This is a genomic window from Ignavibacteriota bacterium (genome assembly GCA_016716225.1).
Lineage (GTDB): Bacteria > Bacteroidota > Ignavibacteria > Ignavibacteriales > Melioribacteraceae.
Map to the genome: position 1 here is coordinate 2,739,903 of JADJWT010000001.1, position 115,343 is coordinate 2,855,245.

Annotated in this window: 98 protein-coding genes, 2 tRNA genes and 1 riboswitch (2 of these 101 cut by a window edge); of the genes, 77 read left to right on the top strand and 23 right to left on the bottom strand. The window is 28.7% G+C overall.

Features of this window, described 5'->3' with window-relative positions; genetic code table 11:
- Positions 1-587, top strand: partial view of a PAS domain S-box protein gene (locus tag IPM32_12070; GenBank protein MBK8945990.1) — the end only. Its footprint begins 1,270 nt before the window's first position; 587 of the gene's 1,857 nt are visible here — the last part of the coding sequence; its start codon lies beyond the left edge, outside the window; the stop codon is at positions 585-587.
- Between the two features lie 107 nt (positions 588-694).
- Entirely contained in the window at positions 695-1,849 is a 1,155-nt protein-coding gene (locus tag IPM32_12075; GenBank protein MBK8945991.1) for a PAS domain S-box protein, read from the top strand.
- Positions 1,850-1,923: 74 nt separating this feature from the next.
- On the opposite strand, the gene IPM32_12080 is transcribed toward IPM32_12075, so the two are convergent.
- From IPM32_12080 to IPM32_12110, 7 genes are all read right to left on the bottom strand, one after another.
- Positions 1,924-3,795, bottom strand: coding sequence for a 5'-nucleotidase C-terminal domain-containing protein (locus IPM32_12080; protein ID MBK8945992.1), 1,872 nt, complete (start codon positions 3,793-3,795; stop codon positions 1,924-1,926).
- Between the two features lie 150 nt (positions 3,796-3,945).
- A complete protein-coding gene (locus IPM32_12085; GenBank protein ID MBK8945993.1) occupies positions 3,946-5,043 on the bottom strand; it encodes a BamA/TamA family outer membrane protein in 1,098 nt (365 codons plus the stop codon).
- A complete protein-coding gene (locus IPM32_12090; GenBank protein ID MBK8945994.1) occupies positions 5,044-5,631 on the bottom strand; it encodes a hypothetical protein in 588 nt (195 codons plus the stop codon).
- Positions 5,628-7,202 (bottom strand): hypothetical protein, encoded by a 1,575-nt coding sequence (locus IPM32_12095; GenBank protein MBK8945995.1) that lies wholly within the window; start codon positions 7,200-7,202, stop codon positions 5,628-5,630. Before IPM32_12095 ends, IPM32_12090 begins: the two co-directional genes overlap by 4 nt.
- A gap of 104 nt (positions 7,203-7,306) precedes the next feature.
- Positions 7,307-7,987 carry a response regulator transcription factor gene (locus tag IPM32_12100; GenBank protein MBK8945996.1) on the bottom strand — a complete coding sequence of 227 codons (681 nt, stop codon included), beginning with the start codon at positions 7,985-7,987 and terminating at the stop codon, positions 7,307-7,309.
- Entirely contained in the window at positions 7,965-10,436 is a 2,472-nt protein-coding gene (locus tag IPM32_12105) for a hypothetical protein (GenBank protein ID MBK8945997.1), read from the bottom strand. Before IPM32_12105 ends, IPM32_12100 begins: the two co-directional genes overlap by 23 nt.
- Before the next feature lie 111 nt (positions 10,437-10,547).
- Complete coding sequence (locus IPM32_12110; protein ID MBK8945998.1) at positions 10,548-11,672, bottom strand: hypothetical protein; 1,125 nt, start codon at positions 11,670-11,672, stop codon at positions 10,548-10,550.
- Positions 11,673-11,858: 186 nt separating this feature from the next.
- On the opposite strand from IPM32_12110, the gene IPM32_12115 reads away from it, so the two are divergent.
- From IPM32_12115 to IPM32_12255, 29 genes are all read left to right on the top strand, one after another.
- Entirely contained in the window at positions 11,859-12,698 is an 840-nt protein-coding gene (locus tag IPM32_12115; GenBank protein ID MBK8945999.1) for an alpha/beta hydrolase, read from the top strand.
- A 2-nt stretch (positions 12,699-12,700) separates the two neighbouring features.
- Positions 12,701-14,695 carry a (Fe-S)-binding protein gene (locus IPM32_12120; protein ID MBK8946000.1) on the top strand — a complete coding sequence of 665 codons (1,995 nt, stop codon included), beginning with the start codon at positions 12,701-12,703 and terminating at the stop codon, positions 14,693-14,695.
- Between the two features lie 29 nt (positions 14,696-14,724).
- The gene (locus IPM32_12125; protein MBK8946001.1) at positions 14,725-14,910 is read left to right on the top strand and encodes a histone H1; all 186 of its coding nucleotides are present in this window, start codon (positions 14,725-14,727) and stop codon (positions 14,908-14,910) included.
- Between the two features lie 67 nt (positions 14,911-14,977).
- Positions 14,978-16,156 carry a CapA family protein gene (locus IPM32_12130; protein MBK8946002.1) on the top strand — a complete coding sequence of 393 codons (1,179 nt, stop codon included), beginning with the start codon at positions 14,978-14,980 and terminating at the stop codon, positions 16,154-16,156.
- Entirely contained in the window at positions 16,149-17,342 is a 1,194-nt protein-coding gene (locus tag IPM32_12135; protein MBK8946003.1) for an MFS transporter, read from the top strand. Before IPM32_12130 ends, IPM32_12135 begins: the two co-directional genes overlap by 8 nt.
- Positions 17,335-18,321: a tRNA dihydrouridine synthase DusB gene (gene dusB / locus IPM32_12140; GenBank protein MBK8946004.1), complete on the top strand. Its 987-nt coding sequence runs from the start codon at positions 17,335-17,337 to the stop codon at positions 18,319-18,321. Before IPM32_12135 ends, dusB begins: the two co-directional genes overlap by 8 nt.
- A gap of 53 nt (positions 18,322-18,374) precedes the next feature.
- Positions 18,375-18,947: a hypothetical protein gene (locus IPM32_12145; protein ID MBK8946005.1), complete on the top strand. Its 573-nt coding sequence runs from the start codon at positions 18,375-18,377 to the stop codon at positions 18,945-18,947.
- A 45-nt stretch (positions 18,948-18,992) separates the two neighbouring features.
- Positions 18,993-19,505, top strand: a complete 513-nt coding sequence (locus tag IPM32_12150) for an adenine phosphoribosyltransferase (GenBank protein MBK8946006.1) — start codon at positions 18,993-18,995, stop codon at positions 19,503-19,505.
- Positions 19,506-19,532: 27 nt separating this feature from the next.
- Positions 19,533-20,264 carry a CPBP family intramembrane metalloprotease gene (locus tag IPM32_12155; GenBank protein MBK8946007.1) on the top strand — a complete coding sequence of 244 codons (732 nt, stop codon included), beginning with the start codon at positions 19,533-19,535 and terminating at the stop codon, positions 20,262-20,264.
- Between the two features lie 38 nt (positions 20,265-20,302).
- Positions 20,303-21,022 carry a pyridoxine 5'-phosphate synthase gene (locus tag IPM32_12160; GenBank protein ID MBK8946008.1) on the top strand — a complete coding sequence of 240 codons (720 nt, stop codon included), beginning with the start codon at positions 20,303-20,305 and terminating at the stop codon, positions 21,020-21,022.
- Positions 21,023-21,027: 5 nt separating this feature from the next.
- A complete protein-coding gene (locus tag IPM32_12165; protein ID MBK8946009.1) occupies positions 21,028-21,804 on the top strand; it encodes a TIGR02757 family protein in 777 nt (258 codons plus the stop codon).
- A 123-nt stretch (positions 21,805-21,927) separates the two neighbouring features.
- Positions 21,928-22,013 (top strand) — tRNA-Leu (locus IPM32_12170).
- 55 nt (positions 22,014-22,068) lie between these two features.
- Positions 22,069-22,142 (top strand) — tRNA-Val (locus IPM32_12175).
- 40 nt (positions 22,143-22,182) lie between these two features.
- Positions 22,183-24,114, top strand: coding sequence for a threonine--tRNA ligase (thrS, locus tag IPM32_12180; GenBank protein MBK8946010.1), 1,932 nt, complete (start codon positions 22,183-22,185; stop codon positions 24,112-24,114).
- A gap of 29 nt (positions 24,115-24,143) precedes the next feature.
- Entirely contained in the window at positions 24,144-24,662 is a 519-nt protein-coding gene (locus IPM32_12185; GenBank protein MBK8946011.1) for a translation initiation factor IF-3, read from the top strand.
- A gap of 12 nt (positions 24,663-24,674) precedes the next feature.
- Positions 24,675-24,866, top strand: a complete 192-nt coding sequence (gene rpmI, locus IPM32_12190) for a 50S ribosomal protein L35 (protein ID MBK8946012.1) — start codon at positions 24,675-24,677, stop codon at positions 24,864-24,866.
- A 16-nt stretch (positions 24,867-24,882) separates the two neighbouring features.
- A complete protein-coding gene (gene rplT, locus IPM32_12195; protein ID MBK8946013.1) occupies positions 24,883-25,230 on the top strand; it encodes a 50S ribosomal protein L20 in 348 nt (115 codons plus the stop codon).
- 73 nt (positions 25,231-25,303) lie between these two features.
- A complete protein-coding gene (gene pheS / locus IPM32_12200; protein MBK8946014.1) occupies positions 25,304-26,296 on the top strand; it encodes a phenylalanine--tRNA ligase subunit alpha in 993 nt (330 codons plus the stop codon).
- A gap of 15 nt (positions 26,297-26,311) precedes the next feature.
- Positions 26,312-28,708 (top strand): phenylalanine--tRNA ligase subunit beta, encoded by a 2,397-nt coding sequence (locus tag IPM32_12205; protein MBK8946015.1) that lies wholly within the window; start codon positions 26,312-26,314, stop codon positions 28,706-28,708.
- 1 nt (position 28,709) lies between these two features.
- Positions 28,710-29,027, top strand: a complete 318-nt coding sequence (locus IPM32_12210; protein MBK8946016.1) for a hypothetical protein — start codon at positions 28,710-28,712, stop codon at positions 29,025-29,027.
- Between the two features lie 47 nt (positions 29,028-29,074).
- Positions 29,075-29,374 (top strand): cell division protein ZapA, encoded by a 300-nt coding sequence (gene zapA / locus IPM32_12215; GenBank protein ID MBK8946017.1) that lies wholly within the window; start codon positions 29,075-29,077, stop codon positions 29,372-29,374.
- 215 nt (positions 29,375-29,589) lie between these two features.
- On the top strand, positions 29,590-31,161 hold the full coding sequence (gene rny / locus IPM32_12220; GenBank protein ID MBK8946018.1) for a ribonuclease Y: 1,572 nt from the start codon (positions 29,590-29,592) through the stop codon (positions 31,159-31,161).
- Positions 31,162-31,204: 43 nt separating this feature from the next.
- A complete protein-coding gene (locus IPM32_12225; GenBank protein MBK8946019.1) occupies positions 31,205-31,801 on the top strand; it encodes a dephospho-CoA kinase in 597 nt (198 codons plus the stop codon).
- Positions 31,802-31,883: 82 nt separating this feature from the next.
- Positions 31,884-32,783 carry a proline dehydrogenase family protein gene (locus IPM32_12230; GenBank protein MBK8946020.1) on the top strand — a complete coding sequence of 300 codons (900 nt, stop codon included), beginning with the start codon at positions 31,884-31,886 and terminating at the stop codon, positions 32,781-32,783.
- Entirely contained in the window at positions 32,783-33,796 is a 1,014-nt protein-coding gene (gene tsaD, locus IPM32_12235; GenBank protein ID MBK8946021.1) for a tRNA (adenosine(37)-N6)-threonylcarbamoyltransferase complex transferase subunit TsaD, read from the top strand. Before IPM32_12230 ends, tsaD begins: the two co-directional genes overlap by 1 nt.
- Before the next feature lie 26 nt (positions 33,797-33,822).
- On the top strand, positions 33,823-34,869 hold the full coding sequence (gene mltG / locus IPM32_12240; protein ID MBK8946022.1) for an endolytic transglycosylase MltG: 1,047 nt from the start codon (positions 33,823-33,825) through the stop codon (positions 34,867-34,869).
- The gene (locus tag IPM32_12245) at positions 34,848-36,521 is read left to right on the top strand and encodes an Ig-like domain-containing protein (GenBank protein ID MBK8946023.1); all 1,674 of its coding nucleotides are present in this window, start codon (positions 34,848-34,850) and stop codon (positions 36,519-36,521) included. The genes mltG and IPM32_12245 overlap by 22 nt, the downstream gene beginning before the upstream one ends.
- A 15-nt stretch (positions 36,522-36,536) precedes the next feature.
- A complete protein-coding gene (gene ftcD, locus IPM32_12250) occupies positions 36,537-38,369 on the top strand; it encodes a glutamate formimidoyltransferase (protein MBK8946024.1) in 1,833 nt (610 codons plus the stop codon).
- A 128-nt stretch (positions 38,370-38,497) separates the two neighbouring features.
- Positions 38,498-38,959: a hypothetical protein gene (locus tag IPM32_12255; GenBank protein MBK8946025.1), complete on the top strand. Its 462-nt coding sequence runs from the start codon at positions 38,498-38,500 to the stop codon at positions 38,957-38,959.
- On the opposite strand, the gene purU is transcribed toward IPM32_12255, so the two are convergent.
- A complete protein-coding gene (gene purU / locus IPM32_12260; GenBank protein MBK8946026.1) occupies positions 38,960-39,817 on the bottom strand; it encodes a formyltetrahydrofolate deformylase in 858 nt (285 codons plus the stop codon).
- 136 nt (positions 39,818-39,953) lie between these two features.
- Between purU and IPM32_12265 the strand changes: the two genes are divergently transcribed.
- The 4 genes from IPM32_12265 to IPM32_12280 all read left to right on the top strand — a co-directional run bounded on the left by IPM32_12265 (position 39,954) and on the right by IPM32_12280 (position 47,435).
- Positions 39,954-42,539, top strand: a complete 2,586-nt coding sequence (locus IPM32_12265) for a hypothetical protein (GenBank protein ID MBK8946027.1) — start codon at positions 39,954-39,956, stop codon at positions 42,537-42,539.
- Positions 42,540-42,618: 79 nt separating this feature from the next.
- Positions 42,619-42,711, top strand: a riboswitch (TPP riboswitch).
- 99 nt (positions 42,712-42,810) lie between these two features.
- Positions 42,811-45,303, top strand: a complete 2,493-nt coding sequence (locus IPM32_12270; GenBank protein MBK8946028.1) for a TonB-dependent receptor — start codon at positions 42,811-42,813, stop codon at positions 45,301-45,303.
- A gap of 22 nt (positions 45,304-45,325) precedes the next feature.
- Positions 45,326-45,979: a thiamine diphosphokinase gene (locus tag IPM32_12275; GenBank protein ID MBK8946029.1), complete on the top strand. Its 654-nt coding sequence runs from the start codon at positions 45,326-45,328 to the stop codon at positions 45,977-45,979.
- Positions 45,966-47,435, top strand: a complete 1,470-nt coding sequence (locus IPM32_12280) for a sodium:solute symporter family protein (protein ID MBK8946030.1) — start codon at positions 45,966-45,968, stop codon at positions 47,433-47,435. Before IPM32_12275 ends, IPM32_12280 begins: the two co-directional genes overlap by 14 nt.
- A gap of 29 nt (positions 47,436-47,464) precedes the next feature.
- Here IPM32_12280 and IPM32_12285 read toward each other — a convergent pair whose 3' ends face one another.
- Together IPM32_12285 and IPM32_12290 are read right to left on the bottom strand one after the other, a co-directional pair.
- Positions 47,465-50,053 carry a VCBS repeat-containing protein gene (locus IPM32_12285; protein MBK8946031.1) on the bottom strand — a complete coding sequence of 863 codons (2,589 nt, stop codon included), beginning with the start codon at positions 50,051-50,053 and terminating at the stop codon, positions 47,465-47,467.
- A gap of 31 nt (positions 50,054-50,084) precedes the next feature.
- Positions 50,085-51,548: a T9SS type A sorting domain-containing protein gene (locus IPM32_12290; protein ID MBK8946032.1), complete on the bottom strand. Its 1,464-nt coding sequence runs from the start codon at positions 51,546-51,548 to the stop codon at positions 50,085-50,087.
- A gap of 242 nt (positions 51,549-51,790) precedes the next feature.
- Here IPM32_12290 and IPM32_12295 point away from each other — a divergent pair, with 242 nt between their 5' ends.
- From IPM32_12295 to IPM32_12355, 13 genes are all read left to right on the top strand, one after another.
- Positions 51,791-52,195: a hypothetical protein gene (locus IPM32_12295; protein ID MBK8946033.1), complete on the top strand. Its 405-nt coding sequence runs from the start codon at positions 51,791-51,793 to the stop codon at positions 52,193-52,195.
- A 20-nt stretch (positions 52,196-52,215) separates the two neighbouring features.
- The gene (gene maf, locus IPM32_12300; GenBank protein ID MBK8946034.1) at positions 52,216-52,794 is read left to right on the top strand and encodes a septum formation protein Maf; all 579 of its coding nucleotides are present in this window, start codon (positions 52,216-52,218) and stop codon (positions 52,792-52,794) included.
- A 3-nt stretch (positions 52,795-52,797) separates the two neighbouring features.
- Positions 52,798-53,748 (top strand): flippase-like domain-containing protein, encoded by a 951-nt coding sequence (locus IPM32_12305; protein ID MBK8946035.1) that lies wholly within the window; start codon positions 52,798-52,800, stop codon positions 53,746-53,748.
- 77 nt (positions 53,749-53,825) lie between these two features.
- Positions 53,826-54,242, top strand: a complete 417-nt coding sequence (locus IPM32_12310) for a YtxH domain-containing protein (GenBank protein MBK8946036.1) — start codon at positions 53,826-53,828, stop codon at positions 54,240-54,242.
- Between the two features lie 3 nt (positions 54,243-54,245).
- Complete coding sequence (locus tag IPM32_12315; protein ID MBK8946037.1) at positions 54,246-54,623, top strand: hypothetical protein; 378 nt, start codon at positions 54,246-54,248, stop codon at positions 54,621-54,623.
- A 35-nt stretch (positions 54,624-54,658) separates the two neighbouring features.
- On the top strand, positions 54,659-56,749 hold the full coding sequence (gene fusA, locus IPM32_12320; protein ID MBK8946038.1) for an elongation factor G: 2,091 nt from the start codon (positions 54,659-54,661) through the stop codon (positions 56,747-56,749).
- Positions 56,750-56,822: 73 nt separating this feature from the next.
- Positions 56,823-57,323 carry an HIT domain-containing protein gene (locus IPM32_12325; protein ID MBK8946039.1) on the top strand — a complete coding sequence of 167 codons (501 nt, stop codon included), beginning with the start codon at positions 56,823-56,825 and terminating at the stop codon, positions 57,321-57,323.
- Between the two features lie 19 nt (positions 57,324-57,342).
- A complete protein-coding gene (locus IPM32_12330) occupies positions 57,343-58,269 on the top strand; it encodes an FAD-dependent thymidylate synthase (GenBank protein MBK8946040.1) in 927 nt (308 codons plus the stop codon).
- Positions 58,263-58,763, top strand: a complete 501-nt coding sequence (locus IPM32_12335; protein MBK8946041.1) for a dihydrofolate reductase — start codon at positions 58,263-58,265, stop codon at positions 58,761-58,763. The genes IPM32_12330 and IPM32_12335 overlap by 7 nt, the downstream gene beginning before the upstream one ends.
- A 33-nt stretch (positions 58,764-58,796) precedes the next feature.
- Positions 58,797-60,662: a DNA mismatch repair endonuclease MutL gene (mutL, locus tag IPM32_12340; GenBank protein MBK8946042.1), complete on the top strand. Its 1,866-nt coding sequence runs from the start codon at positions 58,797-58,799 to the stop codon at positions 60,660-60,662.
- Positions 60,663-60,739: 77 nt separating this feature from the next.
- Positions 60,740-62,392 carry a methylmalonyl-CoA mutase family protein gene (locus IPM32_12345; GenBank protein MBK8946043.1) on the top strand — a complete coding sequence of 551 codons (1,653 nt, stop codon included), beginning with the start codon at positions 60,740-60,742 and terminating at the stop codon, positions 62,390-62,392.
- Positions 62,393-62,475: 83 nt separating this feature from the next.
- Positions 62,476-62,889, top strand: coding sequence for a hypothetical protein (locus IPM32_12350; protein ID MBK8946044.1), 414 nt, complete (start codon positions 62,476-62,478; stop codon positions 62,887-62,889).
- Between the two features lie 2 nt (positions 62,890-62,891).
- The gene (locus IPM32_12355; protein ID MBK8946045.1) at positions 62,892-64,124 is read left to right on the top strand and encodes an HlyC/CorC family transporter; all 1,233 of its coding nucleotides are present in this window, start codon (positions 62,892-62,894) and stop codon (positions 64,122-64,124) included.
- Positions 64,125-64,174: 50 nt separating this feature from the next.
- Here the strand turns inward: IPM32_12355 and IPM32_12360 are convergent, their stop codons facing one another.
- The 3 genes from IPM32_12360 to IPM32_12370 all read right to left on the bottom strand — a co-directional run bounded on the left by IPM32_12360 (position 64,175) and on the right by IPM32_12370 (position 67,787).
- Positions 64,175-64,966 carry a hypothetical protein gene (locus IPM32_12360; protein MBK8946046.1) on the bottom strand — a complete coding sequence of 264 codons (792 nt, stop codon included), beginning with the start codon at positions 64,964-64,966 and terminating at the stop codon, positions 64,175-64,177.
- Positions 64,967-65,087: 121 nt separating this feature from the next.
- Positions 65,088-65,990 (bottom strand): EamA family transporter, encoded by a 903-nt coding sequence (locus IPM32_12365; protein ID MBK8946047.1) that lies wholly within the window; start codon positions 65,988-65,990, stop codon positions 65,088-65,090.
- A 366-nt stretch (positions 65,991-66,356) separates the two neighbouring features.
- Entirely contained in the window at positions 66,357-67,787 is a 1,431-nt protein-coding gene (locus IPM32_12370; protein ID MBK8946048.1) for an FAD-dependent oxidoreductase, read from the bottom strand.
- Between the two features lie 193 nt (positions 67,788-67,980).
- Here IPM32_12370 and IPM32_12375 point away from each other — a divergent pair, with 193 nt between their 5' ends.
- The 5 genes from IPM32_12375 to IPM32_12395 are packed head-to-tail and all read left to right on the top strand — an operon-like array spanning position 67,981 to position 72,667.
- Complete coding sequence (locus tag IPM32_12375) at positions 67,981-69,051, top strand: hypothetical protein (protein ID MBK8946049.1); 1,071 nt, start codon at positions 67,981-67,983, stop codon at positions 69,049-69,051.
- Positions 69,035-69,526, top strand: coding sequence for a hypothetical protein (locus IPM32_12380; GenBank protein ID MBK8946050.1), 492 nt, complete (start codon positions 69,035-69,037; stop codon positions 69,524-69,526). Before IPM32_12375 ends, IPM32_12380 begins: the two co-directional genes overlap by 17 nt.
- A gap of 3 nt (positions 69,527-69,529) precedes the next feature.
- Entirely contained in the window at positions 69,530-70,141 is a 612-nt protein-coding gene (locus IPM32_12385) for an NTP transferase domain-containing protein (GenBank protein MBK8946051.1), read from the top strand.
- Positions 70,138-70,665, top strand: a complete 528-nt coding sequence (locus tag IPM32_12390) for a lipocalin family protein (protein ID MBK8946052.1) — start codon at positions 70,138-70,140, stop codon at positions 70,663-70,665. The genes IPM32_12385 and IPM32_12390 overlap by 4 nt, the downstream gene beginning before the upstream one ends.
- Before the next feature lie 37 nt (positions 70,666-70,702).
- Positions 70,703-72,667, top strand: a complete 1,965-nt coding sequence (locus tag IPM32_12395) for a glycoside hydrolase family 97 protein (GenBank protein MBK8946053.1) — start codon at positions 70,703-70,705, stop codon at positions 72,665-72,667.
- Positions 72,668-72,685: 18 nt separating this feature from the next.
- On the opposite strand, the gene IPM32_12400 is transcribed toward IPM32_12395, so the two are convergent.
- The gene (locus IPM32_12400) at positions 72,686-73,216 is read right to left on the bottom strand and encodes a hypothetical protein (GenBank protein ID MBK8946054.1); all 531 of its coding nucleotides are present in this window, start codon (positions 73,214-73,216) and stop codon (positions 72,686-72,688) included.
- A 74-nt stretch (positions 73,217-73,290) separates the two neighbouring features.
- Positions 73,291-73,602, bottom strand: a complete 312-nt coding sequence (locus IPM32_12405; GenBank protein MBK8946055.1) for a hypothetical protein — start codon at positions 73,600-73,602, stop codon at positions 73,291-73,293.
- A gap of 103 nt (positions 73,603-73,705) precedes the next feature.
- Here IPM32_12405 and IPM32_12410 point away from each other — a divergent pair, with 103 nt between their 5' ends.
- The 4 genes from IPM32_12410 to arcC all read left to right on the top strand — a co-directional run bounded on the left by IPM32_12410 (position 73,706) and on the right by arcC (position 78,787).
- Complete coding sequence (locus IPM32_12410; protein MBK8946056.1) at positions 73,706-74,410, top strand: GNAT family N-acetyltransferase; 705 nt, start codon at positions 73,706-73,708, stop codon at positions 74,408-74,410.
- Between the two features lie 81 nt (positions 74,411-74,491).
- Positions 74,492-76,324, top strand: coding sequence for a glutamine--fructose-6-phosphate transaminase (isomerizing) (glmS, locus tag IPM32_12415; GenBank protein ID MBK8946057.1), 1,833 nt, complete (start codon positions 74,492-74,494; stop codon positions 76,322-76,324).
- 202 nt (positions 76,325-76,526) lie between these two features.
- The gene (locus IPM32_12420; GenBank protein ID MBK8946058.1) at positions 76,527-77,846 is read left to right on the top strand and encodes a GTPase; all 1,320 of its coding nucleotides are present in this window, start codon (positions 76,527-76,529) and stop codon (positions 77,844-77,846) included.
- Positions 77,843-78,787, top strand: coding sequence for a carbamate kinase (gene arcC, locus IPM32_12425; GenBank protein MBK8946059.1), 945 nt, complete (start codon positions 77,843-77,845; stop codon positions 78,785-78,787). The genes IPM32_12420 and arcC overlap by 4 nt, the downstream gene beginning before the upstream one ends.
- A gap of 37 nt (positions 78,788-78,824) precedes the next feature.
- Here the strand turns inward: arcC and IPM32_12430 are convergent, their stop codons facing one another.
- A complete protein-coding gene (locus tag IPM32_12430) occupies positions 78,825-81,908 on the bottom strand; it encodes a TonB-dependent receptor (protein MBK8946060.1) in 3,084 nt (1,027 codons plus the stop codon).
- A 414-nt stretch (positions 81,909-82,322) separates the two neighbouring features.
- Between IPM32_12430 and IPM32_12435 the strand changes: the two genes are divergently transcribed.
- The 4 genes from IPM32_12435 (at position 82,323) to IPM32_12450 (ending at position 86,617) form a co-directional block, all read left to right on the top strand.
- Positions 82,323-83,552, top strand: a complete 1,230-nt coding sequence (locus IPM32_12435) for a uracil-xanthine permease (GenBank protein MBK8946061.1) — start codon at positions 82,323-82,325, stop codon at positions 83,550-83,552.
- A 15-nt stretch (positions 83,553-83,567) separates the two neighbouring features.
- Positions 83,568-84,227, top strand: coding sequence for a DUF5020 family protein (locus IPM32_12440; GenBank protein ID MBK8946062.1), 660 nt, complete (start codon positions 83,568-83,570; stop codon positions 84,225-84,227).
- Between the two features lie 104 nt (positions 84,228-84,331).
- On the top strand, positions 84,332-85,567 hold the full coding sequence (locus IPM32_12445; protein ID MBK8946063.1) for an NCS2 family permease: 1,236 nt from the start codon (positions 84,332-84,334) through the stop codon (positions 85,565-85,567).
- 288 nt (positions 85,568-85,855) lie between these two features.
- Positions 85,856-86,617, top strand: a complete 762-nt coding sequence (locus IPM32_12450; GenBank protein MBK8946064.1) for a methyltransferase domain-containing protein — start codon at positions 85,856-85,858, stop codon at positions 86,615-86,617.
- 45 nt (positions 86,618-86,662) lie between these two features.
- Here the strand turns inward: IPM32_12450 and IPM32_12455 are convergent, their stop codons facing one another.
- Positions 86,663-87,538: a metallophosphoesterase gene (locus tag IPM32_12455; GenBank protein ID MBK8946065.1), complete on the bottom strand. Its 876-nt coding sequence runs from the start codon at positions 87,536-87,538 to the stop codon at positions 86,663-86,665.
- Positions 87,539-87,724: 186 nt separating this feature from the next.
- Here IPM32_12455 and IPM32_12460 point away from each other — a divergent pair, with 186 nt between their 5' ends.
- From IPM32_12460 to IPM32_12510, 11 genes are read left to right on the top strand one after another with little or no spacing between them, the layout of a single operon-like run.
- Positions 87,725-88,744: a CDP-glycerol glycerophosphotransferase family protein gene (locus IPM32_12460; GenBank protein ID MBK8946066.1), complete on the top strand. Its 1,020-nt coding sequence runs from the start codon at positions 87,725-87,727 to the stop codon at positions 88,742-88,744.
- Positions 88,738-89,532, top strand: a complete 795-nt coding sequence (locus IPM32_12465; GenBank protein ID MBK8946067.1) for a glycosyltransferase family protein — start codon at positions 88,738-88,740, stop codon at positions 89,530-89,532. The genes IPM32_12460 and IPM32_12465 overlap by 7 nt, the downstream gene beginning before the upstream one ends.
- Positions 89,522-90,367, top strand: coding sequence for a transketolase (locus tag IPM32_12470; GenBank protein MBK8946068.1), 846 nt, complete (start codon positions 89,522-89,524; stop codon positions 90,365-90,367). The genes IPM32_12465 and IPM32_12470 overlap by 11 nt, the downstream gene beginning before the upstream one ends.
- Position 90,368: 1 nt before the next feature.
- Positions 90,369-91,307: a transketolase gene (locus IPM32_12475; protein ID MBK8946069.1), complete on the top strand. Its 939-nt coding sequence runs from the start codon at positions 90,369-90,371 to the stop codon at positions 91,305-91,307.
- Entirely contained in the window at positions 91,282-92,616 is a 1,335-nt protein-coding gene (locus IPM32_12480) for an aminotransferase class III-fold pyridoxal phosphate-dependent enzyme (protein MBK8946070.1), read from the top strand. The genes IPM32_12475 and IPM32_12480 overlap by 26 nt, the downstream gene beginning before the upstream one ends.
- Positions 92,616-93,419: an SDR family oxidoreductase gene (locus IPM32_12485; protein ID MBK8946071.1), complete on the top strand. Its 804-nt coding sequence runs from the start codon at positions 92,616-92,618 to the stop codon at positions 93,417-93,419. The genes IPM32_12480 and IPM32_12485 overlap by 1 nt, the downstream gene beginning before the upstream one ends.
- 12 nt (positions 93,420-93,431) lie before the next feature.
- The gene (locus tag IPM32_12490; GenBank protein MBK8946072.1) at positions 93,432-93,944 is read left to right on the top strand and encodes an HAD-IIIA family hydrolase; all 513 of its coding nucleotides are present in this window, start codon (positions 93,432-93,434) and stop codon (positions 93,942-93,944) included.
- Positions 93,945-94,844: an N-acetylneuraminate synthase family protein gene (locus IPM32_12495; protein MBK8946073.1), complete on the top strand. Its 900-nt coding sequence runs from the start codon at positions 93,945-93,947 to the stop codon at positions 94,842-94,844.
- 3 nt (positions 94,845-94,847) lie between these two features.
- Entirely contained in the window at positions 94,848-95,624 is a 777-nt protein-coding gene (locus IPM32_12500; GenBank protein ID MBK8946074.1) for a sterol desaturase family protein, read from the top strand.
- A gap of 19 nt (positions 95,625-95,643) precedes the next feature.
- Positions 95,644-95,973 carry a multidrug efflux SMR transporter gene (locus IPM32_12505; protein ID MBK8946075.1) on the top strand — a complete coding sequence of 110 codons (330 nt, stop codon included), beginning with the start codon at positions 95,644-95,646 and terminating at the stop codon, positions 95,971-95,973.
- Between the two features lie 4 nt (positions 95,974-95,977).
- Positions 95,978-97,723, top strand: coding sequence for a lysophospholipid acyltransferase family protein (locus IPM32_12510; GenBank protein ID MBK8946076.1), 1,746 nt, complete (start codon positions 95,978-95,980; stop codon positions 97,721-97,723).
- Positions 97,724-97,725: 2 nt separating this feature from the next.
- Here IPM32_12510 and IPM32_12515 read toward each other — a convergent pair whose 3' ends face one another.
- The 5 genes from IPM32_12515 to IPM32_12535 form a co-directional block, all read right to left on the bottom strand.
- Positions 97,726-98,034, bottom strand: coding sequence for a hypothetical protein (locus tag IPM32_12515; GenBank protein ID MBK8946077.1), 309 nt, complete (start codon positions 98,032-98,034; stop codon positions 97,726-97,728).
- 334 nt (positions 98,035-98,368) lie between these two features.
- Complete coding sequence (locus IPM32_12520; protein ID MBK8946078.1) at positions 98,369-99,514, bottom strand: glycosyltransferase; 1,146 nt, start codon at positions 99,512-99,514, stop codon at positions 98,369-98,371.
- Positions 99,515-99,541: 27 nt separating this feature from the next.
- Positions 99,542-100,813: a glycoside hydrolase family 1 protein gene (locus tag IPM32_12525; protein MBK8946079.1), complete on the bottom strand. Its 1,272-nt coding sequence runs from the start codon at positions 100,811-100,813 to the stop codon at positions 99,542-99,544.
- A gap of 254 nt (positions 100,814-101,067) precedes the next feature.
- Positions 101,068-103,554 (bottom strand): TonB-dependent receptor, encoded by a 2,487-nt coding sequence (locus IPM32_12530; GenBank protein ID MBK8946080.1) that lies wholly within the window; start codon positions 103,552-103,554, stop codon positions 101,068-101,070.
- A 120-nt stretch (positions 103,555-103,674) separates the two neighbouring features.
- A complete protein-coding gene (locus IPM32_12535) occupies positions 103,675-104,289 on the bottom strand; it encodes a Crp/Fnr family transcriptional regulator (protein MBK8946081.1) in 615 nt (204 codons plus the stop codon).
- 366 nt (positions 104,290-104,655) lie between these two features.
- Between IPM32_12535 and IPM32_12540 the strand changes: the two genes are divergently transcribed.
- Positions 104,656-105,288 carry a hypothetical protein gene (locus IPM32_12540; GenBank protein MBK8946082.1) on the top strand — a complete coding sequence of 211 codons (633 nt, stop codon included), beginning with the start codon at positions 104,656-104,658 and terminating at the stop codon, positions 105,286-105,288.
- A gap of 95 nt (positions 105,289-105,383) precedes the next feature.
- Here IPM32_12540 and IPM32_12545 read toward each other — a convergent pair whose 3' ends face one another.
- A complete protein-coding gene (locus tag IPM32_12545) occupies positions 105,384-106,298 on the bottom strand; it encodes a hypothetical protein (GenBank protein MBK8946083.1) in 915 nt (304 codons plus the stop codon).
- A 178-nt stretch (positions 106,299-106,476) separates the two neighbouring features.
- Here IPM32_12545 and IPM32_12550 point away from each other — a divergent pair, with 178 nt between their 5' ends.
- The 4 genes from IPM32_12550 to IPM32_12565 form a co-directional block, all read left to right on the top strand.
- A complete protein-coding gene (locus IPM32_12550) occupies positions 106,477-108,492 on the top strand; it encodes a metallophosphoesterase (protein ID MBK8946084.1) in 2,016 nt (671 codons plus the stop codon).
- A gap of 122 nt (positions 108,493-108,614) precedes the next feature.
- Positions 108,615-111,509 (top strand): TonB-dependent receptor, encoded by a 2,895-nt coding sequence (locus IPM32_12555; GenBank protein ID MBK8946085.1) that lies wholly within the window; start codon positions 108,615-108,617, stop codon positions 111,507-111,509.
- 27 nt (positions 111,510-111,536) lie between these two features.
- Positions 111,537-114,959, top strand: a complete 3,423-nt coding sequence (locus IPM32_12560) for a hypothetical protein (protein MBK8946086.1) — start codon at positions 111,537-111,539, stop codon at positions 114,957-114,959.
- Between the two features lie 13 nt (positions 114,960-114,972).
- Positions 114,973-115,343 carry the start of a PorV/PorQ family protein gene (locus tag IPM32_12565; GenBank protein MBK8946087.1) on the top strand. The gene runs 688 nt beyond the window's last position, so 371 of the gene's 1,059 nt are visible here — the first part of the coding sequence; its start codon is at positions 114,973-114,975; the stop codon falls past the right edge of the window.

Here is a 115,343-nt window from a genome sequence, read left to right on the forward strand (position 1 = left end):
ATCTTGGTGATAATATAACAGAAGATTTAACAGAAGCTTTTCAACATATGGATTTAGCCGGAAAAAGAATTTTTAGAACAATTGAATTATTAATAAAAATATCTGAACTTCATACTGATAATTATGAGCCGGAATTTTGCAGAGTAAATATTTTAGAACTTTTAGAACATCTTGTTGAGGAATACAAACCAATTGCCGAACAAAAAAATCTAATTTTAAAATTAATTAACTCAACAGAAAGTGCAGAATTAATTTTAGATAAAAAATCTATTGTTGATGTTTTTTCAAATCTAATTGATAATGCAATTAAATTTACCAGAAAAGGTTCTGTTACAATTCAGTTAAAACAAACATTATTTAATGAAATATCAGTTTCTGTTATCGATACTGGGATTGGAATTTCTGAAAAATTTATTGGATATATGTTTCATCCTTTTTCACAAGAAACAACCGGTTATACAAGAAAGTTTGATGGAAATGGTTTAGGTTTGGCATTAGTAAAACAATATTGCGATTTAAATAAAGCTGAAATATTTGCAAGCAGTGAAAAAGGTGTTGGGTCAAACTTTACAATTATTTTTCAGTAAAGTATTTTCAGAACAATCCATTATCGGATTGTTCTAGAGTGAGGGGCAGTTGGGGGAATTGCTTCCTCACTTTTTAATTTAAAGATTTTTTAAATAAAGATTAAGTTATGCAAGATAAATTTACCGAATCAATAAATTCGGAAATAAAAACTGTTGATCAATCATTAAGTTTATTAAAAACCGCTTTAGACTCTGCTGCAAACGGAGTTGTAATAACAGACATTTCCGGAAAAATAATTTACATAAATAATTCATACCAAAATTTAACCGGTTATAAAAACGAAGAAATTATAAATAAAAATCCCAAAATTTTAAAATCCGGCGAACATAATAGAATGTTTTACAAAGAACTTTGGGATACAATTCTAGCTGGAAAAATTTGGTCCGGAGTTTTAACAAATAGAAAAAAAAATGGAAATATTTATGTTGAGGAAATGACAATAACTCCGGTAAAAAACAATCTTGGTGAAATAGTTAACTTTATAGCAATTAAGCAAGATATTACAGCAAGAAAAAAAATGGAAGAAGAGCTTAAGCACAATGATTATAAATATAAAATGATGATTAAAAATTCGACCTTGGGAATTATGAGAATTGATCAAAGCGGAAAAATCATTATGGCAAATCCGGCATTGTGCAGAATGCTAAAATACAATTCACAAGCAGAATTAATTGCTCAAGAAATCAGCAGAATATATTTTTCACTTAACAGCAGAAATAAATTTCTGCAAATACTTTTTAGAGAAGGTAAAATTTCAAATTATGAAGAAGTATTTATCCAAAGAGATGGAAATTTATTGGAAGTTAAAAAAACTTCATGGCAAGTTAAAGACAAAGAAAATAAAGTTTTATACTACGAAATTATAATTGAAGATATTACAAAACAAAAACAAATTTATAAAAAACTTAACGAATCTGAATTTAAATATAAAATTCTAATTGATAAATTATATGAAGCAGTATACTTACTTATTGGTAATAAATTAGAAATTGCAAATGCGAAATTCATGGAAATGTTAGAAATTACAGAAGAAGAAATTTATAAATCAGATTTTGATTTGATGAATTTTGTTTCTGATGAAAGCAAAGAAATGTTGATAGAGCGTGGATTAAAAATTCTAAATGGTGAAGATGTTGCAAAAAAATATTTTATGACAATCAAAAGTAAAACCGGATTGAAAAAAAATGTTGAAGTTTCTACAAGTTACTTAACGTTTAATGATAAAATTGCAACACAAGGTGTTATAAGAGAATTAAATTAAAATTAAATTTTCCTTAGATGATGATAAATACTGGTGAAGTTGGAATTCAACTTCACCAGTTATTAAGTTAAAAATTATTTGAGTAACATTGCCTTTTTTATTGAAATGAAATTTCCCGCAGTAAGTTTATAAAAATAAACCCCACTTGCTAAAAATGTTGCATCCCATTCAAATTCATAATTCCCGCTTTGTAAATTTTGCGAAACTAAAGTTGAAATTTCTTCACCTAAAGAATTATAAATTTTTAATTCTGTAAAACTATTTTTGGGAATGCTGAAACCTATATTTGTTTTAGGATTAAATGGATTTGGATAGTTCTGGTTTAGTTTAAATTCATCAGGCAATTTGGATTTTTTTTCTTCTTTTAAATCTGTGATTCTACCATCAGTTATTGGAGATATAATGCCTTTGGATCCAATATATTCTGAAACAACTTGAAATTCAGTTAAATCATCATACAAATAAATATCTGTAACTGTTAATCCTAAAAATAATTGAAGAAATCCTAACACAAATTCATTTGAAGTAACTGAATATACCTTTTCCAACTCTATTGGTTCTCCATTTACTAAAGCATATGTTACTCTCTCATAAGGGTTATTATTAAGATTACAGCCATAGTTCATTCCGGAAACTTGAATTAAAAATTCATCATTTTTTTCAATGCTCGATAATCCAAATTCCAAACCAGTAATAATATCAAGTCCAGTCATTTTAAATGTTACAATTCTATAACCTAATCCATTAACAGTATTAAATCCATAACCGATTGATCTAAAAACATCTGCTGGCACAATTGGTCCTGCATTTAGAATTTGAGCAGTAGATCCACCCGGTTCAATAGCTATGTCGGTTCCAGTTTTTTCTCTGAAAGCATCAGTAACTAAATTCCCAATAGGGGTATCAATAAATCCATTTAACAATGGATTTGCAACTTCTTCAAAATCATTTTCTGCATAACCAATTTGTTGAGAAAAAACTGTTCCATATGTTGCTTCAACTTGATCTGTTAAATCTGCAATAATTGATGTTATTGATTCTTCTTCTGGTATGCTTTCATCAAGTGGAATCAATTCATAATTTAACAGAGAAATGTTTTCATTCGAAATTTCCAATTGCATTTTACCTATTGTGGAATAAAAACCATCAGCTTGAACAATATAGGTAGTTTTACCAGATTCTTGTCTTATTGAAATAGGTTCTTCAAATTTGTAGTGATCGTGACCACCAACTATGATATCAATATAGGGAACATATGAAGCAAGAATTTGATCTAATTCAAATCCTAAATGTGATAAGCAGATTATTACGTTGCATTGATTTGCGATCAGCGAATCAATCATTGAAACAGCTATCGTAACAATATTAGTATCAAAAATTACAGGAGCAGGGAAAGAAAGTAAATTTGTTTCAGGAGTTGTTAATCCAAATATCCCAACTTTAACATTTCCATATTCTTTAATTGTGAAAGGTTTTATATAGCTTTTTAATGTTTGAAGTGTGTCTTCAATTAAAACAAAATTTGCAGAAAGCAATGGAAAACCTTCTTCAGGTAAAAACGAATTTTGTAGTGCTGATTCTAAAGTTGATGGTTGTAAATCAAATTCATGATTTCCTATAGTCATTGCATCAAATCCTAAAGAATTCATTATCTGAAATTCAGCTGCACCATAAAATACATTGAAAAAAATATCTCCAATAAAAACGTCACCAGCATGAAGAGTTAAAACATTTGGTTCTGTTAATTTGTTGTAACCAATAATTGAAGCTGCACGGGCAATTCCTCCGGTTTTTCCTTTTAGAGTTTCATCACGCGGGCCCAATGGAGTAAGGCATGAATGAGTATCATTTACATGTAGAATTGTTAAAGTATCAGATTGTGAAAATAATTTGTTAGAAGTAATAAAAATAATTGTTGTGATTAAAAGCAAATGTAAGTTTTTCATATATCCTCCGTTTTGTACATATGTAAATTAACTTTAGCTTGGAGGGTAGTTGTCATAAAATTGTCAAAATGTTGTAAAATAGATTTAAGATTTACGGAATTGATAGAAATGAAAGTTGAATATTTTTGCAGTTTGAATATCTAAATTAGATTAAAACAAATGACCAAAATTAAAATATATTCCGGTAAAATCGTTCCCAAAACCTACGTCAAATCTTACAATAAAATTATCCATGTTAAAGCGTAAACCAGTTACTGGTATTATTATCCATTCTGGTGTAGATGTGCTATTCCCAATATCCAATCCAAAAATTCCGTTTATTCTTTTCCAAATTGGGAAACGTAGTTCTTGATTTAGTAAAAGTGAAGATTGTGAAAGATATCTATTTTGTGGTAAACCTCGCAAAGTATTATTACCACCAAGAAAAATTAAATTTTGATAATTATTTTCATCAAGATCCATCATTCCTTGCAATTTAAACCTTATTGCATAAATTAAATTGGGATGAAAAATGCTAAAATAGGACTGAAGTATAAAATCAATTTTGTAAAAATTACTAACTTCAGTTTTTGATGAAATTGCATATTCGTTATTTAATTGAATTAAGTAACCTTTATGTGGATTTATATAATTTGTTCTGCTATCCAATCTGAAATTAAATAGTATAGAAAAATGCTGTACCGATGAGGGTTTCTTATATTGCAAAACACCATCTTTATCGAAATTATAACAGCTAATACTTCTATATTGAAAACCTAACTCACTAATAAAATTATTTGTAAATGCTTTGCTTAAGATTGTTTTGATTTCTATAGGTTCTCTTACATAATCTTCAACATTTTTTAATGGAATAAATTCATCATTTTGAAAAATTAAATATGCATCAGTTTCATTTTGATAGTATTTGTAGTTTATATATTTATCATAATCAAAAATAAAATCTACTGCTAAATTATATTTCTTTCCTTGACGTCTCTGAATATCCGGATATGAATATATAAACTGATACCATCTTTCACCTTTAGTACTGTTGTAAATTGTTGCATCAAAACTTTCGCCGGTATTTAATAAATTGTAATAATATCCTTTTGCTCCATATCCAAAGCCTACATCGGAATCATAATTTAAAATTGGAAAAATTTCTAACTGTGTTGAATCATTAATTGAAGAATTTTGACAATTTTGTATCTTAACGATCGAAATTACAAGTAATAAAAACAGGATAAATATTTGTGATTTATTACTCATTTATCCTCCATAATTTTGGATACCTTTTTTTGTGTATCTTGAAATCAAATTGTTCAATTCAACTTCCGATAAATTCATTGGATAGCGTGAGTATTTTTTAATCTCAGATAACTTTGATATTTCCATTGATTGATTCCATACAGGTTTTTCTAATTCACTTTCCATAAAAAGCAATGCTGTAAGTATACCTGGAATTGCAGTAATAAAAGTTAATGCAGAGTTATCAACACCTTGAGTAGCTGCAGCTGTAAAAAGTAAAATTGGCGGAACAATCTGTGTTGCAATTACACCAAATTCCCATCCTTCACCACTTAAACCTTCAATAGTGATTGAATTGATTGTGTTGATATTTATAGAATAATATTTTTTTGCTATATATAATTGTTTATTTTGAAATGAATTTTCATGCATTGCAAAAGTGATTGTACTATCGGAAATATAGACTATTTCGCAATCTATTATATTCCCATTTTTCAGATTTATTTTTGCATCATTCCCATATTCAGAAATATTATATTTTGTTGAAATACATGATGCTAAAAAGATCATGAAAAAGAAAATTAATATGTAAAATAATGATTTTTTCATTTTCCCTCCTTAAGAGAAATTTTACTTTTAAAAAATTCCTCTTCCAATAAATCATGATTTTCCTTCCAACTTTCTGCTAATTTTCTTAAGGTTCCATTTATATCAAATAGATTAAAGGTATAAATTGGATTTTTTTCATTTATCCAATTTCCTCTTATCCATTCATTATAATATCCTTTTGATTTAATAAAAATTGATTTAGATTTATTTTCTTTTTGAGTGATATTATAAAAAAGTTCATATGCATCACCTGGTTCTGTCTTTAGATATTTCTCATCATCATTAATAATAAATTCCCATAAATTTGGACAAGGATTACCTGCGTTATCTAGAATTTTATTTGGAGTTAAAGTTGAAATTTCTATTTCTCCATCAACATAATTTGTTGTATCGTATGCTATGTAATCAATCATAAAATTATCAGGGATAAATTCTAACCTTAGTATATTTATTTCTGATTTATTTTTTGGGACTTCCATTGCTAAATATTTCCAATTTAACGGACCCGCATCTAAAAAACGACCAACTTCAATTTCATTATTCTTAGTTATTAATTTTGCTTTCATTCCAGAAAACAACTCATATACTGTTTTAAATTGTGAAGCATAAATAGGATCATTATTCATTTTATCAATCCAATTTATTGCATCAAGCCCTTGAGACCCAATTACAATATCATAAAGTAGAGTTGTACTTAAAAGAGTATTTCTATATTTAACTAAAATTTTCGTTGCATTTTTTGGAATTTCAAAATCGATATAATCAAAATAAGGACCGTTTTTAAGTTCTGATACTTTTTCAACTCCTGTTCTGTAATAATTATTATCGTCTTTACTAATTAAGTGAGAAATTTGATTCCCATTTTTTGAACTAATTTTTTGTATCTCAAAAAGATTTGTAAATGAAATTATTTTATTTTCAATACTGGGAAAAACTTTTTTATTATTCGAATATTCCGCACATGAAATTTCAAATTTATTTATATAATGAGTTTCCATTGCTTCATTTGTAATTTTTAATTTTAGAGTATCTGAAGAAATATTCTGCTGAAATAAGTCGAGGTCATTATTTTCAAGTTGTTTGGAAATGCATTCAGAGAAAAGTTCAACTTCAAGATTATAATTATTTCCATCAAATGAATAAATAGTTGGACATGAACCAAAACAACATTTTGGACAAGCAATGCAATATATTCCCAATATTGTTAATGGTGGTCCAGTTAATCCTAATAAAAAGGAAGCAAAATAACTTTCACTTTTTGTTGAATCTTCATACGTAATCATAGCAGAGATACTATCAAATGGGATAGTAATTTTTTGAATATATTTTTCTTTTGATGAAAAATTAAATTTTTCAATTTCGCCAATTATAATATTTTCACTTGATGTGAATCCATTTGGGAATAGTACAATTGAATTATCATTTTTAAATATTTTCGCTTGTACATTAAAATGTTTGCCATCAGAAAGAGTATCTAAGTTTAATGATGTTACTTTATATGTTGGGAAAGTACAACTATAGAATGAAAAAAATATACTTAAAACCAAAATAGTTTTAGCTAATATTCTCATAAATCACCTACTCAAAAAATTAAATATTATTTCTGAGTACATGATAAAAATTCGTAAAAAAGAATTTGTCACAAAAATGTCAAAAGTTTGTAAAAGAATTTTATTCAGCTTAAAAATTTATATCCAACTTTATGAAATGTTAAAAGATGCTGTGGATTTGAAGGATTATTTTCAATTTTTTTTCGTAATGATAAAATATAATTATCAACAGTTCTTGTTGTTGGATAATTATCATAGCCCCAAACATCATCAAGAAGTTGATCACGTGAAATTACTTGTCCTTCTCGTTCAATTAAATACTTCAGTATTTTGAATTCAGTAGAAGAAAGATCAATAGGAATCGAATTATTTTTTGCTTCTAGTTTTATAAAATCAATTTTAATATTACCAAACGAAACTACATCTAAATTTTTTTTATTTATTTTATTTCTTCTTAATAATGCTTTAACTCTTGCTATTAATTCTTTAACACTAAATGGTTTGGTCATATAATCATCAGCTCCAATTTCAAGACCCAAAACTTTATCCATTTCTTCTTTTTTACTAGTTAGCATTAAAATTGGTACATCATTATTTTCTTTTCTAAGTTCTTTACAAATTTCAGTTCCATTTTTTGATGGCAGCATTAAATCTAAAATTATCAGATCAAAATTTTCTTTTCGTGCTTTTTGAAATCCTAAATTTCCATCACTAATAGAAACTATTTCAAAATGTTCATTCTCTAATGAATCTTTTAGTCCAATAATTATTGCTGGATCGTCTTCAATTATTAAAATTCGACTCATCAGAATACTCCATTATTTGAAAATATAATTTAAAAATTGTGCCTTCATTAATTCTACTTTCAAACTCAATTTTGCCATTATGTGCATCAATAATATGCTTAACAATTGTTAATCCTAATCCAGCTCCGGTTAATTGTTCTGTGTTAAGATTTCTTGATTGAAAATAAGGCTCGAATAATTTTTCTTGTTCAAGAGAAGAAATTCCAATTCCTTTATCTTCAATTGTTACAACTGCAAAATTATTTTCTCTATATGTAGAAAGTTTTACAAATTTACTTTCCTTGGAAAATTTTATACTGTTTGAAATTAAATTAATTATTGCTTCAACAACAGCATCTTTATCGGCATTAATATTTAATTCATTTTCAGAAAGTTTAAATTGTGTAGAAAAATTTTGAATTTTAAAAAGGTATTCAGTTGATTTGATAACTTCACTTACAATTAAATTTAAATCAATTTTTTCAAAATTGTAAACTTTTATTCCGCGTTCAATTTTTGAATAATTTAAAACATTATCAATCAATCTTGTTAATCGGTTACTTTCACCTTCAATAATTTCTAAATACTGATTAACTTTTTCATTTGAAATATTTTCCGAACTTTTTAAAATTTCTGCAAACATTTTTATGGATGTGAGAGGAGTTTTCAAATCATGTGATACACTAGAAACAAAAAATGATTTTAATTCATTCAATTCCGAAAGTCTTTGTTTTTCAATTTTCTCAATATACAATTGCTCTTGCAACTTAATTCTTTCAATACTATTGCCGGTTTCAGCAACAATTGTATTCAGCAAATCTAAATCTTCTAAGGAAAATTTTAACTTACTTTTTTTCTCACCTAAAACAAGAATTCCTATAAACTCATTTAATGAAGATTTTATTGGAAAAATGATTTCAAAAGAAAATTTTCCGAATTTATTAAAAAATTCTGCATAGAAATTATTCTCTGCAATTGTTGAATGTTTTGAAAAAATTGGTCGGAATAAATTATTTGAAAATATTGATGAATTAATTTCAATTTTATTTTCTGAAATTTCTCTGTAATTATAATGAATAGCTAATTTTAAATATTTATTCTCTTCATAATTGAAAATGCCAATTTTGTCAACTGGAATTATTTTGTTAATAAAATTTACAACCCTTTCCTCAAGTTTTTGTAGTTCATTAATTTCTTTTATTTCATCCAAAAAATTATTAATTGCTTTTCTGTAATCATATTCAACCTTAAAGATTTTTTTATTTACAAATTTTTTAACAAATTCTTTCAACGGATGGAAAATTAGTGCAATGAAAATTGCTGCAATAATTGAGCTAATTTTCGGATTTGGTAAATTAAACGTATTTACAAGGATTGAAAAAAATCCAAAATATGCAATTACCAAAATTGAGATTGCAATTGGATATACCAAAGTTCTTCTAATTATTATTTCAATATCCATTACTTGATATTTAATAATTGCAATTGCAAATGTAATTGGAACAGCCGCTACAAGTAATAAAACAATTTCTTCGGGAATTAAACCATATGATGTAAATCTTTGTGGAATTACCCAAAAGAATAAATAGCTAAATGGTCCAAGGATATAACCAAGTAAAATCCATCTTAATTTTTTTCTTATTTCAAGAATGTTTGTTGAAAAGTAGTTTTTGAATTGAATAAAAATAGCAGTAAGTATAATTATAACTACGTAAACACTGCTTATATCAAAAAAATTAATATATAGTCTTATGTTTTCTATCGTAACATAATTAGCAAACTTTATGAAAATAATACTTAATAAAATGGCAAATAATGATGAAAATAAATAAAGGTACGGTAAAAATTTTCTGAAATTAATTTTCGATTCAATTGGAAATAAAAATGAAAAGTGAAGAAAGAATGTTGGAACCAATGCATATCCAAAATGAAATCCGGAACGAGTAAGTATTCCTAAAACTAAATTTATTTTTGTGAAATTTCCCCACGTCATCAAAATTATTGAAGCAGTTGTTACCATGCACCAATGAAATACTACTCCAACTTCTTTATTTTTACTTTTAATAAGAACGATAAATCCTGTTACGAAAAAAGTAATTCCAACTAAGATTGCAATTATGATATAAAGTGCGGAATAAAACGGTATTAAAGAAATATTTAATTTTTGTGTAAAGTTATTTTTTAATATTTCTATTTCAATATTATCACCAATTTTTTTGCTATCTAAGTAAACTTCAATTTCTTCGCGTGAATTAAATTCTATTGAATTTATCGATTTTAATACTTCATTGGATAAGTGTTTTAAGTTTTCTGAATTTGTATTTGTAATTACAAGCTGATTTTCCGAAAAGGAAATTTGAAAGGGTAATTCTGCTTTTACTGCAAAATTGTAAATCCCGATTATAAATAATATGAAAATGAGGAAATCAAACAGAAGAAAAATATTTACATTTTTAAAATTGCCTTTCATTTTAACTTTAAAGGTTAATAAAACAAATTAAAAAATATTATTCTTTTTATGTGAATTAATTAAAAATATTAAAATGTTACTTTATATTAATAAATTAAATTCCGTAAAGTATCAAATAATTTTTTTATAACATCTTCGTCTTTTATGCTGGCGTGTGTTAAAGAATTTCCACTGATTTTGAATTTTCAAATTTTCTTCCAATTCTCTATTCGTTTCAACAATTCTAATGTTTTTATTTATGATAAGCTTATTTGTTTCATTCATTAAAATTGCATTTACACCTTTATCTTGTAAATCCGGATGAACAGCGGTTAAGTATAAATCTAATCTATCATTTTTTCTTAGTGATTTTAAAATATGATAAAAACCAAATGGGAAAAGTTTACCATTACTTTTTTGCAACGCAAATGATAATGAAGGCATTGTTATTCCAAATGCTACAACTTCATTTTTATCATTAAGAACAACAGGCACATATTCCGGTTTGATAAATCCGAAATACTGTTTTACGTACATTTCTATTTGCTTATCGCTAAGCTCAACAAATCCATATAAATCTTTGTATGTTAAATTTATTAAAGCAAATATTTGTTCAGCATATGGTAAAATTTCTTTTGATTTTTTTGCATTAAGAAGATGAAGTTTATTTCTTTTTAGTGAGATTTCAGCAATTCTTGAAATTTTTTCCGGAACCGGATCTGATGTCATCGAAACTTCAAACTCTAGCCAATCAACATCTTTTGAATATCCGCATTTTTCAATAAGTTTTGCATAATAAGGGTAATTATAAATATTACCAAGTGTTCCTAATTCTTCAAAACCTTCTATCAATGTTCCTTCAGCGTCCATATCAGTAAAACCAAGCGGACCTTCAACTTCATGCAATCCATTTTCGTTTGCCCAATTTTCAACTATATTCAATAAAATTTCCGCAACATTTTCATCGTCAATAAAATCGATCCAACCAAAACGCATTATTTTTTTATCAAACTTCTGGTTGAATTTATTATTAATAATTCCAGCAATTCTTCCAACAATTTCATCATTTTTATAAGCAAGCCAATATTTTGCATCGCAAAATTCAAATGCGGGATTTTTATCTCTTTCTAAAGATAAAAATTCATCTTTAATTAGCGGGGGAATCCAGAATTTATTATTTCTGTAAAGTTTAAATTGAAAATCTATAAACTTTCGCAAATCACTTTTGTTTTCGACCTCTTTAATTATATAGCCCATATTTTCATTCATAAAAAATATTTTTCAAAATTAGTTACAAAAATAATTTGGAGTTTTTCATCGCTTTCAAACATAATAATTTTTGTATTGAATAAATAAAAATTTTTAATTGTGATTGGTTTAGTGAAAAATTGGATTTTCAATCAAATCTTGACTTTTCAGCATAGAATAAGCATATTTCTATATATGAGTCAAAACTATACTTACCAAACTTCCGTTGGATTCAAAATTCATATTACAACTTTTGGCAATTCAAATTTAGAAAATGGTAATTGTTTAATTTTTGTTCATGGATTTAAAGGATTTAAGGATTGGGGATTTGGTCCGTATTTAGCTGAGTATTTTGCTCAGAAAAAATATTTTATAATTACTTTTAATTTTTCGCATAACGGAATTGGAGAGAATTTTACTGAATTTACAGAGCTTGAGAAATTTGCTCAAAATACTTATACGCGAGAAGTTAACGAACTTAATCAAATAATTTCCGCTTATAAAAATGGATTTTTCGGTAAAGTTAATTGGAAAAATAAATTAGGAATTGTTGGTCATAGTCGCGGTGGTGCAATTTCTATCATCGAAAGTTCAAAAAATATAAATGTTAATGCTTTGGCTGTTTGGGCATCAATTTCTAATTTTGATAGATTTACTGTAAAACAAAAAGAAGAATGGAAAAGTAGAGGATTTCTCGAAATTTTAAATATGCGTACAAAACAAAAAATGAAATTGAATATAACATTAAATGAAGATTTTGAAAAAAATTCCGAATTATTAAATATTGAAAATGCTTTAGAAAAATTTCATAAACCTTTTTTAATAATTCACGGCGATCAAGATTTAGCAGTTCCAGTTAAAGAAGCAAATTTACTTTATGAATTTTCCGATAAAAAATATACACAACTTGAAATTATTCATGGAACCGGTCATACTTTTGATGTAAAACATCCTTTTGAAGGAAGTACAAAAGCGTTTGATACAGTTATTGAAAAAACTTTACAATTCTTCAATTCGTCATTTAGCGAGAATTAATTATGGGAATTAAAAATCTGGTATATATTTTTATATTTATTGCGGCTTTTGCATTTCTTTATTTCAATTTAAAAAGATTAGTAAGTTATTTAAGTATCGGAAAAAAAGAAAATAGATTTAATAAAGTTCCGTTACGAATAAAAAATGTATTAAAAGTTGCAATTGGTCAAACAAAAATTCTTCGCGATCCGATTGGTGGAACAATTCACGTTTTAATCTTTTGGGGATTTCTACTTTTTCTTGCCGCAGTTTTGGAAGCAATTTTACAAGGATTTGATTCAAATTTTTCACTCAGTTTTCTTGGACCAATTTTTTCAATTATTACTTTAACACAAGATATTTTTGGAATTCTTGTAATTTTTGCAGTTTTGTTTGCTCTTTATAGAAGATATATTCAAAAAGTAAAAAGGTTGGAACATGGAAAAGAAAGTCTGCTTGATGCAACAATTGTTCTTTCGTTAATTCTAATTGTTGTAATTTCTATGTTTGGACAAAATTCGGCTCACATTGCAAAAAATAATTTTACATTAGAAAATTGGGCAGTTAGACCAATTAGTTCAGCATTAACTCCATTATTTTTTTCAAACTCGAATAATGCGAATATTTGGTATGAAATTTTTTGGTGGATACACATTTTAACAATTTTTGGATTTATGAATTTTCTTCCATATTCAAAACATCTTCACGTTTTTGCTTCAATTCCAAACGTATATTTTGAAAAATTAGGAAATAAAAAATTTGAAATAACAAAAATCAATCTGGAAGATGAAACAATTGAACAATACGGCGCTGCGGATGTTGATCATTTATCTTGGAAGCAAATGTTTGATGGCTATACTTGCACGGAATGCGGAAGATGTTCTGATGCTTGTCCCGCAAACACCACCGGAAAATTACTTTCGCCGAGAGAAATTATAATTAATGTAAGAAAGAGAACAGTTGAAAAAGCTCCGTTAATTTTAGCAAAATCTGAAAACGCTGAAATTATTGAAAAAACATTAATTCATAATTACATAAAACCGGAAGAACTTTGGGCTTGCACAACTTGCGGAGCTTGTATGCAAGAATGCCCGGTAACAATTGAACATCTTGATACAATTGTTGATATGCGCAGAAATTTAGTTTTGATGGAATCTGAATTTCCGAATGAATTAAATCCGGTATTTAAAAATTTGGAAACAAATTTTACACCATGGGCTTTTAATCACCAAGATAGAGCAAATTGGGCAGAAGGTTTAAATGTTAAAACAATGGCTGAAGATCCCAATTGCGAGTATTTATTTTGGGTTGGATGCGCTGGAAGTTATGATTCACGTTATCAAAAAGTTTCCAAAGCAATTGCCGAATTATTTAATAAAGCTAATATAAATTTTAGAATTTTAGGAACAGAAGAAAAATGCAACGGAGATACAGCTCGCAGATTAGGTAATGAATATTTAGCTCAAATGATGATGCAAGAAAATGTAGAAACTTTAAATTCCTACAATGTGAAAAAAATTGTTACAGGTTGTCCACATTGTTATAATTCTTTAAAAATAGAATATCCGCAATTTGGCGGAAATTTTGAAGTATTTCATCATACAGAAGTTCTAGAGAAATTAATTGACGATGGAAAAATCAAATTAAAGGAAAATTCAGAAAAATCTAAAGTTACATTTCATGATTCGTGTTATTTAGGAAGATATAATCAAATTTACAATTCTCCGAGAAATTCCTTAAATTCGGTTGCCGGTTTAGAATTGTTAGAAATGGAAAGAAATAAAGATAAAGGATTTTGTTGCGGAGCCGGTGGCGGAAGAATGTTTTTGGAAGAAACGGAAGGTACGAAAATTAATATAAACAGAACTGAAGAAGCTATTAAAACGGGTGCAGAAACTTTAGCTTCAGCTTGTCCTTTTTGCATGACTATGCTTACAGATGGCGTTAAATCATTTGAAAAACAAGAAGAAGTTTTTGTTAAAGATATAGCAGAAATAATTTTAGAAAATTCAATTTAAATAATTACTAACCAACAAAAGGAGAAAAAATGAGCGATAAGTACACACAACTCGTTGAATTTGTTAAAAATATGGAAACAGATGTTGAAAAATTCTACGTAAAAGGTCAATCCGCAGCCGGAACAAGAGTTCGTAAAGCTTTAAGCGAATTAAAGAAAATGGCTCAAGATATGAGAAATGAAGTTCAATCAAAAAAATTAGAAAAAAAATCTTAATAATTTTTTTGTAATAAATTCAATTCATAAGGCTGTTTATTTTTTAATGAACAGCCTTTTTTTAAATATGAAAATTAAATACATAATCTTTCCATCAATTATTTTATCAATTTTTTATTGGCTCTCAAACCCAAGTTTTATTGAACATGTGACTCTAAAAGTTGAAGAAAAAGTTGATTCAACTGTTACAGTTTCATTTTCTTGCGTTGGTGATATAATGTGTCATTCAACTCAATATAATTCGGCAAAAGTTGGTAAAGATTCTTTTGATTTCAAACCAGTTTTTGAATTTGTAAATGAATATTTAACAAATAAGGACATTTTATTTGGAAATCTTGAAACAGTGCTTGCCGGAAATTCTAAAAATTATTCCGGTTATCCCTTTTTTAATACTCCCAATGAATTTGCTGAAGCGTTAAAGTTTGCTGGTTTTGATTTTTTGTTTACTGCAAATAATCATGCAAATGATCAAGGAATTGACGGAATTAAAAGAACAATTGATGAATTAAAAAAAGTAAATATTGTATCGTTGGGAACAACAATTCCAGAAGATTCTTTAGAAAGTTATAATTTATTTGTTAGAAAAGGTTTAAAGTTTGGAATTCTTTCTTATACGTACGGAACGAACTATAAAAATTCAAATAAAAATCCGGAAAAATTTATCAATATTATTGATACGATTAAAATTAAAAATGATATAGAAAATTTAAAGAATAAACATGCAGATTTGATAATCATTTATTTCCATTTTGGGAATGAGTATTCTCGTACTGTTAGCAAATATCAAAGGAAAATTGTTGATCAATCAATTAAATACGGAGCAGATGTAATTTTGGCAAGCCATCCGCATGTTATTCAGCAGTTTGAAAAATTTAAAACAAATAAATCAAATTTGGATAGTGCAATTGTAACTTTTTCTTTGGGGAATTTTATTTCAAATCAGCGATGGCGATATTCTGATGGAGGAATAATTTTAAATTTCGATATTACCAAAAATATTTTTACAGATTCTGTTTATGTTTCAAATATTAATTTTTTACCAATTTGGATTTTTAAAGGAAAAATTAATGGCAAAAAAGAATATAGAATTCTTCCTTCACAAAATTTTAATGATTCAATAAATTATAATTTTTTAACTTCGGCAGATATTGATAGTATGAAAAGATCATATTTTGATAATTTAAAATTGTTCTTATCAAAAAATAATTTGCCCAAAATTGATGCACTGAAATTTAAAAATGAATAAAAAAACTTCACTTGTAATAATTTTTATAACAGTATTTATTGATCTTTTGGGGTTTGGATTACTCATCCCAATTTTGCCGACATTTGCAAGTAAAGTACTATTCATTTCAGATTTCGAAATTGGAATTCTTGTTGCAGCATTTTCTCTGATGCAATTTATTTTTAATCCAATTGTTGGAAATTATTCGGATAAAATTGGAAGACGACCAATAATCCTTGCTTCATTATTAGTTACTGCAATTTCGTATTTGATTTTTAGCTTTGCTACAACATTTTTTATTTTATTAATTTCCAGAATAATTGCCGGTCTTGGCGGAAGCAATATTTCTGCGGCCCAAGCTTACATTGCGGATGTTACAGAAGCAAAAGATCGTACAAAAGGAATGGGAATTATCGGAACAGCATTTGCGCTTGGTTTTGTATTCGGTCCAATGTTGGGAGGTTTTTTATCAGAATATGGTTATGAAGTAGTTGGATATGTTGCAGCGGGATTTTCATTTTTAGCATTCATATTTGCAGTGTTTTTTCTAAAGGAATCTTTAGTAAAAAGAAATTTAGTAGAAGAAAAAAGATCAAGATTATTTTCTTTAAATACATTTAGCGAATTATTTACAAAAAAAAGATTGGCATTTTTTGTAATAGTTTATTTTATAATTGTTTTTTCAATGGCAAATATTTACGGAACTTTTGCTCTTTTAGGTTTTAAAGTTTATGCATTAACCGATAAGCAAATTGGATTTCTTTATACAATAATGGGATTGTCAAGTGCATTAGTACAAAGTAGTATTTTAAGATTTCTTCTAAAATATTTTAATGATGAAAAACTACTTTTAATCAGTATGGTTTTTATGATTGTCGGAATTGGCGGATTGCCTTTTGCTTTTAATTTTATTGGTGTTGCAATAATTTCTGCAATTTCATCTATTGGAACCGGAAGTTTACAACCAATAATTTTGGGATTAATTTCTAAAGAAATAAATTCTGAAAATCAAGGGAAAATTTTAGGATTGAATCACTCGTTAGCTGCAATGGCGAGAGTATTGGGTCCAATTTGGGGTGGTTTTGCATATGAATATTTAGGTTATGAATTCCCATTTTTAACCGGAGCAGTTTTTACATTTATTACATTATTAATTTCAATTTATTTTTTAAAATCAAAAAAATATCAAGTTTATTCAAATGTTTAAAGTTGGAAAAATAGAAATAAAAAATCCTTTACTTCTCGCACCAATGGAAGATGTAACAAGCATTGCATTCAGAAAGTTATGCAAAGAAATGGGTGCTGATATTGTTTATACTGAATTTGTAAATTCCGATGGATTAATTAGAGACAATAAAAAAACACATGATAAATTAAAAATTACAAACGAAGAAAGACCGGTCGGAATTCAAATTTACGGTGGTGAAGTAAATGTAATGCGTGAAGCTGCAAAAATTGCTGAACAAGAAAATCCGGAAATAATTGATATTAATGCTGGATGCTGGGTTAAAAAAGTTGCAAATCGCGGAGCTGGTGCCGGTTTACTTAAAGATCCACCATATATGCAGAAAATGGCAAAAGAAATTGTGGATGCTGTTAAAATTCCGGTTACAGTCAAAACAAGGTTAGGCTGGGATGAAAATTCAATTGAGATACTTGATGTAGCAAAAAGACTTGAAGATGTTGGAGTTCAAGCCTTGACAATTCATTGCAGAACAAGAGTTCAAGGTCACGATGGCGAACCGGCTTGGCATTGGATTCCTAAAATAAAAGAAGTTGTAAAAATTCCAGTTGTTGTAAATGGCGGAATTATGTCGGCAGAAGATGCATTAAGAGTAAAAGAAATTACTAATGCTGATGGATTTATGATTGCGCGCGGTGCAATAAATCATCCATGGATATTTAGAGAAATTAAAGAAATATTTGAAAATGGTTTTGTATCAAAAATTGTTGATGTTGAGGAAAGGATTTCAACTGCACTTCGCCACTTAAAATATGAAATCACAATTAGAGAAAAAGCAATTATTCCATTTAGAAAATATTATTCGGGATATTTGAAAGGTCTTTACGGTGCTTCAAAAATTAAGCAACAAATTATGCAGCTTGAAGAATACAATTCTATTGAAGAACTTTTATTAAATTATAAAGAACATTTATTTAAGCATCAAGAATTAGAAGAAAATTAATCTTTAAACCTCCAAGGTTTTTAAAAACTCGAAGGTTTCTACACCAAAAAATAATGCACTTAAAAAATATTGCAAAAATCATTTCATATTTATTTGTCCCGCCAATATTAAATTTTATAATATTCGTCAACTATTCAGTTTATTTTGAGTCAGATTTTAAATTGTGGATTTCAATTATAATTTCATTTCTATTCGGATTGACAATCCCAATTTTTACTTTTATTTATTTCCGTAAAAAAGGTAAAATCATAAATGATGATGCAACAATAAAAGAGGAAAGAACCGTTCCTTACATTTATGCAATTTTGTTTACAATTTTGGGAGTTATTCTTTCGGGAATTTTCAAACTAAATGAATCAATTATAATGTTATGGATGATTTATTTAATTTGCAGCATATTAATATTAAACGTAAACAGATTTTGGAAAATAAGCGCGCACGCAATGGGAGCCGGAATTCCATTAGGAGCATCACTTTTTATTAATAATAATTATTTTTTTTTAGCGGTAATAATTTTAGTTGGCTGGTCAAGATTTTATCTTAAAGTTCATACAATTCCGCAAATAATTTCCGGTGGAATTGTTGGAATTTCAGTTTCATATGTTTTATTAAAATTTTGTCTTTAAAATAAATCTAAAAAGAATTTTGTTGAATTTATTTTAGGAGTTTTAATGGAGTTAGAAAAATTAATTAGAGATGTACCAAATTATCCCAAAGAGGGAATAATCTTCAAAGATATTACAACATTGTTAAAAGACAAGGAAGCATTTCAAATTACTCTAAATCTTTTATACGATTTATCAAAAGATAAGGGAATTACAAAAGTTGTTGGAATTGAATCTCGCGGATTTATTTTTGGCGGCGCACTTGCAAATAAATTAAATGCCGGATTTATTCCAATAAGAAAACCGGGAAAACTTCCCGCAGAAAAAATTAATGAAAAATATTCGCTTGAATATGGAATAGATTCAATTGAAATTCATAAAGATGCTTTAGATAAAAATGATATTGTATTATTGCATGATGATCTTTTGGCAACTGGTGGAACAATGAAAGCCGCTTGTAGTTTGGTTGAAAGGCTTGGTGCCAAAGTCGAACAAATTTCTTTTATAATTGAATTGGATTTTTTAAATGGAAAAGATTTATTAAAAAACTATGATGTAAATTCTTTAATTCATTATTAAATAAAATTTCACAATTAGAATAATTTTATGAAAAAAATAATTATTGATGAATTTCTTTTCATAAAAAATGAATTCAAAATATTAGATAAAAAAGTTGTTACAATATTTCTCAGTTCAATAATTCTATTTACAATTAGCTGGTATTTTTCAACACCCAAATTTTTTACTCAACAATTTCAATTCTACAAAAATAATTTTCTCTCCAACGAAATTTACTCATTTATGTTTTGGTTTTTGTTGGATACATTACTTTTTTTAATCATTCCAATTCTTATCATAAAATTTATTTTCAAAGAAGATTTATTTAAATATGGATTAACACTCAAAAATTATTCAGTTGGATTTCAAATTTCCGGAATCTCAATTTTGATTTTCCTTCCCATAATGTTTTTACTAACACAATCAGAAAATTTTGTTGAGTATTTTCCACTTATGCAAAGTGCGAAAGATGATATCTTAATTTTCATTATTTATGAAATTGGATTTATTGTATTTATTTTTTCATGGGAATTTATTTTTAGAGGATTTTTGCTTTTTGGATTGGAAGAAAAATTTGGAGTTTACTCGATATTTATTCAGATGATTCCGTTTGTAATTTTACATAACGGAAAACCTTTTATTGAAACTTTTGCATCAATTTTTGGTGGAATATTTTTAGGATATTTAGCAATAAGATTTCGATCAATCTGGTATGGATTTTTAATCCACAGTTTAATTTTGATAATTCTGGATTTAATTTCATTCTTAAAGAATTTGTAAAAAAATTGTAATTTTACTTATCAAATTTAAAGGCAGAAATTATGAAATTTTCATTAAATGTTGATCATGTTGCTTTTTTAAGAAATGCCCGCGGTGAAGAAAATCCGGATCCGGTAACATTTGCACTAATGGCTGAACTTTATGGCGTGGATGGAATTGTTGTTCACCTTAGAGAAGACAGAAGACATATCAATGAACGCGATTTAAGATTGATGCGAGAACAACTAAAAACAAAACTCGATCTTGAAATGGCTGCTGTAAAAGAAATAATTGATATTGCTTGCGATGTTCAACCGGATTTAGTAACACTCGTTCCGGAAAAAAGACAAGAACTTACAACCGAAGGCGGATTGAATGTAATTGATAATATTGAACTAATTAGAAATACAATTGATCGTTTGCACGAAGTTGATATTCCCGTTTCGCTTTTTGTTGAACCGGACTTAAATCAAATTGATGCTGCTTCTGAAATAAATGCAGATGTAATTGAAATTCATACCGGAGTTTATGCAAACGCAAAAGTTGAAGAAGACATTTTTGATGAATTGGAAAGAATTAGACAAGCAGCAAAACATGCGAAAAAATTGGGACTCGGAGTAAACGCTGGTCACGGTTTAAATTACAACAATATGAAAGAATTTATGCTGATTGAAAATATAGATGAAGTAAGCATTGGACAAGCTGTAATTGCCCGATCGATATTTGTCGGAATTGAAAAAGCGATTGCAGAAATGTTGACATTAATTAAAAATAAATAAATAAATTGAATTCCTTAAAACGAAAATTAGAATACCATTATCAAAAGTTTGATGCAAACCAAATTTATCCGGATCCAATAATTTTTCCGCGGAAATTTAGACTTGAATCTGATATTGAAATTTCAGCATTTATTTCAAGCATTTTTGCATACGGAACTGTTACACAAATAATTAATTCGTTAGAAAAAATTCATTCATTAATCGGTAATTCACCTACAGATTATTTTCAAAATTTTGATAAAAAGAAACACCAAAATTTCTTTAAAACTTTCAAACATAGATTTTATTCTGGTGAAGATGTAATTAAACTTTTTCAAATAATTCAATACATCTTAAAAGAATACGAATCGATTAAACATCTTTTTTTACTTTACTACTTCGATCAAGATAAAAACATTAAAAATTCATTATCATTTTTCTCTAAAAATTTAATTGAAATTTCAGAGAGAATTTCACCAACAACAAAAAGTGTAAGATTTATGTTTTCGGATCCATTTTCCGGAAGTGCATGCAAAAGGATGAATTTATATTTACGTTGGATGGTTAGAAGTGATGAAATAGATTTTGGAATTTGGAAAGCCGTAAAAAAAAAACAGCTTGTAATTCCGGTTGATACTCATATAGCAAAATTGAGTAAAAGTTTAGGATTAACTAAACACGAGAATGTTTCTTGGCAAATGGCAGAGGATATTACAGAAAATTTAAAAAAATTTGATTCGGAAGATCCAGTGAAATATGATTTTGCAATTTGTCATATTGGAATGAGAAAACTGGAATTTTAACCCAAAAATTAAATAAACTGCATTAAGTACTATTAATAAATTTAATTGCATAAAAAAAAGTAAAAGTTTATATTTACGATTCATTTTTGATGTAAGTTCTGAAAATTTTGAAAATACCTAAATGCCGGGGTGGCGGAATTGGTAGACGCATTGGACTTAAAATCCAATGGAAGGTTTCTTCCGTGCCGGTTCGAGTCCGGCCCTCGGTACTTGGTTTTTCAAAAAAAAATAAAATTGATAATAAATTTTTGCTTTTATCAAACTGGGTTCTTAGCTCAGTTGGTTAGAGCGTCTGCTTGACGTGCAGAAGGTCAAAGGTTCGAATCCTTTAGAACCCACAAAATTTCGGAGTTTACTCCGTTTTTTTTTATTTGAAATATGAGTGAAAAAGTTAAAATAAAATTTCCGGATGGTTCTGAAAAAGAATTTGATAAAGGTATAACATCTTTAAAAATTGCAGAATCCATTTCACCGAAATTAGCTGAAGATGTTTTAATTGCAAAAGTTAATTCAAAATTAGTTGATCTAAATAGATCAATTAATTCTGATGCTACTTTGCAGCTTTTTACTTTTAATGATGAAATTGGAAAACATTCATATTGGCATTCAACTTCTCATTTAATGGCTCATGCTATTCAGTCAATATTTCCAGAGGCAAAATTTGGAGTTGGTCCCGCAATTGAAGGCGGATTTTATTACGATTTTGATATTGATACAAAAATTACGGAAGCGGATTTAACAAAAATTGAAAATAAAATGTTGGTAATTGCGAAAGAAAATAATCCGTTCCAACGTAGAGAATTAAGTAAATCCGAAGCGATGGAGTTTTTTACAAAGGTTGGTGATCAATATAAACAAGAAATAATTTCAGAATTAGATGGTGAAACCGAAGTTATAAGTTTATATCACGAAGGAAATTTTACCGATTTATGTACTGGACCTCATATTCCTTCAACTGGAAAAATTAAATATGTTAAACTTATAAATATTTCCGGATCATATTGGCGCGGAGATGAAAAACGCCAAAGTTTGCAGAGGATTTATGGAGTTTCATTTCCTAAGAAAAAAATGCTTGATGAGCATTTGGAACTTTTAGAGGAAGCAAAAAAACGAGATCACAGAAAATTAGGTAAGCAGCTTGGGCTTTTCAGTATTGAAGAAGAAGCTGGTCCCGGTTTAATATATTGGCATCCAAAAGGTGCAATGGTTAGACATGTTGTTGAATCATTTTGGAAAGAAGCACATATAAAAAACGGATATGAATTAGTTTATTCACCTCATATTGGGAAAAGTTGGTTGTGGGAAACAAGCGGTCATCTTGTTAATTATAAAGACAGTATGTTTGCCCCAATGAAAATTGATGAGCAAGATTATTACATAAAACCGATGAACTGCCCTTTTCATATAATGATGTATAAGTCGAATTTACATTCTTATAGAGATTTACCATTTAGATGGGCAGAACTTGGTACAGTTTACAGATATGAAAAAAGTGGTGTTTTGCACGGACTCTTGCGAGTTAGAGGTTTTACGCAAGATGATGCGCATATTTTTTGTGCACAAGAACAAATTGAAAATGAGATTATTGAAGTAATCCGTTTTTCAAATTATATGTGGAAAACATTTAGTTTTGATAAATTAAAATATTATGTTGCTACAAAACCGGAAAAAGCTGTTGGAAGTGATGAACTTTGGGATAAAGCTACAAATTTATTAAAAGATGCATTAGAATCCGAAGGTTTGAAGTATGAAATGGATGAAGGCGGCGGAGCTTTTTACGGACCTAAAATTGATATCAAAGTTAAAGATGCGTTAAATCGTGAATGGCAAATGAGCACAGTGCAATTTGATTTTAATCTGCCGGAAAGATTTGATATGAAATATATTGGAGAGGACGGAAAAGAACATCGGCCATTTATGGTGCATAGAGCTTTGTTTGGTTCAATAGAAAGATTTATGGGAGTTTTAATTGAACATTTTGGCGGTGCTTTTCCAACTTGGCTTGCACCAATTCAAGTTGCAATAATTCCAGTTTCGCAAAACTTTTTAGAATATTCTGAAGAAATTAGAAAGAAATTAGACGATAATAATATTCGTGTAGAACTTGATACTCGTAATGAAAAAATTGGATATAAAATTAGAGAATGGGAAACACAAAAAGTACCATACATGTTAATTTTAGGTGAAAAAGAAAAAGAATCTGGAAATATTTCAATTCGCAAACATAAAGAAGGTGATAAAGGTTCTCTAAAAATTGAAGAATTTATAGTGAATCTTAAATCGGAAATAAATAAATTATCTGTTAACTAATTTAGGAGGTTTTCATCGCTCAAGATAAACTGCGAGTTAATGAAGAAATAAGACATCCGGAAGTAAGATTGCTTGGACCGGATAACCAGCAATTAGGAATTTATACTTCATTTAATGCATTAAAAAAAGCTCAAGAACAAGGTTTGGATTTAATTGAAATTGCTCCTCAAGCAAAACCACCGGTTTGTAAAATTATTGATTTTGGAAAATATCAATATGAATTGCAAAAAAAGGAGAAAATTCAAAAGAAAAAACAACATGTTACTGTACTCAAAGAAATAAGATTACACCCAAATACAGATACACATGATTTTGATTTTAAATCCCGACACGCAGAAAAATTTCTTAGCGAAGGAAATAAAGTTAAAGTTTCCGTTATTTTTAAAGGAAGAGAACTTGCTTATAAAGATCATGGAAAAGAATTATTAGTTAAGTTTATTGAAAGTTTAAGCGAAGTTTCAACAGTTGAACATGAGATTAAGTTTGAAGGAAAAGCAATGCACGCAATTCTTCAACCAAAAAAAATAAAAAGTAAAAAGACAAAATAAATAGGTTAGATTATGCCCAAAATGAAAAGTAATAGAGGAGCTGCTAAAACTTTTAGAAAAACCGGTTCCGGCAAAATTAAAAGAAATAAAGCTTTTAAATCTCATATTCTTACCAAAAAAAGTACAAAAACTAAACGAGGTTTAAGAAAAGCTACACTTGTTTCTGATGCTGATTTCAAACGCGTAAAAACAATGTTACAATAAAAGGAGTTTGTGTAAAATGCCTAAAGCAAAAAATAACGTTGCCTCACGTGCACGTAGAAGAAAATTATTAAAACTTGCAAAAGGTTACTGGGGTTCAAGAAGTAAAGTTTATACCGTTGCAAAACATTCCGTTGAAAAAGGTCTTCAATTTGCGTACAGAGATAGAAAAAGTAAAAAGAGAATTTTCAGAAGCTTATGGATAGTTAGAATTAATGCTGCTGCAAGATTGAATGGAACAACATATTCACGTTTAATAAACGCAATGAGTGAAAAAGGAATTGATATAAACAGAAAAATTCTTGCAAGTTTAGCAGTTGAAAATCCTAATGCCTTTGCTGATATTGTAAAATTCGTTACTGCTTAATTTTTACCCCTAAAAATCTTCCTTTTAACGGTGGATTAATTTTAGGGGTATTTTTTTAAATTTAAGAATCGGTATGAAAGAAAAAATTGAACAAATAAAACAAGAATTTTTACAAGATTCTAATAATATCTCTGATTCTTCATCACTTGAAAATCTTAGAATAAAATATTTTTCCCGTAATGGAATTTATGCTCAACTTTTTGAAGAATTCAAAACTTTATCAAAAGATGAAAAACCTAAATATGGTAAAGTTTTAAATGAAGAGAAAAATATTGCTCAAAATATTTTTGATGAATTAAAAAATAAAATTGATGCAAATAATCAATCGCATAAAAATCAAATTGATTTAACACTTCCGGGAAGAGAAAAAGAAATTGGAACTCTCCACGTTTTAACCCAAACTTTAAATGAAATAAAATCAATATTTAAAGGATTGGGTTTTTCCGTTTATACCGGACCAGAAATTGAATCAGATGAAAATAATTTTGAAATGCTGAATTTCCCGGATGATCATCCAGCGAGAGATATGCAAGATACATATTTTATTACTGAATCATTTTTATTACGCACACACACATCGCCGGTTCAAGTTAGATTAATGAAAAATAGCAAACCGCCGTTTCGTGCAATAATGCCGGGCAGAGTTTATAGAAATGAAGCAATTAGCGCAAAAAGTTACTGCTTGTTTCATCAAGTTGAAGGATTAGTAATTGATACTGATATTACATTTGCAGAATTAAAAGGAACATTAGTTTATTTTGCAAAACAACTTTTTGGCGAAGATGTAAAATATAGATTTAGAGCGAGTTTTTTTCCGTTTACTGAACCAAGTGCAGAAGTTGATATTTGGTGGCAGCCGAAAGGTAAAGAAGGGAAATGGCTTGAAATTCTTGGCTGTGGAATGGTTGATCCAAATGTTTTGGAAAATTTAACTATAGATTCTGAAAAATATATTGGTTATGCGTTCGGAATGGGAATTGAAAGAATGGCTATGCTAAAATATGGAATTGATGATATTAGACTTTTCTACGATAACGATAAAAGATTTTTAAATCAATTTAAATAGAGTGAGGAAAAAGTTTTGATAGTTTCACTTAATTGGTTGAAAGAATACGTAAACTTAAATGGAATTTCTGTTCAAGAAATTGTTGATAAATTAACAACTTCTGGATCTGAAGTAGAAGAAGTAATTGATAAATCTAGTGAATTTAAAAATATAATTGTAGCAAAAGTTGAAGATGTAAAAAAACATCCAAACGCCGATAAACTTTCTGTTTGTAAAGTTAATGACGGCGGCAAAATTTATGATGTAGTTTGCGGTGCGCCAAATGTTCAAGCCGGACAAATAGTTGCGTTTGCTAAAGTTGGTGCAATAATTCCAAATGGAAAATTTGAAATTAAAGAAGCAAAAATTCGAGGTGAAAAATCTTCTGGAATGATTTGCTCAGAAGATGAACTTGGACTTTCTGTAGATCATTCAGGAATTATGGTTTTGGATGAAAACTTAAATATTGGTGAACCGCTTGCAAAAGCATTAAATATGGATGATGTAATTCTTGAAGTTGCAATCACTCCAAATCGTTCCGATGAATTAAGTCATATTGGTTTAGCGAGAGATTTATCTGCAATTTTTAATCGTGAACTAAATCGTCCTAAACTTCAAACTAAATTTAAAATTGTTGAAAAAAATAAATTTGCTGAAATCAAAATTGAAAATCTGCAAGCTTGTCCGCGCTATACCGGAATTGTTGTAAAAAATGTAAAAGTTGGTGAATCACCAAAATGGCTCAAAGATAAACTTACCAAAATTGGTTTGCGACCAATAAATAATATTGTTGATATAACAAATTTTGTGCTTCATGAAGTTGGTCAGCCTTTGCACGCTTTTGATTTGGATAAAATTTCCGGAAACAAAATTATTGTTAAAAATATTATTGGTGAAGGAAAATTCACAACTTTAGATTCAAAAGAAAGAAATATGTTTTCTTCAGATTTGATGATTTGTGATGCTGAAAAACCAATTGCTATTGCTGGTGTAATGGGCGGAGAAAATTCCGAAGTAACTTCAGAAACAAAAAATTTATTAATTGAAAGCGCATATTTTAATCACTCATCAGTAAGAAAAACCGCAAAACACTTAGGTTTATCTTCTGATGCATCTTATAGATTTGAAAGAGGAATTGATCCAAACGGTACTTTATTTTCCGGATTGCGAACTGCAGAATTGATTCAGCAAATAGCCGGTGGTGAAATTATCACAGAAATAATTGATGTTTATCCGAATAAAATTGAAGAGAAAATTCTTAATGTAAGATTTTCAAGAATTAAAAAAATATTAGGTTTCAAAATTTCCGAAGAAAAAATAAAATCAATTTTGGTTGGATTAAAATTCCAAATAGTAAATTCTGATGAAGAAAAAATTGAAGTAAAAGTTCCAACTTTCAGAAATGATATTGAACGCGAAATAGATTTAATAGAAGAAATCATTAGAATTTTTGGATTGGATGAAATTCCGCCGGTACAAAAAATTTCATTATCATTAAATAAAAAAATTGATGAAACTGATTTTGAAAATTTAGTAAAAAATAAATTTGTATCATTAGAATTTATTGAAGTTATTAGTAATTCATTGTTGAGTGAAGAAAAAAGTATTGGTGAAAAAAATCCAATAAAAGTTTTAAATCCTCAAAGTACAGAAATGTCAACTTTAAGAACTTCACTTCTTCCTGGAATTTTGATGAACATTTCAAGAAATATAAAAGTTAAAGAAGGTAATTTAAAGTTTTTTGAAATCGGACAAGTATTTTCATCAATTAAAAATGAAATAAAATCATTTGAAGATTTTGAAGAAAATCAAAATTTAATTTTAGCAATTTCTGGTGAAAGAAATAATTCATCTTGGTATCAAAAAAGTGAAAACATCGATTTTTATGATTTGGTTGGAATTAATGATAAAATTCTATCGTCAATAAATATTGACGGAATTTTTGAAAAAACTTTTGAATTTGATAAAAATATTTTTGAATTTGGATTTACACAGAAAATTGATAATAAAGATGTTGGATTTGGCGGAAAAATAAATCAAACAATTTTAGAAAAATTTGATATTTCAAAAGATGTTTATGTTATTGAATATAATTTAACACAAATCAAAACTTTTGATAGATTATTAAAGAAAAATATTCCGTTATTAAAATATCCAAAAGTGTACCGAGATTTTAGTTTCATTTTAGATAAAAAAATTACCTATTTTGAAGTATTGAAGACAGTAAAAGAATCTAGTTCTAACCTATTGAAAAATGTAAATTTATTTGATATCTTTGAAAGCGAAAGTATAGGTAAGGACAAAAAAAGTCTTGCTTTTCAATTAGAATATTTTGATGAAACAAAAACATTGCGTGAAGAGGAAATTGACGCAGATTTTTGGAAAACTATTGAAACAGTTAAATCAAAATTTAACGCAGAATTAAGAGGTTAAAGTGAGTGAATCTACAAAATATGATTTATTCATGAAGGAAATTGAATCATTAGAACAGATGGTTCAGGGGTATGTTGCAGAAAGTGAAAATGCTACAAATGAAAAAAATATTTTAAAACAAAAAGTTGATAGTTTATTAAAAGAAAATGAAGTATTAGTTTTAAAAATTAAAGAATTAGAAAAAAAATTAAATTCTGTTGATGAAAAATCATTAACAGCAGGAATTAAAAAAACAAATTTGGATTTGCAAGAAAGACAAAATTTGAAAAATCAAATTGATGATCTGATTGCAAGAATTGATTATCATATAAGATCGTAGAATTAATTAACAAAATGTGTTGAAGTTTTAGGTACAGAATAGACAAAATGTCAGAAAAAAAGAAGCTTAAAGTAAAAATATTTGATAAAGAATTTTCATTGCTCGTAGAAAATGAAGAAATTGCTACAGAATTAGCTAACTATGTAAATAAAATTATGGATGAAACAAAAGCAGAATTAAAAGATCAGCCAACAGAAACAATTGCTATAATTGCTGCATTAAATATTGCGTATGATTTATCCGTAGAAAAAAATAAGTTTAGAGAATTTAGCATACAAGCAACTGATAAAATTAAAAAAATAAAGCTTCTTCTTGATAAATCTGATGTTGAGTCCATTCCATCATAAAATTTCCGCACTGCCAATTAATATATGAAAAACTAACAGAGTTCATTAAGGGTTTCTGACTCACAGTGTGTATTACAGGCCTCAATCCGATTCGTCGGATTCCGGAAACGGACTAGTGGAAGTAAAAAGCATTGGGCGGTTACCCACACTTATAAGGATGAGTTTTTCCATCCTTAGTTGGCAGTTGCGGTTTTATTTCTGTTTATGGAGGTATTATGGATTTAAGTAACCCGTTTTTTATTATAATAATTGTTTTAGTAACATTTGGAATTTCATTAGCAATTGGCTGGTTTCTCCACTCAAAAATCGCTTTAAATAAAATAAGTGTTGCAAAAGAAAATGCTGCAAATATTATTGCTGATGCTGAAAAGGAAGCAAAAAATATCAAGAGGGAGAAACTATTAGAAGTTAAGGATGAATGGTTAAAAAAGAAGCAAGAATTTGACAACGAGAAAAATACAAAACAGCAAAAAATACAAGTTTATGAAAAGAAAATTGAACAGCGTGAGCAAAGTTTAGAGAAAAAATATGAACTTGTTATTGAGAAGGAAAAAGAGAACAAAGAAGCAGAAATAAAGATTAAAAAGTATCAAGAAATTTTTGAAAAGAAACTTGAGGAAGTTGAAAAATTAATTGCAGAACAAAATATTAGATTAGAAAAAACTGCTGGACTTACAAAAGATGAAGCAAAAAAAATGCTGATGGAAAATGTAATTGATAAAGCAAAATCAGATGCTTCTCAATATGTAAATGAAATTAAAGATCGTGCAAAAGCCGAAGCAAAAAAAGAATCCCAAAAAATTATTGTACAAGCTATTCAGAGAACTGCTGTTGATCACTCTGTTGAAACTACGGTTTCGGTTCTTCAAATTCAAAATGATGAAATGAAAGGAAGAATTATTGGACGTGAAGGAAGAAATATACGTGCTTTTGAAGCTGCTACCGGTGTTGATGTAATTGTTGATGATACTCCGGAAGCTGTTATTTTATCAGCATTTGATCAATTTAGAAGAGAAATTGCAAGAATTTCTTTGGAAAGATTAATCGCAGATGGAAGAATTCATCCATCAAGAATTGAAGAAGTTGTAAAAAAAGTTGAGCAAGAACTGGATGAAGAAATTCAAAAAGAAGGTGAAAATGTTCTTATTCAATTAGGAATTCATGGAGTAAGCAGAGATCTTGTTAAATTTATTGGAAGAATGAAATACCGTTCTAGTTATGGGCAAAATTTGTTACAGCACAGTATTGAAGTAGCTTACATAACCGGATTTATGGCAGCAGAACTTGGTTTTGATCAACAAATTGCTAAACGTGCAGGATTGATGCATGATATTGGAAAAACGGTTGATAAAAGTATTGAAGGTCCGCATGCATTACTTGGCGCGGAATTATTAAAGAAATATAAAGAACATCCGGTTGTTATAAATGCGGCAGCAAGTCATCATGAAGATGTTGAAATGACACATCCAATTTCTGCCTTAGTTCAAGCAGCCGATGCAATTAGCGGTGCAAGACCCGGTGCAAGAAGAGAACCTCTTGAAGGTTATGTTAAACGTTTGGAAAATCTTGAAGGAATTGCGAACACTTTTGAAGGAGTTGCGAAAACTTATGCAATTCAAGCTGGAAGGGAAGTTAGAGTTGTTGTTGAACCGGATAAGGCTGATGATCAATTATCAGAAAAATTAGCTGAAGATATAGCTCATAAAATTCAAGAAGAAATGGAATATCCGGGACAAATAAAAGTTACCGTAATTCGTGAAGTAAGAAAAATAGCATACGCAAAATAAATTAAAATTATAATGCCGGATATATTCCGGTATTTTTTTGACTATGAAAAAATATGCAATTGGTATAACCGGCGGAATTGGTTCTGGTAAATCAACAGTTTCAAAAATATTTGAAGAAAATGGATTTATTGTTATAAAAGCTGATGATATTGCAAAAAAAATAATGCAAAACGATTTAGAAATTAAAAATAAATTAATTTCTGAATTTGGTAAACAAACATTTTTAGAGAATGAATTAAATAGCAAATATATTTCCGATATTGTTTTCAATGACGAAAAAAAATTAAAGATATTGAATTCAATCGTTCATCCCGCCATGATTCAAAAAATTGCTGATGAAGTTAAAGAAAATCAAAAAACATTTAATATAGTTTTCGTTGAGGCCGCATTAATATTTGAAGCAAAAATGGAAAAATTATTTGATTTTATTCTACTTGTTACAGCAAATGATGAAATCAGAATTGAACGAATTTTATTAAGAGATAGAATTTCTAAAGATGAAGTGGTAAAAAGAATAGAAAAACAAATTCCAGAACAAATCAAAAAAACCAAATCTGATTTTATTATTGATAACAACAAAAGTTTTGAAGAACTAAAATCAAAATCCGAATTTTTCCTAAAATTATTTCAAACAATGTAATTTATTATTCCCCAAAGTCTTATCTATCCTTGCTTAGAATGATACGAACGATTATTTTTCATGTATTAAAATTGAGGTAAATGTGGGAATTATTAATCAATCAATTGTATCTTTTGTTAAAGTTTTACCTAAATCAGTGGTTCATATTTTTGCTAAAAAATATATTGCAGGAGAAACTTTAGAAGATGCAGTAAATGTTGTTAAGCAGTTAAATTCAAAAGGAATTTTTGCAACTTTAGATGTTTTAGGTGAAGCAATTAAAACAAAGGAAGAAGCAATTCATGAAAAGGAAGAATGCTTAAGAGTTTTAAATGCAATAGATCAAAACAAATTAAAAGCAAATCTTTCAATTAAGCCAACATCATTGGGATTAAGCATTGATGAAGATTTTTTTTATCAGCAATTAAAAGAAGTTTTAACCAAAGCAAAAGAATTAAATAATTTTGTTCGTGTTGATATGGAAGATTCTCCATATACTTCTTCTACAATAAAAATATTTAAAATGGTGCAAATAGAATTTGATAATGTTGGAATTGTTGTTCAAGCTTATCTTAAAAGAACAATGGATGATGTTAATGATTTAAATAAATCAAAAACAAATTACAGATTATGCAAAGGGATTTATATCGAACCGGAAGAAATTGCTTATAAAAATAAACAATCAGTTCGTGATAATTTTTTGAATCTTCTTGAAAAAATGTTTCAGAATAAAAGTTATGTTGGAATAGCAACTCACGATGAATATTTAGTAAATGGTGCTTACCGTATTATTGATGATATGAAATTATCCAAAGATAAATATGAATTTCAAATGCTTTACGGTGTTACAGAAAAATTGCGTGATAAAATAAATTGTGATGGTCACAAAATTAGAATTTATGTACCTTATGGCAAAAAGTGGTATGCATATTCAATTAGAAGAATGCAAGAAAATCCGGAAATTGCCGGTCACATTGCAAAAAGTATATTTAAGTTTAATTAATGATTGTTCTCGGAATAGAAAGTTCGTGTGATGAAACTTCCGTTTCCATTTTAAAAAATGGAGAAGTGTTAACTAATTTAATTTCATCTCAACTTTTCCATAATAAATTTGGCGGAGTAGTTCCCGAACTTTCGAGTAGAGCACATCTTCAACAAATAACTCCCTTATTAAAACAAGCACTAAAAATATCAGAAATCAGTTTAGATAAAATTGATTTAATTTCTGCAACTGCAGGCCCGGGTTTAATTGGAGCACTTTTAGTTGGATTAACATTTGGAAAAAGTTTAGCACTTTCAATGGACAAACCTTTCATTCCAGTTAATCATATTGAAGGACATATTTTTTCCGGATTTCTGATGAACGAAAAACCAGAGTTTCCTTTTTTATGCATTGTTGTTTCCGGCGGACATACTTTATTACTTTTAGTTAAAAGTGAATTTGAGATAATAAAATTGGGCACCACAATTGATGATGCAATTGGAGAAAGTTTTGATAAAGTATCTAAAATGTTAAATCTTGGATATCCGGGTGGACCGATAATTCAAAAGTTTGCAGAAACCGGTGATGAAAATTTTATTGATTATCCGATAGCAAAAACTAAAAATAAATTTGATTTTTCTTTCAGCGGACTTAAAACTTCAGTGTTAAGATCAATCGAAAAAATTGATAAATCTAAGAATATAAGCGAAACTGAAAAAATGAATATTTCGGCATCATTTCAAAAAGCAGCTGTAAAATCAATTTCAAGTAAAGTTATTTTAGCAATGAATGAATTTGAAATTAAAAGTATTTCACTTGTTGGTGGTGTTGCAGCAAATCAAAAATTACGGAATGAAATAATTTTAATTGGGAAAAAATTTAGTAAAAAAGTTGTAATCCCAAATTTGGAATATTGTGGAGATAATGCAGCGATGATTGCATTACGCGGATTTCAATATTTTTCCGGAGGTTATAAATATCCGTTAAGTTCGAATGCTTTTCCAAATTTAACTAAAGATTATTTTGATAACTAAATTGAATTATCGATAAAGTTTGAATAATGAATAAAAAATCGAAAAAGCGAAATTTCTTCATTAAAAATTTAATCTATTCACTTGTTGCCATAATTGTATTTTTGGGCGGATACTTTTCATATATTTTCTTTTCGCCCAATTATAATGGAATACATCAACCAATACAATTAGACATTCTTCAAGGTTCTTCATTCAGCACAATTACTGATTTATTGTATCATAAAAATGTAATTACAAATAAATTTAATTTTAAATTATCCTCATTAGTTTTTAGCGCACATAAAAATATTAAAGCCGGCAGATATGAAATTCCGGATGGAATTAGTTACTATAAATTGTTAAAATTATTAATTGAAGGCAGACCAAAAAATCAAAAATTGGTTACAATTCAAGAAGGAATTTGGCAAGAAAAATTAGCGGAATTATTAAAAATTGAATTGGGGATTGATAAAGAAAAATTTCTAAAATTATCTTCAGATGAAAAATTTATTAAAAGTCTTGACTTAAATATCTCCAATATTGAAGGATATTTATTACCGGAAACTTACTATTTTTATGAAGGAACAAACGAAGAAGAAATTATTAAAAAACTTAGCAGCGAATTGAGAAAAATTTTTATGAAGCCGGAAATTATTGATCAAATGAAATATTTAAATATGGATCAAAATCAAATTTTAACAATGGCTTCAATTATTGATGGCGAATCAAATCAAATTTCCGAATTTAAAAGAATTGCCGGAGTTTATTATAATCGATTAAAAAATAATTGGAAGCTGCAAGCTGATCCAACAGTTCAATATTTATTGAGGCAAAGAGGCGATAAAATAAATCAAATACTTTATAAGGATTTAGAAATAGATTCAAAATTTAATACATATTTGTATTATGGATTGCCTCCGGCTCCAATTAATAATCCCGGCAAAGAAGCTATAATGGCGGCGTTGTTTCCTGAAGAACATAATTATTTTTATTTTGTTGCTGATGGAAAAGGTAGACATGTATTTTCAGAATCGTCAAGAGAACATCAAAATCAAGTTAATAGGTATAGAATTTGGCGCGAAAACAACAAATAAAATCAATCATAATTTTGATTCTTAATTTCTTACTCTTGAGTTGTGCAAATCAACTTTCACCGCCCGGTGGAGAAAAAGATATTATTCCTCCAAAAATTATTTCTTCATATCCGGAAAATGGAAAAATAAATTTTAGCGATAATTATATTGAGCTGACATTTTCGGAATACGTTAATAAAAGAACGATAAATGATGCATTTTTCATATCACCAATTTTGGAAAACAATCCGGAATTTTCTTGGACGAATAAATCAGTTGAAATATCTTTCGATGAAAAACTAAAGGAAAATACAACTTACTCAATAGTTATCGGAACCGAAGTTGCCGATATAAATAATAACAATAAAATGAGCGAACCATTTATTTTAACTTTTTCCACCGGAAGTAAAATTGATAGTGGAAGCATTAGCGGAAAAGTATTTGCGGATAAAGTTGATGGGACAATGATTTTTGCTTATTCCAATAAAAACGATACTTTAAATATTTACAAAAAAAAACCAGATTATGTTTCTCAAGTAAATAAAAAAGGTGAATTTACAATTAATGGTTTGGCAAATGGAATTTACGAAATCTTTGCTGTTAAAGATGAATTTAAAAATTTGGTTTATGATAAAGGTAATGATTTAATTGGATATTCTACCAGTAGTATTACTGTTGCAGATTCTCAAAATAAAATTGAAAATATAAATTTTTTCTTAACCAATGAAGATACTCTTGCACCAAATTTTCAATCAATTACGATGACGGATAAAAACCATATTGTGATTGAATTTAATGAGCCGATTGATAGTTCAAAATTAAGTTCAAAGAATTTTGTCATCGTAGATTCAACCCAAAATTTAACTTTCGAAATTAAAAAAATATTTAAAGGTAATCCCAATAAAAGTGAATATATTCTCTGTGTATCTGATTCGTTAAATCCGGAAAATAATATTTATTTAATTGCTCAGAATATTCTTGATCGTTATAAAAATGAATTAGTAAATTCAAGCAACAGTTTTACACCAAGTGAAAAAGTTGATACAAATTTTATAAAAATTTCGAAACTAGTTACTGAATACACGAGCAATACAATTGATTATCAATCTCCAAGTTTTATAATAAATTTTTCAGATGCTTTAAGTGATTCCAATATATCAAATAAAATTGCATTTCTTGATCCGGATAGTAATTCAATCTCCTTTAATTTTATAAAAATAGATGATGCTTCAGTAAAAATAATTCCAATAAGTGATTTAAAACCAAAATCTATTTATAAAATTAAAATTGATTTTAAGAATATAATTGATTTGGCTGGAAATAAAGTTGATACCGTTATGATCAATAAAATCAGTACTATTAGTAACATGGAATTTTCCGGAGTAAGCGGAATTGTAAAATCTAAAAGTAAGAATCCAAAAGTTGTCTTAAACAGTTTAGAAAAAAAACATACAAAAATCCAAAAGGAAATTACCAAAGAAGGTATTTTTAGTTTTGAGAGAATAAATCCGGGAAAATATTTAATGTGGATTTATAACGATTCGGATTCCAACAATATTTATACATTTGGAAACTTTGATTCACTAAAATATTCTGAAGAATTTAAATTTTATCCGGATACACTAAACTTAAGACCACGCTGGCCAATCGGCGATATTGAAATAGAATTTTAAATAATTGAGAAAATTATGAATGAACAATTAATCGAATGTGTTCCAAATTTTTCTGAAGGTAAAGATTTAAATATTATCAAACAAATTACAGATGAAATTGAAAAAGTTGAAAATGTAATACTGCTTGATGTTGATAGAGGTTCTGATATGAACAGAACGGTTGTTACATTTATTGGTGATAAAAAAGGTATTGCTGAAGCAGCATTTCAAGCAATTAAGAAAGCATCGGAATTAATTGATATGTCAAAACATTTTGGCTCGCATCCAAGAATGGGTGCAACAGATGTTTGTCCCTTTATTCCGGTAAATGGAATTAGTATTGACGAATGTATTCAGCTTTCCAAAGATGTTGCTAAAAGAGTTGGAGATGAATTGAATATTCCCGTTTATTTATATGAAAAATCTGCTCAAAAATTTGAAAGAAAAAATTTAGCAGTTATTAGAAAAGGTGAGTATGAAGGATTGCAAGAAAAAATAAAAGATGAAAATTGGAAACCCGATTATGGTCCGGCAGAATTTAATAAAAAAAGTGGGGCAACAGTTATTGGTGTTAGAGAATTTTTGATTGCGTATAATATAAACCTTAATACCCGAGAAAAACTTCATGCAATTGATATTGCATATGAATTAAGAGAGAAAGGAAGATCAGCAAGAAAACCAGTTTCACATCCATATTATTATAAAAGTGAAAATGTTGTAAAATATGAAAGTGATTCATATCCTTGCGGGGATTGTGATTTTATTGGACAATCAATTTCAGATACAATTCAACATTGTACTGAAATTCATAATTATGATTTAAATGAATTGTTAAAACTAAATGATATAAATCCGGAATTTCCCGAAGGTGAATCAGTAAAAAAGAATGGAATGTTCAAACATTGTAAAGCAATTGGTTGGATGGTTAAAGATTTTGATAGGGTTCAAATATCAATAAATTTAACTGATTACAATGTTACATCAATGCATCATGTTTTGGAGGCAGCAAGAAAATTAGCATTTGACAGAGGTTTAATTGTTACCGGAAGTGAAATTGTTGGAATGGTTCCATTTAAAGCCTTATTGGAAACTGGTAAATTTTATCTTCAGAAGCAAGGAAGATCAACTGGAATTCCAATCAAAGATATTTTACATACTGCTGTTCAATCACTTGGATTGGAAGATGTAACAAAATTTAAAATTGATGAAAGAGTTTTAGGTTTGCCAAAAAATAATTCAGATGCATTAATTGAAATGAAATTAAATGATTTTGTTGATGAAGTTTCGCGAGAAACACCAGCACCGGGCGGTGGATCAATCGCAGCTTTAGCGGGAGCTTTAGGCGCTGCTTTATCATCTATGGTAAGTAATTTATCAACTTACAAAAAAGGTAGTGAAAATATTGATGAACTTTTGAATAATTGTGCAAATGAATGTCAGCAAATTAAAAATGAATTATTAAATGCTGTTGATGAAGACACTCAAGCATTTAACGATTACATTTCTGCAAAGAAATTACCAAATAGTTCAAATGAAGAAAAGGTACTAAGAAATTCTGCAATTCTGGAAGGCTTAAAAAAAGCAGTTAGTGTTCCACTTAGAACTGCTGAATTATCTTTAAGAATAATTGAAATCTCACAAATTGTTGTTAAGTATGGAAATCCTAATTCTATTACTGATGTTGGAGTTGGGGCACAAATGGCTTATTCTGGCGTACTGGGCGGAATTTATAATGTGCTTATAAATCTTAAAGAAATTAAGGATGAGAATTTCAAAATATTAATGAAAGAAAAATGCTCTTTAATAAAAGTTGATGCACAAAATAAATTGAATGAAGTTTTAAATTACGTTGAGTCAAAAATTCTTTGAAAATTAATTTGCCTTTCATAAAATATATTTGGTTATTAGAAATAGAAAAATCATGAAATAAAATAGTTCAGAAATCACTTTTAATTTTATTATAAATAAAATATTACAACTACTAACGAGGAGGAAATATGAAAGCTTCGTGGTTGTTTATAAGTGTTTTTGTCCTAAATCAAATATTACCAACTGTTAACATTTCACAAAATTTAAAAGTATATCAAATTATTGGAAAGAAAATTGATTTCGTAATTTCAAAATTCGGTAAACCAATTCATCAAGATCGAAGTAATCCAAATATGCAATGTTTTTTCTACAAGACAAAAAATTCGCAATCTGTTTTTGTATCTGATAAGGAGGGAATCTTTCAAGCTGAATGTTCAATTTCCTTTGATAATAAAAAAACTGCGAATAATGAACTTTCCAATCTTATTGAAAAATGTAAAAATGAAGGTTATGATATTGATACAATAAATGCAGCAGAGTATGATTTGACTTCTTCGAGCGTTAAAATTAATGCAACACTTTTTGAAAATAACTTCTCGAAGAAATATGAAATTAAAGTAAAAGCAAATAAATCGGTTGGATTAAAGTAATTAAAAAATAATAGTTTTTTTTCCATAAACTAAAATTCTGTTTTGGCTTTGAAATAATAATGCACGAGCCAAAACTAATCTTTCCAAATCTCTTCCTTTAATAATTAAATCTTTCAAAGAATCATTGTGCGAAATCCGAATTATATCTTGCTCGATTATTGGTCCTTCGTCAAGTTCATTTGTAACAAAATGACTTGTTGCGCCGATTATTTTAACACCTCTTTCATAAGCTTGTTTATAAGGATTTCCACCAATAAAAGCGGGAAGAAATGAGTGATGAATATTAATAATTTTATTCGGATATTCTTTTACAAAATCTGAAGATAAAATTTGCATATATCTTGCAAGCACAATTGAATCAATTTTATTTTCTTTTAAAAGAGCGATTTCTTTTTTTTCAATATCCAGTTTATTGTTTGGCATAATTTCAAAATGATGAAATGGAATTTGATAATTTTCAGTAAGTGATCTTAATTCAGTATGATTAGAAATTACCAATTTGATATTAATATTATATTCATTCAAATTATTGCGCCAAAGAATTTCATTTAAGCAGTGATCATATTTAGAAACAAAAATTGCAACATTCTGTTTTTCATCTTCAAAATTTATTTTCCAATTAGCAGAAATGTGCAAAGCTAAATTTGAAAATGATTCTTTTATTTTAACTTTACTTGTTTTATGTTCGTTAAAACTCCATGCAACTCTTACAAAAAACATTGATTCATTCGAATCAACATGTTCATCAAGATCAATAATATTTCCATCAAGTTTATAAACCAACTCAGTTATTTTATATACCAATCCTTTTTGATCATTACAGCTCAAAAGTAAAATTGCAATATTATTTTTATTCATAAATTTTGTGGTTTGTTTCTTTCTAAAAAAAAATGTTATTTAACTAAATAAAATTTCAAACTTCTTTCAAAAAAATATCAGAAATAATAACAAAAAAATAATCATAAATTGAGTTAATGAATAACGGAGTTTAAAAATGAAAAAATTATTTAAAATTTTGGGGATTATATTAGTTTTATTTTTGCTTACACTTTTTATTATTCCGTTTTTCTTTAAATCGCAGATTACAGATTTGATAAAATATGAAGCAAATAAAAACTTAAATGCAAAATTAAATTTTAGTGATGTAGGTTTAAATCTGTTTTCAAACTTTCCAAATTTGTCACTTTCATTAAGTGATTTAGCAATTGTAAACAAAGCCCCGTTTGAAGGAGATACAATTTTCAGCAGCTCAAATTTAGGTGTTTCAATTGATTTGATGAGTGTAATAAGCGGTGAAAAAATTAAAATTAATTCATTCAAATTAGATGATCCAAAAATTCTAATTTATATTCTTAAAGATAGTTCGGCAAATTATAAAATCTTTCAGGAGAGTAACGAGCAAGATACTGCTAAAAAAACTGATGAAGGAAATTTATCAATCAATTTAAATTCATATGCAATCACGAATGGTAAAATTGCTTTTATTGATCAAACATCAAACATTATTGCTGCAATTAGTGGTTTAAATCATTTTGGTGAAGGAGATTTTAGTAAAGATCAATTTCTACTAAATACAAAAACTGAAGTAAATGAATTAACTTTTGAAATGGAAGGAGTTAAATATTTAAATCAAGTTAAAGCAGATTTAGCAATGGATCTTGATGTAAATATGAATGAGAAAATATTTCTACTAAAAAATAATCAGCTAAAAATAAATAATCTAATTTTCAATTTAGATGGTGGTGTGGAAATGCCGAATGAAGAAATTTATGTTGAATTTAAATTTGATGCACCAACTTCAAATTTTAAAGATATACTTTCGCTTATTCCAACAATTTATAAAAATAATTTTGCCGAATTAAAAGCAAGTGGAACAGCAAGTTTAAATGGAATGGTAAAAGGAAAAATGGGAAATGAAATTATTCCAGCTTTTGATATAAAATTAAAAATTGATAATGCAGACTTTAGTTATCCGGAATTACCTTTACCTGTAAAGAATGTAAATGTTGATTTGGTTTTAGAAAATAAGGATGGACAAATAAACAATACAATTATTGATTTAAGAAAAATTCATTTTGAATTGGGTAAAGATCCTTTTGATGCAAAATTAAAAATGACAAATATTAAAGAATCGCCTTTTGTTGATGCGTTTATAAATGGAACAATTAATTTTGACAATTTGAAAAATGCAATAAAGTTAGAAAATGTAAATACTTTAAGTGGAATTATTATAGCTGACATTAGTTTCACCGGAAATTTGCAAACAGAAAAGCAGAATTATGAAAATTTAAATGCCAAAGGAAAATTGAGTTTGCAAAATTTTAAATTCAAATCGGATGAGATTAAAGAACAAATTAATATTATAAATTCCGAATTAAATTTTACACCAAAAAAAGTTGAGTTAATTTCTTTCAATTCAAAAATTGGAGAAAGTGATATTAGAGCAAGTGGTGATTTGAACAATTTAATTTCATTTTTTCTTTCGGAAGGAACATTGTTTGGTAAACTTAGTGTTTCTTCTAATTACTTTAATCTAAATCCATACATGAGTGATGAAACCCAAACACAGCAAGCAAATTCTGATACAACAAAAATTGCAGCTGTGAATATCCCGGCGAATATTGATTTTGTGCTCACATCTAGTATTAAAAATTTGATTTATGATAATTTGGATATCAAAAATTTTCAAGGAAAATTAATTGTAAAAAATAGCAAAGTTGAAATGCAAAATCTTTCCATGAATTTGATGAATGGTTCTTTATCCGGAAACGGATATTATTTTAAGGATGAATCGGTTGAAAATCCGGAAGTGAAATTTGTAATGGATATTTCTAATTTCGATATAAATAAAACATATAATTCATTTGTTACTGTTAAACAATTTGCCCCTATAGCTAAATATATTCAAGGAAATTTTAGTTCTAATTTAACTTTTACAACAAATTTGAATAACGAATTGGTTCCGGATTGGAATACATTTAATAGTAACGGAAAATTAAATTTAGCTTCAATTGAAATCAAAAACTTCAAACCGTTTACAACATTAGGAAATGTTTTGAAAATATCTGAATTATCAAATCCGAATATAAAAAATGTAAACCCATCCTTTAAAATAGAAAATGGAAAATTTTATATTTCTCCGATTTCATACAAAGTAGGGAATTATGATATAACATTTTCCGGTTCGAACAGTATTGATCAATCAATTGATTATGTTATGGAAATCGATGTTCCCGCAAGTAATTTAAGAAGTTCAGCAAATTCAGCAATTAGCAGTTTATTGAAAAAAGATTTGGATTTAGTTAAATCCGATAAAATAAAAATTATAGCTTTAATTGGAGGTACAATAGATTCACCAAATATAAAAACTTCAGCATCGGATATTGCTAAGGATATTGTTAGCGATGCGGTTGAAGAAGTAAAAGAAAAAGTTATTGAAGAGGTAAAGGAAAAAGTTGATTCGTTAAAAATTAAAGCTGAACAAAAGTTGAAAGAAGAAGCAAAGAAAAAAGAAGATGAGTTAAAGAAAAAATTAGAAGAAGAAGCAAAGAAGAAATTAAAAAAATTAAAACTTTGGTAAATCTATTCTGAGTTTCAATTTATATTTACAGTAACTTAATTGGATTGATTAAAAAATAAAAACTTAGTAAGTTTACATATATTTTCATTAGGGGTGTCACAATAGTGACTGAGAGCAAACCCTTGAACCTGATCCGGGTAATGCTGGCGTAGGGAAATGAGTTCAATTCTTATTAAACCTTTTCTCTATGGGAATTGGTTTTTTTATTTATCAATTCTCATCTCAAAAATCTCTTAATGAAAATTCATTTTAAAAGTTGAAAGGAATTTTCATGAAACATTTTATATTAATTTTTCACTTTTTTACAAGTTTAATATTTTCCCAACATCTTGAAATTTCCGGAACTATTTTGGATGGGAAAACGAAATTACCATTGAGTTCTGCTAATGTATTTTTACAAAATTATAAAATAGGAGTTGCTTCTGATATTGATGGAAAATTTAAAATATTATCTCAATATGATGAAAACGATTCTCTAATTATAAGTTACATCGGTTATGAAACTCAAAAAATAAGTCTAAAAGATTTTAATAAATCAGATAAAACAATTGAACTTGCATGGGTTGATTACAAATTACAATCAGTTGTTGTAAGTGCAATAATTTCCGATGAGAAAAAATCTCCGATATCATTTTCTAAAATTAAAAAGAAAGAAATAGAAGAAAATTATTCTGTACAAGATGTTCCTGAATATTTATCTTATTTGCCTTCAACAACATTTTATTCCGAGAGTGGGAATGGAATAGGATATAATTATTTAAGTATTAGAGGTTTTGATCAAAGAAGAATTTCTGTCTCAGTTAACGGAATTCCTCAAAACGATCCGGAAGATCACAATATTTATTGGCTGGATTTACCGGATTTATTAGAAAGTACTGAGTTAATTCAAGTACAAAGAGGAGCCGGCGCTGGCTCAATTGGTTATCCTTCTATAGGTGGATCTATAAATATTATAACTTCACCTTTTTCGGATAAACCAAATTTCGAACTATCCTTATCTGGTGGAAGTTACAATACAAAAAAATACAGTGCAAAATTTGCAAGTGGTTTGATTGAAAATAAATATTCAATTTATGCAAAACTTTCAAAAATTATGAGTAGTGGATACAGAGACAAAAGCTGGGTTGATTTTAATTCTTACCACATTGCTGCGGCGAGATATGATAAAAATATTACAACCCAAATTAATTTTTTCGGTGGACCAATTTCTGATGGATTAGCTTATACCGGATTACCAAAATTCGCAATTAAGAATAAAGAATTACGAAAAGAAAATTTATCTTATTGGGAAGCTGACAAAAACTCATATACTTATAAAGTTGAAAGAAAATCTTCGGAAATTGAAAACTTTTCTCAGCCGCATTTTGAGCTTTTGAATGAGTTTCAAATATCAAATAATCTCACTTTAAGTAATGCATTATTTTTAGTTATGGGTGAAGGATTTTTTGATTATGATGGCTCTTGGTCTATTTACTATGATGATTATTTTCGGTTAAAACAAAACGGATTTGATTCTACATTTGCTCCACAAAATGCAATAATTCATGCTGTAGTAAAAAATAAACAATGGGGAATAATTCCAAGGTTAACTTGGGAGCACAATAATGGTAAATTAGTTTCCGGATTAGAATATAGAAATCATAAATCAAAACACTGGGGAAATATTAGATTTGCTGAAAATATTCCTGCAAATGTATCCCAAAATTATCAATACTATTACTACGAAGGTGGAAAAGATATCGTTAATTTTTTCTTAAATGAAAATTATAATTTCACGGAAAATTTTAATTTGATGGCAGAAATTCAACTTTCATTTCACGAATATAAGTTATTGAATGAAAAGTATTTAGATTATTCCATTTCAATTAACGATTTATATCTAAATCCAAGATTTGGAGTAAATTATAAATTCAATAATCAAATAAATTCATATTTATCATTTGCAAAAGTAACTCGTGAACCCAGATTGAAAAATTATTACGATTCAGCTGAATCCAGCGCTGGAGAAACTCCACAATTTGAATTAAATAAATTTGGCAATTTCGATTTCAAAAAACCTTTGGTAAAACCAGAAATTATGACGAATCTTGAATTGGGAGCACGTTTTTCAAAATCTAATTTGGGGATCAATTTAAATTTGTTTTTAATGTTATTTAAAGATGAAATTGTTAGTCAAGGTCAGTTAGATCGTTTTGGCCAGCCAATCACTGGGAATGTTGATAAAACAATTCATTCCGGAATAGAGATTGAAGGATTTTTTAAGATTAACTCAATATACGAAATAATTTTTAATTCAACTTTTAGCAAAAATTATATTAGTGATGGTTCCACATTTGTAAATACTTTTGATGAGTTTGGGAATTCTATAACTAAACAAATAGATCTTAAGGAAAATTCAATTCCCGGTTTCCCAAATTTAATTTCAAATGTAATATTTAAAGTGAATTTTGAAAATCTGAATTTCCAAATAATTTCAAAATATGTTGGTAAATATTATTCAGATTTTTATGACGAGAATTTATCAAATTTAATTCATGAAAATCCCGGAATTGTAACATATAACAGCAATGAGGTTGATCAATATTTTGTGATGAATATTCTTGGAAGTTACAATTTTCAAATAAAATCATTTCTAAGTTCTGCTAAACTGTTTTTTCAATTAAATAATGCTTTTGATAATTTATATGCAGCTTATGCAACTGGTGGAGATTTTTTTCCAGCTGCTGAAAGAAATATTTTAGTTGGAATTAAATTAGGTTTATAAAAAAATCTCAAAAAAAAATATTATGAAAAAAGCAATTTTAATAGCAAACGGTGATAAACCAACAAAAAAAATAATCTCATATTTTCAAAAGTTGGGTTACAAAACTATAATTTGTGCTGATGGAGGAGCAAATTCAGCTAAAAAAATAAAAGTAATTCCGGATTTTATTATTGGTGATTTGGATTCAGTAACGAATGAAACTTTAAAATATTTTAGAGGAAAATCGGAAATAATAAAATTATCACGACAAAATGATACCGATGTAGAAAAAGCATTAAAGTTTCTAATCAAAAAAAAATATAATGAAATTGTTTTACTTGGTGCAACCGGAGACAGACTTGATCATTCATTGTGCAATATTGGCATAGTTCTAAAATTTTTCGATAAAATGAAAATCACTCTTGTGCACAAAAATTCAATCTTAAAAGCTTATACAGGAATTGTAAATATTGAAACAGAAATAGGTGAAACAATTTCTTTATACGGAATCGAGTCATTAACAAAAATCACTTCAGTTGGATTGAAATATAAATTGAAAAATATTCCACTTCCATTTGGCGAAAAGGAGAGTACAAGTAATATGGCAGTTGCACAAAATATTAAACTTAAAATTAGTAATGGAAAAATTTTAGTTGTTCGAGACTTAAAAACTTTAATAAAATATGATCTCGTTTAGTTCATTAGATATTTTTATCATTATTGCTTTTCTGATTGGAATAATTTTAATAGGATTTTTATCGAATAAAAAAAAATCAAATTCAAATGAAGAAGATTATTTACTTTCTGGAAGAAAAGTTGGATTGGTATTATTTGTATTAACGAATGTTGCAACTTGGTATGGTGGTATTCTTGGAGTTGGAGAATTTTCATATAAATACGGGTTAGTAAGTTGGTTTACGCAAGGTGTTCCTTACTATATTTTCGCATTAATTTTTGCTTTAACTTTTGCAGAAAAAATTAGAGAAGCAAAATTATTTACTATTCCGGATAAGCTTGAAAACATTTATGGCAAAAAAGTTAGTCTAATTTCCGCATTATTAATTTTTATACTTGTTTCTCCGGCACCATATCTTTTAATGCTTGCTCAAATTTTAAAAATAATATTCGATATAGATATTTTCTTCGCACTTATTATTAGTGCGGTTTCATCAAGTATTTATTTGATTAAAGGCGGATATAAAGCAAACATTTGGGCAGATGCATTTTCATTTTTTATAATGTTTTTGGGATTTATAGTAATTGTTGTAATCGCAAATAATAGCTTTGGTGGTATAAGTTTTTTAATAAATAATTTACCAGAAAAACATTTGCAAATTACCGGTGGAACTTCACTAACGTTTATTTTTGTTTGGTTTTTAATTGCACTTTGGACATTTGCAGATCCCGGTTTTCATCAAAGATGTTATTCAGCAAAAAGCGGAAATGTTGCAAAAAAAGGAATAATAATTTCAATTATATTTTGGATGCTTTTTGATTTTTTAACAAACACAACCGGATTATACGCTAAAGCAATTTTGCCAAATTTAGAAAGTCCGATTTTATCTTTTCCGTATCTTGCACAAGAAATTTTATCATCTGGATATAAAGGAATTTTTTTTGCCGCAATGATTGCAACAGTTTTATCAACATTAAATAGTTTTATTTTTTTGAGTGCAACAACATTTAGCGTTGATTTTGTTACAAGAATTTTAAAAAACTATAATAGTAGCAAATCAAGTAATAAAAAATTTATAAATAGATTTTTTTTGAAATATAATTTTAGTGAAAATAATAATTCGGGAAATATTGTTTTATTTACTAAATGGGGAATTTTCTTTTCGTTATTTATTTCAGTTGTCTTTGCATATTTTTTTCAATCAGTTGTACAACTTTGGTATTTAATTGGAAGTATTTGTATTCCCGGAATGATTTTAATAGTAATTTCTGCATATTATTCAAATATCAGAATAAATAATTCATATGCATTTACCGAAATCGTTTTTGGATTATCTGCAAGTTTAATTTGGATTTTTTTAAGATCAAAAAATTATTCAATATTTTTAAACGATATTGAACCAATGATTATTGGATTATTTTTTGCGCTAATAATTCACATAACTGGAATTATTCAAAAAAAAAGCCAGACTAATTAGCCTGGCTTTCAAATCTTAAAAATGCAAACTTATTTCAGTAATAGCATTTTCTTTGTAACAACATTATTATTGCTCGATAATCTGTAAATATAAGTTCCGCTTGCTAAGTTTGAAGCATCAAAATTATATGTGAATTTACCGGCTTTCAATGATTTATTATTTAGGATTGTTGCAACTTCTCTTCCTAAAATATCATAAACTCTTAAATCAACAACAGCTTGTTCAGGTAAACCAAAACTAATAGTTGTAGTTGGGTTAAAAGGATTAGGATAGTTTTGATCAACATAGAATCTTGATGGAATTAATTCCTCAACACCAACCGGAGTAATATCATTTACAAATGTTACTGTAAATGTATCCATACTTGCAGCTGTTTGAGAATTAGCATCCAAAACCAATACTGTCCAATCAAAAGTAATTGAGTCAGCGCCAGCCATTAAACCTAAAATATCTGTAGCATTAACAGTAATATAAGGTTCAAGTGATTGAGCTGTAAACACTTCTGGTAAAGCTACAAATTGGTATCCAAGGATATCATTATTTAAATCTACTGCTGCTTCCCAACCAACATTAAATGTTTCAGCAGAATCTGTAATAGAAATAGTTGCGCCATCTGCGGGAGTTAATAATCCGAAATATGGAAGTGGGGCAACTGAAACATTTTGAGTAATATCTGAATATTTTAGGAATGTAATTTGATATCCGTCGTTATAAACACTTGATGCAGATGTAAATTGAGTAGCTACACCAACAGCAGAAATTGGCCATGTTGGTTCTGCACCTTCATCTACATCTGTTTCTTTATCAACTCTACCAATCAAAGTTGAACCATATCCTGTCCATAAAGTTAAATTTGCATTACTTCCGGAAGCTGGCCATGCAGGCGATTCGGCAGTTTTTGTAACACCTGAAATTTTTATTAATGTTCCTTCGTACATTTCTGCATTTTCAAGATAAGCATCAATAGTTAGTGATTTTGCTAATACAACCCTGCCAGAATCAACAAGAGTTATATCAACAGCAGGATCAGTAATCATAACTTCATTTAAACCTCTGTATTGTGCAACTTTTCCAGTTGCAACTACTCTATCGCCAACGTTCAAATCTGGTCCAGGATTTCCATTTGAAAATAATTGTAGACCACCAGTTGCATCTTGAATAAATACCTGCATACTGTTAAGATCTAATGATTTATTAAGAACAACCCCGGATACTGTTACTGTTTGATCAACATTATCTGGAATAAAGTCAGAATTTTCATCAACTTTTGCTTCACCAATTGTAAGAAGATTATCTACTGGATATCTATCAAGTATAACAAGAGGAATTAGTCCAGTTGCTGGTATTCCGGAATAAACTACTTCCAAGTCTGCATCAGCGTCTAAATTGCCAACTCTAATTACATCTAAACGACCACCACTTGCATAAAGTAATTCATCAATTCTTGAGATGTAATAATTTGCGGGATCAGTTATACTTCCGCCTTGATATTCAACTCTATAAACTCCGTTATTTGGGCTTCCGCCGCGAGTACCAACAATTAAATCAAGATTTCCATCTCCGTCAATGTCACCAGCGTCACCACCATAAAGTTGTCCACCAGCACCAATAAATGACGACATATTTGCAATTTTAGTTGCTGAATAATTACCGTTTTCTACTTGAAGTAACATAACATTTTGATTTCCTGCTCCCCAACCGGAAACTAATACTTCTTTAACTCCATCATTGTTAATATCAACTGTAACTGATGATTTCCAAGAACCTGTTGGAACAAAACCAGTAAGAACAGGTTCTGTTGTATAGCTGCCATTTGAATAAACAACCGGGGTTACATTTCCATTGCTATGGATTAGAAGTATAACACTATCAACAACTGCGATATCATAAATAGTTCCGGCATCAACAACAAAATTAGTATCGGATAGAGCACTAACTTCAAGTGTAAAAGTTTCAGAACCATCAGCATCATCCGGAATATTATCAACAGAAATTACTCCGAATCTTTCGGCACCAGCTCTCGCTCCAAAAACAATTTCTTCCGTTCCATCGGAATCAACATCTGTTAAATGCCATTTAAATGGTCTTAAATTATAATTTGGTGCGTCAATAATCGTCCAAGAAGCATTTGGTTTAAAAGTTCCATCTCCATTATCAACGCCCATTTCGTCAGAACCATCACCTTTGGATTCAAATACAATTACACGAGTATAAATTGAATCGCCGGCACTAAAATTATTAACTGGTCCCCATATAATTTCCATTTTACCGTCTTTATCCCAATCGCCAGCAGCAAGAGGTGGCCAAGTATTTTGACCTTCTAATGGTAATCTTGTTGACCAGACTACTTCCCAACCTGAGCCGCTGTTTTCATATTTATAAATTCTAGGGACCCAATCTAAACCTGCAAGATCAGACCAATCATTTGAAACGCCATAGATTTCTTTTAATCCATCACCATCGAAATCTACACCGACAATTGCTTCACCCCAACCGCCAACATCTAGGGTGTCATTCGGAATTAGTGCACTTCTTTTGAAGATATCTGTTTGAGCAAACAAAACAGATGAAAGAAGTAATGTTGAAATTATGAGAAATGTAAAATTGAATTTTCTCATTTTGCCTCCTTTAGTTTGTGAATGTGTAAAGTTACTTAATTAATATCATTTTATTAGAAAATGTTTTTAATCCAACCTGAAGTTGATAAATATATGTTCCGGAAACAAATTTTGAAGCATCAAATGTTAATTTGTAATTTCCTTGCTCTAGAATTTTATTCTTCAATAAGTCAGTAACTAGTTCACCGGTAATATTATATATTTTAAGTGAAACTTCGTGTTGTGTGTTTAGTGAAAATTCTATTGTTGTACTTGGGTTAAATGGATTTGGATAATTTTGTTTTAATTCAATTTGGTTGGGTATAAAATTATAATCAATTTGTATATCAGTAATTGTAATTTCTATCGTTGGTAATTCAGCCGAGTAATTCCATTTATCAACTGTCCAGCCAAACCAAGATTGAGTATAAATATTATTATTTTCATCAAAATCTACAGCATAATTTGATGTATATCCGGATGCATTATTTGCTGGATTATGATTATTGTATCTACCTTCAATTAAGAAATTCCATTTTGCGGCATCAATTGTATCTAAAACTTCACCAGTATTTGGGTTTGCAATGAAAATTTTTCCATATGCATATCCTCTATTATCACCGGAAACAAAATCCGCATCATGAGCAACAAACAATAAATTTTTCCCCGGCATATATTGAATTCCGAAAGGTCCAACTTTTAAAGAACCGCTTGTTGTATCTGGAGTAATAAACTCACTTTCAACTTGGAAATCAAATCCATCATATAAAGTATAACCATTTACGGGATCGCCAATGTAGCAATAAATTTTATTTTCATCCCAATTGCTAACGTATAAGATTGTGCCATCATTATTTGCGGTAATTCCTCTTGGTGAACCAATGTCCGGAAGAGTAAACTCTTGTAATATTTTCCCTTGTTTGCCATTAGAAACCCATTTTGGCGCAACATCCGGATTTTCAAAAATTATTACTGAGCCAGCTTTTGTTGAATCGCCGGTTTTTGTAACATAAATTCTTCCATTATCGTCAACATCAATTGCCCATATATATTCATCTATTTTATATCTCTGAGGATAAGTATAAATGCTATCATCTTTTAATTCAAAAGTTAAAATACTATTACTATTTGTATCATTATTTGGAACATAAACTAAGTTTCCCTTAGCTGCAATATCATTTGCATCAAACAGAAATTCTTGGTCAAATCCGCTTAACCATTTTGTTCTAAAATCAACTTGTTGATAAGGAACATTTCCAAGTCTTCCGCTATTTTTACCAGCATTTTTAAATCCAACTAAGTAATGAGCATTTGCGCTTCCCCTATTTACTAATGCAACAAAGGAATCCTCAGAAATTACTCCAACAGAAATAACATTATACCCAATACTGTTAAGCGAATCCGGACTATCTGATGTAACATATTCAACAGACCAAGTTCCGTCAAAACTTTGTGAGAAAATAAGATTTGAAAAAATTAAAAATAGAAAAAATGACTTTGTGAATTTTCTTACCATGCTAACTCCTTTCCAAATCAAAAAAATAAAAAAATAAGTTAAATAATATTGATAAAGAAAATCAAGACAAAATGAATACATGTGTTCTAAACTTTAAAATAACAAATTTCTTGTGTGATTAAAATCATTTTTATTTATTTTTATTGAAAGCATAATTTTTTTCCTATTTATTGCATTAAAAAAATATTTTTATTTACGATTATTTTCTTGCATTATATTACAAACTGACTTATTTTAAAATCATGAAAATTTCATCAAAAATATTAATTACATTTCTTTTAATTCTTTCAACGACAATTGGCGGAACTTTGATTGATTCTTTCGTTGCAAAAAGTAACGGTGATTCTATAACTCTTACTTGGCAGACAATAGTTGAAGAAAATGTAAAGGAATTTGAAATTTTAAGAGGCAAAGACAAAGACAATCTTACTCCAATTGCAACAGTTGATGCAAAAGGAAATAATTCCGAATATTCATTTGTTGATGAAAATGCATATAAAACTTCCGGTTCATTTTATGCTTATGGTTTAGTTTTAGTTGATAATGCCGGAAATAAATCTCAAGTTGTTATGAACACACAAGTTGTTCATGATAAAGTATCTGGCGTTAAAAGAACTTGGGGAAGTATTAAAGCTCTTTTCAGATAAACTCTTCTTTTTTTCATTTTATGTTAAATCTTAGTGCTCCACTTTATTTAGCTTCTAATTCACCAAGAAGAAAAAAAATGCTGCATTCTTTAGGTATTAGTTTTCACCATATTTCTATTGAACATGAAGAAGTAATTAATAAAAATCATACACCTTTAATAAACGTAAAAAGACTTGCAAAAGAAAAATGTGAAAAAGCTTTAGAGAAAATTTGTGAAGGAATTGTAATTTCTGCGGATACAATTGTAGTGCTAAATAATGAAATCATCGGAAAACCAATTGATAAAAATGATGCCGAGAAAATTTTAATAAAGTTGAGTGGAAAGACTCACATCGTTTATACTGGTTTTGCAATTTGTGATGTAAAATCAAAAATTATTTTTACAGAATACGAAAAAACTAAAGTTACTTTTTACGAATTATCTGAAAAACAAATTCGAGAATATATTAATTCTGGAAGTCCAATGGATAAAGCTGGAGCTTACGGAATTCAAGATGATTTTGGTACTTTATTTGTAAAAAAAATTAACGGTTGTTATAATAATGTTATGGGTTTTCCGATTGCGAAAATTTTTAGAGCATTAGAAAATTTCAAATAAAATTTGCCAAATCTAAAAAAAAATATAATTCTAACTTTATTTTTTTCTTTCCTCATTTACTTAATACTTATTTTCTTTTCTGATTATCAAAAATTTTTAAGTTCACTTACTAAAGTTTCTAAATCAAATTTGATTCTTGGATTTTTTATATCACAATTTATTCTTGTTTTAAAATTTTTTAGATGGCAAATTTTGTTAAAATCAAAAGTTAAAAATATCTCTATTTCTGATTCAGTTTTAATTTTTGGGTTAGGTCAAATAATGAGTATTTCACCCGGAAAATTTGGTGAAATTATAAAATCTTATTTCTTAAAAACAAATCATGATATTGAATATGTAAATTCAATTCCAATAATTTTTGCAGAAAGATTTAGTGAATTTTTAACTTTAATTTTTCTCGAATCGATATTTCTGATTTACCTTTGGGAAAGTATTGAAATTAATGTGTTACTAATAATCACAAATTTTTTACTAATAATTTTTATCTTCAATAAAAAAATATTCAGAACATTTTTTGATAAATTAAGAAAAATAAAATTCTTGAAAATTAATGAAAACAAAATTGATGCTCTGGTTGAAAACCAAAAAATGTTAATTAATCCTAAAATATACATAATAAGTATTTTAGCTTGGATAACTGAAATCTTTTGTTTTTACATAATTCTAAGTAATTTTATAAGCGATATAATTGTCCTTAAGGCAGCTTCTATATATTTAATGGCAATTATTTTGGGTTCTGTAAGTATGTTGCCAGGTGGAATTGGAACAACAGAAAGTTCTTTAACTTATTTGATGATAAAGAATGGAATAAATATTGGGAATTCTGCGGCAGTTACAATTTTAATAAGAATTTTCACTTTGTGGATTCCAATATTAATTGGTTTTTTAAGTTTATTTATTTACTTACAAAAGAATAAAAAAATTATAAAAACTAAAATTTTTACGTTTCTGTAAATATTTATATTTAACTTGATTCTTAGTTATTTTGATAATATTATAAAATTTAATAATAAACAAAACTGGAGGATAAAATGAGTGATGAAAATGGAATGAGTAAAGGACTTATTTTAGGACTTTTAACCGGAACAATAATTGGGTCAGTATTAGGATTATTGTTTGCTCCAAAATCCGGACGTGAATTACGCGGCGAACTTAAAGAGAAATCGGATGAATTTCTAAATGGTGCTGAAGAATATTTAGAACAAGCAAAAGGAAAAGCTAACTCACTAATAAATGATGGAAAAAAAAAATCAGAAAAACTTATTTCTGATGCTAAAGAAAAAGTAGATAGTTTGTTAGCCGAAGCCGAAAAAATTGTTCACGATGCAAAATCGAAAACAAAAGAAATGGTTGAAACCGGAAAAGAAAAATTCGAAAAAGAAGGCGATAAACTAAAAAGTGCGATAAAAGCCGGCGTTGAAACATATAAAACAGAACGAGAATCTTAAAATATGACAGTCTTAGATGTTTTATTAGTGATTCTTATAATTATAGCGATAATTGTTGGAATCTATTTAATATTTGCATTAAAGAAGATATATAATACTTTAGATATGGTTCAAGATGATATCGATGTTTTAAATAATCGACTTGAACCAATATTACAAAACCTCACAATAATTACGGAGAAAGTTGTAAAAATTAGTGAGGAAACCGAAAAAAGAGTATTCGATATAAGTAATACAATCCAAAATGTTCGAAATACAGTTTCAAAATTTTCCTTTAGAAATGACAATAACTTTGTAAGAAATCCAATTCAAGATTTGCTAAACAATATAACTGCAATTTCTAAAGGTGTTTCTGCATTCTGGAGAAAATTATATAATTAATTGCTGAACAATAACACAAAATATTTGGAGGCATTTTGAGTGCTTTTACTCCTGATGCAATAAGAAATATTGCATTCGTTGGTCATGGTGGAAGTGGAAAAACTTCCTTATCAGAATTTTTACTTTTTTCTGCTGGTGAAATTAACAGAATTGGAACAATAGCCGAAGGTACTACAACATCAGATTTTAATCCTAACGAAATTGAAAGACAAATATCAATTTCTGCTTCCGCATTACACTTAATTTGGAAAAACACAAAAATCAATTTATTAGATGCTCCCGGTTATTCCGATTTTATTGGTGCAGTTAAATCAAGTCTTCATGTTGTAGATACTGCAATTGTAGTTCTTAAAGGAATGGAAGGTGTTGAAGTTGGAACTGAATCGGCTTGGGAATATATTCAAAAATTACAATTACCAGCTGCAGTTATGGTAAACAAAGTTGATAATGAACATTCAAATTTTGATAAAACTGTTGAAGTTGCAAAAGAAAGATTGAGCCATGATATTGCAGTTGTTAGTTTCCCGGTTAACGAAGGAACAAATTTTAATTCGATAATCGATGTAATCAAAATGAAAAAAATAACTTTTGGAGATGCAAAATCTAAAAAAGTTACCGAAGAAGAAATTCCAGCAAATCTAAAAGAAAAAGCTGAAAAGTTAAGAGAAGAATTATTAGAAAAAGTTGCTGAATCTACTGAAGAATTAATGAATAAATTTTTTGAAGAAGGTACGTTAAGTGATGAGGATTTTGCAAAAGGTTTGAAGAATGCAATTATTTCCAGAAGTTTAATTCCTTTATTTGCAGTTTCTGCTGAAAAAGGTGCTGGACTTTCAGATTTTGCTGATTTTGTTGTTGAATACTTACCAGCTCCATGCGATAGAAAACCAGTTCCCGCAATAAAAGTAGGTTCTGATCAAACGGTTGATATAAAATGTGATCCAAAGGGCGAACCAGCTTTATTAGTATTTAAATCTTTATCAGAAGCACATGTTGGAGAACTTTCTGTTTTCAAAGTTTATTCTGGAAAATTAACTCCCGGTTTGGATTTATTTAATGAAGAAAGAAATAAACCAGAAAGACTTGGTCAATTATACGTTCTTAACGGACACAATCGAGCAGAAGTTTCAGAACTTTTAGCTGGTGATATTGGTGCTGTTGTAAAATTAAAAGATACTCATACAAATAATACATTATGCAGTAAAGAATTAGGAATAATTTTACCTCACATTGAATTTCCCAATCCGGTTATCAGAGGTGCTGTAATTCCAAAATCAAAAGGTGATGAAGATAAAATTTCTTCCGGATTACATACAGTACACGAAGAAGATCCAACACTTCAAGTAAAATTTGATCCGGAATTGTCTCAAACTATTATTTCTGGTCAAGGAGAATTGCAATTAACTTTAGCAACAAAACTTTTGAAAGATCGATATAAAGTTGAAGTTGATTTAGTTGAACCAAAAATTCCATATCGAGAGACTGTCAGAGGAATTTGCGAAAATGCAGAATATAAGCATAAAAAACAATCTGGTGGTCGCGGGCAATTTGGTCATGTATTTATTAAAGTTGAACCAATGCCACAAGGTGGAGGTTTTGAATTTGTAAATGCAATTGTAGGCGGTGTAATTCCTGGTAGATTTATTCCAGCTGTTGAAAAGGGAATTAGAGAATTGATGGAAAAAGGAATTTTAACCGGAAGTAAAGTAGTTGATATTAAAGTAACTTTATTTGATGGTAATTTTCACAACGTAGATTCTGACGAAGTATCATTTAAAATTGCTGGTTCGCAAGCTTTTAAAAAAGGATTTTTGGCAGCTAATCCGGTTTTACTTGAACCAATTTATGATTTATCGATTAAAGTCCCGGAAGAATTCATGGGTGATGTTATGGGAGATATTTCTAGCAGACGTGGAAAAATTTCTGGAATGGATTCCGAAGGACCTTTCCAAATCATTAAAGCAAAAGTTCCTTTGGCAGATTTATATAAATATTCAACTCAATTAAGAAGTTTAACATCTGGCAGAGGAATTCACAGTCGTGAATTTTCGCATTATGAACCTGTTCCAAAAGATGTTGAAGCAAAAGTTATTGAAGAATATAATAAATCTAAGCAAGAAGAATAGTCAAAATTATATTTAAAATATCTGAGGTTGTTTCGTTAATTTGGAACAACCTCTTTTTTTAGTGAGAAATAAATTGGAAAAAATGTGGTCACCTTGGCGTTCAAATTATATTGATTCATTTAAAAATGCAAAGGATGATGAAAGTTGTGTTTTCTGTGGAATTGAGAATCAAAACATTGATCATGATGAATGCCTGTTAGTTTATAAGGGGAAATTATGTTTTGTAATGCTAAATCTTTATCCTTATAATAATGGACATTTGATGATAATTCCTTATCGTCATTTATCAGATTATACAGAACTTACAAATGAAGAATTAAGTGAAATTACTTCTCTAAATAAAATTTCAATTATAGCATTAAGAAATTTAATTTCACCACAAGGGTTTAATTTTGGTGCAAATATAGGCAAAGCAGCCGGCGCCGGTATTCATACACATTTACATTTTCATCTTGTACCAAGATGGAATGGAGATACTAACTTTATGCCAGTATTGGGTGAAGTGAAAATAATTAGTCAAGATTTGCTTGAATTGAAAAATAAATTAATTCAAGAATTCAAAAATTTAGTATAGAAAAATATTTAAGGGAATAATGAGCGAAGAGAAAGTTTTTGAAAATTTACAGCCAACAATGGTTGAATCTTTAAACGAAATTTTAGGCAAACCTTTTAAAGTTTTAGATGATGGTTTTGTAAGAGTTGTTGATTATATGGGCTCTGATCAATCAATTGTTCAAGCTGCGCGGGTTTCTTACGGTGCCGGAACAAAGCAAGTAAGTCAAGATAAAGGTTTAATAAGATATTTAATGCGTCATCATCACTCAACACCTTTTGAAATGTGTGAAATTAAATTGCATGTCCGTGTTCCAATGGATACTTGGCGTCAGTGGATTCGTCACAGAACTGCAAATGTAAATGAATATTCTACGCGTTATTCAATTGCAATAGATCAAGCATCAAGAACAAAAAATGAAGAATGGCGAATGCAGTCAACTTCTAACAAGCAAGGAAGTGAAGGATTTTTATCATTAGAAGAAGGGATTCAACTTTCTGAAGAAGAAAAAAATCTTCACTCGGAAATTTGGAATATTTACAATAACAGAATTGAAAAAGGTGTAGCTCGCGAACAAGCAAGAAAAGATTTACCTCTATCAACTTATACAGAAGCTTACTGGAAAATTGATCTTCATAATTTGCTGCATTTTCTTCAACTAAGGATGGATAAACATGCTCAGTTGGAAATAAGAAAATATGCAGAAACTATTGGGTACGAAATAGTTAAAAAATGGGTTCCATTAGCTTGGCAAGCATTTGAAGATTATAGATTAAATTCAAAGTCATTTTCTGGATTAGAAATAGAATTATTAAGTTTAATTTCAAATAATAACACAATACAAGCAATTGAAAAAGCGAAAAATTTCGGCTGGCTAAAAGAGAAAGATGGAAAAATTATTGGTAATTTAGAGCGATTGGAATTTGAAGAAAAACTTATTCAGCTTAATTTAAAAGCCCCGTGGTAAATTCAAATAAAATTCTAAAAAAAATAATTATTACTGCAGTATCAAAAAATGGAATTATTGGAAACAAAGGAAGAATTCCATGGAATTCTAAATCAGAGATAAATCACTTTAAAGAAACCACTTTAAATTCAGCTGTTATTTTTGGCAGAAAAACTTTCGAAAGTTTAGATAAACCATTAAAGAATAGAACAAATATTGTAATTTCCAAAACTTTAACATCTCAAGAAAATGAATTCTTAATTTTTCCAACATTGAGAATGGCATACAATTATTTACGAAAGAATAATTTTGAAAAAGTTTTTATTTGCGGAGGATATAAAATTTATTTATCAGCTTTGAGAAATGCCGATGAATTAATCATTTCTGTGATGAAATTTTTCGTTGAAGGGGATACAAAATTTCCGAAAATTAATTATGCAAATTGGAATTTAATAAAAATAAAAAAATTTGATGAATTTGAAGTATTTTATTATGTAAGAAATAAGAAGCAATAATTTGGTATTTTTAGTTACCTAAAAATTTAATTGATGAAAAATAATTCTATAAAAATATTGCCGGATAATATTGCAAATAAAATTGCAGCGGGTGAAGTTGTTCAGCGACCGGAATCAGTTTTAAAAGAATTGATGGAAAATTCTCTTGACGCTGATGCAAAAAATATTGAAGTCTACATAAAAAGAGCTGGAACAGTTCTCGTCCAAATTATTGATGATGGAATTGGGATGAATGAATCCGATGCTTTACTAAGTATTGAACGTCACGCAACTAGTAAGATCAGAACAATTGAAGATTTAAATAATATTAATACTTTTGGATTTAGAGGTGAAGCTTTAAGCTCAATTGCATCTGTAAGCATTTTTGAACTTAAAACCGAAATGAGAAACAGTGATTTCGGCACTTTTATAAAAATTGAAAATGATGAATTAAAAATAGAAAAAGGTAGTTTTCCTAAAGGTACATCAATTGCTGTAAAAAATTTATTTTACAATACTCCGGCGAGAAGAAATTTTTTAAAATCACACGCAACTGAATTAAAACACATTCTCGATTCGTTTAAGAAAATTGCGTTAAGTAATCCTTTGGTAAATTTTAAATTATGGAATGATGAGGAGTTAATTTATGATTTTAAATCTTCAAGTTTAGATGAAAGAATGTCCGCAGTATTTGCAGAAAATATTCTGGATGGTTTGGTTAAAGTAGAAGAGAAAACTGAATTTATTTCGGTATACGGTTATATTTCAAAACCCACATATTTAACAAAAAGTAAAAGCGATCAATACCTTTTTATAAATAAAAGATTTGTTACAAATAAATCAATTAATCATGCAGTATTTAAAGCTTATAATGATTTGCTTGAAAAAGGAGATTTTCCGTTTTTTGTTTTGTTTATTGAGCTAGATCCACAAAGAGTTGATGTAAACGTGCACCCTTCAAAATTAGAAGTAAAATTTGAAGATGAAAAAGATATCTATAATTTTATGCGCGCTGTTGTAAAAAAAGGATTGGGACAATATGATTTGATTCCAAATATTGAATTGAAAGAAAATGAAACAATTTCAACATCAATAAAACATAATTATCCAAATCCCGTTGGAAAAAATAATTTTGATGATCGCCCCGATTTTATTGGTCAAAGTGCAATAAAAAAAGAAAAACCAAAAACATATTCAGAAAATGAAATAGATATACTTTTTAATTCACTTAATACAAAAATTAAAAATTCTGTAATTGTTGAAAATGAAGAACATCCCTTTTATGAAGAATCTTCTCGAGAAATTTATCATTCACCAGTAAATACAAGTTTTGATGAAGTTCCAAAAGGTGATACAACATTTATAGTTGCTCTTCACAATAAGTACATTTTAACGCCAATAAAGAGTGGGTTAATGATAATTGATGCGCATGTTGCTCACGAAAGAATTTTGTATGAAAAAGCTATAAATTCGTTTGAAGCTAATTTGCCATTCACTCAACAATTACTTTTTGCACAAACTTTACAGCTTGATCCAGCTGATTATCTTCTTGTGAAAGAACTTGAACCGCACTTAACAAAATTAGGATTTGCATTAAAATTTTTTTCAAAGAACGTTATTGTGATTGACGGAGTTCCTTCAGATATAAATGTCGGTTCTGAAGTTGAAACTTTTTTAGATATTTTGAATGAATATAAAAGTAATGATCAAGAAAAACATTTAGAACAAAAAGACAACATAGCAAAATCATACTCATGTAAAGCTGCCATAAAAGCCGGTGATAAATTGAACGAAAGGGAAATGAGAATTTTGGTCGATCAACTTTTCGCAACATCAATGCCTTACGTTTGTCCGCACGGCAGACCAATTATTGTAAAAATTCCTATTACAGAATTTGATAAAAGATTTGGAAGAACATAAATTCTAATAAACAAATTCTTGTATTAACAAAAATCTTATTTTATTATTTTTTGAGTAATAAATGAAAGGGCAATATTTTGGATGACAATTTTTTAAAATCAAAACTTGAATTTGAAACTAAATTTTTAAAAGCAGAAAAAAATGATTTAAAATTCACAACAGTTTCGGGTGAAAAAATAAATCCGCTTTACACTCCAGAAGATATAGAAAATAAAAATTTTAATGATGAAATTGGATTTCCGGGACAATTTCCATACACAAGAGGAATTCATCCAACCGGATATCGTGGTAAACTTTGGACAATGCGTCAGTTTGCCGGATTTGGTTCTCCGGAAGATACAAACGAGAGATTTAAATATTTGCTGTCACACGGACAAACCGGTTTATCTGTAGCTTTCGATTTGCCAACTTTGATGGGGTATGATTCTGATCATCAAATGAGCATTGGTGAAGTTGGAATTTGTGGTGTTGCTATTTCTTCACTTGAAGATATGGAAATTTTATTTGATGGAATTCCGTTAGAACAAGTTTCAACATCGATGACAATCAATTCACCGGCAGCAATGATTTATGCATTTTATTTAGCTGTTGCAAAAAAACAAGGAGTAAAATTTGATCAACTTCGCGGTACATTGCAAAATGATATTTTAAAGGAATATATTGCTCAAAAGGAATTTATTTTTCCACCTAAACCTTCCATGCGAATAATTACTGATATGATTGAATTTTCCACAAAAGAAGTTCCACAATTTAATCCAGTATCGGTAAGCGGATATCATATTAGAGAAGCTGGAGCAACTGCAGCACAAGAATTGGCTTATACACTTGCTGATGGCTTTGCATATATTGAACATGCAATAGAAAGAGGAATGGATATTGACGAATTTGCTCCAAGAATTTCTTTCTTTTTTAATTCACATTTAGATTTTTTCGAAGAAATTGCAAAGTATAGAGCTGCTCGTAGAATTTATGCAAAACACATGAAAGAAAAATATGGTGCAAAAAATCCAAGATCTTGGTGGATGAGATTTCACACACAAACTGCCGGATGTACTTTAACAGCTCAGCAACCGGAAAACAATATTATTAGAACAGCATTCCAAGCAATGGCGGCAGTACTTGGCGGTACTCAATCATTACACACAAATTCAATGGATGAAACTTTAGCATTGCCATCAGAAAAAGCTGTAAAGATTGCTTTAAGAACTCAACAAATTTTAGCTTATGAAACCGGAGTAATAAATACGGTTGATCCCCTTGGCGGAAGCTATTTTATTGAATCTTTAACTGATAAAATGGAACAAGAAGCAGAGAAAATTTTTGCTGAAATAGATTCCTTAGGTGGTGTAATTCCAGCTATTGATGCCGGATATTTTCAAAAGGAAATTTCACAAAGTGCTTACAGATATCAAATTGAATTGGATAAAAAAGAAAAATTTGTTGTCGGCGTAAATGAGTTTGTGGAAAAAGATGAAAAAATTGATATCCCAATTTTGCAAATTTCTAAAGATGTAGAACTAAAACAAAAAGAAAGATTGATGAAACTTAAAGAAAGAAGAAATAATTCTAAAGTGGATGAATGTTTAAATGAGATTGATTTAGCTGCTCGAAATAATGTTAATCTAATGCCAATTCTTATTAAAGCTGCTGAAAATTATGTCACTCTTGGAGAAATGGTTGAGGTTCTTAAAGTACCGTTTGGAGTTTATGAAGAAGCAATAGTATTTTAATTAACATGATAACAAAAATTTCATTAAAAATATTATTCTTGATTTCTTTTATATTGTTCATTAGTTGCTCAACCTCCGATGTTGTGAAAATTGGAAAGAATGAAAGTAAAGAAACAGTTTCTAAAAAAATAAATGATATTGATCTAAATATTGAAAAAACTGTTTGCTGGATAAATCTAATGCCAGGTTCAAGTGCAAAATTTCATGTAAGCGGTAAATTTTCACTTCCGGAAAATGATAATTATGATCTTGAAGAAATTGAACTAAAGTTTGTTAAAGTTTATCAAGAAAATATTGAATTATATTTTATTCAGCCAAAAGTTGTGCAGACGAATGAAAAATCTTACAAAGAAATTATTTATTCAACATTGCAAGGGTTAGTTTTAAATAAAAGTTTTAATAAAAATAGAAACGTTACTTTAGAATTAATTTTTAATACAGGAAGTAATGAATTAAAATATTATATCGAAAATATTAAGGTTGAAGAGGTTTTTTAAAAATGACTTACGAGTTTTTAGGATTAATAATTTTATTATTGCTAAGCGGATTTTTTTCATCTGCTGAACTTGCATTTATTGTTTCAAACAAACTTAAAATTGAGCTACTTGCAAGGAAAAAAAATATTGCAGCAAAATATGCATTATTCTTTGTAAATAATCCGCAAACTTTTTTTTCAACAATTTTAATTTCCAACAATATTGTAAACATTGCCTTTGCATCATTAATTACAATTTTTCTTACAAAAATTTATGATTTCGGTGAAGCAGTAATTTTGCTTATTTCAACATTATTACTTTTACTTTTTGGAGAATTAATTCCAAAATATATTGGGAGAGAACTTTCTGATTTTCTATTTTTGTTGGCATCAATACCTGTAAAAATAATTTCAACAATTTTGTTTCCGCTCGTAAAACTTACCGATTCAATTTCACTTTTATTAACAAGAAAGAATGATCTTTCTGATGAAGTGGCAGATATTATGCATAAAGAGGATATTCATTCATTAATTGTTGAAGGTTCTGAAGTTGGGAAAGTAGATGAAGAAGATTCTGATGTAATTAAAAATATTATTGATTTAGCTGAACAAAAAGTATATGAAGCAATGACTCCAAGAACCGAAATTGTTGGTGTAAGTATTGATTCACCAATTAGTGAAGTTATTGAAATTTTTATTGAATCCGGATATTCAAAACTTCCGGTTTATGATGAAAATTTAGATAATATTAAAGGTGTAGTTAATGTTTATGATATGTTTAAAAATCCAGCTAATCTTGAATCAATTTTACGTGAAGTTTTGTTTGTGCCGGAAACAAAAAAAAGTCTTGATATGTTGAGTGAGTTTCTGGAAAAAAGAATTTCATTTACGGTAATTGTTGATGAATTTGGCGGAACTGCGGGAATTTTAACAGTTGAAGATTTAATAGAAGAAATGTTTGGCGAAATTAGAGATGAGTATGATGAAGATCCCGATGTTTGTAAAAAAATCGACGATAAAACTTTTGTTCTTAGCGGAAGAATTGAAATTGATGTTCTTAATGAAGAATATGAATTAGATATTCCGGATGGTGACTATGCAACAATTGCCGGATTTATAACTTCGCAAATTGGTAGAATTCCGGCAAAAGGTGAGAAAATTAAAATTGATAATTTTGATTTTGTAATTATTCATTCAAGTAAAATAAAGATTAATCTTGTAAAAATGTTTGCATTTCCAAAACCAAAGGAAGAATAAAATAAATTACATGTAAAAAAAAGGCGAATTTTCAATTCGCCTTTTAATTTTTATAAAACGTGTTTCCACCAATAATAATATTTGTTTTCCAATTCTGTTTCAGAAGGCATTGGGAAAAATTTCAATTCTTCACCGTAAGCAAACCAAAAACCGTGACGCAAAAATTTGTAAGAAATTTCTTTCAATAAACTTCCCAGACTAATAGTTTTCGTTGTTTTTTCGGGTTTGTCAACTAATTCGTTAACACAATTAAAAAACCTATATGGATTAACACCGGGCAAATCAATAGTAAATATTTCTTTGTTTTTATTTATTTCAAAAAAGTGATCAATATTAAAATCAATTTGTGTAAAACAAATTTTTGGTGCACCTTTTGATTTTGTTTGGGTTGTAATAAATTTACCAAAATCTCTTTGGTCTTTTGTTGAAGCAACAAGAGTTTCAAGAGGCGTAATTTCTTGGTAAATTCTTATCATTCCAGGTTGATTATAAGCTGTATATTCTGCTGGTTCAATAGGAAGAACTTTACCATTAATAGTGCAAAGGAAGAGTTTTTTAATTGCAGATAATTCAACATGCTCTAAAACATTATATGATGAAATAAATTTTGTTTTTTTTGGTAAACCACCTTCATCCGGAACAGTTAGAGCTAAATATTTATCAATTTCAAAATAGTCGTTTCTAAAGTTAATATCCAATTCGGCAAAAATAACTTTACCACTAAAATGTTTTGCACTTCCCATCGTGTAGTGTTCACCAAATTTATCAGGCTCAAGTTGTGAAGCAACTAATGCATTAATTGGGTATACAATCATGTATAAATGTTTTTCATATTCTGGCATTACACTACTCCGATTTTATTTTAGAAACACTTAAAATTATTAAATGAATTATTTACTATCAAGAAATGTATTTTAACTTTTATTTTGTAGAATATTTAAAACCACTGATAAAAAATCAAAATCATTTTTTTTCACTGCTAAGTTTAATTACATTAGTTATACTATAAATTAAAATTGCTACACCAATCCATTGAACAATACTTAAAATATTCCCGTGTAAAATATATTCTAAAATAATTGCAGTTAATGGAAAAGCTAATTCCAGTATGGTAGAAGAAGATGCTGTAATATTTTTTAATCCGTAATAATATAAGAAAATTGCCGGTCCACCAGTTGAAAACGCAATTAGTAAAAATATTAACCACTGGGAATTTAAAACAGTTGTAACTTGATTTATTTCTCCAAAAGTTAAAACAATCGATAGCATAATAATAGCTGAAATTGAGAAACGTAAATAAGTTCCTAATTCAAAACTTACATTTTTTAATGCTCGTTTACTTAAAACTGTAGAAAAACCAAAACTGAATGCTGCAAATCCGGAAAATAATGCCGCAAATAGATTTTTGTTATCTGAATTAATTTGTGGAAGTTTAAATCCAAAAGTCATTATATAAGTTCCAAGAATTGCTAAAAATGCCCAATAGAAAAATTTTTTTGGAAGTTTCTCTTTTAAAATAATTGCTGCTAAAGTTAAAGCAAATAACGGCTGTAATTTTTGAATTAAAATTACAATTGAAAGATTTACAAAATTTACATAGAATAATGCTTTGGTAATACTCAGACTTCCAATTGCTCCCCCAAATAAAGCAACACCGGCAAAAGCAAGCCAATCTTTTCTTTCTAATTTTTTTAAAATTGTAATATTTTTAAATAAAATAGGTGAAAGGTAAATTGCTGTTATAGAACTTTCGATAAAAACGACTAAGATTACCGGAAGCGAATACAATTCCGGACGTAAAACAATTCCATCAAAACCCCAAAGCATAGCAGCGATAATTATAAAAATTGGAGCAAGTTTATTCATATAAAATGGGAAACTTTCTGAAAGTTAAATTCAAATATATCAAAAAATGTTGATTAATATTTTGCAGAATTGAGATGAGTTTAATTGAAGTTTTGGGTAAAAGTTGCAGATTCCATCAACAAATATCATTCTTTCTCTTAATCTTAAACTTTATCTTAATCATCTTCAAATTTAATGAGTGTAACAAATATTTAATGATTGAGAGTAAGTTTAAGATTAAGAAAACTAAATAAAATCTTACGATCGTTTACTTCTATCAACCGCTTTAAGAATTTTTAAATTTAGAATAATAAATCGAAAGAACTGAATAATTTTATTATTCATCATTTTTTCATCTTGTTTTGTAATTTCCATAAAAAATTTCTCCTATTCTGGAATAATTTTCCAACCAACGCGAGCACGTAATTTATGCATAAAAGTTGTGTGAATCATCCTTTTCATCCAAGCACCGGCTAATCCCATTTCCATATGAGTAACAAACAAATCACGACCTTGTTCATTGGGGAATTTTCTAACATCCGGAACAACCGGATAAATCATTATTGTTGCGGCAGAACCATCCCAAAGTGAATCACCCATTGAAGCAATACATGCTGCAGCCATATCACTCATTCTTTCATGATGTGTCATTCGTCCGTGTTCAATTAAATCAATAATATTTTTTGCAATTATTCTACCAATAATTCCAGAAACCATTCCCGTTCTTGGCGGCGCGGCAGTAATTGATGTTCCATTAGGAGTTGTGTGCGGTTTTGAAATTGGTCCGGGAGGTGCAAATGCAATTCCACCGGCAAAAATGTTTTTATAATTTCTATTTTGATAAACTGCAGGCCAAGCATCCGGATTTTCTGAAAGAATATCCCAAGTTAAACCATAAATTCCATCCACTAAAATAAAACCAGCGGGATTTGTTAATTTACTTGAATTATCTTCTCCATCTTTTCCTACAAATTTAAATGGCTGACCTAGAAATTGGGGAACAAGCATTGCAAAATCATAATCTGTTTCGCCAAATTCACCATTGAAATTTTCCCAATAAATAGATTTTTCATTTACTTCTTTTGCGCCGCGTTGAACTTGAACATCAAAACCATTTTGCTTAAATACTGCACCAATAAAATCTTCGCTTGATACAACTTGTCCTTTGTATTTTGCATGAACTCCTCTAACGCCAAAATCACCCAAAGCTCGCTCATTAGAAAAATAAATCATTTCTGCTTTATCTCTAATTCCTTGTTTTATTAAATCTTTATGAATATTTGTAATATATTCTAATGCAGCACCTTGACAAGTTGCACCAGGATGACCAGTTCCAATAACAATTTTCTGTTTTTCACCTTTTTTCATTCTTGCAACAATTTCAAGATATTTATCTCTTGATGCAACTGCATGATCCAAAGTGCATATTGAATAAGTAAATCCTTTTGGACCAAGTCCTTTAGTTCCTTCAAAATTTAGTTTTGGACCGGTTGCAATTATCAAATAATCATATTCGAGTTTTTTAATATTTTTAGAATTATTTTCTTCCGCAATCACAAACTGATTATCAGCATGAATTTCTGTAACTTTTCCATGAATAAAATTTACATTTAATTTAGAATAAACTGGTTCAAGTGGAAAAGTTGTTTTTTCGGGAGCCATGTGGCCAATTCCAACCCAAACCCAAGAAGGAATATAGGCAAAATAATCTTGTCTGTTCACAACTGTTATACTATGATCTTTACCTAATGAATCGCCGAGATAAAGTGCTGCAGTATGTCCGGCAAAACCGGCTCCAACTATAACAATCTTTGCCATAGGAACTCCATTATTTATTTGTAAATTTATTCTAAGAATTTTGACTTCAAGAAAATCTAAGTAAACGATTTGAACATATTATTATAAATATACAATTTATATTGAATAAAAAAATATCTTTTATAGCATATAAGAAATTGAATTAAGTAGTTAAAATTTTCACATAATTATTTCTCCACAAATTTATTAAATAATGTTTTACAATGTAAAAGTAGAAAATCAAATTTCTCATAACGAAATTCAAACTAAAATTACTGCACTGTGGGCTTTTAGTGAAGCTGCGCTTGGGGGAATTTTGCATGTTCTTAAAATTCCTTTAACCGGATTATTTATTGGAAGCAGTGCCGTAATATTTATTTCATTGATTGCATTTTTTTCTAATTCAAGAAAAGACATTTTAAAATCTTTTTTAAAAGTTATAATTGTAAAATTTATTGTAAGTCCTTATACACCATTAAATGCTTACTTTGCCGTTCTAATTCAAAGTTTGTTGGGCTATATTTTATTTTTTAATGGGTTTAATAAAATTTCACCAATTATTCTAGGAATTTTATCTTTACTATTTTCAGCATTCCAAAAGGTTTTTGTTCTCACAATAATTTTTGGAATGACTTTATGGGAATCTATTAATATTTTTTTCAATTTTACAATTAATCAAATTGCACCAAATTTATCTGTTATAAAAGATTTCGATCTCAGTTATTTTCTTATTTCATTATATATAATTTTTCATTTAGCAGGTGGAATATTTGCCGGAATTTATGCATCACACTTTCCTAAAAGATTTCAACAAATGAATAATTTCAGAATTCAAAATTTAAATTTTCACGTGAATGATTTTTTATCAAATCAAAATAAACACAAGAAAAAACAATTGTGGCAAAAGCCTTCTAATATTGGGATATTCCTTTTTTCATTATTTATAATTTTTCTTTCGTATTTAGTGAAAGATTTTGATCAAAATATTTCGATCAGTATAATAACAATGCTTTTCAGATCAATAATAATTTTAGCAGTTTGGTATTACTTTATTTCACCATTGGTTTTAAAGATTCTAAATAATTTTTTGATAAAAAGAAAACAAAAACAAGCAGAAGAAGTTGAACAAATTGTTTCAGTATTTCCAATAATAAAATCAATAATAAAATACTCGTGGAATGAAACTGAAAAACTAAAAAGTACTTTTAGAATATTTAAATTTTTTGATAAAGTACTGATTTACTTTTTATTGTTTGAAAAAAATAAATTTGAAGAAACGAATTAAAATATTAACTGGAAAAATACATTCTGGAAAAACAACTAAATTATTTAGCACTCTAAATACTTTAAAATCTGTTGACGGAATTTTAGCTCCGGTTGTTAATGAAAAAAGAATGCTATATCATATTGAATCGAAAGTAATGCAAAGGTTAGAAGTTGATTTTGAAATTGAAGAAACAATAAAAATTGGGAAATATTTGTTTTTAGAAAAATCATTTGAATGGGCAAATAAAAAAATAATTGAAGGTTATCTGAAAAATCCAGATTGGTTAATAATTGATGAAATTGGAAAATTAGAGATTATGGAAAAAGGTTTGCACAAATCATTTAAGTTTTTTTTAGAAGATGAAAATAATTATAAGACAAAATTAATTATTGTTATTCGTGAAAATCTTTTGGAAAACATAATTTACAATTACAAACTTGATGCTCATGAATTAAAAATATATAACTTAAAAGAATTTAGTTTTGCTGAATAAATTATGATTATAAATAAAGTGAATAATTTAGCTGGAATAATAATAACTGCCGGATTCTCAAGCAGAATGGGGGAATTTAAGCCATTACTAATTTTTAATGATAAATCATTTTTGCAAAATATAATTGAAAAATTAGATTTAATTTGTGAAAAAATTATTGTTGTTACCGGATTTAAAGAAAATGAAATTCTTAAGCATGTCTCAAAATTTGATGTAAAACTTAAAAGTAAAATAGAAATTATTCGTAATGAAAACTATGAAATGGGAATGTTCACATCACTTCAAAAAGGATTGCAGAAAATTAATTCAGATTGGGTAATTTATCATTTTGTTGATCAACCACATATTCCAAATAAATTTTATGGAGAATATTCTAATATAATTGATAAGACCAATGACTGGATTCAGCCTATAAATAAAGGACGAAATGGACATCCGATTATTTTTAATCATAAAGTTAGTGATATAATTGTAAATTCAAATCAAAATTCAAATCTTAGAAATGTTACGGCATCGGATAAAATAAATAAATATTTTTGGGAATGTGATTATCAAGAAATACTTACAGATATTGATACACCAAATGACTACGAAAAATTGAAAGGTATAAAATGAAAAAAATATATTTAATGTTAACTGTATTTTCATCTATTTTAATTGCCCAAAACAAACCAATAAAAACTGTTGATTCTGTTAATCTCCAAAAATATGTTGGAACTTGGTACGAGATTGCAAAAATTCCCAATACATTTCAAGATCATTGCATTAAGAATACAACAGCAACGTACAAAATAAATGAGGACGGTGATATTGAAGTTTTAAATCAATGTTTAGATGATGAAGGTGAAATAGATGGCGCTGAAGGTATAGCGCGAATTGTTGATAGAAAAACAAATTCAAAATTAGAAGTTAGTTTTGTAAGTATTTTCGGCTGGAATTTATTTTGGGGAGATTATTGGATTTTAGGGTTAGACCAAAATTACAATTATGCTGTAATCGGAACTCCTTCAAGAAAATACGGATGGATATTGAGCAGAACCAAAAAATTGAATGAAAGTGATTTAGAAAAATGTTTTATAATATTTGAAGAAAACGGTTATGATAGAAATAAATTTGAACTTGATGTGCATGATAATTAAATCCCAGTAATAATATTAATCTAAAAAAGAGAAAAAAATGAAAAAGAAATTTCAGTTATTTTTATTAATATTTTTATTATCAATTCGACTTTGTTATTCGCAAAACTATATTTTAAAATCTCCTAATGAAAAATTGATTGCAAATATTGTTAACAATCAAGGACTTAAATACACAATTACATACAATAACATAAATTTAGTTAAAGATGCTGAAATATCGATAAATATTGATGAAAAGGAATATCCGCTGCTAAATTCAAATGTTGTCAATTTCAAAAATTCTTATATTAATGAAAATATTAATTCTGTTATTCCAACAAAATCAATTCAAATAAAAAACAATTGCAATGAACTTATATTAATATTTAGGGAAAATATTTGGGTTGTTTTTAGAGCTTTTAATAATGGATTTGCATATAGAATAATTACGGATTTATCAAATCCGGTAAAAGTCTTTGATGAAAAAGTTAATATCAAATTTGCTGAAAACTTTAAAATTTATTTTCCTGAAGAAGAAAGTTTTATTTCACATTATGAAAGAAACTATAAATATTTACAACTCAATGAAATATCAGAAAAACAATTTTGCTCATTACCAGCGTTGATAGATTGTAACAATGGAATTAAAATTGGTATAACAGAATCCGGACTTTCAAAATATCCGAATTTATTTTTGAATGGGAGTTCATCAAATAATTTAATCGGAATTTTTCCAAAATTTGTGATTCAAACTGAGCAAGATAATAATTCTGATAGAAATGAAAAAATTACAAAAGAAGCAAATTATATTGCAGAGATTGAAGGAAGTAAAGATTTGCCTTGGCGAATATTTATGATTAGTGAAAACGATAAAGACCTTTTAGAAAATCAGTTGGTTTATATTCTATCGGATGAATCGGCAATTAAAGAAACAAGTTGGATAAAGCCTGGTAAAGTTGCTTGGGATTGGTGGAATGCAAATAATATTTACGGTGTTGATTTTAAATCGGGAATTAACACTGAGACGTACAAATATTATATAGATTTTGCGAATAAATTCAGTCTTGATTATATAATCCTTGATGAAGGCTGGTCGAAAACTACAACAAATATTTTAGAATCAAATGATGAATTAAATATTGAAGAATTAATAAACTATGGTAAACAAAAAAATGTTGGAATTATTCTCTGGGTTTTGTGGAAACCGCTAAATGAAAATCTTGCGGAAGTACTCGATAAATATAAAGAATGGGGAGCTAAAGGAATTAAAGTTGATTTTATGCAAAGAGCCGATCAATGGATGGTAAATTATTATGAGAAAGTTTTAATTGAAGCATCAAAGAGACAATTACTTGTTGATTTTCACGGAGCATTTAAACCAGCCGGGCTAGTTAGAAAATATCCTAATTACATTTCTAATGAAGGAGTTAAAGGGTTGGAAAATTGCAAATGGAGTGAAGAAATTACTCCGGATTTTAATTGTACGTTGCCATTTACCAGAATGTTAGCCGGACCAATAGATTACACACCCGGAGCCATGATAAATTCTGAAGAAAAAAATTTTAGAATCATTTTTGAAAAACCGATGAGCCAAGGAACTCGCGCTCATCAAATTGCGCTATATGTAATTTTGGAAAGTCCGCTGCAAATGTTGGCTGATAATCCATCAAATTATTATGCAAATGAAACTTCAACGAAATATATTTCTAAAATTCCAACAATTTGGGATGTAACAATCTCACTTGAAGGAAAAGTTGGAGATTATGTTTTGGTCGCAAGAAAAAAAGATAATATTTGGTACATAGGAGGAATTACAGATTGGACCGAAAGAGATTTTGAAATTAAATTTGATTTTCTTGAAAACAAAAATTATAATATTGAAATTGCTAAAGATGGTATTAACGCCAACCGATATGCAAGTGATATTAAATTTGTAAATGCAAAAATAAAATTTGGTGATACAATAAAAATTCACTTAGCAAAAGGCGGAGGTTTTACAGCAATTTTAACGCCGGTAGAATAATATTATTTTGATGAAAAATTAATTCGAAATGTTTAATTGAATTTGGGAAACTGTTTCATTATCTCCAAACGAAACCGGCAATTCATTTGAATTTAAATTTAACTTTTTATTAGATGGTATAAACGTAAATTCTATATTTTTATTTTGAATTTCATGCTTTGCAAACAAATAGATTTTGTTTTCAGTTTTTCCGTAAAATATTTTTAACAAATATAAATTTTCTTTATCTCTAAAAGTTTCACATCGTAATTGTTCATTTTGGCGTGCAGAAGCCGCAGCTAAACAATATTCAGATTTATTTAATTTATGATTACTAATTTCCGGTTCAAGAATAATTGTTACGGAATTATTTAACCGCTCAATTCTTTTATAGAGTTTATCTAATACATTTTGGGTTATTTCATTTTTCATTTCAGAGTTTAAGTTTTCTAAAAACTCTAATTCGTTAGAGAACTTTTGTTTATTATTTGTTATAAACGAAAAAGTATTTTGGGGAAGTGAATCCGGATAAAAAATAAATTTAAATAAATCTTGTTCGCTAATTTTCATATTGACTTTACATTTACTTTGACAAAATAATATAAAAAAGTTGTAATTAGCAAAAAATACTTTTTATCTTAATTTCAATTGTGATTTGCGTTCAAATATGGAATTAAAATTTCTCTCAAAAGTTGAGTTTGTGTAAGATTCAATTTTTCCATTAAATCATAAATTTTTTTCGCAACTTTTACGTCAATAGTAAAAATATAATTCCGAGTTTTAATTCTTTCGAAATTATTAAATTTTACAACATATGTAACTTTATCATTTTTTTTGATAAATTCACTTAGTGCATTTTCCAATAAATCATTTTTTGAAAAAGTGTAATTAATTTTACTTTTTCTAATTTGACTTATGTAATTATCTTCCAATATTGTTCGAAATATTATTCTCATTAATAAGTAGTTTTAAAATAATTATAAATTCTATATATAAATATAAAAATATTTTAATTTTAAAAAATCAATAATTTAGAATAAAAAAAAATTATGAGTAAAAATGAAAAAGAATGATAATCCGCTAATTTCGGAAGTAAATTTAAAAGCATTAGCAAAAAGTATTTATCAAGAATCAACTTTAATGGGATTTAATTCAAATGATTATATTAAACTAACTAATGAAATTTTGGGAATGACTATTGACAGAAAAGTGATTGTGGAAATTCCGGAAGAAATTAAAATTGTTGAAGATGATGATAAATTTCCGCTAATTACTAAAAACTTAAAAATTCGAGAATATTCTGAAAAAAAAGATAAAAAAATTATTGAAAAATGGTTTGAGGATGAAACAAGTCGTTTATTTCTACTTTCAACAACTTCTATTCAAAACTTAAACATTGATTTTATTTTATCCGATAATAAAAATATTTTTGCAACAATTACATTAAAAAATGATCTTCCGATTGGTTTACTTGCAATTTTAAATATCGATCATAAAAATAAAAAAGGCGAAATGCGAAAACTTATTGGTGATTTAAATTACCGCGGAAAAGGGTTTGCAAAAGAAGCTTCAAAAAGGTGGATTGATTATTGTACTAATTCTTTAGGATTACGCAAAATTTACATAAATACAATTGAAACAAATATTAATAATATTACGTTAAATCGGCAATTAGGATTTGAAATAGAAGGTTTATTCAAAAAAGATATTATTTTGGATGGAGTTGAGCACGATGTTTTACGTATGGCTTATTTTAAATCATAACTCAATTTTGTGATTTAAAACAGAACAAAAATAAATTTTACCATTTTCTTGCAAACTTAAAATTCTTTGAAAGGAGTTAAAATGTGCGGAATTGTTGGATATATCGGAAATAAAAATTGTGTACCGATAATTACAAACGGTTTAAAAATGTTGGAATACAGAGGTTATGATTCCGCTGGAATTGGTGTAATTCAAGGAAATAATTGTTATATAGAAAAAAAAGTTGGAAAAGTTGCATTTTTAGATGAAGCACTAAAAAATAGCGGAATTTCAGCAACACTTGGAATTGGTCATACAAGATGGGCAACTCATGGTGGACCATCGGAAATTAATGCACACCCTCATTTTAATTCAGATAAAACAATTTGTGTAATTCATAATGGAATTATTGAAAATTATTCAGTTCTTAAAAAAGAACTGATTTTAGAAGGTTTTAATTTTATCAGTGAAACCGATACAGAAGTTCTTGTTCATTTAGTTGATAGATTTTTTAAGCGAGGAAATACACTATTTAAATCCGTTAGAAAAGCTTTGGCAGAAGTTGAAGGAGCTTATGGAATTTGTGTAATTTCTTCAGATGAACCAGATAAAATGATAGTTGCAAGAAAAGGTTCACCTTTAGTAATTGGAATTGGTAATGGAGAAAATTTTGTTGCTTCTGATGTAAGTGCTCTTGTTGCTCACACAAGTCAAGTTGTTTATTTAGATGATAATGAAATTGCCGAAGTTACCAAAGATGGATTTCAAGCATTTTCGATTGCAGACCGCGAAATAAAAAAGGAAATTGAAGAAATTACAATTTCACTTGATGAAATTAGTAAAGGCGGCTTTAAACATTTCATGATGAAAGAAATTATGGAACAACCGGAATCTATTACAAATTCTATAAGAGGAAGAATTTTACTTGATGAAGGTTCCGTAAAATTAGGCGGATTGTTAACAGTTCAAGATAAATTAGCGAATGCAAAAAGAATTATTATTAGTGCATGCGGAACTTCATGGCATGCTGGTTTAGTTGCGGAATATATGATTGAGCAATTTGCAGAAATTCCCGTAGAAGTTGAATATGCTTCAGAATTTAGATATAGAAATCCAATTGTACAAAAAGATGATGTGATGATTTTTATTTCACAAAGCGGAGAAACAGCCGATACATTAGCTGCAATGAAAGAAGCAAAAAGACGAGGCGCATTAGTGTTAGGAGTTTGTAATGTTGTTGGAAGTTCAATTGCCCGCGAAAGTGATGCCGGTGTTTATATTCATGCCGGTCCGGAAATTGGAGTTGCATCAACTAAAGCTTTTACTTCACAATTAGTTGTTTTTGCACTAATTACAATTTTAATTGCACGCAAAAAACACATGAGTGAGATTGATGGAAAAAATATTCTGAAAGAATTAACTCTAATTCCGGAAAAAGTGGAAAAAATTCTACAACTAAATGATGAAATTGAAAAAATTGCTGAAAAATTTGTTAATGCAAAAAATTTCCTTTATTTGGGAAGAGGTTATAATTTTCCAGTTGCTTTAGAAGGCGCACTAAAACTTAAAGAAATTTCATACATTCATGCGGAAGGTTATCCCGCAGCCGAAATGAAACACGGACCAATTGCATTAATTGATGAAAATATGCCGGCAATTTTCCTCGCACCAAAAGATTCAGTTTATGATAAAATCATCAGCAATATTGAAGAAGTGAAAGCTCGTAAAGGAAAAATTATTGCAATCGCTTCAGAAAACGATCATGAAATAGATTCTCTTGTAGATTTTACAATTAAAATTCCAGAAACAATTAGAATGTTAATGCCAATTTTAAATGTAATTCCTTTGCAATTATTGTCATATCACATTGCAGTTAAAAAGGGATTAAATGTTGACCAGCCAAGAAATCTTGCAAAAAGTGTAACAGTGGAGTAGATTTTTCTACTCCATTTTTCTTTTTCCAAACTTTTCCGAAAAAGAATCTTTTTTTCTCGCTAATATTCTCTTCCCAAATACGAAAAATTTTTACTAATTTACGATAATAAAAGCAAATTAATATTTAAGGAAATTAAAAATAATTTGTTGAAAATGAAAATAAATACTAAAAATTGAAATAATATACAAAACGGAGTTTTTTATGTCGAAAAAAAATATTCTAATTATGGGTGCAGCTGGAAGAGATTTTCACAATTTTAACGTTTTCTTTAGAAATAATGAGGATTACAATGTTGTTGCATTTACAGCAACACAAATTCCAAATATAGATGGAAGATTATATCCCGCAGAATTAGCCGGAAAATTATATCCAAACGGAATAAAAATTTATGATGAATCTGAATTAGTAAATTTGATAAAAGAGTTTAAAGTTCACGAAGTTGTATTTTCATATTCAGATGTTCCCTTTAATTATGTAATGACAAAAGCATCAATTGTTAATGCAGCTGGAATTTCATTCCGTCTATTAGGAAGCGAAGAAACAATGTTAAAAAGTACAAAACCGGTAATTGCGGTTTTAGCAACAAGAACCGGTTGCGGAAAATCTCAAACTTCTAGAAAAATTGTAAAAATTTTAAGAGATGCTGGAAAAAAGGTTGTTGCTGTTCGTCACCCAATGCCGTATGGAGATTTGGTAAAACAAAAAGTTCAAAGATTTGCAGCTTTGGAAGATTTGAAAAATCATAATTGCACGATTGAAGAAATTGAGGAATATGAACCGCACATTGCTCTTGGCGGAATTATTTATGCCGGAGTTGATTACGAGGCAATTCTTCGCGAAGCTGAAAAAGAAGCTGATGTAATTTTGTGGGATGGCGGAAATAATGATATGTCATTTTATAAACCGGATGTTACTTTTACAGTTGTTGATCCGCATCGCCCAGGACATGAACTTTCTTATTATCCCGGAAATACTTCACTTCGTTTAGCGGATGCGATAATTGTAAATAAAATTGATTCTGCGAAACCAGATGATATTTTAACGGTAATTAATAATTCGAGGGAAATTAATCCATCTGCAATAATTATTGAAGGAGCATCTCCTTTAATTGTTGATAAACCACAATTGATTACAAATAAAAAGGTCTTAGTTGTGGAAGACGGTCCAACTTTAACTCACGGCGAAATGAAGTATGGAGCTGGAACTGTTGCAGCGCAAAAACTTGGTGCAAAAGCAATTATTGACCCCAGACCTTTTACTGTAAATTCCATTACAAAAACATTTGAAAAATATCCAAATATTGGAATTTTACTTCCGGCAATGGGATATGGTGATGACCAAATGAAAGATCTTGAAGAAACAATAAACAAAGTTGAATGTGATTCTGTTGTTATAGGAACACCTATTGATTTAGGCAGAATTTTGAAAATAAACAAACCATCAACAAGAGTAATGTATGAATTGCAAGAAATTGGATCAATTACACTTCAATCAGTTTTGCATGAAAAGGGAATTTTATGAAAAAAAAGCTTGCGGTTGTTGCTCTTGGTGGCAATGCATTATTACGTGGGAATGAAATTGGGACAATTGAAGAACAAGAAAAAAATACTTTTGATACATGTAAGCAATTGGTGGGATTAATTAAGAATGATTATAACATAATAATTACACATGGAAATGGACCGCAAGTTGGAAATATTATCCTTAGAAATGAAGCCGGATATGAAAAGTACAAAATTCCCCAAATGCCAATGGATATTTGTGTTGCAGATTCTCAAGGTGGAATTGGTTATATGATAGAAAGAATGCTGAGAAATGTTTTTAACGAAGAAAAAATAAAAAAGAATGTTGTAACACTTGTAACTCAAGTTTTAGTTGATAAAAATGATCTAGCTTTTGAAAATCCTACAAAACCGGTTGGACCATTCTATCTAAAAGAAGAAGCTGATTTACTTGCTAAGAAGAACAACTGGATATTCAAAAAAGATTCACGAAATAGAGGCTGGAGAAAAGTTGTAGCTTCACCAATTCCTTTAAAGATAATGAATCAAGAAGTAATAAAATCAATTGCAAATAAAGGAACAATTGTAATAGCTGTTGGCGGTGGAGGGGTTCCGGTTTACAAACATGAAAATGGATATCTTGAAGCAATTGAAGCTGTAATTGATAAAGATTTGGCATCTTCCGTTTTGGCAAAAGAAATTGGAGCAGATAAGTTTTATATTGTTACTGATGTTCCGAAAGTTTACATAAATTTTAATAAAAAGAATCAATCAGAACTCGGGAAAATTAAAGTTAGTGATATTAAGAATTACCTCGATGCTGGCGAATTTGGTTCTGGAAGTATGGAACCAAAAATTAAAGCTGCAATAAATTTTTGCATTTCAACTCAAAACGAAAGTATTATTACTAACGGAGAAAGCCTTCCAATTCCAGGTTGCGGAACGCGAATTTCTTTATAATAAAAAAGCCCTCGATTAAGGGCTTTTATTTTTTTATTTAATCTAAAATATATCTTAACCCAATTTGCATTTGCCATCTGCTAAATAAACTTGGATCATCCACAAAAGTTTTATCAACACCTGAAAAATTGAAAATAGGTTCACCATTTGTATCAAATCCGGTAAGAGTTAATGGTGAAGTTGCCGCTGCAGAAGCTACTTGTCTTACACCCCAGCTTGAATTTAGTAAATTTGCAAAGTTTAAAATATCCAAACTAAGTTGGAAAGTATTATGTTTTCCAAAAGCAGGGAGTGTAAAATCTTGTAATATTCTTAAATCAATATTAAAATACCAAGGATTTACCAAACCATTTCTTTCTGCAATTTCACCTCTGTGTTTGCTTAAATATTCATCTTGTTCTATGAAAGCATTTAATGCAGTCCATTGTGTTGGATCAGCAAGATTTATATCGTTCGAATTCTTAGGTATGTAAATTAGATCATTTCCACCAGCGCCATCACCATTTACATCTCCAGCATAAACAAATGAATATCGATTACCACCAGAAGTTGTAAACATATTACCTTCTGCAGCTTCTAAAAACATTCCAAAAGTTGTTGCTAATTTTTCACTCCAAGTATGTTTGTAAGTTGCGCCGCCTATAATTCGATGTCTTTGGCCAAATTGGGAATTGCTCAGTTCAGGATTATTCGGATCACCTTTAACCGGATTACTTTGATGCAGAGTTGCAGCAATTTCTGTTGTGGTCATAATATTTTTAGAATCCAAATAAGTATAAGCTAAACTAGTTGTGAGACCAACTTCAAACTGTTTTCTCAATTGTGCAGTGATACTAAAATTATATCCTTCATCACTGTTATCAATTACGTAAGCACCGCCGTCAAGGCTTTGATCTGAATCGGCAACAGCGCCGCCATAATAAGGTCTGCCATCAGCTAAATTGCGTATAGGTAAACCAAGATTTGCATTTCTTACATAAACAGAATTAATATCTTTTGAATAAATTGCTTCCAATGTTCCTAAAATATCATATGGTAATTTGTAATCAAAAGCTAAATTTGTTGTCCAAACTTGAGGCCATGTAAAATCTTCAGCCATAGCATTCAAATAATAAGATTGTTTAAGTATTGAATTATCTTGGGTTTCAACCACATCAACCCCAACCGGAACATCTTCAATTTTCACACCTTCTGCAGGTAAATTTGGATTTAGACCGGGATTCGAAATATTATTACCAATCCAAACAAAAGGAATTCTTCCGGTAAATATTCCGGTTCCTCCGCGTAATTGAGCTGATCTATCACCGTGAATATCCCAATTAAATCCGATTCGTGGAGAAAATAAAGGAGTTGCATCTGGCATTTTACTTTGATCAACAGTTTCCGGTTTATCATTTTCATCCAAAAGAGTTAAACTTCTTGACCATGGATTATCAACCGGTTCTGTAAAATATGTTGGAATATCAACTCTAACTCCATAAGTTAATGAAAACACATCGGTCATTAGATATTCATCTTGAGCATAAAAAGCAAGCTGCCCAACTTCAATAAATTCACCTTTAAATGGAATATCTTCGGATGGAACATTTGTCTTAAAATTTTGTGGATTAGCTGGATCTGTAGCAGCTAAGAAATCAGCAACTGAATTGAATGCTGTTCCACCGGGCCAAGTATTGAAACCTAATAAACCGTATCTGAATAAATTGAAAGAATTAAAGAAATCAAAATACTCAAACGAAGCACCAACTGTTAAAACATGGCTTCCTAAATAATAACTGAAATTATTTGTTATCTGTAAAACATTTTGATCTAAAATATTGTGAATTGAAAATGGTTCATGCCCAAGTGTTGTATAGGTTATACCGCCTTCACCAATTTCAATTGTTGGATATGGACTGCTGAATGGATCTCGAAAATCTCTAAATCTATTATAGCTTACGAAAAATTTATTTGAAAAACTCTGGTAACGACTGTTCAATTCTAAGGCAAATGAACTCAATTGATTATTCATTTCATAACCGGAATTTTTAAATGGAAGTGTATTCTGATTTGGTCCTCTTCCGGTATTATTATAACTTATTGCAAATGGATGAGGTGGTTTCTGCTGGCGAGCATTAAGATAATTATATCGGAAAACCAAGTTATTATTATCATTAATGTTCCAATCCAATTTTGCAAGAAGTTTTTCATTCTCTGTATTTAAATCATATCCTTGGTAAGGTCCAGGATCATATCCATAAACTTGAATCATTCTTTGTCTAATCAAATCCATTGTTGCAGCATTAACTCTGGATTCTGTTGATGTTACATTTCCGTCGGTATCAGCTGTAAAATTAGTGCCCGGATCTTTTCTTCTTTCTATTTCACCATTTATAAAAAAGAATAATTTATTTTTTATAATTGGTCCGCTTAATGTCAATCCGTATTGGTTATAAGATAAATCCGGAACATTTAATTCAACATCTCCAATTTTTCCACCTTGCATACTTTCATTTCTTAAAAAAGTATAAACTGAAGCTTTAAGATCATTTGTTCCACTTTTTGTAACAGTGTTAATTCCAGCGCCGGTAAATCCGCCTTCTCTAACATCAAAAGGGGCTAGAGACACTTGAACTTGTTCAATAGCATCATATGGTAGCGGTTCTGCATTGGTTTGACCACCAGGAGCCGGATCATCTAATCCAAACGGATTGTTAAAATATGATCCATCTACGGAAATATTATTGAAGAGCCAATTTTTTCCACCAAAGCTAAAGTTTCCGTCACTTCGCGGATCTAATCTTGTTAAATCTCTTGTACTTCTTTTAATTGTCGGTAAAGCTCTTACTTCATCAGGATTAATAAAAGTTTCTGCACCGGTTCTACTACTATTCAAAATATTATCTGTCATTCCATGAACAACTAATTCACCAAGTTCAACAGATTCCGGAGCAAGTTCAATATCTAATTTTAATGTTTGTCCAATATTTAAATAAATATTACTTTCATTCCGAGTATTAAAACCAACAAATGAAACTGAAATTGAATACGGACCACCAATTTTTAAATTCGGCAGATTAAAAACGCCATTTTCTCTTGTAACTGCACCGTATTTTGTTCCACTTGGCTCATGAGTTGCCATAACATTTGCGCCGGGTAAAGCATTTCCATCATTATCGGAAACAAATCAATTGATGGCAGCAGTGGTAACTCCTTGAGCTAAATTATTGCTTGTAATTAAAACAAGAAACGAGAACAATAAAGTTATTTTAGAAATAGATATGAAAGTATTTTTCATAGGCTCTCCTTTTATGAATGGGGTAAAAGTTGTTTTAAGGTGTAACCAAATTAGGAAATATTAAATAAAGAACAAAAATTATTATTTTATTTTGCTGGCTAAAAAGTGCTCCATAGAAGTAGTACCTATTTGTTTTTATAAAAAGAATTATTTTTATAATAAATTAATTTAAGTATTTTTCTTTCCTATAATAATATATACACATCTTAATATTTCATTTAAATAACTATCTAAATCAACTACTCTAAAGGTGCAGTATTGAAAAATAGTACAACAAACGAAATCATACTTGGTATGCAAATGCTTTTTGTGGCATTTGGTGCGTTAGTTCTGGTTCCTTTATTAACGGGAATGGATCCATCTTTAGCACTTTTTACAGCTGGTGGGGGGACATTAATTTTCCAATTTATTACTCAAAGAAAAGTTCCGGTATTTCTTGCAAGCTCATTTGCCTTTATCGCTCCAATTCAAATTGGAATTAAAGAATTTGGAATTGGTGAAACTTTAGGAGGTTTAGCAAGTGCGGGAGTAATTTACATAATTTTATCTGCTTTAGTAAAAATTAAAGGAGTTCAAGTAATCGAAAAATATTTACCACCAATTGTTACAGGTCCGGTTATAATGATTATTGGATTAAACTTAGCTCCAGTAGCTGTTGGCATGACTAAAAATTTTGACGGAAGCGCAAATATTGATTCAATTGCAATTATTGTAGCATTATTTTCATTAATTACTACAATTATTGTGGTTTTAAAGGGAAAAGGAATGATAAAACTAATTCCCATTTTAAGCGGAATTGCCGGCGGATATTTACTATCAATAATTTTAGGAAAAGTAAATTTTCAACCAATTGCGGATGCAAAATGGTTTATGATTCCATGGGTTGAAGCACTTAATTCCGGAACTTACGAATTTCCTGTTTTTAGTATTGCTGCGATTTTATTTATACTTCCCGTTGCCATTGCTCCCGCAATTGAACACGTTGGAGACGTGATTGCAATTTCTGAAATTTCTGGAAAAGATTATCTTGAAGATCCGGGATTACATAAAACTCTACTCGGCGATGGATTGGCAACAATGTTTGCATCATTATTGGGCGGACCACCAAATACTACTTATTCTGAAGTTACAGGTGCTGTTGCTCTTATCAAAAAATTTGAAACAAAACTTATGACAATTGCTGCAATATTTGCTATTGCTTTGGCATTTTTAGGAAAATTAGGTGGAATTCTAAAAACAATTCCAGCTCCTGTAATGGGCGGAATAATGGTGCTTTTATTTGGAATGATTTCAGCAATTGGAATTGGAACATTAGTTAAAAATAAAATCGATATGTCCAACTCAAGAAATCTTGTAATTGTTGCTGTAATACTTGTTTTCGGAATTGGAGATATGTCGCTTGGATACGGAAATTTTCAACTCGCCGGAATCGGTTTAGCAGGAATAGTTGGAGTTTTATTAAATATCATTTTACCAAACAATAAATAATTTTAGGAGAACCCTATGAGGAAATTTATTTTTATTACACTACTTTTAATTGCATCATCAATGTTTGCTCAGAATATTCAGCTACATTATGATTTAGGAAAAGATAGAGAATATTTTACTTCTACAATTGAAATGTTCAAACCAGATGAATATGGTTCAACATTTTTCTTTGTTGATTTTGATTATAACGCTAATGGAAATAAATCTATTGCTTTAGCATATTTTGAAATTGCAAGATATTTAACAATTCCCGGAACTGGTGGTTTAGCCGGAACTATTCAATATAATGATGGAACTGCTCCATGGGGCCCGCTAGGTCATATTGTTTTAGCCGGAGTAAGTTATCCAATTGATTTAGGTTTTGTTACTTTAAATACAGATTTACTCTTGAGAAAAGATTATTTATCTGATGGAATGGATTATCAATTTACTACAGTTTGGTTCAAGCCATTTTTTGAAGGAAAATTAATTTTTACTGGATTTTTGGATTTATGGACAGGGGAATATTGGTATACTGATGGCAAGGAAATGGTTTTACTAACTGAACCACAATTATGGTATAATATTGATTCTCATTTATCCGTTGGCGGTGAAGTAGAAATTAGTAATAATTTTCTTCCCTCAACAGATGGGATACAATTTAATCCAACATTAGCAGTAAAATGGAATTTCTAACAAAAAATTAGGAAGTACAAAATGAAAGAATTCTTAAATTTTAATAAATATGATACAAATCTAAAAACAGAAATTCTTGCGGGAATTACAACTTTTTAGCAACTATGTACATTATTGTTGTTAATCCGGCAATAATTTCCGCAACTGGAATGTCTTTTAGCGCAGTTTTAACAGCAACAATTTTAGTTTCTGCTTTTAGTAGTATTATGATGGGAATTTATGCAAACAACCCAATTGTACTTGCTCCCGGAATGGGATTAAATGCTTTTTTTACTTATTCTGTTGTTTTAGGAATGGGTGTAAAATGGGAAATAGCGCTAGGTGCCGTTTTTTGGTCGGGAATAGTTTTTCTAATTTTATCAATTTTTAAAATTAGAGAAATGATTGTAAGAGCAATTCCAAAACAAATTAGATATGCTATTGCAGCGGGCATTGGTTTATTCATAACTTTTATTGGTTTTGTTAATGCAAAGTTTATTGTTGATAATCCGGCTACTTTAGTTTCCATTGCAAAAATGGATCCAATAATTGTTACATTTTTAATCGGATTGATAATCACATCAATATTTGTTATAAAAAATGTAAAAGGTGCGCTAATTATTGGAATTGCAGTCACAACAATTCTTGCCATTCCAATTGGAAGATTTTACGGAGATGCTTCATCAATAAATTTTGGAGTTCCAACTTTGGTAACTTGGAAAGGTTTATTATCTTGGCCAGATTTTAGTTTAATATTGAAATTGGATTTAATAAACTCGCTTCAATTTGCATTATTCCCAGTAATATTTGCATTTTTATTTACAGATATGTTTGATTCAATATCTACTTTTATTGGTGTTGCCGAAGCTGCAAATATCATGGATGCTGATGGTGAACCAAGAAATATTAAACAATCATTAATTGTTGATGCAATTTCTACAACAATTTCCGGATTATTTGGAACAAGCTCCGGAACAAGTTATATTGAATCTGCTGCCGGAGTTGAACAAGGCGGAAGAACCGGAATGACAGCAGTTGTTGCCGGATTGTTATTTTTACCATTTATGTTTTTCTCTCCAATTTTATCAATTGTTCCGGGAATTGCAACTGCTCCCGCTTTAATCTTAGTTGGAGTATTTATGATGAAACCAGTATTAAAAATTAATTGGACAAAATTTGATGATTCAATTCCGGCATTTTTGGGAATGATTTTAATTCCGTTAACTTACTCAATTACGCAAGGAATTATCTGGAGTTTTATTGCATGGACTGTAATTAAAATTGCTATCGGTAAAAAAGAAGAAGTTTCTTGGATGCTTATTGTTATTGATATTTTCGCAATTCTTGCGTTAGTAATTTAAGAAATGTGCATTAAATTAAAATTAAGAAGCTCAATAAATATTAAAGTTTGTTGGGCTTTAATATTAGTGAAAAGTCAAAAGTGAAAAATTAAAAGTAAAAACGTAAATAAGTCAAAATATAATATGTCATTGCGGTTGCTGAGTTTATCGAAGCATACCGGAATCTATTAAAATAAAAAAGTGAATTCACAAAACAGTTATTAATGATAGAACTTGTTATTTCGATTCCGATGATTTTTATCGGAAGAGAAATAACAAATTTTAATTGTGAAAAAAAACGAGAAAATTATGAAACAATGGTATGAAGAATTATTTACGAATTATGCCAAAAAATATGATGAAGAAAGTTTTACAAAAGGTACAATTGGCGAATGTGATTTTATTGAACAAGAAATAAATTATAATAAAAATATAAAAATTCTTGATATTGGCTGTGGAACGGGTAGACACACAATTGAACTTACGAAACGTGGTTATAATGTTACCGGAGTTGATTTATCTGAATCTCAACTAATCAGAGCAAAAGAGTTAGCGCAAAAAGAAAATTTACAAATTGTTTTTCAAATTCAAGACGCAAGAAATTTAACATTTACAAATGAATTTGATTTGGTAATTATGCTTTGCGAAGGTTCATTTCCCTTAATGGAAACAGATGAAATGAATTTTGAAATTCTAAAGAATGCTGCAAAATCAATAAAAGAAAAAGGTAAATTAATTTTTACAACTTTAAACGGATTGTTTCCACTGTTTCATTCAGTCAAAGATTTTCTTGAAAAAAACTCAGAAGAGGGAAATGCAACTTATACAAATAATACTTTTGATTTAATGACTTTCCGCGATCACAATATTACAACCGTTGAAGATGATTTTGGAAACAAGAAAGAGTTAAATTGTAATGAAAGATATTATGTGCCTTCGGAAATTACTTGGCTTTTAAAATCTTTAAATTTTAAGACGATAAATATTTTTGGTGCAAAACTCGGTGAATTTAGCAGAAATGATAAGTTAACAACAGAAGATTATGAAATGTTGGTTATTGCGGAAAAGTAAAGTTGTTGAAAAGTACTAATGTTTAGAAAGTGAAATTTTTATCAATTATTCGGTTAACTGTAATTCAGATCTTTTACTAGTAATTTCCATAGTTTCGGTATTAAAATAATTTAAACAGAATAGGTTTTTATCTTCATTATCTATTGAACCACCGGCGTTAAATATATTTATTCCCAAACGAGAATAAATTTTATTTTCATGACTATGACCATGAAGAATGGCATCTATGTTATTTTTAACAAATAATTTTAGAAGCTTTTTTTTCCCTCTTAGTTTTAGCGTATAACCTTCAATTTTATTCCACAAATCATTTGTAGAACTTTTAGCTTCAAAATTATTTTTATAGAAGTGATGATGTGATAAAACTATCTTTTTTTTGTTATCAATTCCTGAATCTTCTAAAATTAACTTTAAATATTTATATTCATTTTTAGAAACCTTACCATTGGAAGCAAATGGATTTTTAATAACTGAATAAATATCATTTGTATTTATTCCAATAAGTGCTACATCATCAAGAATTTTCACAAAAGGGAATATATTTTTTTCATCGGGGAAAATACAATCGGTAAATAATTCTTCAAAATAATTTACAAATCTTAATACTTGATCACTGTAATTTGTTGATTTACATCTTTCCGGAAAATTTAGTAAATCCTTAACGGAATAAACTCCTCCGAATATATCATGATTTCCAATTATAACAGTAGTTTTTCTAGAATCAAGTAAGTTAAATTCCTTTAATATTTCTCGAAAAATTTTAAAACTTTCTTCATCGGCATCATGAGCAATATCACCTGTAATTATTAGATGATCAAATTCATCAATACTGGCTTGTGTTAAAGCGAGACGAGTCTTTTCAATATTATTTTTGTGATATATTGGATTTAAATGAAGATCGGATAAATGTAATATTTTCATTTTTGTTAAAATTTTTCTCAAAACTAAACTTTATATGTTAATTTATTTTTAAGGCAATGTTAAGTTAGTTTTAACAAAGAACAGTTTTATAAAATTTCTTAATCATTTCTTAACATCAAAGTAATTATTCAGTAATATCTTCGATATAAATTTCCCCCAATAAAAATCAACTCCTAATTGGTTAAAATGCGTAATAAAGCACTATTTATTTGCGGCTCTATGAATCAGACGACAATGATGCATAAAATATCAAAGCATTTATTGGGGTTTGATTCATATTTTACGCCATACTATGATGACGGTATTATTGGATATTTTGCCGAAAAAGGTTTATTAGAATTTACAATTTTGGGAAAAAAGATAAGACGAAAGACTGAAAATTATCTTATTAATAATAGATTAAATATTGACCCAAATAAAAGAAATAATGAATATGATTTAGTTTTTACGTGTTCTGATCTAATAATTCCAAATAATATTAAGTATAATAAAATAATATTAATTCAGGAAGGAATGACAGATCCGGAAAATCTTATGTATTATTTTGCAAAGTATTTTGGATTTCCACGTTATCTGGCAAGCACTTCAACAACTGGCTTGTCAGATGCGTATAAATTATTTTTTGTCGCTTCCGAAGGTTACAAGAATTTATTTATTAAAAAAGGAATAAATCCAGAAAAAATAATTGTTACCGGAATACCAAATTTTGATAATGTTAAAGAATTTCTTGATAATGAATTCCCACATAAGAATTTTGTATTAGTTGCAACATCAGATTCCCGCGAAACATTTAAATATGAAAATAGAAAGAAGTTTATTTTGGATGCATTAAAAATTGCTAATGGAAGACAACTCATTTTCAAACTCCATCCAAACGAAAATTTTAATCGAGCAACAAAAGAAATAAATAAATATGCACCTGATGCATTGGTTTACACTGAGGAAAATATAAACCATATGATTGCAAATTGTGATGTGCTAATTACAAAATATTCTACTGTCGTTTATATTGGCATCGCTTTAGGTAAAGAAGTCTATTCTTATTTTGATTTAGATAAATTAATGGAATTAACTCCAATACAAAATGGTGGTAAATCAGCTGAGCTAATTGCATTAAAATCACTTGAATATTATTATAAACCAAGTTTGCTTTTTGATGAATTCAAAACTTTTCAATTAGGATTAAGAAAGACAATAACATGTTAAAAATTGCTACAATAATACAAGCTAGAACAAGCTCTACTCGCTTGCCAAATAAAATACTTTATTATGCTGCCGGGAAGCAACTATTAATTCACATGGTTGAAAGAGTTAAGAAAGCAAAGTATTCCGGAAGAGTTATAGTAGCGACAACTACAAATGAGGAAGATAATATAATTGAAGAATTATGTATCAAAAATAATATAGATTTTTACAGAGGACATGCAACTGATTTATTAGATAGGCACTACAAAACTGCACTAAAATATGATGCAGAAGTTGTGGTAAAAATTCCATCAGACTGTCCTTTAATTGATCCGCAAATTATTGATAGAGTAATTGGATATTTTATAGAAAACATTGATTCATACGATTTTGTAAGTAATCTTAGACCACCAACATATCCGGATGGAAATGACGTTGAAGTAATGTCAATGGATACGTTGAGATATATTTGGAAAGAAGCGAAAAAGGAATACGAGCGCGAGCATACTACACCCTACATTTGGACTCACCCGGAAATTTTTGATATAGGAAATGTAATTTGGAATACTGGATTTGATTTTTCAAAAAGTCATAGATGGACCTTAGATTATGAAGAAGATTACACATTTATAAGAATGATTTATGAGGAACTTTATCATTCAAATCCAAATTTTGGATTGTACGATATTTTGGATCTTCTTGAAAATAAACCATACATAGGCAGAATAAATAATAAACACGTTGGCAAATTCTGGTATAATGATAATGTTATAATTGCCCCAAAATTAAGATTAGAATATGGACAATAAAAAATTAAAAGAAATAAAAGAAACATCTAAAAATGTTAGAGAACATATTATTTCAATAAGCAATAAAGGTGGTGCTTTTATTGGATCAGCTTTATCTTGCTCTGATTTAATTGTTTTTTTATACAAAAATTTTCTGAATGTAAATAAAGATAATTACCAAAGCAAGAATAGAGATTATTTCTTCTTATCTAAAGGACATGCTGTTCCCGCATTATATGGAATTTTAGTTGAATTAGGAATGCTTGAAAAAGAAAGATTAAATAATCATTTACAGACAAATGATTTTATTTATTGGCATCCAAACACAAAAATACCGGGCGTTGATTTTCATTCCGGTTCATTAGGACATTCTTTATCAATTGCGGTAGGTGTCGCAATCGATTTAAAATTAGAAGGTAATAAAAATAAAGTTGTTGTTTTGATGGGAGATGGTGAATTAAATGAAGGATCAATTTGGGAATCTTTATTGATTGCAAATGCTTACAAATTGGATAATATGATTATAATTATTGATCGAAATCAAATTCAAGCAAATTTGTACACGGAAGAATTAATTCCGTTAAATCCACTTAATCTAAAGTTTGAATCTTTTGGTTGTTCGGTTAAACAAATCGACGGACACAATTTTCTTGATATGCACGAAACACTAAAAGAATTTCCATTTGAGAAAAATCGACCTTCGGTTATGATTGCCGATACAATTCGAGGAAAAGGAATTTCAAGCATTGAGAATAAAATAAATAAATGGTTTGTTGAAAATAATGATTTTGAATTGATAGAATATTTTAATGAGTTAAATATTTCACACGAATATGAATTCGAGATGAGTAATTAAAATGAACTACGAAGAAAAATTAATTGAGCTTGCTCATAAAAATGAAAATATCTTAATCCTTACTGCGGAAAACAGAGCATCAATTAGAAATTTACCCAAAGTAATTTCAAATAAATTTATTGATACCGGAATTTGTGAACAGACTCTTGTTGGTATTTCAGCTGGTTTAGCATTAAGAGGAAAGGTGCCAATTGTTCATGCAATTGCTGCATTTTTAACAATGAGAGCTTTTGAATTTATAAGAACTGATATTGGGTATCCAAATTTAAATGTTAAGCTTGTAGGCAATTTTGCCGGATTTTTATCGGAAGGAAACGGACCAACACATCAAGCTATTGAAGATATATCATTGATGAGAACAATTCCAAATATAAATATTTTCTGTCCCGCGGATATTGATGATTTAATTAAAGGACTTTCAACGGTTATTAATTACAACAGACCTTTTTATATTCGATACAATGATTTACAACCGATTGTTGAGCACGAAGAATTTGCATTAGGGAAAGCTGAAGTTTTTGGTGATGGAAATGAAATAGGAATTTTCGTTTATGGAACTTTGTTTAATGAAGCATATAATGCAAAAGAAATTCTTGAATCAGAAGGATATTCTGTAAGATTAATTAATCTTAGAACACTTAAACCGATTGATGAATACGAAATTATTAATACCATAAATTCGTGCAAAACAATTGTTAGTATTGAAGATCATTATCGTATCGGCGGACTTTATTCAATAATAACTGAGATTATTGTTAAAGAAAAACTTATTGCCGATTTTCTTCCCATAAACTTACAGAACAAATTTTTTAAACCGACAAAATTTAAAAATATTCTTACCCACGAAGGATTTGCAGCAAATAATTTAGTTAATAAAATAAAAGAATACTTATATAAAAAGGAAAAGAAAATAGATGTCGAATGGAGTAATGTTAAATAAAGAATATCCAACAATTACAAAATCGAATGAATTCTTTTACAGAGCTGAAGGTTTAATTCCATCCGCTACCCAAACGCTTGCAAAAGGTCCAACTCAATATGTTAAAGGGGTTGCACCAAAATACTTACTCAAAGGTGAAGGCTCACATGTTTGGGATGTTGATGGAAACGAATACATTGACTACAATATGGGAATTGGTCCAATTTCCTTAGGATATAATTATAAAAAAGTTAATGATGCAATTATTCAGCAACTAAATGATGGAATTACATTTTCATTAATGCATCCTTTGGAAGTTGAAGTTGCGGAACTTTTAAATGAAATTATTCCGAATGCAGAAATGGTTAGATATAGTAAAACCGGTGCGGATGTTACAAGTGCTGCAGTTAGATTAGCTAGAGCATATACCAGTAAAGATAAAATATTGGTATGTGGTTATCATGGCTGGCATGATTGGTATTCAAATATTCTTCCACCAAATAGAGGAATTCCCTTAGCAGTTAGTGAACTTACCCATACATTTAATTATAATGATATTGAATCTCTTAAGAAATCAATAGATGAAAATACTGCTGCAGTTATTCTTGAACCAGTTGTATTTGATGAACCAAAAGATAATTTTCTTTACCAAGTAGCTGAATTGTGCAAAGAAAAAAATATTCTTTTAATCTTTGATGAAATGTGGACCGGTTTTAGAATTTCGCTTGGGGGTGCACAAGAATATTTTAATATTACTCCGGATTTAGCAACATATTCAAAAGCAATTGCTAATGGAATGCCAATTTCTGTCCTCAGCGGAAAAAAAGAAATAATGAAGCTTGCAGAAAATGATATATTTTTTTATACCACATTTGGCGGCGAAGCATTGTCATTAGCTGCTGCAAAAGCAACTATTAATGAGATTAAGGAAAAAGACGTAATAAACTTTTTGAGAATTCAAGGTAAGAAATTAAAAGATGGATTTAACGGTTTATGTGAACTATTGGATTTAGATTTTATTAATACAGTTGGATATAATTGGAGATCAATGATTAGAATAAAAAGTGAAGTAATCGATCCATTAATTATTAAATCTTTTATTCAGCAAGAAATGATTAAACGAGGAATACTTTGGTCGGGATTTCATAATATGTCCTTTTCACACACAGATGATGATATTAACTATACTTTAAATGTTTATGAGGATGTTTTAAAATTATTGAAAGATTCAATTAATAAAAATGATATTGAAAGCAGATTATTAGGTGAACCGGTAAAAGCTGTTTTCAGAAAAACAGAAAACTTCAATATAAAACCAGTATCAAAATAATGGAATTATTTTCACTTAAAAATAAAGTAGCAATTGTAACTGGGGCTTTAGGATTATTGGGGAAAAAACATTGTGAAGCTTTATCAGAAGCTGGTGCAAATGTAATCGTAACAGATTTAAATGAAAAAAATTGTAAAGAGTTTTCCCAGAAATTACAAACAGAATCTGAAGGTTTTGAGGTTGACGTTACTAATAAAGAATCAATTGAGAATTTATTAGAAAAAGTTTTATCAAAATTTAATTCAGTTGATATTCTAGTAAACAACGCTGCAATAAATGATATGGTTGAAAATCCTAAAAGTTTATTTGAAGAATCAAAATTTGAAAATTATTCTTTACAAAATTGGCAGCATTCTATTGATGTAAATTTAACAGGAACTTTTCTTTGCTCTCAAATTATGGGAAGTCAAATGGTGAAACAAGGAAAAGGAAATATTATAAATATTGCATCTACTTATGGAGTTGTTGCTCCAAATCAAAATTTATATAAAGATCAAAATGGGAATCAAATATTTTATAAACCACCAGCTTATTCTGTAACCAAAGGTGCTGTAATTGCATTCACAAAATATTTAGCAACATATTGGGCTGAGAAAAATATTAGAGTTAATTCTCTTTCACCCGGAGGCGTAAGAAATAATCAAAATGAAAATTTTATAAATGAATATTCAAAACGAACTCCATTAGGAAAAATGGCTGAACCGGAAGATTATAAAAGTGCGATTGTTTTTCTTGCAAGTGATTCTTCAAAATATATGACCGGAGCAAACTTAATTGTTGATGGCGGATGGACTATTTGGTAAAAGGAAAAATATATGAATGAGTTAACCTCAAAACTAAGAAAAATTAAAATGCTTCTAACAGATGTTGATGGTGTATTGACCGATACCGGTGTTTACTATTCTGTTTCTGGGGAAGAATTAAAAAGATTTAGTCTAAGAGACGGAATGGGTGTTGAAAGATTAAGAGAACTAGTCAAAGTTAAAGTTGGAATTATTTCCGGTGAAAAATCATTACTTGTTAGAAAACGTGCAGAAAAATTAGATATTGAAGAAATTCATTTAGGTGCTAAAAATAAAATTAAAGTATTAAAAAATATTTGTAAAGAAAAAGCATTAGAGTATAATCAAATTGCTTACATAGGTGATGATGTTAACGATTTGGAGATAATTGAAGCCGTTGGTGTTTCAGCATGTCCAGCTGATGCAATGAAAATTGTAAAAGAAAAAGTTGATTTTGTTTTAGATAATTTAGGCGGTTACGGAGCATTTAGAGAATTTGCAGAAATAATAATTGAAGAGAAATTAAAAAGTAAAGAAGAGGATTAAATGAATAGGTCAAACATAATTCGTCTTGGTAATAAATTTATTGGCGATGGTCAACCAGTTTATATTATTGCCGAAATTGGTATAAATCATAATGGATCATTAGAAAATGCAAAAAAATTAATTGACGGAGCTGTTTTTGCTGGATGCGATGCAGTTAAATTTCAGAAGAGAACTCCGGAAATTTGTGTTCCCGAAGATCAATGGTATATTGAACGTGATACTCCTTGGGGTAGAATGACATATTTGGAATATCGTCACAAAGTTGAATTTGGATTTTCCGAATATGAAATAATTGATCAATATTGTAGAGAAAAAAATATTCATTGGTTTGCTTCTGCATGGGATGTTGAAGCTGTTAAATTTTTGGAAGATTTTAATATTCCAATGTATAAAATATCATCTGCATCTTTAACAGATGAAGATCTTCTAAAGAAAGTTAAAGCGACCGATAAACCTATAATGATTTCTACCGGAATGTCGTCATTAGCTGAAATTGACAAAGCAGTTGAAATATTAACTGATACGAAATTAATGATTGCGCAATCAACTTCTAATTATCCTTGCAATTTGAATGAGTTAAATATTAATGTAATTGAAAATTATAAAAATAGATTTCCTAAAATTCCAATCGGATATTCCGGACATGAGACCGGTTTAGCTCCAACTTACGCTGCTGTAGCAAAAGGTGCAACTTTTGTTGAACGTCATATAACACTTGATCGTGCATCTTGGGGAAGTGATCAAGCAGCTTCTGTTGAAATTATGGGATTATACAGATTAGTAAAAGATATCAGAGATATTGAATTGGCACTTGGAGATGGAATTAAAAGAGTTTATGACAGCGAAAAAAAATCAATGGCAAAGTTAAGAAAGAATATTTCAGAATCACTTTATGCTTAACTAATGAACTTAACTATTTTTCAATTATTTTCATTTGCAGCACTTTCAATTTTTGCAATTATTCTAATTATTTTAGAAAGGTATTTTCCATACAATAAAAATCAAACAATAATTAGAAGCGGGTTTTGGAATGATTTTATTTTCTACAACTTTATTCAATCTTTTTTTATTGGAATTCTAATTTCGTATTTGATTCAATTTATTGATGATTCCACAAATGTATCAAGATTAAGAATAATTTCTGATTGGCCAATTTTTTATCAAATATTATTTTTCTTAATTACGCATGATTTGTACATTTATTGGTTTCATAAACTTCAACATAAAAATAAATATTTATGGCGTCTTCATGAAGCTCATCATTCGCCAAAAGAAGTCGATTGGCTTTCCGGTATTAGATCTCACGGTTTCGAAATATTAATTAATCAAACTATTGAATTTTTACCAATTGTTTTATTGGGTGCATCTCCACAAGTTGCCGTAATTAAGGGATTAATTAGTGGTGCTTGGGGAATGTATATTCATTCAAACATTGATGTAAAATCTGGAATACTGCAGTATATTATTAATGGTCCCGAAATGCATCGATTACATCACGCAATTGGAAAGGTGAGAAATAAAAACTTTTCTACAAAATTTGCAATATGGGATTGGATTTTTGGAACTTCATATTTCCCAAAAGATGAAAAAGCAACTGAGTATGGATTGAAGACATTTTTTCCGGAAAATTATTTTGAGCAATTTATTTTCGCATTTAGAAAATTCAAAAAAGAAAATTAAAAATGATAATGAGAAAATAATGCAGATAAATTGGTTTTACTTATTACTTGCTGGTTTCTTAGAAATTGGTTGGGTTATCAGCTTAAAAAAGACCGAAGGTTTTACTAAAATAGTTCCAATAATTTTTTATGCACTCTTCGGATTTTTCGCAGCATATTTTTTTTCTAATGCATTAAAAACAATTCCAATTAGTATAGCTTATGCAATTTGGATGGGAATTGCAGTTATAGGTACAACAATTGCGGAAAGTTTGATATTTAATTCAGCATTTAATTTTACAAAAATATTTTTTGTTGCATTGATTCTAATTGGTGCAATTGGATTAAAATTAACTTCAAATATGGAATAATTATATGAAGCAACTAGATTTAAATTCAATAATTTCCAATCACTTTACAAACTTTCCAAAATTAGCAAATTGGAAAAAGCAATTAATTTTAAAATCTGTAAATAAAGTTATTCATCTGGAAGAAATTAATAAAATACTTGAAGCAAATAGTGAAGTTATTGGTATTGATTTTATTGATAATTTATTTGAGCATCTTAACTTTTCTTTTAATGTTGCAAATAAAGATATTAGAAAAATTCCATCGGAAGGAAGATTAATAATAGTAGCAAATCACCCCATTGGTAGTTTGGATGGATTAGCATTGCTTAAAATGATTTCTGAAATTAGAGAAGATGTTAAAATTATTGCAAATTCAATTTTGTATGAAATTGAAAATTTAAGAAGTTTGTTTCTTCCTTTTCATTTGGATTCAAAACAAATTCAAAGAGAAAATATTAAAGCTATTGATGAAGCTCTTCAGAATGAACAAGCAATAATTATTTTTCCAGCAGCAGAAGTTTCTCGTTTAAAATTCTATCATATTACCGATTCTAGATGGCACAAAGGTGCAATACATTTTGCAAAGAAAAACAATTCGCCAATTTTACCAATTTACATTGAAGCCAAAAATTCAATACTATTTTATTCAGCTTCAGCAATAAATAAATATTTCTCAAGATTTTTTTTAGTTCATGAATTATTCAATAAAAGAAATAAAACGATAACAATTAAAATTGGTAATCCAATTCCGGCAAAAGTATTTACATCTCATATAATTGAAGATCAAGCACAAATTGCATTATTGAAAAAACATGTAATGAGAATTAGAAAAGATAAAAAGGGAGTTTTTATAACAGAGAAAAATATTATTCATCCTGTACCAAGAAAATTTATAAAACGCGAATTGGTTAATTCAGAATTGATTGGGGAAACATCCGATAGAAAAAAAATATATTTGTGCGAATATGCAAAAGCTCCAAACGCATTAAATGAAATAGCTCGTTTGAGAGAAATTACTTTTAGAAAAGTTGGTGAAGGAACCGGAAATAAATTAGATATTGATCGATTTGATAAACTTTACAAACACATTGTTGTATGGGATGAAAATGATTTAGAGATTGTTGGTGCATATAGATTAGGAGTTGGAAGTGAATTGATGAATGAGTTTGGAATTAAAGGATTTTATACTTCAACTCTTTTCAAATATTCTGATGAGTTTACGAAAACATATTTAAATAATGGATTGGAACTTGGCAGAAGTTTTATCCAAAAAAAATATTGGAAGACAAATGCACTCCACTATTTATGGCAAGGCATTGGTGCTTTTTTATATAAACATCCAGAAATTAAATATATGTTTGGCGGTGTAAGTATTAGCAAAAATTATAATCAAACTGCAACTGAAATGATTGTTTATTATTATTCAAAGTGGTATGGAAATTCAAAAGATTCAGTTACGCCAAATAAAGAGTTTATGATCTCAGAAAAAACAAGTATCAGTTTAGCTCAAGAATTTTCGGGAAATTCACCAATTGAAGATTATAAAATTCTAAAAAATATGTTAAAACCGTATGGATTTACAGTTCCAACTTTGTATAAGCAATATACTGATTTGTGCGAAAGAGACGGTGTAAATTTTTTAGGTTTTGGAGTTGATGATTCTTTTGAAATGTGTGTAGATGGTTTTATTATGATCGAAGTTGAAAAAATTACAAGTGAAAAAAGATTAAGATATATCGATATTCATTCCGGTGAACAAGCTGTAGCTTAAACTTATTCTTCTTTTGATGGTAAACCGAGTTTAACAAGCAATTCTTCAAGTTCTTTAACCAAATTAAAACTTTTTGATTTAACTTCATTAAAAGTTCTTGAATATGATTCGGTCTTTGAGCTATCCCAGTTTAATAATCTCTGATTGTAATTTCGAAAAGGTTCATTTTCAAATCGTTTGGGTTTTGAATCTTCTAAACTGTTGGAAGCTTTTCTTGCGCTTAGTTCTGAATAATCCCAAGTTAAATCATAAAGAGAAAAAAGGATTTTCCTAACTTTTTTCCATTCTTCCTCGTTCAAATCTTTTTTCATTTTAAAGTACTACTATTTAAAATCATGAGTAAATCTTTTTGTAAAATTATTCAGCAGAAATAAAAATGATCCTATCAATGAATGGTAAACATCGATAATTTCAAAATTTATTGAAGGAGTAATATTTACAAAATAAACGAAAAATTTTATGATGATTATACTTGAGAAGAATACTGAGAAACCTTGTAAACTTATAGTAATTAGTTTTGTGAAATTCATTTTTACAATTAATATTTTTATCTACATTAAATTAAAATACAATTGTTAAGTTAAAATGAATTTAATTTTAAGAAATCGTTAAGAATAATTAATTCACTAATTATACAAATGAAAATCATACCGGCTGAAGCAGCGAATCTTTTTTAATTTTAAAAATATTGTTTCTCCAATTTACTTCGGAATTTATAAACGGAATGTACCACACCAAACCAATTATTAAATCTTTAATTGGAATAAATAATAGATGATAAAATTTTAAATCAGATTTGATAATTTTTATCGATGTGAAATCTAAAATAATTTTTAAAATACTAACTGTTATAAATTGTAATAATCCAATTTGATTAGATAATATTATTGCTAAAATAAAACTTGCTGCAATTGGATTTGAAAAAGCTTCTAATAAATAAGTATTCAACCTAATTTTTGCGCGCATTTTTGCCCAGCGGGAATGTCGATTTAAAAATTTCTGTAATGTTAAATTTTCATTTATATTATCTACAAATGTTGAAGATGTTTTAACTTTATAACCTAACTCTTCAACTTTTACACCCATTAAATAATCTTCTGCCAAATAATTTCTAAATGCTTCAAATCCACCAATTTGAGTTAAAATATTTTTTGGAATCAAAATAGATTTTCCAATAACGATTGAAATTTTAGCAATTTTGGAAGCCGTAAAAACACTTGGAAGTAAAAATGAATTAAGATGGATATTTTCAAAAATAGAAGGAATGTTTTTAGCTCCAATTCCTCTTATAGATGCAGTAACAAGTCCAACATTTTTATCATTAAATTCACTCAATAATGATTTTAAGAAATTAGGTTCAACACGGGTATTGCTATCACTAATTAAAATAAAGCTTCCTTTAGATTTAGGGTACATATTATAGAGATTATTGATTTTTGGATTTAAACCAATCATATAATTATCAATAACAATTTTGGTTTTAATTTTTGAAAATTCTGCGGATATTTTTTTAATTATCTGCAAAGCAGGATCATCTTTTGTGTGAAGTCCAAATATAATTTCATAGTTAGGGTAATCTAAATTGTAAAATGAAATGAGATTATTCTCTAGCTGATCATCAATTCCTTTAATTGGTTTTAGAATACTAATCAACGGATAGTCTTTTCGTTCAATTATATTATTTCTATTTTTTTGAGAATAGATATTTTTCAATATTATCAATGATAATATTTGATAACCTATTCCAATTATTATGATAACAGCGAAAATTATTAATATTAAATTTTCCATAAAAATTCCTAAGAATGTTTGTAGATATTATTGTGAAACAACAACATCATTATTTTGCTCAGAATATTTTTTAATTTGTTCAGAATAAAACAGTGCACTTGGCTTAATAATTCGCCTAAAATTATTTTCGTAATCAATCTTAATTAACCCAAACCTTTTTGATTTTCCCTTTAACCATTCATAATTATCAATTAAACTCCAGTAAAAATATCCGGTAATATTATATTTGTGTCTTACTTTATTTAAAATTTTTAGATGTCGTTTTATAAAATATTTTCTCAAATCTTCATCTTCGGTTGCAATTCCATTTTCTGTTACAATTATTTCTTTTCCGGTTGTTGCAACAAGCTTAATTATTTTTTTTAAACCTTTCGGATAAATTTCCCAACCCATATCAGTTGCTGGTTCTTTTGGAAAAAGGAAAACGGGGTTCTTCAAACTAAATTTGAATTGACTATAAATTCTGTAATAATAATTTATTCCCCAAAAGTCTATTTTATTTTCAAGTGGAATTTGTGCATCATATTTTAAAACTGTTGGAAACCAATGAGTAATTCTGTTTTTCTGAAATGCTTCCAATAACATTTTGTTGAAAAAAGTATCAACATTTTCAGTAACTTTTTTATCGAGAAAGAACCAAGTTCTGGCTTCTTTAAAAATTATAAAGTGTTTTGCAATTCCTAATTTAGCATTTGGATTTCTTTTTTTTAGGTAATCATAAATGCATATATGGGCTTCCATCATATTGTAAATTGCATCCATCATTAAATTTAAATCTTTATAACCGGGAGGAAATTTACCGTCTGCATAAGCTGCTAAAGACCAAACAATTGGCTCGTTAAACGAAACCCAATAATTTATTTTGTCTGCAAATAAATCAATAATGATTTTTGCAAAATTACAAAATGTAGTAACCGATTCTTTTTTATGCCAAGGTGAAAATTCATGAAACCATTTTGGATGAGAGAAATGATGTAGTGTTAAAAATGGTTCAATATTGTTTTCAAGTAAATAATCTATCATTTCAGAATATTGCTTTAAAGCCTTATCCGAATATTTATTAATTTCCGGTTCTATTCGTGACCACTCAATTGAAAATCTGTATGAATTTATATTTAGTTCTTTTAAAAAATCAAAATCGGTTTTCCAATTATTCCAATGATTACTTCCATTTTCATACAGTGGATTTGATCCATTATTTCTGAATTTACCTAGATTTTCCCACTCGGTAAAATCATTTGTAATATTTCCTTCTATTTGAAATGAAGAAGTTGAAGTTCCCCATAAAAAATCTGCCATCTATTACTCAATTGTTGCAAAATTGTTTTGTTTATTTCTTAAGTTTATACATTCCGGGAAATAATAAGTTCTACAATAGAAAAATTTATAATTCATATAATTACCCAAAATAAATTTAAAATTAAGATGTTAAACAAATATTAACATAGTATAAATAAATTGTTAACAATTATTTAACTTAGTTTTACACTTACAAAGCACAAAAAGTAAGGCGGGTAATAGTTTTGAAATTATTGCATGAAATAAAACAAAACTCAAAACTCTATTTCAATTCCGGCAACTGGTAAAAGCGAAAATTGGTAAATATTATCAACAGTTCCATCAGAATTATACTGAAATGTAGTAATATTTTTTCTATTGTAAACATTTTGTACAGAAAGAGTAATAACTAAATTCCAACTTTCAAAATTATATCTGCTGTTAAAAGCAATATCCAGTCTGTGATATGGTTTGTATCTTAAACTATTTATTTCAGAAGATGAAACCCAACTTCCTTCAGTCCATTTTATACTACCGACTCTGTGCTGTTCATTTGTAACATAAATTTCTGGAGTATACGGTTTTCCGCTTGCGTAACGCCATCTTGTACTAATTTCCATATCATCGGAAAAAGGTAAAATATAACTTGGATATTTTATATAGAAAGGTAATTCATTTAAATCTTTTCTAAGATTGCTAAATCGTTTACCAATTACAACATTAAATACATGAGGGAAATCATAATCTGATGAATATATTTTTCCTTTATATCCATTTCGCGGATCATCAACTTTAGACCACATTCTTGAGTAGCTGATTGTGCCATAAATATTTTTAACTAATTTTTGCTGAATAAGAAAATCAATTCCATAAACTTTTTGGGTTCCAATATTTAACATTTTTTCCGATCTAAAAGTATGATCATTAAAATTTATGAAAGTTTCGCTAACCGGAATATTATTGTAAGTTTTATAATATCCTTCAAAATTTAATTTTAATCCATCATCTAAAATATGTTCAATACCGGCAACAAAATGCCGTGCATGAGTATTCTTTACAAATTTATTAATATTTGTATTGTATCTATCTCCATAAGTTGGATAGGCTTGTGTTTGATAATATTCGCCGTAAGCAAAATTAATTGAAGTAATTGTAGGAATTAAAAAATAGCTTAATGATAATCTGGGGCTTACATTTCCATTCTCGCTATATGAAAAATAGTCATATCTTAATCCCAAATTAATTTGAAGTTTTTGATTTAATAAATTAATATGATCATTTAGGAAAATATAACTTTTGTAATTATCAAAAAGTTTCAAATCTGTTTTAATTTCTGATTCCGGTTGAAATACAATTTGATCAAAAATTCCATCATCATTTAAATCATATCTTGAAGTATCGGCATCAATATATGCCTTTTGAATATATCCACCGAATTTAAATAATCCTCCAAATTCAAGTTTGTGTGTTTTTGAAATATTGTAAATAAATTCCGAGCGAATTGCCATTTCGGTATTATCAGAAATATTATCAAATATTTTTCTTGATGATATAAAATTTGTTTCCTCTAATTTTCCTGAAGAATCAAAAATTCGTTCTGTATAATCTGCTTTCAGAAGAATATCATCATGATAATTATTACCGTAAAAAGATATATTGGAATATAATTTTTTTGACCAAAAACTTTTTAGCATAATTCCGCTTGCCCACTGATTTTGCTTAACATCAATATGACCAACATCAACAGAATCAACTACTCCAGCTTTTTCTTCATATGTTTTCTCACTTTCTCCTTCAAATAAAATTTTATCATTTCCATAAATTCCCGACCAGCTTAATTTATGATTGTTGGATAAATCATATGCTATTTTAAATTGCCCATCATAATATTTTGGAATTGCGGTAAGCCCAAAACCTCCGGCAATTAAATCAATATAACTTTTACGTAAGGAAATTAACCATGAACCTTTTCCATTATTAATATTTCCCTCTAAGATTGCACCAATTCCCGCCATATTAAAATTTATTTCGCCCATTAGATTTGAAAGTCTTGTCCCTTCTCTTGTATTGATAATCATGACGGAAGATAATTTATCTCCATATTTAGAAATAAATCCTCCGGTTGAAAATTGAATATCTTGGATTAATTCTGTATTAACCATATTTATGGGTCCGCCAGAATTAAATTCATTAGGATAATGATTTGTTGAGTGAAGTTCCATTCCATCAAACACTGTAAGATTTTCATTAGGTGAACCGCCTCTAACTAAAAGCTCATTTGTTTGATCATTAGAAAAGGAAACGCCGGGCATTGCTTGAAGTATTCTTTGAAAATCTCCCATAGCTCCGGGGGATCTTCTTACTTGTTCCACACCAAGAGCAACTGTACTTAGATTATTTTCAATAACAGCTTTATCAAAATAATCTGCAGTAACTTTAACTTCAGAAATTACTATTGCTGTTGGTATAAGAGAAATTTCGAGAAAAACTTCACTTTTTGTTTTTACAATAACATCAATTTTAACAACTGGCTGGTAACCAATTAAACTTACTTTCATTGAATAACTTCCAACGGGCAATGATAAATTAAATTTCCCATTTTCGTCAGTTGCAGTACCGGTATTTTCCAATTCAATAATTACAACATTTGCACCAATTAAATATTCATTTGTAGATGCATCTTTCACTATTCCGGAAACCATGCCAGTCTGCATAAAAATTATTGATGGAATAAATAGAAAAAATAAAAGTAAAAGTTTCATAAATTTTCCCAAAATAATATTTTCTTTAGCAATCAAATTTATTATAAAGATTCGTAAACAAATTTCCCATTTACGAATCAAATTCAATTCAAATGTAAATATCTATGTGACTAAAAAACATTAACATTTGTTAATTTTTCCTTGTTTCATATTTCTTATACGTGATAAAGAAACAGCCGTAAGTCCTAAGAATGAAGCCGTATCTTTTAAACTAATTCTATTGGAAAGTTGACTAAATTCTTTAAGAAAATTTGCATACCTTTCGCTGCCGCTTTCTTTAAGTAAACTTGCTTCTCTTTTTTCTTTTTCATAGTAAATCTTTTCGGTATGTTTTCTTGCAATCGTACACCATAAATTTGAGCTATTTATATTTTTGATGTATGTGTCAAAATTAATTGACAAAATTGTTGTATCTTCAATTGCCTCAATAAAATAAAGGGAAGGGAATTGATATAAAAAACTTGCATATGAAGCAGTGAAACTATTTTCGCCGGAAAAGTATTTTATCCATTCATTTCCATCTAAATCGATATAATAATATTTCATTAAACCTTTTGTAATAAAACCAATTTTATTAGGGGTCTCTCCTTCTCGGATATAAAATTCTCCTTTTGAATAAAATTCATATTTAAATACTTTTTTAATTTCATCAATATTAATTTCTTCTTTATTATTACAAAAATTTTCTAATTCCGAAAAAAGAAGTTTATAATTATTTTCAAAATCATTTACCAAATTATTTTCTCCAGCATTTTAATTTAAATCAATAATTTAATTTTAAGCTAAAATTATTGATACTTAATTAAAATTAAAAATGCGATACTCATTTTTAATATTTTAAAGGATAATTAATAGAATTTACTAAAAACACGATTTTTGAAAATTGAATCATTTTGTTACAAAAATTTGTTGAAAAAATTTCACATGAATAAAGAAAAATTAATTTGTTAAGTTAAAAATGAATAGGTAACTTAAATCAGTGAACATAAAATTCTACTTTTAGATCTTTTATAAGCTCAATTTTAACTTTTCTTTTTTCGTATAATTCTAAATTATATTAGTTCTTAAATAAAATTATTTCTAAAAATAAATTAAGCAGATATGAAAACATTCAATTTAAATGAAATTAGTTATGATAATAATTCCAAAGTTTATTTTTCAATTTTGAGTAATTCTGATATTGTTGAAAACTCTAAACAAATATTTGGAATAAAAAAACTGAAAACAGAAAATCATTTAATAAGCACTTATTTAAAGGATTCTGAAAAAAAGAATTCTCAAATAAATAATTCTTCTATAAATAAAAATCATTTTTTTATAGTTGAGAAAATTTCAAATTTTAATGAAGATTTGAAACTTATGTTAAGCGTTAACATTAGTACAAATTATGAAAACAAATTTTCTCCAAGAGAAAATCAAACCACCACGGAATATCATTTTAATAATTCTATTCTAAGAATAAGTACAGAAGATGAATTTTCATTATATATGAGATCTATAAGAGATAAATATTTTCCAAAAAGATTTTGCAAAGAAAATCACTTTGAAAGCGAATTTTGGTATAACTTAATTACATATAAAAAGCGCTCAATTACAATAAATGTTCCCGAATTATTAAAAGGTGAAAAAATTTATTTTCATTTATTTTCATCATGGAAGAATAAAATCAATATTAAAAACGTTTCTCATATTTCAAATCAATTTAAAAATATCTTAAATGTAAACGGGAACTAAAAATAAATTGTTACAAAAAACAAAACCTTCACTTAAAAATTGGTAACAATAAATTAACATTGGCTTAATTATTATTTAATGCGATTATATTTATTTTACACTTTTTGTGTCTGTGAAATAAAATCCAATTCTTTTTTCAAATCTTGAATATCAAATGATGGCGAAGTAACCAAATGGCATTCGGTTTTTGAATCGAATGATTTTAAATATTCGCTAATCTCTTTTATTTCTTCGCAATTTTCATTATCAAAAAAGTTTACTTCATAATTATTAAAATTGTAATCGTCAGTGGAATCTGAAATTTTAATCATTACAAATTTTCTTGCAATTGGCTGTCTGGCATATGTTAAACTGGAAAAAATTCCTCTAAAAAATTCAACATTTCTTACTGAAGGTAAACTCATATTAATTAAAAGATATTCACTTGGAGGAAAGTTTTTTTCCGAAGCGTGTAAAGAAAGAGTATGAGTTCCAATCATATTTACAATACCATAATACTGAACCCTACTTTTTACATTTCCTTTAAAACATTCAATTATTTTATGAAGTTTATTTTCTTTAATTAGAAATAAATCACGTTTTATAGTATAACTATCTGTTGAAACGTAATAGAAATAGTATATCCCTTGATAATTTTGCTTAATAAAATCATATGAAATTTCTGCATGTTTTTTAAGATTTTTAATATAATCGAATTGAATTGAATCATTTTTCGAAAATTTTAATAGCTTCTTTAAGTCAATTAAATATTCATCCAAACTTATTGTAACTTTTGATTTAGATAAATTATTAACCAAACTAAAAGCTTCATCAAGTTTTTCATCCAATTCTTTAGAATTAAGAAAAATATCAACTTCAGCAATTTTTGGCAAAACCGTTTTGTACAAACTTGAAAGTACCGGAGCAGGAATGTTTAATGAAGCGGCAATTTCTTTCTTTTTCATTCCTTTCTTTTTGAGTTTTTCAATCAATTCTAAAAATTCTTTTGCTTTGTGAATCAGACTATTCATAGTTCATATTAATTAATTTTTCAAAAAATTCTTTATCATAATTTATTAGCAATTATTGGAAGCACGCAAAGCAAATATACATATTTCGACCGCTGTTAATATTAAGCTATGGTTAAGTTTTTCGGTCACTAAAACTCAATTTTAAGAACTTACAACTTTTCTAAATCAATAAATTTTTATGAAAAATTTTTTGGTAATAATTCTGAATTTACTTTTTACAATTTCAATATTTTCTCAAGAAATAAATTTTTTCGAAAATTTTAACGATGGATCTATTGAAAAATGGACAATTGTTGACGATGAACCTTCATTTTCTGGTCCAAGTAATTGGTTTGTTGATGACAAAGTATTAAGACAAACTTCTAATATTTGGGCTTATGCAGCTCCTTTGGAATTTCATTATCATTTAGGAACGCACTTATTTATTGGTGATATCAACTGGGCAGACTATTCTTTTAATGTAAATGTTAAAGCCGGAGATGATGATGGAATTGGAATTTTGTTCAGATATAATGATGAAAAAAATTATTATAGATTTTTACTCATTAAAGATGCCAACAATGGTGGGCCAAAGTGGAAAATACAAAAATTTGTTAATGGTGAAGTTTTTACGCTTTATGAAGAAGAATTAGAAAATGCAATTCCAAAAAATTGGTTTGCTCTTACAGCAAATGTTAGAAAAGATTCTATTTCAATTTATGTAAACTCAAAACTATTTAGAACGGTTCAAGATAGTACGTATTCAAAAGGAAAAATTGGATTAACTTGTTATGCAATGTCCAATGCAAATTTTGACAGTATATCGGTAACTTCCAAATTTAAAGTTTATGATGAACCAGAAAATACTGAAATTGTTTCAGATCGAAAACCATTTATTCAATTGACTGATACAAATTCTGTTGCAATTGCTTGGAATACAAAAAACAAATCAATTGGTAAAGTTGAATTCGGAATTGATTCATTAAATTTAGCATCAATTACTGAAGACACATTAGCTAATAGACATTTTGTTTTAATAGAAAATCTTGAAACAAATCAAAAATACTTTTATAAAGTTTATAATAACAACGATTTGTTTACTGAACAAAGTTATTTCAAAACTGCAGAAAATTCAGATGAAAATAATATTGATTTTCTTATTTGGGGCGATAGCGGCACCGGAAATGAAGCTCAATACAAAATTGCAGAAAAAATAAATTCAGAAACTGATTCTGTAGATTTTGGAATTCATGTTGGAGACGTATCACAATCAATTGGTCAAGAGTATGATAATATATTTTTTACACCGTATGCAAAATTTGTAAGTAGAAAAAATGTTTATACATGTATTGGTAATCATGATACGTATTATGATAATGCCGAAACCTATTTAAATGATTTTTATTACACAAAAGATTTTTCTGTAACTGAAAGATATTATACTGTTAAAAGAGGTCAAACTTTTTTTCTAATAATTGATTCAAATATAGATTTTTCACCGCAATCAAATCAATATAAATATATTGATGCAGTATTCAAATCAGAAGATTATAAAAGTTCGTTATGGAAATTTGTAGTATTTCATCATCCACCTTACTGCGAGTTATGGCCGGAATGGGATGGTGATGGAAATGTTAGAAATTATTTACTCCCCTTATTTGAAAAATACAATGTTGATATAGTTTTTAATGGACATACACATGGTTATGAACGTGGTTTGTTAAACGGTGTTTACTATATAATAACCGGCGGCGGTGGGGGTGGTTTAGATACTTATGCTAGGGATTGGGCACATATTAAAAAGTCAATATCCATTCATCATTATTGTAAAGTGAATATAAAAAATAATGTGTTAACATTAACAGCAATAGATACAGATGGAGAAATTATTGATAAAATTCAGATACTAAAAACATTAACTAATTACAAATCATCACAAAATAATTTACTACAAAGATTTGAACTTCAGCAGAATTATCCGAATCCATTTAATAATTCAACTACAATAGTTTATTCCTTAAGTGAAAAAAGTAATGTGAAATTAAAAATATTAAATGAAATTGGAGAACAAGTTGAAATGTTGGAATTAGGTGATAAAGATGCGGGTATATATAAAATAAATTACACAAATAATAAACTTGTTTCCGGAATTTACTTTGTAAATCTTATTACAGATGTGGGTTTCGAAACTAAAAAAATGATTTTAATAAAATAAGAAATAACTAAGAATTCCATGTTAACTATTTCTTAATAAAGAAATTAAGATTAGATAACATCAAAATAATAATTCATTAATAATATTTGAATAAAATTATGGTAAATAGTTTTGGAGAAAAATTGATTACAAAAAAGAAAATCTATTTTAGCTATAAGATTCTATTGATTCTTTTATTCTTTACAATCAGAATTTACGCTGGAACTACGGGAAAAATTGTTGGTAAAGTTTCTGATAAATCAACTGGTGAAATGCTTCCCGGAGTAAACATTATTATAGAAAATACCACACAAGGAACAGCTACAGATATGGATGGATATTTTTCTATTATAAATGTAAAACCCGGTAAGTATAACCTAATATTCAAATTTATTGGATATTCTGATTATAGAATTGAAGATGTAATGGTTGATGTTGATAGAACAACTCAAGTATCAGTTGAAATGATTTCTTCCTCAATTCAAATAAATGAAGTTGTTGTTAAAGCAGAAAAACCTCCGGTTCAAAAAGATAGAACTTATAGTTCAGCAGTTGTAAATGCCGATGAAATAAGTACTTTGCCTGTAACAGAAGTTAGCGAAGTTCTAACATTGCAACCCGGAGTAGTAAAATCCGGCGGCTCATTGCATTTTAGAGGAGGAAGAGAAAGAGAAGTTGCATATATAATTGATGGAATGCCGGTAACAAATTCATTTAGTCAAAGCGGTGGATCAAATGTTGAAATTGAAAATTCGATGATTTCTCAGCTTGAAGTAATTACTGGAACTTTTAATGCCGAATATGGTTCGGCGCAGTCTGGGATAATTAATATAGTTACCAAAGATATAGCCAGAAATATTTCTGGTTCTGCGAGCGTATATGCTGGCGATTATCTTAGCAACAAAACAAATACATTTTTAGGTATTGATAATTTTAATCCCGCATCAGAAAAAGATTTTCAATTTAATATTAATGTTCCAATTATTAGCGATAAATTAGGAGTTTCATTAGTTGGAAGATATAACAACAGTGAAAGTTTATATTGGTATGAGAAAAGATTTAATCCAATAGATGGTTGGAAAATTGCTGCTTATCAAAAATGGTTTCAAGAACAAAAAGCTGATGAATATGCCGCAACTCAAGCTATTGCAATACCTGATTCATTAAAAACTGGTGATTTATCTCAAGGACCTTTAGCAACTTATCAAGAAGCGGAACTTCACTTCAAAATAAATTATCGTCCAATACCTGAAGTTAAATTATCATACCAAGTATTTGGTTCATTTGGTTATCAAGAAGGAAGAGCAGATTTTGCAAGACTTTATTCTCCCGAAGAAATGGGTGTTACAAATTCATATTCTCATAATCATATTTTTTCATTGCGACATACTCCATCAGAAAAATTCTTTTATAATATTGGATTTTCATACCAGTTTAATGATGCGGAATCTTATTATCGAAAAGATAATAAAGTTGCTTCATATCCTGGTGATATTGGAATTCAACCGATAGATGCATCAACAGATGGATTTTCTCTTGGCACTACAGATGGATTTTATTCAGATGCCTCCGGTAAAAATTATAGATCACAAATAATCTTTAAAGGTGATTTCAACTGGCAAGCTGATAAATACAATTTTATTAAAGGTGGTTTTGAATTTAAAAAACATAAAGTTAATACATATAGTTGGGGATATGTGGCAACAAAAGATTGGGAAAACAAAATGTGGTTAAATTTTGAACCGGATCCAACTTTAACTTTTGAAAATTATTGGCAAATAATGACTGAGTACTGGAAAACTTGGGAAGATATTTATGATACAACTAAATATAGAAAAGTATATGCTGATGAATATGCTCTTTGGCGTGATTATACAATAGAGCCTTATGAAATGTCTGCTTATCTTCAAGACAAGGTTGAACTTGGGGAGATTATTCTCAATGCCGGATTAAGATTTGATATGTTTTTACCCAATGAAAAAGTTCCAATCAATTATCGTGTTGAAGCATTAAAATTAGGATCGGAAATAAATCTTCAAGATGCAAATAACGTTGTTCAATTAAGTCCACGATTAGGTTTATCATTCCCAATATCAGCAACCGGAGTTTTTCATGCAGCATACGGACATTTTTTCCAGATGCCAAGTTTTCAAAAAATGTATAATGAGCCGCTTTATGTTGTTACGCCAATTCAGTTGAATGACAGACTTTTAGGGAATGCAGATTTGGAACCAGAAAAAACAATTCAATATGAACTTGGTTTGCAACAACAAATAATTCCCGGATTAACAATTGATGTTTCTGCTTATTACAAAGATATAAGAAATTTACTTGGTGTTGAATATTTAACAACTGTGGATAATGTAAGATATAAAAGATTTATAAATAGAGATTATGGAAATAGCAAAGGGATAACAATTGGATTAAGAAGTTTTGGTAATGATTTATTAAATGCAACTTTAAATTATACTTATTCAACAGCAAATGGAAGTTCTTCAAATCCTGAAGAAGTTGCTGTTATTCAAGCATCAACACAAATTGGCGGTGATCCTATTGAGTTTGTAAATAGACAAATTATTCCTTTGGATTGGGATCAGCGACATACATTAAATACCGTTCTCAATTTTAATTTTCCTGAAATAATAAACCTAAGTATTGTAGGAAATATATGGTCGGGCCAGCCATATAGTCCATCATTTCTTGAAAGATATGATATTCTTGAAGTAGAATACAAAAACGCTTCTTCCAAACCCGTTAAATGGAATGTTGATTTAAAAGCTAGTAAATCACTAAACTTTTTTGGGCTTAACTATAACTTATATCTGAAGGTTGATAACTTATTTGATAATCTTAACGAAGAAGTAGTTTATTCAAGTACGGGTAGTGCAAGTGAAAACGCTAGATTACCTGAAAATGAAATACTAGAAATTGAAAGATTAAATCAAGCTGGATTATTCACACTTGATGAAATTGATAATGAACCTTCTTGGTATTCAAGCCCTAGAAAAATTCAAATTGGTTTTGAAGTTTTATTTTAATTGTAAATTCTTGGAGATAACATTTAAATGCTTAAAAACAAAATTTTAATAATTCTTTTACTACTTTTTTCATTCACACTAATAGCACAAGAAACTGATGAAACAAAGAATGAACCTGTTGATTTGAATAAATTAAATATTTCTGGTTCAAGAGGTTATAAAGGAATATTTAGTAAAAACAGCAATATAACCGCCGAAGGTCTTGCTAAAAATTTAAGATTTTCTGTTCATGATGGAAATCTTGTTCATGGTGGTATTATTAACTCTGGACTTTTATCCTATCATTATGTTTCGGGAAGTCCATCAATATCATGGCCTAAAGGACCGAAATCTGTAAGTTATTTGCACGGTGCAGTTTTTTATGTTGCCTCTGAAGTTATAGATGAAAATGGTGATACAATTCATATCGTATCTGATAATTATAGAAGAGGCGGTGAAACAGCATTAGATCAATCACATTTTTATGGCTTTGCTGCACTTCCAAAATTTTTCAATAGTAACCAGCCAAATGCTCTTAGTTATGATATTGGAGGAATTAGTGAAGATGTTGGCGTTGATACTTTTCCTAATACCGGTGATGAAGGTGAAAACGATGGTATATTACAAGTCGAGGAAGACTTCAACGGAAATGGTGTTCTTGATAAAAGTATGGTTAACGAAGTGGGCTGGTTTTCGATAAGTCATAGAAAAGAAACATGGCCTCAAGATTGGCCGGAAGGCACTTATCCCGGAAATCCTGGTGTTAGAGCCGGAAGATGGAATGGCGAATTTGGCGCATATATTCGTGCTGATCAAGAATCATATTACGTGACTGATGATAGAGAAAATGACGAATTCAAATATTTCCCATTTGATGATACCGAATCAAGAGGTGCTTGGCCTAATGGTAAAAGAGGATTAGGCGTGGAGGTTTCAGTTAGAAATTATCAATGGTCTTCAAGACTTGCGGAAGATATTTTAATTTCAATTTATGATATTAAAAACAACGGTAAAGATTTAAACAAATGTATTGTTGGAATGTATGTAGATCCGGATATCGGCGGTTCTCTTAGTGGCGATGGAGCAGATTTTGATGATAATGATGATATTACTTATGCATATAATCGTGTTGGTTTATCAAATGAGGGATTACCAGTCGGATATTTTGGTTTTGCATTTTTAGAAAGCCCTGGTTTACCAAAAGACGGAATTGATAATGACACAGATGGTAAAATTGATGAAAGTCAAAATAATGGAATTGATGATGATGGAGATTGGACATCATGGACAGATGAAAATGGCAATGGCATTTGGGATAATGAAGATTTGAATAATAATGGATCTTTGGATGTTGGTGAAGACGTTAATAATAATGGAATTCTTGATATTGAATCTCTTGGAGATGACTTGGGCTCTGATGGATTAGGACCTGATTTTAATGATTATACGGGACCTGATCCAGATGGATCTCAAGCTAATGGAATTCCTAATGTTGGTGAACCAAATTTTGAGTTTACAGATAATGATGAATCAGACCAAGTTGGATTAACAGCATTTTATTTAAGAGATGTTGATAATACCATGGCAAATGATGAAACTTATTGGAGAACTGAAATAACTCCTGGTACTTACGCTATACGTCCGGGTTATCAAAGAGATATTGCATGGAGTTATGGAAGCGGTTATGTAAAATTTGCTGAGGATGAAAAAAAACATCGCTATGCAATTGCACTGTTATTCGGAAATAATCAAGATGATATTCTCAGAAATAAAAGAACAATGCAGGTAATCTACAATGAAGATTATAATTTCGCTAAACCACCAAGGTTACCAATCTTAACTGCAACCGGTGGAGATAATAAAGTAATTTTAAGATGGGATGATTCAGCTGAAAGATCAAAAGACCCAATTTATGGACAAGACTTTGAAGCATATTATATTTACAAAAGTACTGATCCAAATTTTGATGATATCAAAACAATCACCGATGCATTTGCAAATCCATTATTATTTGAACCTATAGCAATATTTGATTTAAAGAACGGATTGAAAGGTGTGCATCCAGTTAGCATTGGTAGTGAAATTAGTCAAGAAAGCGATCTGGGTGTTTCATATAATTTAGGAACAGATAGCGGGCTTCGGCATTATTTTATTGATACTTCTGTCACTAACGGGCGTACTTATTTCTATGCAGTAGTTTCAGTTGATAGAGGTTACCACGAATCTTTTTATCCATCTTTAACAGATAAGGAAGGATTGTTAACAATCTCACCGACAGAATGTTCAGCTAATATTCAAACTGATTTACTTGGAAGAGCAATAGGAACTGACAGAAATACATCTATTGTAATACCGGTTGAAAATCCTTCCGGATGGGAAACTCCAAAACTCAATAATTCAATAATTCATTCAGAAGGTTATGGAACTGGAAGTATTGAAGTTGATATTTTTGATTCGAAAAGTATTAATGAAAATGTTGAGTACTCTGTAAGATTTAATGACGATAGTGAATTTACACAATACGGAAATGCATACTCCGGAGTTACTGATAGAGTTACATTATATAACGAAACTACAAATCAAGCGTTGCTAAGCATTTCTGATCCGGATAATAATTCATTAATGAATGAATTTATTTCTGAAGGAATGATTATAAAAGTTTTTAATGATACGACTAAACTTGATACTACTTATTGGCTAAGCGGTAATTCAACAATTAAAATAAAATCAACAACTGATGAGGATAACGGGATAAAAATTCCACGTGATTATGAAATAAGAGTTTTAGAAATGGGAGCGGATTCCTCAGTTAATTCAATTCCGGTTTTAACAAATTTTCAAGTTTGGGATGTAACAAATCCGGATAGCACATTCAAAGTAAAATTCAGATACATAAATAGTAATGAACCTAAAGAATTAGTTGGTGTTTTAAGTAATAGAGATAAAATTCAAATTGTTTCCGATTTTAACAATACAAAAAGGCTATGGATATTAAGTTTTAACCAACCGGATGAATTAGCAGATTCACTTCATATAAATCCTTCACAAGGCGATGTTGCTAAAATTATTACGCGAAAAGCATTTGATAGAAATGACAAATTCACATTTTCTTTTTTGGGTAATTCGGTTAATGATGAAAAATCTAAAAATGATCTGGATAAAATCTACGTTGTTCCGGATCCATATTTGGTTTCCAGTTCACTTGAAAGAAAAGTTATAAATGAAGAAGAAGGGCGCGGTGATAGACGTATTGACTTTGTAAATCTTCCAAATGAGTGTACAATAAAAATATTCACAACGGCCGGCAAATTTGTTAGAGAACTTAAACACAAAAGTGAAACAAATTTTGCAAGAGAAATTTGGGATTTAAGAACAAAGGATGGTTTGGAAATTGCTCCTGGCATTTATTATTACGTAGTTGAAGCTTCTAAAATTGGTAAAAAAATTGGTCGTTTTGCAATCATTAAATAGTACTGAGAATTTTATGAAAAAGTTTAATTTAATTTTAACATACATGTTGCTAACATTCATTTTTTCTTCCACTTTTTTTGCACAAGATAAAAGTGAACAAAAAACCTTTCAAACCGAAGTTGACGGAATTGGTACAAATGCACTTACCTTTTTAGAAATTGGTGTTGGCGCGCGAGCAATGGGGATGGGTGGAGCTTATGCGGCTGTCTCAAATGATGCATCTTCTATTTATTGGAATCCAGCTGGAATAGTTTGGATTGAAAATATGGAATTTGAAGTAATGCATAATTCTTGGTTTCTCGATGCAAATAATGAATTCTTTGGTGCAGTTTTTCCAATTGCTGAACTTAACTCTTCATTAGGAATAAGTTTTACAACACTTGG

Coding starts and splice junctions, on each gene's coding strand:
- IPM32_12075 (MBK8945991.1), top strand. CDS start 695: ATGCAAGATAAATTTACCGAATCAATAAATTCGGAAATAAAAACTGTT.
- IPM32_12080 (MBK8945992.1), bottom strand. CDS start 3,795: ATGAAAAACTTACATTTGCTTTTAATCACAACAATTATTTTTATTACT.
- IPM32_12085 (MBK8945993.1), bottom strand. CDS start 5,043: ATGAGTAATAAATCACAAATATTTATCCTGTTTTTATTACTTGTAATT.
- IPM32_12090 (MBK8945994.1), bottom strand. CDS start 5,631: ATGAAAAAATCATTATTTTACATATTAATTTTCTTTTTCATGATCTTT.
- IPM32_12095 (MBK8945995.1), bottom strand. CDS start 7,202: ATGAGAATATTAGCTAAAACTATTTTGGTTTTAAGTATATTTTTTTCA.
- IPM32_12100 (MBK8945996.1), bottom strand. CDS start 7,987: ATGAGTCGAATTTTAATAATTGAAGACGATCCAGCAATAATTATTGGA.
- IPM32_12105 (MBK8945997.1), bottom strand. CDS start 10,436: ATGAAAGGCAATTTTAAAAATGTAAATATTTTTCTTCTGTTTGATTTC.
- IPM32_12110 (MBK8945998.1), bottom strand. CDS start 11,672: ATGGGCTATATAATTAAAGAGGTCGAAAACAAAAGTGATTTGCGAAAG.
- IPM32_12115 (MBK8945999.1), top strand. CDS start 11,859: ATGAGTCAAAACTATACTTACCAAACTTCCGTTGGATTCAAAATTCAT.
- IPM32_12120 (MBK8946000.1), top strand. CDS start 12,701: ATGGGAATTAAAAATCTGGTATATATTTTTATATTTATTGCGGCTTTT.
- IPM32_12125 (MBK8946001.1), top strand. CDS start 14,725: ATGAGCGATAAGTACACACAACTCGTTGAATTTGTTAAAAATATGGAA.
- IPM32_12130 (MBK8946002.1), top strand. CDS start 14,978: ATGAAAATTAAATACATAATCTTTCCATCAATTATTTTATCAATTTTT.
- IPM32_12135 (MBK8946003.1), top strand. CDS start 16,149: ATGAATAAAAAAACTTCACTTGTAATAATTTTTATAACAGTATTTATT.
- dusB (MBK8946004.1), top strand. CDS start 17,335: ATGTTTAAAGTTGGAAAAATAGAAATAAAAAATCCTTTACTTCTCGCA.
- IPM32_12145 (MBK8946005.1), top strand. CDS start 18,375: ATGCACTTAAAAAATATTGCAAAAATCATTTCATATTTATTTGTCCCG.
- IPM32_12150 (MBK8946006.1), top strand. CDS start 18,993: ATGGAGTTAGAAAAATTAATTAGAGATGTACCAAATTATCCCAAAGAG.
- IPM32_12155 (MBK8946007.1), top strand. CDS start 19,533: ATGAAAAAAATAATTATTGATGAATTTCTTTTCATAAAAAATGAATTC.
- thrS (MBK8946010.1), top strand. CDS start 22,183: ATGAGTGAAAAAGTTAAAATAAAATTTCCGGATGGTTCTGAAAAAGAA.
- rpmI (MBK8946012.1), top strand. CDS start 24,675: ATGCCCAAAATGAAAAGTAATAGAGGAGCTGCTAAAACTTTTAGAAAA.
- rplT (MBK8946013.1), top strand. CDS start 24,883: ATGCCTAAAGCAAAAAATAACGTTGCCTCACGTGCACGTAGAAGAAAA.
- pheS (MBK8946014.1), top strand. CDS start 25,304: ATGAAAGAAAAAATTGAACAAATAAAACAAGAATTTTTACAAGATTCT.
- zapA (MBK8946017.1), top strand. CDS start 29,075: ATGTCAGAAAAAAAGAAGCTTAAAGTAAAAATATTTGATAAAGAATTT.
- rny (MBK8946018.1), top strand. CDS start 29,590: ATGGATTTAAGTAACCCGTTTTTTATTATAATAATTGTTTTAGTAACA.
- IPM32_12225 (MBK8946019.1), top strand. CDS start 31,205: ATGAAAAAATATGCAATTGGTATAACCGGCGGAATTGGTTCTGGTAAA.
- tsaD (MBK8946021.1), top strand. CDS start 32,783: ATGATTGTTCTCGGAATAGAAAGTTCGTGTGATGAAACTTCCGTTTCC.
- mltG (MBK8946022.1), top strand. CDS start 33,823: ATGAATAAAAAATCGAAAAAGCGAAATTTCTTCATTAAAAATTTAATC.
- ftcD (MBK8946024.1), top strand. CDS start 36,537: ATGAATGAACAATTAATCGAATGTGTTCCAAATTTTTCTGAAGGTAAA.
- IPM32_12255 (MBK8946025.1), top strand. CDS start 38,498: ATGAAAGCTTCGTGGTTGTTTATAAGTGTTTTTGTCCTAAATCAAATA.
- purU (MBK8946026.1), bottom strand. CDS start 39,817: ATGAATAAAAATAATATTGCAATTTTACTTTTGAGCTGTAATGATCAA.
- IPM32_12265 (MBK8946027.1), top strand. CDS start 39,954: ATGAAAAAATTATTTAAAATTTTGGGGATTATATTAGTTTTATTTTTG.
- IPM32_12270 (MBK8946028.1), top strand. CDS start 42,811: ATGAAACATTTTATATTAATTTTTCACTTTTTTACAAGTTTAATATTT.
- IPM32_12275 (MBK8946029.1), top strand. CDS start 45,326: ATGAAAAAAGCAATTTTAATAGCAAACGGTGATAAACCAACAAAAAAA.
- IPM32_12280 (MBK8946030.1), top strand. CDS start 45,966: ATGATCTCGTTTAGTTCATTAGATATTTTTATCATTATTGCTTTTCTG.
- IPM32_12285 (MBK8946031.1), bottom strand. CDS start 50,053: ATGAGAAAATTCAATTTTACATTTCTCATAATTTCAACATTACTTCTT.
- IPM32_12290 (MBK8946032.1), bottom strand. CDS start 51,548: ATGGTAAGAAAATTCACAAAGTCATTTTTTCTATTTTTAATTTTTTCA.
- IPM32_12295 (MBK8946033.1), top strand. CDS start 51,791: ATGAAAATTTCATCAAAAATATTAATTACATTTCTTTTAATTCTTTCA.
- maf (MBK8946034.1), top strand. CDS start 52,216: ATGTTAAATCTTAGTGCTCCACTTTATTTAGCTTCTAATTCACCAAGA.
- IPM32_12310 (MBK8946036.1), top strand. CDS start 53,826: ATGAGTGATGAAAATGGAATGAGTAAAGGACTTATTTTAGGACTTTTA.
- IPM32_12315 (MBK8946037.1), top strand. CDS start 54,246: ATGACAGTCTTAGATGTTTTATTAGTGATTCTTATAATTATAGCGATA.
- IPM32_12330 (MBK8946040.1), top strand. CDS start 57,343: ATGAGCGAAGAGAAAGTTTTTGAAAATTTACAGCCAACAATGGTTGAA.
- mutL (MBK8946042.1), top strand. CDS start 58,797: ATGAAAAATAATTCTATAAAAATATTGCCGGATAATATTGCAAATAAA.
- IPM32_12355 (MBK8946045.1), top strand. CDS start 62,892: ATGACTTACGAGTTTTTAGGATTAATAATTTTATTATTGCTAAGCGGA.
- IPM32_12360 (MBK8946046.1), bottom strand. CDS start 64,966: ATGCCAGAATATGAAAAACATTTATACATGATTGTATACCCAATTAAT.
- IPM32_12365 (MBK8946047.1), bottom strand. CDS start 65,990: ATGAATAAACTTGCTCCAATTTTTATAATTATCGCTGCTATGCTTTGG.
- IPM32_12370 (MBK8946048.1), bottom strand. CDS start 67,787: ATGGCAAAGATTGTTATAGTTGGAGCCGGTTTTGCCGGACATACTGCA.
- IPM32_12375 (MBK8946049.1), top strand. CDS start 67,981: ATGTTTTACAATGTAAAAGTAGAAAATCAAATTTCTCATAACGAAATT.
- IPM32_12385 (MBK8946051.1), top strand. CDS start 69,530: ATGATTATAAATAAAGTGAATAATTTAGCTGGAATAATAATAACTGCC.
- IPM32_12390 (MBK8946052.1), top strand. CDS start 70,138: ATGAAAAAAATATATTTAATGTTAACTGTATTTTCATCTATTTTAATT.
- IPM32_12395 (MBK8946053.1), top strand. CDS start 70,703: ATGAAAAAGAAATTTCAGTTATTTTTATTAATATTTTTATTATCAATT.
- IPM32_12400 (MBK8946054.1), bottom strand. CDS start 73,216: ATGAAAATTAGCGAACAAGATTTATTTAAATTTATTTTTTATCCGGAT.
- IPM32_12405 (MBK8946055.1), bottom strand. CDS start 73,602: ATGAGAATAATATTTCGAACAATATTGGAAGATAATTACATAAGTCAA.
- IPM32_12410 (MBK8946056.1), top strand. CDS start 73,706: ATGAAAAAGAATGATAATCCGCTAATTTCGGAAGTAAATTTAAAAGCA.
- glmS (MBK8946057.1), top strand. CDS start 74,492: ATGTGCGGAATTGTTGGATATATCGGAAATAAAAATTGTGTACCGATA.
- IPM32_12420 (MBK8946058.1), top strand. CDS start 76,527: ATGTCGAAAAAAAATATTCTAATTATGGGTGCAGCTGGAAGAGATTTT.
- arcC (MBK8946059.1), top strand. CDS start 77,843: ATGAAAAAAAAGCTTGCGGTTGTTGCTCTTGGTGGCAATGCATTATTA.
- IPM32_12430 (MBK8946060.1), bottom strand. CDS start 81,908: ATGGCAACTCATGAGCCAAGTGGAACAAAATACGGTGCAGTTACAAGA.
- IPM32_12440 (MBK8946062.1), top strand. CDS start 83,568: ATGAGGAAATTTATTTTTATTACACTACTTTTAATTGCATCATCAATG.
- IPM32_12445 (MBK8946063.1), top strand. CDS start 84,332: ATGTACATTATTGTTGTTAATCCGGCAATAATTTCCGCAACTGGAATG.
- IPM32_12450 (MBK8946064.1), top strand. CDS start 85,856: ATGAAACAATGGTATGAAGAATTATTTACGAATTATGCCAAAAAATAT.
- IPM32_12455 (MBK8946065.1), bottom strand. CDS start 87,538: ATGAAAATATTACATTTATCCGATCTTCATTTAAATCCAATATATCAC.
- IPM32_12460 (MBK8946066.1), top strand. CDS start 87,725: ATGCGTAATAAAGCACTATTTATTTGCGGCTCTATGAATCAGACGACA.
- IPM32_12465 (MBK8946067.1), top strand. CDS start 88,738: ATGTTAAAAATTGCTACAATAATACAAGCTAGAACAAGCTCTACTCGC.
- IPM32_12470 (MBK8946068.1), top strand. CDS start 89,522: ATGGACAATAAAAAATTAAAAGAAATAAAAGAAACATCTAAAAATGTT.
- IPM32_12475 (MBK8946069.1), top strand. CDS start 90,369: ATGAACTACGAAGAAAAATTAATTGAGCTTGCTCATAAAAATGAAAAT.
- IPM32_12480 (MBK8946070.1), top strand. CDS start 91,282: ATGTCGAATGGAGTAATGTTAAATAAAGAATATCCAACAATTACAAAA.
- IPM32_12485 (MBK8946071.1), top strand. CDS start 92,616: ATGGAATTATTTTCACTTAAAAATAAAGTAGCAATTGTAACTGGGGCT.
- IPM32_12490 (MBK8946072.1), top strand. CDS start 93,432: ATGAATGAGTTAACCTCAAAACTAAGAAAAATTAAAATGCTTCTAACA.
- IPM32_12495 (MBK8946073.1), top strand. CDS start 93,945: ATGAATAGGTCAAACATAATTCGTCTTGGTAATAAATTTATTGGCGAT.
- IPM32_12500 (MBK8946074.1), top strand. CDS start 94,848: ATGAACTTAACTATTTTTCAATTATTTTCATTTGCAGCACTTTCAATT.
- IPM32_12505 (MBK8946075.1), top strand. CDS start 95,644: ATGCAGATAAATTGGTTTTACTTATTACTTGCTGGTTTCTTAGAAATT.
- IPM32_12510 (MBK8946076.1), top strand. CDS start 95,978: ATGAAGCAACTAGATTTAAATTCAATAATTTCCAATCACTTTACAAAC.
- IPM32_12515 (MBK8946077.1), bottom strand. CDS start 98,034: ATGAAAAAAGATTTGAACGAGGAAGAATGGAAAAAAGTTAGGAAAATC.
- IPM32_12520 (MBK8946078.1), bottom strand. CDS start 99,514: ATGGAAAATTTAATATTAATAATTTTCGCTGTTATCATAATAATTGGA.
- IPM32_12525 (MBK8946079.1), bottom strand. CDS start 100,813: ATGGCAGATTTTTTATGGGGAACTTCAACTTCTTCATTTCAAATAGAA.
- IPM32_12530 (MBK8946080.1), bottom strand. CDS start 103,554: ATGAAACTTTTACTTTTATTTTTTCTATTTATTCCATCAATAATTTTT.
- IPM32_12540 (MBK8946082.1), top strand. CDS start 104,656: ATGAAAACATTCAATTTAAATGAAATTAGTTATGATAATAATTCCAAA.
- IPM32_12545 (MBK8946083.1), bottom strand. CDS start 106,298: ATGAATAGTCTGATTCACAAAGCAAAAGAATTTTTAGAATTGATTGAA.
- IPM32_12550 (MBK8946084.1), top strand. CDS start 106,477: ATGAAAAATTTTTTGGTAATAATTCTGAATTTACTTTTTACAATTTCA.
- IPM32_12560 (MBK8946086.1), top strand. CDS start 111,537: ATGCTTAAAAACAAAATTTTAATAATTCTTTTACTACTTTTTTCATTC.